The following is a 95,679-nucleotide window of genomic DNA, read 5'->3' on the forward strand; positions in this document are numbered from 1 at the left end:
TTGAGGTCCGAGACCGTTTGGAACATGCAAGTCTTCGGTTAAACGCTATAAGCAGGCTCTGCGGCACCGCAGGTCAGATCACTCGATCTATTTTCCGTGATGTCGTACGGCTTCGGATAGGAAGCTTCGTAACGGGGATGGCAGCAGGTTGCGGCAATGACGGCCATCATGAGCACGACGATCGAGATGGTGACCAAGACGATCCTCATCGGATTCTTCTGTTTCGTATGAACTACTGCGACGCTCGCGGGTTCCGCCATCGCGCCTTATCCGCCCATTTACGGAAAGCTTGCGTTGTCAGTGGAGCTCGAGCTTTTGAAGAAAAATTCGATCACAACGAATTCGATCAGCTCTTTAGTGTCACACACGTCCGCAGCAGCGACGTCTCGGAACTGGATCCTTCTCTGGAAGTTAAGTGGTAGTGCCGCCTCACAGACTACCGTGTCGACATCAATTAGGTATGTTTATGAAGCTGCGCCGTATCGTCATCATTAGCGACTATCAGGACGGAGCGTTGGGTGATGACGACATTCCGTCCGTAAACGCATATCGCCACCAATGGCTGAGTGGGTCGAGAGGCTGCTTCCCCAAGCCGGTTTCGGACCTTGGAGCCGTGACGGTCGATGGAGGATATCTCGAACGGTTACCGTTGGCCGCACTCAAGGACGGTCTTGTAGATTGCTGTGAAATCTGGACGCACTGGCGTGGCAATGCGCCGCCTCCAGACTGGACGACAGGTAGTCGATTTCTTACGCGCCGTGCTTTTCGCATGAACGGACCGGAAGCCCCATTCGCATCGAACGATATGCTCGGGCATATTGCGGCATTTGGGCCACCGGACATTCTCTGCGTGTGGGGCCTTGGTGTCTGCGAAGACATCATTCTTGCCTGCCAAGACAGCTTCAAGATCTACAATTCTATCGATGCACCGGCGCTTCGGGTGCCCTCGGAGGTGAGCCGTCATTTCGATCTCGTGTTGACCGGCGCCGAATGGCAGTCGGACGTGGTGAGGGCCCGTCATCCGACCATGCGAACGGAGGTTATGCCGGTCGGTCCTGAATTCGCCTCCGAGGTGACATTCCGCCCATTAAACATCCCGAAGACGCACGACATAATCTACGTGGCAGCCGCGCAGCACTACAAACGACACGATATCCTGTTCGACGCGCTCGCGCGGCTTCCAAGGTCGCTGCGCGCATTGTGCGTATCCGGCTATGGCGAACTCGTCCCGGAATTGCGCAACCACGCACAACGGCTGGGCATCGACGTCGAGTTCGTCGGGCCGCCCGGAGTTCCCTTCGACGAGGTCAATCGCCTGATGAACAGGGCACGGATTGGCGTTGTCTGTGGTATCGACGACGGAGCGCCTGCAATCCTGACGGAATACATGCTGGCGGGCATTCCGGTTCTGGCCAACAGCGAGCTCTGCTGCGGGCTCCAGTACCTGACCCCGGAAACTGGTCGCACGGCGTCCGCGATGGACTTTCACGAGGGTATTCTCGACCTGCTTGAATGTGCAGACACGTTGCGTCCTCGCGTCGTTGTGCTCGCTCGCTGGACCTGGCCGCATAGCGCACGCAAACTCAGGCAATTGATCACAGGCACCGAAAACTGACGCCCATTTCGCCCGACGGAACTTTCGCAAGGAACCGAAGTTGGGGTTATGAAGTAACGAGGTGTTTGATGGACGTGTTGAATTCCACATTGCAGACGCCTGAACCCTGCGCTTCCCGTAACCCTCCCCTCGTTTGTTTTTCGCACCTTCGATGGGATTTCGTGCTGCAGAGACCGCAGCATCTGATGCAGAGATTTTCTCGCGACCGGGAGGTCTTCTTCTTCGAAGAATTCATCCCGACCGACCACCATCTCGCCTATCTGGAAATCCACCCTTTCGTGGATACCAACGTCAAGGCTGTCCGGCCGCGGATACCGCATTGGTGGAGCGAGGCTGAGCGGGAAAAGGCGCTCGGTGAACTTCTTGACGAGTTGATTGCGCTAGGCGGGGGACGCCGCCCGGTCCTTTGGTTTTACACGCCTATGATGTTCAGCTTCGCTGGACATGTGGATGCCGAAGCAGTGATCTACGATTGCATGGACGAACTGGCCAATTTCAAGTTCGCGCCGCCCCGGTTGAAGGAAACGGAAGATGCGCTGATCGCGCGCGCTGATGCCGTCTTCACTGGCGGCGCCAGTCTCTACGAGGCGAAGAAGCACCGGCACGACAACATCCATGCCTTCCCGTCCAGCGTCGACGCGCATCATTTCCGCAGAGCCCGCGAGGTACAGGGGGACCCGGCAGATCAGGCCGCGATCCCGCATCCCCGGCTCGGCTATTATGGCGTGATCGACGAGCGGCTCGACCTCGATCTGATCCGCGAGACGGCAAATGCCCGGCCGGATCACTCGTTCGTTTTCATCGGTCCGGTAGTCAAGATTTCGCCCGAAGATCTGCCAAAGGCAGCGAACATTTATTATCTCGGGCAGAAATCCTATAAGGATCTCCCGGCCTACCTATCCGGTTGGCAGGCGGCCATAATGCCTTTTGCGCTGAACGAGGCAACCCGCTTCATTAGTCCCACCAAGACACCCGAATATCTTGCGGCTGGACGGCCGGTGGTGAGCACCCGCATTACAGACGTAGAACGCAGCTACGGCGATGTCGAGGGCGTTTTCCTAGCCGATGGCGCTGTCGCGTTTGCGCGAGCCTGCGACGCCGCGCTGACGCTTTCGCGTTCAGGTGACGCATGGAGGAAGGCAGCGGATGTCACACTTGCCAGTTCGTCCTGGGATGCCACCTTTCGCTCGATGTCACATTTCGTCGAGCAGGCGGTTGCTGACAGAAACCCGCCTGCCGTTTCGAGAGACGCATCGTTCGCGTTTCACCGCAGTTCGGTTCGTCGGGGCTACGACTACCTGGTAGTTGGCGCCGGCTTTGCCGGATCGGTGATGGCCGAACGTCTCGCCAGCGACGGCCGTTCGGTCCTTGTCTGCGATCGGCGGCCGCATATCGCCGGAAATGCCTATGATCATCGCGATGAGGCGGGCATACTCGTGCACAAATACGGGCCGCATATTTTCCATACCAATAGCGAGGACGTGTTCGCCTATCTTTCCCGGTTCACCGCCTGGCGGGGCTATGAGCATAGAGTGCTGGCGCAGGTTGGCGATCTGAGGCTGCCCATTCCCATCAACCGCACGACGCTGAACGGGCTGTTCGGCCTCAACCTCTCGAACGAGACAGAGGCTGCGCAGTTTCTGGCAAGCCGCGCCGAACCCTGCGACCCGATCCGCACATCGCGAGACGTCGTTGTGTCGCAGGTTGGCGGCGAGCTATACAGGACCTTCTTCGAGGGCTATACGCGCAAGCAATGGGGTCTTGACCCTTCCGAACTCGACCGTTCCGTCACGGCACGGATTTCGACCCGCACCAGCGACGACGACCGTTACTTCCTTGACATGTTTCAAGCGATGCCGCGCGACGGATATACGCGGATGTTCGAGCGCATGCTTGACCACCAGAACATCACGGTCTTGCTCGATACGGACTACGCCGACTTGCGTAACGACGCCTTGGCGAAACACACGATCTTTACCGGTCCGATCGACGAATACTACGATTTCTGCTTCGGGCACCTGCCCTATCGCAGCCTCGAATTTCGGCACGAAACGCATGACGCACGACGACTTTTGCCCGTCGGCGTAGTCAACTATCCTTCTGAAGACGTGCCTTACACACGCATAACCGAGTACAAGCATCTGACCGGTCAGGTTCATCCCAAAACGAGCATCAGCTACGAGTTCGCATGCGCCGAAGGCGACCCCTACTATCCGATCCCCAGATTTGAGAACCAGGCACTTTACCGGCAGTACGAAGCCCTTGCGCGGGTGCAGAGCGACGTCACGTTCGTGGGCAGGCTTGGCACCTATAAATACTACAACATGGACCAGGTTGTTGGACAGGCCCTTGCGACGCACCGGCGCTTACAGAAGCGGCTGGGACATAGCGTCATGGCGGATTCGCAGCTTGACTAAAAAAGCACATATCGTTCTGGCGACGGATAGTCTCGACCCGTCGGGAATGGGCGAGCACATGCTCGCGCTTGCGCGCGGCTGCGCTCACGAGTGGGATGTGACGATTGCGCTGATCGGGGAGGATCGCAATGGTCTACTGCCCCGCGCCGCGCGTTTCGGCGTTAGGATACGGCTTGCCCGCGATGAAGAGGATTTCGCAGACTGGCTCTCTCAGGCCGGTAGCGATCTCCTTCATGTTCATGCTGGAATAGGCTGGGAAGGACTTAATCTCAGCGCAGTCGGCGTGGCAAAGGGCATTCCGGTCATCCGCACCGAACACCTGCCCTATCTTCTGACCAACCATCGGCAACAAGAGGACTATCGCCTTGCGTCGCGGAACATCTCCCATCACATCGTCGTCTCCGACGCTTCGCTAGCCAGTTACGAGGCACACATCGCAACGGACCGACTGACGGTGATCCGCAATGGCATCTATGCGCGTGAGCCAATCGCAGCAGCGATGGAACGGACACAAAACCTCGCATCCGACAATGCGCCTGTTCTGCTGACCGTAGCACGACTGACCGCGCAAAAGGATCATGCGACATTGCTGCGCGCCTTGCCGCAAGTCTTGAGGCGGCATCCCTCCACCATGCTTCTGCTGGCAGGATCGGGCGAGGAACAGGAGACCCTCAAGGCGCTTGCCCAAAGTCTCGGCGTAGCCGCCCATATCCGTTTTCTGGGCCAGCGTGCAGATGTCGCTGAGCTCGTTGCAGGCAGCGATCTCTTCGTCCTGCCGTCACTGTTCGAAGGGCTGCCGCTCGTCGTGCTGGAAGCGATGTCGCTTGGTACGCCTGTGGTCGCGACGCGTATTGGCGGTACCCTGGAAGCGCTCGGCGAAGAACACCCGTTTTTTGCAGTGCCAGGCGATGTCCAGTCGCTAGCCGATACAATCATTTTGGCGCTTGCCGATCCGATTCGGCTGGCTGGCGTCGGCGCCGCCGCGGGAGAACGCTTCCGACAGCTCTTTTCTGCCGATCGGATGGCGGCAGAAACCGGCGCGATTTACGGCCGCTTTGCAGGAAAATCAGGCCCAACGCAAAAGGATCTCTCAATGCAAAAGACACGTCTGGCCTTTATCGGCGTCGGCGGGATCGCACAACGACACCTCGACATCATCGCCGGCTTTGACGACGTCGAACTGGTCGGCTTTGCGGATCCCGATCTTGGCCGGGCAGATGCGGCCGCGATGCGTTTTGGCGCCAAAGCCTTCTCCCATCATAAGGAGATGCTCGACGCGGTCAGTCCGGACGCCGTGTATGTCTGCGTCCCGCCCTTTGCCCATGGCGAACCGGAACGCGCGCTCGTCGAGCGGGGAATTCCGTTCTTCGTCGAAAAACCGGTGGCGCTCGATTTGGCAATCGCGGAGGAGATTTCGGCGGCGGTGAGCGCTCGGGGTCTGATTACCGGCGTCGGCTATCATTGGCGCTATCTGGACATCGTCGACGAAGCGCGCGGCTTGTTGAAGGACAATCCGGCGCAACTTTTGTCCGGCTACTGGCTGGATTCCACTCCGCCGCCGAAATGGTGGTGGAAGGAAGATAAGTCGGGCGGACAGATGGTGGAGCAGACGACCCATCTTCTCGATCTTGCGCGATTTCTGGTGGGCGAAGTCACCGAAGTTTACGGGCGTGCCGGGCATCTCGACCGGACCGACTTTCCAGATCTCGACGTGCCAACGGTGACGACTGCCAACCTAACGTTCGAAACCGGTGTCGTTGCAAACATTGCCTCCACCTGCCTGCTCGGATGGAACCATCGCGTTGGTCTGCACATCTTCGCAAACCAGTTGGCGATCGAGTTGACCGACCGTGAGATCATGGTGGATGTCGGCCGAGGACGTCCGGTGCGCGGGGCCGATGGCGACCCGGTGTGGCGCGAGGACCGAGATTTCATCGACGCAGTGCGCGGCGGCGAAAACCGAATACGTTGTCCCTATGCGGAAGCGCTGACGACGCATCGGCTGGCACTTGCCGTGGTGTCCTCGGCAAAATCAGGTCAGGTCGTCAGGCTCCATCCGCCGAGCACGCAAAGACCGAACCCGGCTCCCCTGCAGTTCCAGCGACGCCCAGAACCGCCGCCGCTCGAACTGGCGCCGGGGCACAGGACAATCTGCTCGCTTGGCGTCGAGGCACCGGGCCGCCCGTATTTCTTCGAATATGATGAAGGGCCGCCAGCGAATGGCGAGGTTCGCCTCGACACTCTCTACACCGGCCTCTCAGCAGGGACCGAACTGACCTTTCTCAAAAACACCAATCCCTATTTTCGATCGCGTTTCGATGGGGAGCGCGGCGCTTTCATCGAGAACGAGGCGGACCTTCACTTCCCGGTGCCGTTTCTCGGCTATATGGAAGTTGCGCGCGTATCGGAATCGCGCGCACACGGCTTCTCAGACGGGGATGTGGTTGCCACGACCTATGCCCACAAGTCCGGGCACACCGCCAACCCGTTCAATGACCTTCTGGTGCCGATGCCGACGGACATAGATCCACTGCTCGGCGTGCTTGTCGCGCAGATGGGTCCAATCTGCGCCAACGGCATATTGCATGCCGACGCTGAGGCTTTCGGAGGCCAAGTGCCCTTCCTCGGCGCCGGCGTGAAGGATCGCCCGGTCATCGTCATCGGCGGCGGTACGGTGGGGCTGATGACGGCGCTGTTTGCCCGCGCGCTCGGTGCCTCGGACGTGCTCGTGACGGACCCTTCCGAGTTCCGCCGCGGCAAGGCGGAGGCGATGGGACTGATGGCTATGACGGAGGATCAGGCCTGGCAGCATGCCAAGGCGCGTTGGCATGACGGTGCGATGGGCCGGGGCGCCGACTTGGTATTCCAGACCCGGGCGCAGTCCGCGAGCCTGCATACCGCGCTAAAGGCCCTGCGACCGCAGGGCACGGTGATCGACCTCGCCTTCTACCAACGCGGCGCCGAGGCGCTCCGACTTGGGGAGGAGTTTCACCACAATGGCCTCACCATACGCTGTGCCCAGATCAACCGCGTGCCTCGTGGACTAGCACCGCTGTGGAACCGCCGACGGCTTGCGCTGGCAACTGTCGATCTTATCCGACGTGAGGGTAGCGCGATCCGCGAGCACATGATCACCCATGTCATTCCGATGACCGACGCGCCGGCCTTTTTAACCGACCTCATCGAAAACCGGCCGGATTTCCTGCAGGTCGTCTTCCAGGTAGGCGAATGACAGAGGAAACCGCGCCGATCCGCATCCTGTTCGTATTTGCCTGGTTGGTGGTCGGCGGCGAGGAAACTGAGGTGCGGCTGCTGGCCGGAAATCTCGACCCGCGGCGCTTTCGCATCGACGTGGTCGCCTGCTTCCGCAAGCCGGGCATGCCGGAGCAGACGCATGAACAACTGGCCGCGCTTGGCGTCGATGTCGATACGACACCCTACAAACTGTCGTTCGAAGCTACCGTCGACTATCTGGCTGCCAAACTCCCTTGCTACGATATCGTGGTGTCATGCCAGAACGTCGCCGATATCTATCCGGCCCTGGAACGGCTGCACCTGCGCCCCCCGCTTGTCGAGCATGGCGGGCTCGTCTCGGAGGCCTTGGCCGGACCAAAACACCTGACGAACCGATATATCGGCGTCTGCCGTTCGATTCGCGACGCTGCGGCATCGCATATGCCGGGGCGTGAGCATCATGCGCTCGAGATCCCGTCCATGGTCGATCTGGCGAGTTTCGACCCGTCGTTCCGTGGGGCGACCCGGCGGGCGCTTGAGATAACCGACAACCAGATGCTGATCGGCTGGGTCGGCCGGCTCGACCCCAAGAAGAATGTCGAGGATTTTATCGAGGCTGCCGCCCTTGTCGGCCTGCGCGACAGCCGGGCCCGCTTTGTGATCGTCGGCGGCCCGGACGCCTTCATGCCGGAGTATGCTGACCGCCTTAAGGCGCTGGCACAGCAGCGTGGACTGGCAGCGAAATTGCAGTTTCTCGGCGACCGGAAGGATGTTCCCGAGCTACTGTCTGCCTTCGACATCTTCGTCTGGCTTTCTCGCGGCGAAGGTATGCCGCATGTGATCGCCGAGGCCGGGGCCGCCTCTCTTCCAGTCATCGCAACGCCCGACAACGGCGCGCTGCAGCAGATCGAAGACGAGATTTCCGGTCTTTTTGTTTCTTACAGCGACCCTGAGGCCGTGGCGAAAAACATCGCCCGGCTGATCGATGACCCTGCACTTCGGCGGTCGCTCGGCGCTGCACTGCGGGATAGCGTCAAGGAGCGCTATGCCACGGAAGCTGTGGTCCCCCACTGGAGAAAACTGTTTTCCGACGTGCTAGCAGAAAGGGTGCCGTCGGGGCCAACCGGCCTTTTTCAATCCTTCCTGCAGGGCGGATTCGAATGCTCGAGCCACCGGCTTCGTCCCCATAAGGACGAGAAGGTCGGCCGCCGGCTCGACATGCTTGCCGCGATCGGCCACGACCGCCATGCCGCGAAGGATTATCGTCAACTGGCGGAGTTCGGCATTCGTACGGTGCGCGACGGCTTTCGCTGGCACCTGATCGACCGGGCCGGTCACTACGACTGGTCAAGCATTAGGCCCATGTTGCAAGCGGCGCAAACGACCGGTACGCAGGTGATCTGGGACCTGCTCCATTATGGCTGGCCCGACGATCTGGACGTCTGGTCACCGGGCTTCGCTGACCGTTTCGCACGCTTTGCGGGCGAATGTGCCAAAATTGTTCGGGAAGAATGCGACACGGTTCCGTTTTATTGTCCCGTCAACGAGATTTCTTTCTTCTCATGGGGGGGTGGCGACGCCGGGTACCTCAATCCCTTTGCTAACGGGCGTGGGTTCGAGCTGAAGGTGCAACTGGCACGCGCTGCGATCGCTGCCATGGAAGCGATCCTTGCCGCAGACGGCCGAGCGCGTTTCGTCCATTGCGATCCGGTGATAAACGTCATCACTGACCCATCTCGCCCATGGGAACGGGGCGTTGCCGAAAGTCATCGGCAATCACAATTTCAGGGGTGGGACCTGATCTCAGGCCGCCTCTGGCCGCAGATCGGCGGCCAGGAGCGCTATCTCGATGTCATCGGCGTTAATTACTACTTCAATAATCAGTGGATCCATGGCGGTCCGCCGATCGACATCGGTCATCCTCTTTATAAGCCGTTTAGCAATATCCTGATCGAGACCTATGCCCGCTATGGTAGGCCTTTGATAATCGCAGAAACGGGCATCGAGGGTGAACGTCGCGCTGCGTGGTACAGCTATGTTTCTTCACAGGCGCGCTTGGCGATGAGAGCAGGCGTGCCATTGGAAGGGCTATGTCTTTATCCAATCGCCGATCATCCGGGATGGGACGACAATCGTATGTGTGAAAACGGGCTCCTGTCTGCAGAGGTGTCGATCGGAGGGCGGCAAGCCGATGCGGCGTTGTCTTCGGCTATCCGGCGAGTCGGGCCGATTTCGAACGCGATAGTAACGCAGGCGGCGAGGATAACAGGCCCGCCAGCAATCACTCACTGACCAATGGCTGGGTATAAAATTTGGTCACTGGCGCGGGAATTTTGGCAGGATATCCATGCTCGATGCCAAATCAGTCAGTCTGGGACGCAGGAGACCTTCGCCTTAGGAATCAATCCTCTAATTTCGACTGCGCGATAGTGACTTCCAAGGCGGGGCTTTGAACCGAGACGCTTTCAGAAACCGAAAGTTTAGGCCTTGTGTCTCGATCTGTTTAGTCGAGCCGCCTCACGAAACTGGAAGCGTGCCGCGCGCGGCTAGACACCTAGACAACATCAAACGGCCGCATTAACGCGATACGTGGTGAGCGAACTGCGATGCCGCGCCGAGGCGGCGATGCCGATGACAAAGTAGCCCGCACTTAGCGGTCGAAGTTTCCCGAAATCATTACGTTTATGGAGCAAGCCTTGTAACGGCTTGAATTATTTTTTTGAAATCACCAAGCCGAAATTCCCCTTCGTCGGCCAGCCGACCGGCACGCGCCAGCATGGATGCCACCGCAACAACCAATTCGCAGAGCCTGATGAGGCGATACGAGCAGTATATGCTTCTGGCGCGAGAGGCCGCCCAGACCGGTGACCGGATCGAGGCCGAGAACCTCTCTCAGCACGCGGAACACTTTTATCGCACGGCCGCCCTGCAGAGAGCTGGCCAGCCACAATGAACACGAAGCCAATGTACACCGCTCCTGAGAGCAGGGATGAAAAGGCGTGGCTTAAAATCCTTGCAAAATATCGCACGCCGCATGCGGGCCGGAGCGTATTTGAGCTGGCGGTCACAGCCATCCCGTTCGCCGCCTTCTGGACGCTGACCTGGTTGGCGGTCCACTACGGCTTCTGGTGGGGTTTGGTCCTGATCATGCCTGCAGCGGGATTTCTGCTACGGCTATTCATGATCCAGCACGATTGCGGCCACGGCTCCTTTTTCGCCCGGCGGCACTTCGATGACTGGACAGGCCGTGTTTTAGGCGTCCTTACCCTGACCCCGTATGATTACTGGCGCAGGGCGCACGCTGCGCATCACGCGTCAGCCGGCAATCTCGATGAGCGGGGCGTCGGAGACATCACCACTCTTACTGTGACGGAATATTATGAACGGTCTCGGTGGGGACGGGTCGGCTATCGCCTCTACCGGCATCCACTGGTGATGTTTGGCATAGGCCCGGCTTGGCTCTTCCTGTTTCAGCAGCGCCTGCCGATGGGCATGATGCGCAATGGCATGCTGCCATGGGTGTCGACGATGGCCACCAATGTCGCAGTTGTCGCGATTGCCGCGCTCCTGATCTGGGTGATCGGCCCTGTCTCCTTTCTAATCGTCCACCTACCGATTGTCCTTTTTGCCGGTTCGATTGGCGTCTGGCTATTCTACGTGCAGCATCAATTCGAGGAGACACACTGGTCGAAAGAGCCGGAATGGCAGTTTCCAAAAGCCGCCCTGCACGGTGCTTCGTACTATGATCTGCCGCAACCTCTGCGCTGGCTGACTGGCAACATCGGCATCCACCACGTGCACCATCTCTCAAGCAAGGTCCCCTACTATCGCCTGCCGGAGGTCGTACAAAACCACCCGGAACTCGGCGAAATCGGCAGGATCACGCTGGGGCAAAGCCTCAGATGCGTAAAGCTAGTCCTGTGGGACGAAAGTAGTCGGCGGTTGATCTCCTTTCGTGAGGCAGCCGGTATCGCACGGGTCGCCGAGGAAACTCATTGAGATCTGCCCACAGGATACCTTTGCAGAAAAAATTGTGCGGCGCAGCATTCGCGCCCATATACGAACGAGTGTCCTATGATGGACAGAGGAGACGGACGTGATCCAGCAAAAAAATTCTCGCCAGCTGACCGAGCTGAAGAACTTCGGTTCGAACCCCGGCTTGCTCAAATGCTGGCTTTATCTGCCGACCATCCTTGCTCCCAAAACGCCGCTCGTTGTCGTCCTGCACGGATGCACGCAGAATGCGGCGACCTATGACCACGGTTCCGGCTGGTCAAAGCTGGCGGAAGAAAAAGGGTTTGCGGTCCTGTTTCCCGAGCAGCAGCGGGCGAACAACGCCAACCTGTGTTTCAACTGGTTTGAGCCGGGCGATATTCGGCGCGATGCGGGCGAGGCTCTGTCAATCCGTGAGATGATCGGCCACGTCGTTGTGTCGCACGGAATGGATCCTGACAAGGTCTCCATCACCGGACTGTCGGCCGGAGGCGCAATGGCGAACGTCATGCTGGCAGCCTATCCCGAATTGTTTGCGGCCGGCGCGATCATCGGCGGGCTCCCTTATGGGATCGCTTCAGGTGTGGGGCAGGCATTCGAGCGGATGCGAGGCCATAAAGCCCCGAGCGTCAGCCAGTTGCAATTGGCCTTGACGACCGCGGCAATCAAGCTGGGGGACTACCCACGTATCTCTGTGTGGCACGGAACACATGACCAGACGGTGAAGCCCGTCAACGCAGAGCAGATCGTCCAACAGTGGGCCGGCGTGCACCACGTCTCCGGCACACCTGATGTGATCGAAACGATCAATGGCCATAGTCGTAAGGTCTGGCTCGATGAACGCGGCAGGCAGGTCATCGAGGTCAATCTCATCACGGGCATGGCTCATGGTGTTCCTTTGTCATTTGCGGCTGAAGCTCCACTGGGAAATTCCGGGCCGTTTATGCTGGAGGCAGGTGTTTCGTCGACCGCACGTATTGCCAGGTCTTGGGGTCTTGCCGATGATGCTGATGTCGCCATCGCCGAAGGCGCATATCAGCGTGGCCCGGAGTTCACAGCCGCGCCCTCAGGCATTGAAGCTGTGATCGCCAAGGCAATGGCCTATGCAAAACCCGGCCCGGCTCGCGATGCCGCAGGTCGCGACGAACAAGGTGTTGGCAAGGTGATCAACGATGCGCTTCGTGCAGCCGGGCTGATGCGTTGATTGAACTGGCGCGGCGTGCAGAAGACAAGCTGTTGCCCCAGGTCAAGGGCGGGGGTTTTGCCGTCAACTTTCAGGGGTTCGCTCTTCATGCCGATGCTTGGTATTCGTCACCGTACTACCTACAATTTTCGACAGACCGTATCGTTGTCGACGCACCGCCTTATGCTCAGGCCGCGCGAGGGCCGCGAGCTCAGGCTGCTGAGCCATGAAATTTCCACTTCCCCCGAGGCTGAGCTAAGCTGGTCGCAAGACGTATTCGGCAATATAATCGCTTTAGCGACATTTCAGACGCCCAGCGACAGCCTTGTTGTGAACAGCTCGGCGACCGTGGATTTGAAGGCACCGGCGTGGCCCGTGTTCGACATCGCGGCTTCGGCGATCAACTATCCCTTCCTCTACCCAGAGAGCGATTGGACAGACCTTGGAGCGCTAACCGTTCAGCGCTATGACGATGCCGAGCACCGCCTCGCGACATGGGCGCGCGGCTTCGTCGCCGGCAGGCCTACGGATACACTGTCGCTCCTCAAGGATATCAGTCTGGGTATCGCATCGGCCATTGCCTACCAGAGCCGGGAAGAGGAAGGCACGCAAGCGCCGCTGATCACCCTTGATCGGCGTTGGGGCTCCTGCAGGGACCTTGCCGTGTTATTCGTGGAAACTGTCCGCACCCTGGGCTTTGGCGCCCGGATCGTCTCAGGCTATCTGTTCGATCCGGACAGCTCCCTCACCGGTTCCACGGACTGTGGATCGACGCACGCCTGGGCAGAGGTCTTCCTTCCAGGCGCTGGCTGGATCACATTCGATCCGACGAACCGCAGTATGGGCAGCGCCAACCTGATCCCGGTCGCCGTGAGCCGCGACATCGCCCAGGCCGTTCCGGTTTCAGGGAGCTTCGCGGGCGCGGCGGACGCGTTCCGGTCGATGGACGTGACCATAGAAGTAAAAGCAATCGTCTCGGCATAGGCCAGGCGGCACGAGAACGATCGTATTGGCTTGGCTGATTTCGAGCCTCGCCCACCCTTCGCTCATGATGGAGACCGAAACCCTGGCCCATCTATTTGCTGACTGTCATGAACTGAGAGGCGGGGGATCGGTGCCTTCGTTTAGAGGAAGCAGCTCCTTTCGCGGCAGCAGCATTGTGATACCATCCAAGCGATCTAACGCGCGCTCTCCAAGCTCAGACGCTCTAATAGTGAAAGCACAATCACCGGCTCGGACGGCAATGGCGCGAAAGCCCGTACTTTATTTAAGCAAGGCGCATTTCATTTTTTTAAGCTGACGAACTTAAGTATGCGCGTTTAATCACCCTGGGGACATTGAAAGGTGACCAGCTGCTGGCGGCGTGAAGCATTCGGCCCACACGCTCCATCGGCAGATAGGCTTTCTCAGGCGCGATCATAGGTGAACGACGTCAGCAGGGTCGTGACGAAGTTACTTGCCCGTTCCTTGACCAAGACTTCCGTCCATTCATCAGTGCCGCGCAGCCTGAGGTCAGAGTGGATGCTATCCACCGCTGCCTCCTCGATCCGTTTGATATGTGTTTTGAACGCTGCCTCGCCGCCAGAGTGATACATGTCACGGATGACCATCCGCAAAATTTCCTGGATCGCGATCTGCCAGGACGTGTTGATCGCCTGGAGCTCATTTTTATCCGGTACCATGGATGCTCCTATGGTGGTAGTGGTCTCACCTCGCCATCGAGATGAGCAAGGCGAAGGGCCAATCGATCGATGGCGGCGAAATTACGCTCGTCTTGCCTTCCGATTGGCGTAGCGCCGATCGCGTTCGGCCTTTCGCTCCGCTTCGTCATTGACGACCTTCGCTATGCGGTCGGCATCAGCAAGTGCAGCCGCATCCGCCGCAGTCTGCCGGTCTACTTCCTCGGTTGCGAGCCGGTGACGTTCTTCCACCTTCAAGCGCTCACGTTGGAGACGGCGCATTTCCCGGGCAGAAGCAATCGCTGCTCGTTCTTCCCGTTTGGCGACCCTGGCGGGCATATCTGCGACCTGTGCGGCACGGTAGGCGTTGACAAGGTCTTTTCTAGCATCCGCTGCTGCGGTGCGCCGGTCAACAAGGTCAGTGGTTTTAGGCTTCTTCAAATTTCATCCTCATAAGGTTGTTGCCCGTTGATCATTTAGATCTGGCGCGCTTCGCTAGAACACCGGAGGTCGCGCGCGGCGCGATCGTCCATTTCCTTCGCCAAGCGCGCTTCGCGAAGCCTCAATGTCTTCGCATCACGGGCCTTATCAGTGGACTGAACTTCTTCCACGGCCTTGTGCTTCGCAAGAAATTGCGTCTGGACGTTGCCAAAGGCGATTTCCGCCTGCTGGCGGGATTTGCTAAATCTCTCTGTCACATGGTTCCGATCACGTGCCCGATGGACGGGCGAAAAAGAAAAAGGCCAGGCAGAACGCCTGGCCTTGAATTGATAACGTGCCTCCGGCAATGCCAGTACATCCGTGGTCAAAGGGACAGCAGCTACCGAATTATGCGTTCTGCAGATTGCAGGCCGACATTTTGCCGGACTTGTTGTCACGCTCGAGCTCGAAGCCGATTTTCTGGCCTTCGACGAGTTCGCGCATTCCGGCGCGTTCGACGGCAGAGATGTGGACAAAAGCGTCAGCGCCGCCGTTGTCAGGCTGAATGAAGCCGAAGCCCTTGGTGGAATTGAACCATTTTACTGTGCCTGTGGTCATGATGAACCCTTTCAAAGCATAGAGTAGGGACCGCTAAAGCAACGCTTCGCGGACGGTGATAACGACTATTTTTGAGAGGAAGTTCGCTTAGAACGCGGTGCCAATCGCGCAGTAGACAAAGTTCGGCAAGCAAAAGATCGATGAACACATCAATAGATTATTTTCCTACATGGGTCAACTAATCTTTTTCCGCTTAAAAATTATTTGCGTCCATACCAATCAAAAGAAAATGATTTTCTTGGAATTGTGCGCTTGATTGATCTGCATGATCTTTCCGAGTTGGCCTGATGGTTTCGATCATAGGGTCGAAGAGGAGGAGTTGCGCCGGGAACTAGCAGGGAGTTGGTCTCGCGAAATTCCGACGATGGGATCGTGTCCCAAGGAGTGGTGTAGCTGGATTTCATAGCCATCGGTGATTTCCGGTAGGGTCGGGTTGCTTATGACCACCCTTAGGGACACTATCGATGACCGATGACATGATGAACCTGCGCTCACTCGTTGAGAAGAGCGCTGATGCCGATTTGCTGCGCGAGATGATCGGCTTTGCTGCTTTCGATGGCGCGTTCGGACGTAGCCAAACATGGTGCGTCCTTTCACGTTGGGTCGGAAGCGGGGTCACTTCCAGTCGGAGCCTCCCGTGAAAGGTTGGCCTCGATGGGGTGTTATGCGCCGGTTAAAGTACAAGCGCAACGTTCCATTCGTGATCACTTAAGTCTAGCTAATAGTGATCTCTGCTGTGTCTACAAATGTCCGATATCGGACATTTATTTTGCTAGAGCGGGAACATCGTCTCGCACAGACAGTTCGTACCCGTCTGGCCCTCAATATTCCTGTATCGCGGGGTCTTTCACCAGGGGCCTGCCTGAACCCTGAGCAGGCTCCTCTTTATCTCCGCGAGGTTGGCCTGTGCGCTACCATTTCCACATCCTGCACCTCGACCACACAATTGAAGACGAAGACGGCAGAGAATTCACCACATTTCTTGAAGCGCGCAATGCCGCCGAGAATAGTCTCCATGGGCTCTTGGTCGATGCGCTTGGCACTGCGCGTCGCTGGACGATCAGCGGTATCCAGATATGCGCGGACCGCAGCGAGGTGGGCGTTGTACGGGTCGATGCTGTGATTGCAAAACTGTTTCGCGATAGATGATCAAGCACAACGGCCAAGTGGATCTCACCTTGATCGCCGATTCAAATGAGTTGTTGCGTTCGCAGTGCACAAGCCTAGGGTAGTTCGGTCGGCAGCCACGTAATCGGGCACTGCCGCTTGAGAGCGCAGTGCTCCCGCCCCAACTTGGGGAGAAGGACAATGCTCCTTACTGATCGGCTAGATCACAACGGCAGATTTTCCTCCTATGATCTCGATCGCTTGAAACTCGAGTTCGAAAATTGGGAGATCCGGGCCTCTGAGTCAGCTCGGCAACAGCTCAGCGCAGACGGCTGGATGTTGATGTTTTGCGCGCTTGACACGTTTTCTCACCTCGACACCGGCACCTCGCCGGCGCACACATTCATGCAGACTTCAGCTAAGCGGGTACCGGCGGTGTCTCTTGTTTGGTCGCGCGGGGCGCAACGACGTTGCGAACGACCGAATTGGTTTGAATGAACATGAAGTGCGTTCGGTACAAACTAAGAAATCTGAGATTTGCGGAGGGCAAAGCCGCGAAAGTGGATGAGTGGCTAACCAAACAGAAAGTGATTGTTGCCAAGTCGCGCGGCAACGGCAAACCCGTTGACCTGGACAAAGAGTTGCTGCTGCGGCTCTACGACCTCAAGCGCCGCACCATCGATCGCTTGAAGCGAATCGAAGCGGCGCTAGACGCCAAGTCATAACGCCAGGGCAACACTGAGGCGCAACCTAACCAAGAGCGGGAGGTTATTATGGACCTGCGACGAATGACCGAAGACGCGTGTATATCATTTCTCGAAAGGCACACCTTTGGACATCTCGGATGTCTGGGGGAAGACTACCCATATGTGATCCCCGTTCACTACGCATATGATGCCAACAAGGTTTTTATGTTCTCGATGGCGGGGAGGAAAATCGAATACCTGCGGCGCAGACCGCTTGCGAGCCTGCAAGTTGAAGAATTGGCGAATGACAGAAATTGGACAAGCGTGCTTGTTCAAGGCCACTTCGATGAACTGCCGGACACGCCCGAGCGGCGCAATGAACGTATTCATGCGTGGGCCTTATTGCAGAAACGCCCATTCTGGTGGGAGCCCGGGACCTTCGAACTAAGCGCGGGAAGAGAAACGGCTAGCGGCGGTCCGATCTTCTTTAGCTTGTCGCTCGACGTGGTGTCCGGACGCCAGTCGAACGCGGCACCTGGGAGTGGGCGATAGCAGCGTTTTCAACCCTGCGTAAGCCGCGCGAAGCCTCCATTAATTTGAACGCTGGACAGGGTAGTCCTTCAAACATGGCCGCGGTTGGAAACGTGCCATCGGAAGTCTGGCTTCCATGGCTTGTCTTATGCTGGTTCAATCTCGGGCGTTTACTCCCGGCACTTCAGGCCAGTGCGCGCAACCGTACCGACGCCAATGAAAATTCCCCGCCTTGATCTTGAGCCTGTCGATATGACCGTGGAAAGGAACATATCGCGTGGAGCGAAAACCGGCTTCATAGTATCTTGCGGATCCGGACCGTCACCATGGACGAACTGGTCACCGCGGCCGGCCGGCAATCTGAACGCCTCATTGCGATCCGCCAGGACGACCAGATCATTCTTTAAAAGGCGTACAGAAGCAGGAAACGTAAGTTCAAACCGAAAAGCCGCCGTGTCAAACGGCGGCTCTCTTTCGACGGCGGATTCGCATCTGCAGTCCTTTCGTTTCAAGTTGCGATGGACGCTTGTCCGTGCCGCGACCGGGTGCCGGTTACCAGTGGGATTGACCAGCAACCGCTACGACAGCAACAAGACCAGCCAACGGCGAGGGTTCTTGCGAGAGGACGTCATAAGCGCAGGGTGCAGCAAAGATGATAGCCGCCAATGTGCCCAACAGGATATGTTTCATCAAGATCTCCTGGGTGTGCTCAAACGACTGTCAGAGCAACGTTGATGTTGCCGCGTGTTGCCTTGGAATAGGGGCAGGTCTGATGAGCTTCGTCGACGATCAACCGAGCGAGCTCCGGGTCCAGACCCGGCAGGCTGATATTGAGGCGGGCCTGCAGAAAATAAGCATCGCCCGTCATGCCGAGATCGACTTCCGCATCGACGACTGTATCGGCGGGAAGATGGAGCTTGCGCTTGCCGGCGGCAAGGCCCATCGCGCCGATGAAGCAGGCCGACCATCCAGCTGCAAAGAGCTGTTCGGGATTGGTTCCCGCATGGACGCTGCCCGGAGGCGATAGCTTCACGACGAGCTGCTCATCGCTGCTGCGGGCTGAGCCATCGCGGCCGCCGGTGGTGCGGGTCTTGCCGGTATAGAGAACATTTTCAATCGTGATCATGGGAGCACTCCTTGGTTTGATGCCGCGACCTGCGACATCTGGTGACGGAGTGGTTTTGACCCTTTGACGTATCCCCTATGTTTCTAAAATCGGCCGAACTGTATCAAAGCGTACCGTCGGCAGATCTCGATACTTCGCATACAAAGCAGGAAGAAAATCAGTTTGCCCGAATGTTGACTTCGGCTGCCAAGCCTCCGCCGTCACGATTGTATATCCGGACGGAACCGCCGATTGCGGCCGCCAGCTGCTGGGCGATGGCCAAGCCGAGCCCTGTGCCGCCAGTCTCGCGATTGCGGGACTGCTCCAGCCGGAAAAACGGCTGCATGGCAGCTTCCAGCATGGCATCCGGGATACCGGGACCACGATCCATCACCGTGATGGCAATCTCACCCTCGTTCTTCCGCTCGACGCTGATTTCGGCGCTACCTGCAAATTTCAACGCATTGTCGATAAAGTTCGTGAGAATGCGGCGAAGGGCATGCGGTTTGGTCGATGCAATGCCCTGCACGAGACCGGCAACGCTGACGGCCTTGTCCATGTCCTGATAATCGTAGGCGATGCTGTCGATAAAGGACGAGAGATCGATGCGCGAAAATTTCTCGCCATTGCCATGCGCACTGCGGGCGTAGGCGATCCCATCCTGCACGAGCCGCTCGATTTCACCCAGATCACGGATCAGTTTGTCCCTCTCGGGGGAATCGTCGACCATGTCGGCGCGCAATCGCATACGCGTGATCGGCGTCTGCAGGTCGTGTGATATCGCCGCAAGGATCTGCACCCGCTCTTCGAGGTAGTGGGAAATCCTTTCACGCATGGCGTTGAACGCGCGTGCCGCATGCGCCACTTCGCTCGGACCCCGCTCGCTGAGCGGCGGCCCCTTCTTGTTGGGATCAAGCGCGTCGGCGGCGGCCGCGAGCGCAGCCAACGGGCGGATCGCCTGACGCACGGCGACCCATGTGCAGAGCACCAAGAGCACCATCTGAATGGCAAAGACATAGGGCAGCCATGCCGCGAGCGGCATCGGCGGCCGCGGCGTAACATCGATCGTCAAAGGACTTCCGTCGCTCAGTGTCAGATGCGCCTGCAGGCGGCTGATATCGCCGGGGATCGATTCCATGCGGATCGGATAGGTGCCGCCGATCGCCTCCTGGATTCGACCGCCGATTTCCTTACCCTTGCTAGAATTGTCCGGCACGCCCTGTAGTCCCGGCCCAAGCTCAAAACGATAGTTGCCGCGGCTTAGTCGGTCGAGCAGGTCGGCGCGCTGATCCGCCGGCAGGCGGTCGAGAACAGCAATTGAGGTTGCGACGTCGCTTTCCAGTGTGCCAAGCATGACGGCCTTGGCCGACATGGAACGCTCGACGAACAGGACCGTGAACGACAGGCCATAGGCAACAGCCAGGCCCAGCAACAAAATAACGAAAAGCCGAGCCCGCAGGGTGCTCGGCCAAAATCCGGAGCGAATAGCAACAGCTGCGCTCATGATCTGGCCTCTTCTATCGCCACCGGAACAGCAAAGACATAACCTTCGCTGCGCACCGTCTTGATATAGGTCGGCTCACGCGCATCATCCCCCAGCCGCTGGCGAACGCGGCTAACAAGCAGATCGATCGAGCGGTCGAAGAGTTCGGCATCGCGGCCTTGGGTCAGGTTTAACAGCTGATCGCGGTTAAGCACCCGTTGCGGATGATCGATGAAGACGCGCAGTAGCCGGTATTCGGCGCCGCTCAATGCAATCTCGGTCCCGTCCTTGTCGAGAAGGTGCCTTCCGACCGTGTCGAGGCGCCAGTCGCCGAAACGGAGCCACTGTCCGGCCTCCGAAATCTGCAGGTTCGGCGGCAGCGCACGCGTGCGGCGCAGCACAGCTTTGATGCGCGCCAGGAGTTCGCGCGCCGCAAACGGTTTCGGCAGATAGTCGTCGGCGCCCATTTCGAGACCGATAATCCTGTCCATTTCGTCGCTGCGAGCCGTCAGCATCAAGATAGGCGTCGCCTTGTGCTTGCCGGCGCGCAACTCGCGGCAAAGCACGAGCCCGTCATCGCCTGGCATCATGACATCGAGCACTATCAGATCGACCGTGTTGCCTTCCAGAAAGCTGCGCATCTGGCGTCCATCGGCCGCGACGGACGTACGAAGTCCGCTCTTCGTCAGATAGCTCGAAACCAACTCGCGGATTTCACGATCGTCATCAACGATCAGGATGTGGTCGATATGCTCCATGTTCGAACTTCCGGGTCCTTCTATCGGTCAGGCGAAAGGCAGACTCGCCGCTTTCTCTTTTGACTCTGAATCGGCAGCCGCGAAACAGACAATTCTGTTCGCGGCTGTCAGGACAGGTTTTAGAAGCGATCGACGTCCAGAACGGCCTGGGCAAAGGCCTGTGGTGCTTCTTGCGGCAGATTGTGGCCGATGCCGCCCGATATGGTGCGATGCTCGTATCTACCGGTGAACTTTTTGGCGTATGCTGAAGGATTTGGGTGCGGCGCGCCGTTGGCGTCGCCCTCCATGGTGATCGTCGGTACGGTGATGACCGGGAAAGCAGCAAGCCTCTTTTCGAGTTCATCATACTTCCGCTCGCCGTCGACGAGGCCAAGCCGCCAGCGGTAATTGTGGATGGTGATGGCAACATGGTCGGGATTTTCGAAGGCCTTGGCCGAGCGATCGAAGGTCGCGTCGTCGAAATCCCACTGCGGCGAGGCGAGCTTCCAGATCAGCTTGGCAAAATCGTGCGTATTCGCGGCATAACCTTCGCGGCCACGCTCGGTGGCGAAATAGAACTGATACCACCAGGAAAGCTCGGCCTCTGGTGACAGTGGCTTCTTGTTGGCCTCCTGGCTGCCGATCAGATAGCCGCTGACAGAAACCAGCGCCTTGCAGCGTTCCGGCCAGATCGCAGCCAGGATATCGGCGGTGCGGCCGCCCCAATCGTAACCGCCGATGACGGCGCGCTCGACCTTCAGCGCATCCATAAAGGCAATGATATCGGTGGCTATTGCGGCCTGCTGGCCGTTGCGCGGTGTATCGGCAGAGATGAATTCGGTCGTGCCATGACCACGCAAATAGGGGATCAGCACCCGGTAGCCGGCATCGGCGAGCACGGGAGCCACATCAACGAAACTGTAGATATCGTAGGGCCAGCCATGCAGCAGCAGCACGACCGCGCCATTGGCGGGACCGACCTCGGCGTAACCGACATTGAGCTCACCGGCCTTGATTCGCTTCACCGCCGCGAAAGATGCATGCGAACCGGCCTTGACGGCCGGTGCGGCTGCCTTGGCGGCAGCAGCGCTGCTCAGGCCGAATTCGACCGCTGCCATTGTCATTGCGGCAAGACCAAAGAAGTGACGGCGCTGAAGATTGATTTCGCTGGACATTGTCTCTCTCCGTTTCGAGTTAGTGACATGGAGAAAACAACCGGCATGTATCCCGAGTGTTTCGGATATCCGCTATTATTGCGTACGGATGTAGCCTCCGGCCTGCGAGATACATTCTGATACAGTTGGCTGCTTCCTCAAACGGAATCTGCTCCATCTGCTTCAGCAGGGCTGCATTCAGGCGCTCTTCCTACACTTCGGTACATGTTGCCTCCAAACCGGACACATCCGAGATACATCGCCTCGATCAGATTGGCGCAGTTGCTGGTCGGGCCACATCGCCGTCCAGAGCCCGATCACCCGGTTTCAAAGGAAGCGACGATGACACTCCTTATCATTGCCTATCTCGGAGGGGTGCTGACCATATTCAGCCCCTGTATCCTCCCCATCCTGCCTTTCGTCTTTGCCCGCGCGGGGCAGCCTTTCGTGCGCGGTACGCTGCCGATGCTGATCGGTATGGCCACCACCTTTGCATTTGTGGCGACCCTTGCAGCCATCGGCGGAAGCTGGGCAATCAATGCCAATGAATATGGTCGCCTCGCCGCGCTCATCCTGCTTGCGATCTTAGGCTTAAGCCTGATTTCGCCACGTATCGCCAGCTTGATGACCCAACCGGTCGTCGGTTTTGGTAACCGCCTGCTAAACGCTTCCGGCAAGCCCGGTGCTGCGCCGACCGCCGCAAGCGCGCTGATCCTCGGCGTCGCGACCGGGCTTCTCTGGGCGCCTTGCGCTGGCCCGATTCTCGGTCTCGTGCTGACTGGTGCTGCCCTCCAAGGCGCCAATCTGCAGACAAGCCTCCTGCTGCTCGCCTACGCAACCGGCGCCGCCACTTCGCTGGCAATCGCGCTTTCCGTCGGTGGAAAAATCTTTGCCGGATTGAAGAAATCGCTCGTCGTCAGCGAACGTATTCGCCAAGGCTTGGGCGCCGCCGTCATCGCCGGTGTCGCCGTCATCGCACTTGGCCTCGACACGGGGCTGCTTTCGCGGCTCTCCTATGCCAGCAGCGCGTCTTTCGAACAAGCGGTCCTGGACAGGCTGAATGTTGAGCCAACCGATGGCATTCCGCCGGAGGTTGCGAGCAACGACAAGTCGATCGGTCTTGCCGATGCGACCAAACCCTTCCGCAGTGATTTGCCTGTTGCGGGCCCCGCACCTTCACTGGATGGCGCCGTCGAATGGCTGAACTCGCCGCCGCTAACGACGGAGCAGCTTCGCGGCAAGGTCGTGCTCGTCGATTTCTGGACCTATTCCTGCATCAACTGCATCCGTACCACGCCCTACGTTCGGGCCTGGGCCAACAAGTACAGGGACCAGGGTCTGGTTGTCATAGGCGTACATGCCCCGGAATTCGCCTTCGAGAAGAAAATCGACAATGTTAAAAAGGCCGTCGGCGATTTCCGGATCAACTATCCGGTCGCAATCGACAACGACTACAGAATCTGGCGCGCATTCGCCAACAGCTATTGGCCGGCTCACTACCTGATCGATGCCAAGGGCCAGATCCGGTACCATCACTTCGGCGAAGGCAATTACGGCCCGACCGAACAGGCAATCCAGGGCCTGCTGCACGAGGCTGGCAGTGAAATGGCCGAAAGCGCGCCGGTTGCACCTGACGCAAAAGGTGTGGAGGCCAGTGCGGACCTGAAACATGTCCGCTCGGGTGAAACCTACATCGGCTATCAACAGGCCACCAGTTTTGCCTCGAACGAGAGAATGCGTGCGGATGCGAGCAGGGACTATTCGGTCACCGAACCGCGTCTCAACCAGTGGGGCCTTTCCGGTAAATGGACCGTCGGCGCCGAAGAGGCGACCCTCGATCGGGCGGGCGGCAGTATCGCCTATCATTTCAGCGCCCGCGACCTGCACCTCGTGCTCGGCCCAGGGGCAGATGGAAAGCCGGTCCGATTTCGAGTGACGGTCGACGGCAAGGCGCCCGAAGCCAACCGCGGCAGCGATATCGATGCGGATGGAAATGGCACGGTAACCACGACGAAGCTCTACCAACTGGTGCGCCAGACCGGCGAAGTGGACGCGCGCACCTTCGAGATCCGCTTCCTCGACCCCGGCGTCCAAGCCTACGCCTTCACCTTCGGCTGAATCCTCCACCTAACCTAAAAAGACAGGAGCACCACCATGAAACGCAACTATCTCTCCACCCTCGCCCTTGCTTTCGTCACCAGCGCCATTGCCTTCGTGGCCCAAGCGGCCGAAGTGAAGAACATCGTCATCGTCCACGGCGCTCTCGCCGATGGTTCTGGCTGGCGCCAAGCAACCGAAATCCTCGAAAGGCGCGGCTTCAATGTCACGATCGTGCAGGAGCCGATCACTTCGCTCGCCGACGATGTCGCCGCAACCAACCGGGTCCTCGACCTCCAAGACGGCGCGACACTGCTCGTCGGCCACAGCTATGGCGGTATGGTCATCACCGAAGCCGGCAACAGCCCTCATGTCGCGGGTCTCGTCTATATCGCGGCCTTCCAGCCGGACAGGGGCGAAAGCCTTATCAGTCTCGCGAGCTCCAAGCCGGCCGGCGGTATGAATATCCGCGAGACGAAGGACGGCAAATATCTCTTTCTCGATCCAGCCGCCTTCGCCAACGACTTCGCTGCCGACCTGCCGAAGGACGAGGCCGCCTTCCTGGCAAAATCACAGGTCTTCGCATCCAGGGACGCCTTCTCCGCAAAGGTCGGCGATCCCGCATGGAAGACCAAGAAAAGCTGGACGGTTGTCGCCACCCAAGACCGCTCGATCAATCCTGATCTCGAACGGGACATGGCAAAGCGCGCCGGAAGCCATGTGACGGAGATCCAGGCAAGCCATGCCGTGTTCGCATCGCAGCCTGAAAAGGTTGCCGAGGTTATCGAAGCCGCGGCGCGGCAGATTGGCGGCCAATGAGCAACAGCACTCGCGACATCCTCAACCTTCAACATAATTAAAAAGGAGATAGCCATGAAAAAATCACCTGCAACGGTCGCCGTCCTATTGTTCGCAATCATTGGAGCGGCATCATCGCCTGCGTTCGCCGTAGAGCCCTTGCGACGCACCGATCTTATTAAAAACGACATCGATGTGCCTGGCCACGAGGTCGTGCAGGTTCGTGTCGATTTCTCGCCCGGGGTGTTGGCCGCCAGGCATTCCCATCCCGGTGAAGAAATTGCTTTTGTGATTGAAGGAACTCTCGAATACACATTAGACGGGCGCGCGCCGGTCATCCTCTCTGCCGGTCAGTCGCTATTCATCCCGACCGGCGTTGTACATTCAGCTCGAAACGTCGGCACCGGCAAAGCATCAGAGCTCGCAACCTATATTGTGGAAGACGGAAAGACCCTTGTGGTTCAGTCAAAGTGAGAAGCTGCGCCGAATGCGCGGGAGCTTTGGCTTCCCGCGCATTCGACGAGATGCGTTGGCTATGTCCGGCAGTTTCAGGAAGCGAACAGTCGTTCACCCACTTGCAGTACCTGTTTCTGCGACAAAAGCGAATATCGGGTATGCCGACATTCACTCGTACGCGTAATCGCACCAATCTCCACGACTTGCTGAAGGTCACTTGTCGCTAAGCGCGGCCTGGTCTAACGGTCAGACGGGGCGCGGGCTTTTCGGCATTTCGTTGGGAATACGCCCCATGGCGACTCCTCTGATGGCCTGAAGAGATCGCGAAGTCTTTGGATCAATTAGATCCGGGCGCCACCCGTGGCATCAATGATCTGCCCGGTCGTCCAGCGGGCATCGTTCGATGCAAGGAAAGCGATCACATCTGCAATGTCGTCAGGACGGCCGACACGCGAGAAGACCGACAGTGCCTCGGCGCCGGCGCGGGCATCCGGCGACGCCAGCCATTCGGCATTCATGTCCGTTTCGGTAACCCCTGGCATGACCGCATTGACGGTGATCCCGCGGACCGCGAAGTCGGGCGCCAGTGCGAGCGTCAGGGTCTCCAGCGCGCCTTTGGAAGCAGCATAGGCCGGGTGGGTGGGTGCTGCGATCCGGGTGAACCCTGTGGAGACGTTGATGATGCGGCCATTGTTGCGAATATGATCGGCTACCGCCTGGATCAGGAAGAATGGCGCCTTGTAGTTGATAGTCATCACCTCGTCGAAGACAACCTCGCTAGTCTGTTTCAACGGGACCGCAGGCGCAATGCCCGCATTGTTGACTAGAATATCGAGCCCGACCGATCCCGTTTGCGCACGCGCCGCGTCGCTGAACTGTGTCCAGAGGCTGTCGGCCGCCTCCTTGCCCTGGAGCAGATCAGCCTTTACCGCGACGGCCTTGACGCCCAGTTCCTCGATTTCCCGCACGGTGGCTTTGGCCGCATCCGGATTGGCGGTGTAGTGCACACCGATCAGCGCGGCACCTTCCTTTGCAAAAGCGAGCGCGACCGCCCGTCCGATCCCCCGTGAGCTTCCGGTGATAAGCGCAATCTTGTCTGCGAGTTTCCTGGACATGATCTACTCCGTTGCCAATTAAAATAGTGATCGCTATATTAAGGGTGGAAACATATCTGTCAACAATTAAATAGGGACCACTATTTTAATGGAGCCGGTTCGTAAACGAGGAAGGCCCCGCGTGCTCGATCGCGACACCGGGCTCGACATCGCGGCACGCCTGTTCTGGGAACGAGGCTACGAAGGGACGTCGACCGCCGACCTGACCAAAGCAATGGGGATCAACCCGCCGACGCTCTATTCAACCTTCGGTTCGAAAGAGGAATTGTATCGACAGGCGCTGGATTTCAGCATCGCCCGCGAAAGCGGTTGCCGAGGGGAAATCCTGGCATCCGCCCTGCCCGCTTATGAGGCACTCGGTCGCTACCTTTACAATATTGCCGATGGCGATACCCAGCCGGACAAGCCCGCGGGCTGCATGGTCTCCACCGCAGTTCTGCAGCATGCGGAAGAAAATGCCTCGGTCGCTCGAATGACGGCAGCCCTTCGAGAGGCATCGATGCAGGTTCTAAAAGCCCGCTTCGATCGCGCCGTCAGCGAGGGCGAACTGCCAGCCGGGACTGATACCGACACGCTGGCACGCTTCTATGGAGCGATCATTCAGGGCATGTCGGCCCAAGCCTGCGATGGTGCTTGCAACGCGCTTCTGAAACGGCTGATCGACGTCGCCCTGACAGCCTGGCCCGGGAAACGCACGACCGTCACCGGAAGCTTGGATTGAAGACCCGTCAGCCACTTATTGTCACCGCGAGGATAGCCGAGAGGGATATCGAGCCGTTCGATCGCCTTCGGCAGAGGCATTTTCCCCCGGACCGCAATGTTCTCGGCGCGCATCTGACAGTGTTTCACAGGCTGCCAGGCGAGTATCGTGACAGGATCTGTAAAACGCTTACTAACGTTGCGGCACAGGCGAGAGTAACGACAGCGACGGTCAGCAGCCTCCGACACCTCGGCGCAGGCGTCGCCTTCATCGTCACATGCCCAGAGTTGGAGGACATCCGAGCAGGACTGAAGGCCGAGTTCGTCGCGTGGCTGGGCTCGCAGGACGTTCAGACCTGGCGGCCGCATATCACAATCCAGAATAAGGCGCCGAGAGCAACCGCCGACGCGCTCTATCGCGACCTGACCACGAGCTTAGAACCCCACACCATTGAAATCCTCGGCCTCGATCTGTGGAACTATCTTGGGGGGCCGTGGGAGCATTTGAAATTTTTGCCTTTCGACACGCGGCCTTTGGGATGAGGGCAAAACGGAATATTGCCAATCATGCCCGGAACCGGGCGAAAAACTCTTAAATGTCAGGTGGGCGAATGGCTCTCCGGCTTCAGTCAACGCGACCGGAATCACTGGTCCCTCGGGCATGTGGGCATCACGGAAGCGATCGCGTCAACCGAGTGGCTCAAGTGTTCTAAGCTCCTCTTGAAGGATGTGAACCTTCAACCCGTGCTTCCTTGACAAAACTTGGGTGGGGGTTAGGTTCGAAACGCTCGAAATCCCGAGTTATTTGAGACACGCTAGACAGGGTAACCAGAGGGAACCATGTCAGTCGTTGTCCGCAACAACGTACATATCCAAGGTAACGGCACGCGGACGATTGTCTTCGCCCACGGGTTCGGATGCGATCAGAACATGTGGAGGTTCGTTGCCCCCGCGTTCGAGTCTGGCTTCAAGACCCTACTTTTCGATCATGTCGGGGCGGGTCACTCAGATCTCTCCGCCTACGATCCGGCAAAGTATTCGAGTTTGTCCGGTTACGCTGATGACGTCGTCGAGATCGGCCGGGAGATAGGACTTTCCAACGCGGTATTCGTCGGCCATTCCGTGAGCGCGATGATCGGCGTGCTTGCGTCGCTGAAAGCGCCTGACCTTTTCGAGAGCCTCATCCTTGTGGGCCCATCCCCGCGGTACATCGACGACGCCGAATACGTTGGTGGCTTTGGACCTGCGGAGATCGAAGAGCTATTGGAATTTCTGGATGACAATCACATGGGATGGTCCGAGGCAATGGCGCCTGCGATCATGGGCAACCCAGACCGACCAGAGTTGGGCGAGGAACTGACGAACAGCTTCTGTCGAACCGATCCGGAGATCGCCAAGGCGTTTGCCCGCGTCACCTTCACTTCCGACAATCGCGCCGACCTTCCGAATGTAACGGCCCGGACAATCGTACTTCAAAGCCGCGATGACATCATCGCTTCCGAAGGCGTCGGTCGTTATGTGTATGAACACGTACCGGGCAGCCAGATTGTTCTTTTGGACGCAACTGGACACTGCCCAAACCTGAGCGCGCCTCGCGAAGTGATCGCCGCGATCCGTGACTTCATTTGAGAACCTTGATGGATTCTGGCCGCGACACGCAGACGGAAGATCTGGAAGACCTCTACGAAAACGCGCCCTGCGGGTATCTCTCGCTCGGGCCGGATGGCCTTATCATCAAGTCCAACAAGACGTTATCGAGGTGGTTGGGTATTCCGGCGCAAGATCTCCTCGGAAAACGCATGCGCGACCTGCTGAACACAGCCGGCCGCATATTCTACGAAACCCACTTTGCGCCACTTCTTCGACTGCAGGGTCATTTCGACGAGGTCGCGCTCGATCTCAAACTGCAGGATGGGAGCAGGTTTCCCGTCATCGCAAACGCAACGGAAAAGCGCAACGCCGACAACGAGCTTCTCTTTACCCGTGTGATGCTCTTTCGGGCAACCGAGCGGAGGCGCTACGAACGCCAGCTCGTCGATGCCCGTGCGGCGGCCGATGCCGCGGGCGCAGAAATGCAGATAGAACTCGATATTGAGCACAGGAATGCCGAACTCAGAGAACAGTTTATTGCCGTTCTAGGCCACGACCTTCGAAATCCGCTCGCATCGATCAGCGCCGCAAGTCGCCTTCTTCGAAGGGAAACGGCGACGGCAAAGGCAACCACACTACTCGACCTCATGCAGGGTAGCGTCCAGAGGATGTCCGATCTCATCGACAACGTGCTTGATTTCGCGCGGGGTCGCCTCGGAGGCGGAATAGGTCTGCAGATCAGGCCGGAAGAGCTTGCCCCGATCATTCTCCACGTTGTCGACGAACTCCGTTCCAGCGATCCTGATCGCATCATTGAGGCCGACATCAATCTCGATCAGCCTGTCGCTTGCGATGGAGGACGAATAGGCCAAATGGTATCCAACCTGGTCGGGAACTCAATCACCTATGGACAGGTTGACGCACCAATCAGGATATTCGCTGGCGTGAGCGGTGAGAACTTTCAGATCTGGGTAGCAAACCAGGGCACGCCGATTCCCAAGGACGTGCAGGCAAGCCTTTTTGAGCCATTCATCCGCGGGGAGGCTAGCGGCAATCGTCAGGGGCTGGGCCTCGGCCTTCATATCGCATCGGAAATCGCTCGCGCCCACGGTGGGAGGCTGGACGTTGCGTCTGATGCCATCGAGACCCGCTTCACCTTCACGATGCCGCTTGCGCAGATCGCCGACGACAATGTCGGCGTCCGATAGGAACTAAGACTGCTACCCGTCTGCACGGGGTTGTGGCTCGGCCGCCCGCAAACGGCCGAGTGTTGGTCAGGCTGCCTTTTCGGCGTTCTGGTTGACCACAGAGGTGGCGATCGATGTGAGCGCAAGGTCGGTGGCCTGTTCTTCGTCGAGCGTCGTCTGCAGCAGCTTGGCTGCCTCCTTCATCCCAAGCTCTAGCGCCCATGTGCGCAACGTGCCGTAGCGCGACATTTCGTAATGCTCGACTGCCTGTGCAGCGGCGAGAAGGCCGGCGTCAAGAGCTGGTGTGCCGGCATACTCCTCCATGACCTCAGAACCTTCCTTGACGATGCCCATCATGGCATCGCAGGTCTTCTGTTCCGGCTTCTTTCCGATGATCTTGAAGACCTCCTCGAGACGTTCGATATGAACCTTGGTCTCTCCCAGGTGCTTGACGAAGGCGCCCTTAAGCTGCTTGCTCTGGGCTGCCTCCTCCATCTTGGGAAGCGTGGCGACGATCTTGTGTTCGGCGAAATAGACGTCTTTCAGGGTGTCGTGAAAGATGACGTCAAGCGTTTTGGATTCCTTGGCCATGATAGCTCCTTGGGGTTCTGTATCTCTATTGGGAATGCACCGCTTCGTCAGGGTGGCGGTCGATAAGGCTGTGATCGCGCATCGAAGGCGCCGAGCGAACATCATGCGATGGGTCGGAGAGACTTTTTTCGATCGCGACTATCACGACCGTGACGTATGAACCGACCCCGAGAGGTTAAGTTCCACGCATGACCGCACTTATCGACCTCACCCAGATTAGACTCCGTCCTTCCCGCGCCATCCAGGAGCACGCGCAGACCTTTGGCCTTCGTACATCGGAAGCCAGACGGATCCTTGCCTTTTGACATAGCCGGCCAGATTGAGGCGCCTGCAGGAGTTAAGGCGTCAAGGCGATCACAATCGCGGATGGGATGGTGGAAAAGGTCCCATGGGCTGGCTCGCAATGCAGCAGCGCCGCCAAGGACAGGAGCGGCGCACGGCTCGACGCCGGGAAATCATATCCGTTGCTCGTCCCGGCGAATGCTCCAGTGAAAGATTTCGGGCCACCACGGTCGACAACGCGACAACTCGCTGCTTGAGCATACCCTGATTGGAGGGGATAGATTGATGAGCCTCAATCGATCCGGCGCGGTCGTCATTGACGAGCGCGCAAACAGGGCTCGCTTCCCTTCATGGAGGAATCGTCGCAACGTATGTCACCTATCGTGCGGACGTGGATGCGTGAACACTGTATAGAATTATACCGTGCCAATCAAAAAAGATCATTGGATTCTTTGACTTACCTAACGTAGGTTCCGTCCATATCCATGATACGTTCATGGTAATCCCCCCTTAGATGCATTAGCAACTGCACACTTTGCAGTGCAGCTACTCTCAACGATAGGGTTTCTGTCCTATAGCGTGCGAACCACTGAAAACGCGGAACTATTCTGTTTGGGTTTGCATTCCAACGCGATGAGGTATTATTTTGATATTCGGGAGGGTGATAACCTCGAAGAAGACGTTGAGGGCATAGACTTGCCTTCATCTGATGCCGCCCACAGTGAAGCGCTTGCTGCAGCTCGTGACATGGTGGCTGAGTACGTTCGCCATGCAGTGCCGATTGACGGCATGACATTTGTGATCCGCGACGAGCGCGGTGAGGTCGTCGGTGAAGTGCCATTAATGGCAGTGGTGAAATGACTACGGTTTACCGAAAAGGCGGCTTTTGTTTCGCGGCGCTAGGTAAGGCTTGCCACTCCCCTACCCTACGTCGCGAAACCTCCTGCTGCCTACCACTTCATCCGGAACAGTCGAAACATTGCACGGCACTACTGGTTCGCGGAAATTGAGGTTTACTCTCTCAGAGATGAAGAAGCCCATCTATGATCTTATGAGTCCGCCAGATCGGCGGCGCGTTCTCCGTGGCCGGCAGCAGAGCGATATGCGGCGAAGGCTTCGCGGCACTTCCCTTTCGTTACAGACATCACGATGGGGGTCAAGACGCGCGGTAGAAACCTCTACAAGTTTCTCCTTGCCGGCTGGAAAAAACAACACAGCGCTGACACGGCATGACGGACTAGCCTCTCACGCGTCGCTGGCCAGAAGAAAGTCTCAGGATTTCCCGTCTGCCTGGGGACCATCTTCCTGGGGAGTGCGCCGGGACCCTTGATCAAGAGATGGAGCAGCTTGGCCGGCCATCTCTTTTATCGCAAGAGCCCAGTGCTCCAGAGCTTTTCCGGTGGGGCACCCCTCGCGCTCCCATATGGCATAGGCGCGAGCTCGAAGCTGATCGTCATGGGACCGCTGCATGGCGTGTTCCTTATGTTGAACTTGATGAAGTCGTCTTGCGGCGTGCGGCGCGTTCGAGGGCTCATGACAAAAGCTTTCTCGAGCCTCAGTTTCGGCGAAGCTCAATTCGGCTGGTTATGACCGGTTTGCCTGTCTTCGAATCCGTATCAATGGTGGTAAGACGCATTCCGGATGAGCCGATTTTTTCGATAGTCATCTGCGCTTTCCTGTCGCCGTTAACCTCCTTCGCCCAGGTGATGCCGAGGTTGATGGTGTCGCCAGAACGTTGCCCACCGAGACCGGCCGTTCCCGTGCCCGCGCCGACATAAGAGCCGGAGTAACGGCCACCGTTCGCCTTGAGGTTTGCGGATATGACCCGCGAGAAGATGGCAAGGCTGGTGCACTTGCCACCGAGGGCTAATGAATTGGTGCTGGTGTCGGACCTGAAGCGGCAGGTGACATTTATGGTCGGGGCGTTGACACGCACCTTGACGGTTCCTTTGCCGCTCCAGTTTCCAGAAAGAGATTTCAAAAAGGGCGCCTCATCGGCATGGGCAACACTGCCTGACAAAAGGACGAGCAGTGTGATCGCAGTCGCTAAGGACTGGGTGAGGTGTCGATGCATGGAAATTCTCTTTCGTACCGCGTCCGATGCTAGGTCGGCATGTGCTGGTAACAGAGGAAGGTATGAACGCAAACCTTCTCACCACGTCTTTGTTCCCTGCAGAAGACTCCACCTGCGAATTTCTACAGGAGCGGGTCTGCATTTCCTTGGGCATCGCACGCGTTCAACTCGTCGGCTAGCTCCTTCGCATCGACCTTGCTCAGTTGAACGAAATCTCTGCCGTTCCAAAGTTGAGGGTTCCGGTTCCATGCCGACCATACGCTCATGATTCAGTGCGTAACGATTTCATCGCTTCGTACATAGGACGTAGTGACCGCAGTCTTGCTTCAAACCAACGCGAGCGACACCTACGCAGCCTTGTCAACGCCGTGCCAGAATAGGCGATGAAACTGAGGGAACTATACCGCCCCTTGGTTGTTCGCTGTGCAACGAGGATGAAGCTATGACCTATAAGAACCCCGACCCGACCAGCGACGCGGCACGAACCGACCTAACACGGCGGATGAAGCCCGTGAGAAATTGAAGGACCAGGCAGAAAAAGGCTTGCGAGACGCCAGAGAAAAACCTTCGAAAGACGGGCCGAAAACGTAAAATGTCTAGGTTCAAAGACGTCTCAGCACGCCATGCTCCAATAGATGGCCGCATTTTAAGAGCGAAGACGAATCCACGGGTTATAGCTGTCCTGTGGAGCATCTACGTTGGTATAGCGGGTCTGATATTGATCGGTACGGTGGTCTCGGAAGTCCGGTGATGGACTGGATGGAGAGGGCGATTTGTTCGGCTATCGGTCAGGTGCCAGTCATCCCGCTGCTCCAGGAAATCGCTCCTAAATCAGCCCTATAGAGCGGGGATCTGGCAAGTCAGTTTTATACCAATCCGCAAAATTTCCTGGACCGTGACATCAGTTGACACAGTCAGTTCGCAATGGCACGTACAGCCATGATCAATCGTCAATCCCGCAACGTTTCACTTACGCCCGAACTTGAGGGTTTCATCAACCAATGTCTCGCATCCGGCAACTTTGCCAATGCCAGCGAGGTCGTGCGCGCGGGCCTTCGCGCCCTTAGGGACGTGGATGGAAAGCCGAAGCCAACCCCTGCTACCGGCTGGCCCATTGGCGGCGGGGAATGTGGCAACCTCATCCGATCCAAGAACTGGGCCAATCATATCCTTGGTGCGGTTGAGGAATGGTCTGCGGAATTACGGGCGACAGTCGCCAATATTGTAAATTCACCGGTCGCCAAGGTGCTCATGTGGGGCGCTGATCACATCATGCTTTACAACGATGCCTACCGGGAGATCGCAGGGGAGCGTCATCCGATGGCATTGGGCACGCCCGTTGCAACCGCCTTTCCCGAGGTCTGGGACTGGAACCAGGCGATTCTGCAAGTCGGCCTGAACGGCAAAACCGTGGTTCATCGTGATCAACCGATCGTTTTTCAACGACCGGATGGTCCTCAGACAATGATGCTCGACCTGTTCTACACGCCTGTCTACGACGCAAACGGTTCGGTGGGCGGGGTTATGTGCACGATCGTCGATAACAGTGCGAAGGTTACCGCGGAGACCAAGCTTGCTGCACGCGAGGCCGAGCTGCGTCGGGTCACAGACGCCGTTCCAATGCTGATCTCCTACGTGGATCGCGACCACATCTATCGCTTTGCAAACGCCGCTTACCGAGACTGGTTTGATATCGATCCGCAGTCGATGGTCGGACAGCACGTAGAAAGTATGATAGGCAAGCAGGCTTACGCCGACCGAAAAGCCTCGATCGATCGTGGATTATCGGGCGAGACATTTTCAGCTGAAACGACTATGCCGCGTGCCGACGGTACAGTGCGGCGCCTGGAAGTGCGGTATGTACCGCATGTCGAGCCCGATGGTTCGATACCGGGCGTCCATATTCTCGGCATCGATGTGGAGGAGCGTGCGACCCGCGAGGCCGCCATCGCATTCAGCAATGGGCGCTTCCGCACCGCCATGGACGCGGTCCACGGGATCCTATGGACCAATAGCGCCGATGGCCGCATGGTCGGGGAACAACCCGGATGGGCCGCCCTCACCGGGCAGACGCAGGATGAGTATCAGGGATACGGCTGGTCGAGGGCGGTCCACCCGGACGATTCTGCTGGAAGTGTGGAGGCCTGGCAGCGGGCGGTCGCGACGAAGACCATGTTTTTATACGAGCACCGGGTGCGCAGGCATGATGGCGCTTGGCGCCAGTTTGCGGTACGCGCCCTGCCTATTCTCGACAAGACCGGCGAGATCGTCGAATGGGTCGGCGTGCACACCGACATCACGCATCAAAGGGCAGCCGAAGCTGCGCTGCGGGAGCAGGCAGATACATTGGCGCAGCAGGTCCGGCATCGCGAACGAGCTGAGGATCAACTACGGCAGCTGAACGAAACGCTTGAGGCCCGCGTTATCGCGGAAATCGCCGAGCGCCGGCAGGCGGAAGTCAAGCTTGCGCAATCTCAGAAGATGGAGACCGTTGGCAAATTGACGGGCGGCGTGGCTCACGACTTCAACAATTTGCTGCAGGTGGTATCGGGAAATCTTGCACTGCTTGCGAAAGACATCGCCGGCAATGAGCGTGCCGAGAAACGCGTGTCGAACGCAATGGCGGGTGTCAGCCGCGGCGCCAAGCTCGCAAGCCAGCTCCTTGCCTTTGGTCGGCGTCAGGCACTTGAGCCCAAGGTCGTGAACATCAGCCGCTTCGTACAAGGCATGGACGACATGCTGCGCCGGGCGATTGGCGAGGCTGTCGAGGTCGAAACCGTCGTGGCGGGTGGGCTGTGGAACACGTTTATCGATCCTGCCCAGATCGAGAATGCGCTCCTCAACCTCGCCATCAATGCGCGTGATGCGATGGACGGCCAGGGCAAGCTCACCATCGAACTGTCAAACGCGCATCTCGACGAGCTTTATGCGCGAACGCACGATGAAGTAACGCCCGGTCAATACGTGCTGCTGGCCGTCACAGATACGGGAACCGGCATGTCGCCGGAGATCATTGACAAGGTTTTCGAACCGTTCTTTTCGACGAAAGCCGAGGGCAAGGGTTCCGGCCTCGGGCTTTCGATGGTCTACGGCTTCGTCAAGCAATCAGGCGGTCATGTTAAGATCTATTCCGAAGTCGGTCACGGCACGACGATCAAGCTTTATCTTCCCAGAGCCCTCCAGGCCGAAGACATGGAAGTGAACGTCGACAACGGCCCGATAGCAGGTGGCACTGAAACCGTCCTCGTCGTCGAGGATGACGAAGAGGTGCGGGAGACCGTTGTCGCCCTCCTTGCAGACCTCGGCTATCGTGTGCTGAAGGCGGTCGATGCGGCCAGCGCGCTCAACGTGATCGATAGCGGCATACCCATCGACATCCTGTTCACGGATGTTGTCATGCCCGGCAATTTGAAAAGCCCTGAGCTGGCGCGCAAGGCCAAAGAGCGCCTCCCCGAGATCGCCGTGCTGTTCACATCGGGATATACCGAGAATTCCATCGTCCACGGCGGCAAGCTCGACGCCGGCGTCGAGCTTCTTTCGAAGCCGTACACCCGGGATGCCCTGGCAAAAAAGTTCAGGCACGTCATCAACAATCAGCGACAAAAGTCGGGTGCTGCGCCCTCCCCGGCTCCAAAAGCCCCTGAGACTTCGTTGCCCGAACCATCTGCACAGCTAACGATCATCCTGGTCGAAGACGATCCGCTGATCCGGATGAACACGTCCGATATCCTCAAGGAAGCAGGCCACATCGTGGTCGACGCGGGAAGCGCCGAGGAAGCTATGGCCGCGCTAGAAACGGTTCCCTTCGACGTCCTGGTCACGGACATCAGCCTTCCAGGCGCCTCGGGCAAGGTCCTTGCGGAGCGGGCGCGCACCTTGCGGCCTTGGTCGAGGATCATATTCGCGACCGGTGACGCCTCGGCCGTGCGGGCTTCCGACGGGGTCGTTCTCAGCAAGCCCTACGATGCCGAGCAACTCAACCGGGCGATCCTGCCAAGAGACGCAATCTCCAAGTCGCTTGACCAGGAAGACGAAGTGGACGCGACGAAATAGGTTTCACGGCGCGCGGCGTGACGTCCAAGGATCCTTTAATGAACGACAGACTCGAGCCTCCACGCATCAACCGGGGCAGCCTGCAGGAACTAATAGGCGGCCTCAGCGATGGCATCATACTCATTGATCAGGCGGGCGCGATTGCCTGGGCGAATGATGCGGCGATCGTCATGCATCGTGCAAAGGCAATTGACGACCTCGGAAGGGATGCAGCGGGCTACCGACGTCGATTCACTTTGCGATATCGCAACAACCATCCGCTGGAAGAAGGACAGTACCCGCTCGAACGGCTGCTGGCCGGCGAGACGATCGACGATATGACGGTCGAAGTCTCGCCCAGCGATAACCTCGATCTGGTCTGGGTGCACACCGTTCGGAGCATGGTCATCTCCGACGCCGGGGGTAAAGCGGATGTGCTCGCGCTGATCTTGCGAGATGAAACGCCGCGCTTTGAAGCCGAGGAACGATTCGAACGGTCCTTCAACGCCAATCCCGCTCCAGGCCTTATCTGCCGCCTGGAGGACAATCGGTTCATTCGCGTCAATCAGGGCTTTCTTGAAATGACGGGTTTCAGCAAGGAGGACGTGATCGGCAAGACTGTCGACGCTGTCGGGTTGTTCTCAAACTGTGAAACTGGGGATGACGCGCTTCTGAAGCTCAGCGAAGGGCGGGTAATCCGCCACCGCGAGTCGCTAATTCCTCTGCCGGACGGTGGTGACCGGCTTGTGATTGTCGCCGGCGAGCCTATTTCCGTGGTCGAAGAGCTGTGTATGCTTTTTACCTTTGCGGACCTCGATGCCCGCAGGAAAGCCCAGAACGCCCTGCGTCAAAGCGAGGAGCGATTTTCGAAATCCTTCCGTCTATCGCCTGCGCCGGCCGCCATATCGCGCCTCGCCGATTTCGTTTTCACAGAGGCGAACGATGCCTTCCTGCAGATTTCGGGATATGGCCTCACAGAGGTCGTCGGCCGAACAGCCGCTGAACTTCACCTCTGGGAAGACGTGGCAGCCCGGCGGGCGCTGGAGCAAAAGCTGCGTGACAACATCTTCGTGCGTAACGAGCCGACACGCTTGAAGCAAAAAGACGGTGCAATGGCGGACTGTCTTGTGTCTGCGGAAAGGGTCGAGATCAACGACGAGCAATGCGTGATCTGGGCTCTTCAGGATGTGACCGAGCGCCGGCGTAGCGAGACGCAATTGGTCGAAGCGATCGAGAGCGTCATGGCGGACACTTCATGGTTCAGCCGCTCCATCGTCGAGCGGCTTGCGACACTCAAACAAGCGTCAACAGCGGTGCCCACGGCGACACTGATGGAGTTGAGTGACAGGGAGCGCGAGATTTTAGGTCTTATCTGCGTCGGACAAAGTGACGCCGATATGGCTCAAACCCTGCACCTGTCGAGGAACACGATCCGCAATCACGTCACCTCTCTTTATGGAAAGATCCGCGTCAATCGCCGCGCGGCAGCAGTGATATGGGCGCGAGAACGTGGCTTCACAGGCGCTGCCACTGGCAAGGCCTTAGATCACAAGAAGAAGAAAAAGTAATTTTACGACGTGTACCTGCTAAAAAGGTCGTTTGATACTAGGCGATCTAGTATTTTTCGCTCTGAAAATTCTCATGCTCCAGCGCTAGTTTCAAAGTCATGCCACCGGCTTTGCCGGGGTCGGATGATCGACGCACCATAGGTGAAAAGGGCTGCATGATGGATAAGTCGTCGGCAAAAATTCGGGCCGTAGGAAGACGCAGCGAGGCCCTCGGGCCGCGGCGCTGCACCGAATGGCTAACCGCCGTTTGGCAAGCTTCGGTTACTGATCCTTCCAGGAGGTTATTGAGATGCTTTTCCCATTTTATTCAGGTACGGCGACCCTCTCCGCAGATTACTGTGGTGCGGGTGCAGCACTCAGCGCCCTGCTAGCTTACGCGCTTGGCCTCGAAGACTGCCAGATTAAAGTCGAAATTGCAGGCGGCGACATATTGCTCCACGGCGTGGCATCGTCAGAGAGGGCCGCGCGTGAAGCAGTGGCGATCGCTACCGATTTCGCGACGGGCAGGGTCATCTGCAACCTGCAAGTGCGCCCGCCGAAACCGTCGATTTGATACTGGCCGATCGATACGCTGCCAGTTCAATGCAAAAGATAAACGCCTCCAAACCTACGTTGGAACAAAACGTTCCATCGCGAATTTAAGCAAACGGAAAAACGTAAGCGAAAGGAATACGTTATGAGCAGCACAGGTGATAAAGCATCAGGTCTTGCAAATGAAGCTATCGGCAACATCAAGCAGGGCGTCGGCAAGCTCGTCGGAAGCGAAAAGCTGCAAGCCGAAGGTAAGGTTCAGGAAATCAAGGGTGAGGCCCAGCAGGCTATGGGCGACGCCAAGGACGCAACCAAGAAGGGTGCCAATTCAGCTTCCGATTACATCAACAAGAAGCTCTAGCATCCCAACGAGGACACAGCCGTGACGGCTGTGTCCGTCCCACTTCCCGCACAGGAAAATCGTTACTGCTCGGCGCAGCGGCCGCCTGGATCGGCGGGTCCGCAGGAACTCAGAAAACAACTTTGCGTGCGGCAATCGAGCACCGGTAAACTCAGATCAGTAAGCTATGAGAATGGCGCCAGCTTGAAATCGATCGGCGCCATTCAGCATTTTACCAAGCTGTCCGACTTCGTTTCCAGCCTTTTGACTTGCTTCCGACGTGAGGGGTGTCTAGTTGGCTACAGGAACTGAAGAACCTGTCTTCAATACGGTGACCATCGGTTTCGACGATGCAAGGATGCGACTTGACCCTAACTCACGACACCCTGTCAAACCACGATACCGTCCCAACCTCGTTGGACATCGGACCAGACCGACTTAACGCGCTCTATCAGACCGAATTGATGGACAGTGGGCCAGAGGAACGCTTCGATCGCTTGACACGGCTCGTTGCTGCGACCTTGTCGGTCCCGGTGGCGCTCGTTTCATTGGTCGACACAAAGAGGCAGTTCTTCAAGAGTTCGTTTGGTCTTCCTGAACCCTGGAAGACCGATCGAGAAACACCTCTGACACATTCGTTTTGCCAGCATGTCGTTGCAAGAGCTGCTCCCCTCGTTATCGAAGATTCAACACTCGACCCTCTTGTTTGCGACAATCTTGCTATTCCGGATCTGAACGTGCGCGCGTACCTTGGCATCCCGCTTCTGGACCAAGATGGTCATGTCCTGGGTTCGCTTTGCGCCATTGATGCCGAGCCGCACAAATGGACGGCTCGTGAGCAAGAGATACTCGCTGATTTTGCCAAACTGGTGGAAGAGCAAATTTCCCTGCGAGAACGCGTCGCAAGACTGGCGCAGTTCGATGAGCAGCGTCTTCTGATCCAGGGCGAGTTGGCGCATCGTATCAAGAATATCTTCTCGGTCATATCCAGCCTGCTCCTCGTCTCGTCGAGGACCGAGAGCAATCTAGATGGATTTGTGCGCAGCGTCACTGGACGGATACAGGCGCTGAGCAGAGCCAACGATTTCATCATCGATTCGAGGCCTGAGGGGAACGGTGTTGCATGCGGTCTCGCGGGCTTGATGGAAGCCTTGCTAGCGCCTTTCAAACGGGATGAAAAGCAGGCTATCGTCTCTTGCCAGAGCATCACCGTCGGCGAGAAGACCGCGGCTGCCCTCGCATTGGTAATCCACGAACTTGCAACTAATGCAGCCAAGTATGGCGCACTATCGACTGGCGATGGCTACATCCATTTGGAATGTAACAGCTTAGGTGACACGTTAAAGATCACTTGGCGGGAAATCGGCGGGCCACCGATCACGCAAAACCCGTCGAGGAAAGGTTTCGGGACCAGAATGGTGGCCCGGACCGTGGAAGCGCAGCTCATGGGAACGATCACGCGAGATTTCGCGAGCGATGGTTTGTTGGTCGCCCTCGAAATTCCGCTATCGGCCATCGGCAGGTAGTTTCTGGGCAGGCGAACTCACCCGGCAAGTCGGCTTGCCTTGAGGCGCAACGTCACCACCAAACCGTGTTCAACCCATTCGTAGTCGATCGCACCGCCCAGCTGTCCAGAGATGGTGCGCTGTAAAAGCTTGCTGCCATATCCTTCTGTGGTCGAACCAGTGTTGACCCCACTCTCCCGATGCTCGCTCCAGACGATCTCGAGATCTTCCTCACTCAGCGTCCCGGAGATATCGAGCAACCCCGTGTCATTCGACAATGCGCCGTACTTCAGCGAATTTGTCGCCAGTTCATGGATGACGAGGGCGAGGCTTGTCGCCGCCCTTTCCCCCAACCCCATACGCGGCACCGCCACGCGGATGCGACCGGCAAAGGCACCTACGTCGTCATAAGGCGCGAGCAGCACAGTGAACAGATCGCCCAGCAAGGCGGCGCTCCCCTGCCCGTCCGCTAGCGGGCGCACGAGTTCATGGGCCCGGCCGAGTGCCGTCAGGCGCTGCATCAACTGCAGAACCATTTCCTCCTTCGTTTCCGTCGAGCGGGAGGTGATGTTTGTAAGACCTGCCGCCAGCGCCAACAGGTTTTTGACGCGATGGCTCATCTCTCCAGCGAGCAGTTCGTGACCTTCCTCCGCCTGTTTGCGGCCTGTCACGTCGAGGAAAATTCCGGTCATCTTGTTGGTCGCTGCATCCCCTTCATTGCCCTGGCCTCGCGCGGAAATCCACCTGACATCCGATCCACCGGTCAGGATACGGAAATCGATCTCGAAGGCACCATCAATGGCTCGGGTCGCGACGAACGCCGCCCTTACCCGGTCCCGATCCGCAGGATGCACCTTAGCGGATAGATGCTCGAAGGTCAGGTCTTCCTCGACAGGGATATCCCACAGCTCGTATGCCTTCGCGTCCATGAAGAATGCGTCGTCATCGACAATCCAGGTCCACAGCGCCACGCCGGCAGACTTGACAGCGCGCCTAAGCTCGTCGGCGCTCCAATCTGGCTGTGATTTCGCTTGGCTCATCGTAAATTTTCCACCAGATGCAAAAACTCGCCCCGATCCAGAACTAGCGGGCTGGACAAGTGTTATCAATAGCCTAAGTGGCGTCTGCGACCCTGCGATGGAAATGCTATGAACGTACAAGCCTCCAATCAATTGCACGATATTTTCGTTGGCAACGGCGAGATGGCGCAGATGATGCGTCGTCACGACTGGGCGAGCAGCTCACTCGGCCTGCCGGACAAATGGCCGGAAGCGCTCAAGGTCGCCATACGGCTCCTGCTGACATCCAAGTTTGAAATGTGGCTCGGATGGGGGCCAGACATCGCATTCTTCTACAACGATGCCTACCGGCCGACACTTGGGAACAAGCATCCGAATGCACTCGCCGTCCCGACAAAGATCCTCTGGTCGGAAATCTGGAACGATATCGAAGGACGCCTCGACACAGTTTACAAGGACGGCCAGTCAACATGGGACAAGGCGCTTCCTCTCCTGCTGGAGCGCAACGGCTACACCGAGGAGACCTACCACACATTCTCCTACAGTCCGCTCATTGGCGATAGCGGCAAGGTGGAGGGCGTCTTTTGCGCTGTTACGGAAGAGACCGAGAGGGTTATCAGCGAACGTCGTATGTCGACAATGCGTGCACTCGCTTCCGGGCTTGCGGCTGCGAACACGCAAGATGAGGTCTTCACGGCCTCGCATTGCACCCTATCGGAGAACCTGCGTGACCTCCCTTTCAGCGCGCTTTATATTTTCGACGCAGATGGAAATGCGATACGGCAATGGGTTTGTGGCACGACCGACGGCGACGGTCTTTTGCCCGCGTGTATAAATCGCGGCAGTGACATCTGGAACCCTGAGCAAGCCTGGACGAAACAGGTCGCCGAGATGGTGGACCTTTCGGCGATCAGCAATGTCCCCTCTGGACCATGGCACAAGCCGCCGTCTCAGGCCATGGTCCTGCCGCTGATCGGACAGGGCAACAACGGTCCAAAGGGGATCCTGATCAGCGGACTTAATCCGCATCGAATTGCAACCGACGAATATCTCGACTTCTTGAAATTGATCGCCGGCCAGATAACGTCTCGCTTGGCGAGTGCGGAAGCTTTCGAAACAGAGCGGCGGCGGGCGGCGGCTTTGGCCGAAGCGGCAGAAATGCGGGAAAGGGCGGCCGCTGCCCTTGAACAGCTGAACCGCCAGCTTGCCTCGGAAGTCGAACTTCGCACCACTGAACGGGATCGCATGCGCGGTTTGTTTCAGCAAGCCCCGAGCTTCATGTGTATTTTGAGCGGCCCTGATCACGTATTCGAGCTCGCCAACGATGCCTACCTACAACTCGTAGGAAACAGACCGCTCGTGGGCTTAAAGGTGAGAGACGCCTTGCCGGAAGTTGCCGGTCAAGGCTTTTTCGAATTACTAGACGGTGTTTACAAGACAGGGAGGCCGTACATCGGCCGTTATCTCCCGGTCATGCTACAGCGTGAGGGCGAGAAACCGGACCAGCGGTTCATGAACCTGATCTACCAGCCAATATTCGATCACGACGGGCTGGTCACCGGAATTTTTGTCGATGGCTTCGATGTCACGCACCAGAAACGCGCCGAGGAGCAGCTCCACAGCCTCAATAACACCCTTGAGCAAAGGGTTGAGCAGCGCACCCAGGAGCTGAGGACCGCTCTTCTCGATCTCGAAAAAGAAACGGTCGAACGCGAGAATGCACAGGTCGCGTTGAGACAGGCACAGAAAATGGAGGCGCTGGGCAATCTCACAGGCGGCGTCGCACATGATTTCAACAATCTTCTCCAAGTCGTGAGTGGCAATCTCCAGCTGCTGTCGAAGGATGTAGACGGCAATCCTCGTGCTTTACAGCGGCTCGAAAATGCGCTGGCCGGTGTCGAGCGAGGCGCAAAACTTGCGTCGCAGCTTCTCGCATTTGGCCGGCGACAGCCGCTGGAGCCGAAGGTTATCAATGTTCGCAGATTGGTTCAGAACATGGACGACATGCTGCGGAGGGCGCTGGGTGAAGAAATCGAACTCGAAACAATTGTCTCAGGCGGCCTTTGGAACAGTCTGATCGATCCCAGCCAGCTGGAGAATGCAATACTAAACCTGGCGATCAACGCACGAGACGCAATGGGTGGCCGAGGGCGTTTGACGATCGAGACGGCAAACTCCGTCCTCGATGAGGACTACGCGCGCGCACACGATGACGTGCGGCCAGGACAGTACGTCCTGGTTGCGGTAACCGATACCGGATCCGGCATTTCGCCCGAGATAATAGATCATGTGCTCGAACCATTTTTCAGCACGAAGTCGGACGGCAAGGGGACCGGTCTGGGACTTTCAATGGTCTATGGCTTTTTGAAGCAGTCCGGGGGGCATTTGAAAATCTACAGCGAAGTGGGCCATGGGACCACTATGAAGCTCTATATGCCACGCACGATGCAAGTCGAGGACACGCTGACAGATGCGAGCGCAATCCCGCCTACCGGAGGCACGGAGACCGTTCTTGTCGTCGAAGATGACGACGGTGTTCGTGATACTTCGGTGGCGCTGCTTAGCGACCTGGGGTACCGCGTCCTCAAGGCCCATGACGCACAGTCGGCGTTCGCTATTGTGAACAGCGGCATGAAAATCGACCTTTTGTTTACCGATGTAGTGATGCCAGGACCCATGCGCAGCGTAGAGCTCGCCCGAAAGGCAAAGGCGCTTCTTCCGGGTATGGCAGTCCTCTACACCTCGGGCTATACAGAGAATTCGATCGTCCACGGCGGCAGGCTGGACGCCGGAGTCGAGCTCCTGTCCAAGCCGTACACGCGCGAGGCACTGGCGCGCAAAGTGCGGCATGTCCTCGCCAATGCACAGCAACACCGGATCGCGTTGGAGCGTCTTAACCGTCAAGATCAGGCTAGCGAACCGATAGCTAGCGAAACCGGGACGGTCCTCGTGGTTGAGGATGAGCCGCTCATCCTGATGTCGACGGTCGATATGGTCGAAGAACTGGGCTACACGGTCCTTGAGGCAAGTTCGGCGGAAGTTGCGCTTTCGATATTTGAAACAGAAACGATCGATGTCCTATTTACCGATGTCGGATTGCCGGGTATGTCGGGTACCGACTTGGCCCGAACGATACGGGAGCGTCGGCCGGAAGTGCAGATCGTTTTTGCCAGCGGCGATAGCAATGCGAAGTCCATTTCGGGCTTGGAGGACGCGCTTCAGCTGCCCAAACCGTTCGCACTGGAGCAACTGAAGGCTATTCTCGCCCAGGCGCGCTCTCGGAAATGACAACCTTATACTGCTTGGTGGCATACGAGTTTGCACCTATGCAGGATCAAATCAAAATCGCGTAGTCGGCCCGACACGAAGGCGGTGTCCGTGCGACGGTATGGTGCCATCATTTCTTACTTCAGTCAGATTGGCTAGAGCTTCCGCTGAGCTGTAAGGTTTCATGAGAAATCGGCCATCAGTTGGCAAGTCACTTTGCGAAACTCGCCGATCGCCTGACGTGACTAGGATTGCGACCGGTGGCCACCCGCTCGCATATGTCTGGCTAGATCAAGGCTGTCTTCACAGCCCGGCATATCGGCATCCGTGAACACTTCCCTGATGTACGGCGTCACACCGAGGGTACGAACCGCCTCCAGTACATATCCAGCCTTGATCACGTTGAAACCTGCGTCGATCAGCGCGATCGTCCTTGAAACACGCCAAGGCTGTAGCGTCTAAAGCCTCCCAGCAAAGGGCGGACCGGAATCTCGCTCAGTCACAGCGATAAAAGGTTGCGAGGGCGCCTTCCAATGCGCCCTCGCGCTCTGCTCAGCTTTTGGGGAGCAGTACCTTGTCCACGACGTGGATGACACCGTTCGACTGCTTTACGTCAGCAATCGTGACGTCAGCAACGCCTCCCGACTCGTCTGTGAGCGTGATCTTGCCCATTGAAGCCTTTGCTTTAAGAACGCATCCTCCTACTGTCTTGATATCGTGCTCGCCGCCGTCCTTCTTGATCATTTCAGACAGCGCCTTCGACATAACGTCGGCGGCGACGACGTGACAGGTCAAGATCTTCGCAAGCTTGTCCTTGTTTTCGGGCTTCAGCAGAGTGTCAACTGTACCTTTCGGAAGTGCGTCAAACGCTTCATTGGTGGGAGCGAAAACCGTGAACGGCCCCTTGCCTTCCAACGTCTTTACCAGCCCAGCCGCTTTGACAGCAGCCACCAAGGTCGTATGGTCCTTGGAGTTAGCCGCGTTTTCAACGATGTTCTTGTTTTCGTACATGGCCGCCCCGCCGACCTCGGGGTTCTTAGCCTGTGCTACGCCAGCGGCAAGGATCAGTGACGCGCCGACGAACAGTGCTTTGGTCGTGCTCTTCATGGGTTTCTCCTCTGATAATGATGCCGTTACAGGCATCAACGTTTACGAGGCGGAATCCGGCTGGATCGAAAATAGTTGCCACACAAGCGGAATAAAAACCGTTGCGTGATGGCCGCCCGTAACTGTTCCGCGCCGTCAGATTTTCAACAAAGGCTGGAGAAACCGCATAAGCTTGCTGGAAAATCTCAGCGGCGCATCTGTGACAGCGAGACAAATACAATTCTCATCATCCCCGGCGCGGGGTGTGTGAAGAATTTCCGTGTCCGCCATCTCGACGTCTCCACGGCGGAATGTGGAAATCTCGTCGGAGAACGAACCAGCAAGCACTAGCGTAAGCTCCACACCCGTGTGTGTGTGCTCTGGCACAGGTTGTCCCTTCGGAATTCGCAACAGCCGCATGGTCGTCGTCTCGTCTCCCGTAGCAACGATCATCTGGGCTGCACCACCAGCTCCAAGCCGACGCCACACTAGTCCACCCGCGTGATCGACATACGATCTGAGTGGTTCCGGTAACAGGGTATCTCCAGCACCAGCAGACTGCCTGAACGGGATGACCTTATCGCTTTCTCCGGCATCAATCCGCGCTTTCAGCTGGTCCCAACTCCGCGCCACCTCGACATCGCTGTCCGGCTTCTCGCTTTCCAGAAAATGGCCGCCTATCGCTTCATAGACGCCCAGACTGTTACGGCATGAAGGGCACAAAGCGAGATGGGTCGCGACGGCGACGCTCCACCCTTCGCTAAGCTTGCCAGCTGCATATCGCATCAGCATCTCATCGTCGATATGATGTCGGATCATCGGGTTGTATGCTGCAATACCCATCTTAATTTCTCACAGGCCATTCGAATTCTTGACTTAACTGTCCCCAACGGGATCGCTAGTGCAGAGGCTATCGCCGAATGTGGCATTTCCTCGAAATATGACAGACGCAAGACTTCGAGATGCTCTTCCTTCAACTCACCAAGAGCGCGTGTCAGTGCCGCTGCGTCCTGCGCATTGACCAGCAGACGATCTGCAGGGAGGTCCGCTTCCCGAACAAATGCCGGATCATTTTCGTCAAACTCTGGCATGCGTCGGCGCAGTGAGTCGATGTAAAGATTTCGAGCAATCCTGAAAATCCATGTTGAGACCTGCGCCCGACTGGGATCGTACTGGTAGGCCTTACGCCAGACCAACAGCATCACCTCCTGCGACAGTTCGTCAGCCATCGTTGTATCTCTCGTCATTTTCCTCATGTGCGATCTGAGCCGCGGGAAAATGTAAGCGTAAATTTCCTCGAAGGCGTCCGCGTCGCGCAACTCTGCGACGGCGGCCATTAGCCTTGTCATCCTAATCTGAACTGTTTCAGGCCTCGCCTTTTCCATCATCTGATTCCCCGCATGCACGCGAGGCAATTGCTTCCTAACCGCTACTGCAAGCATGGTCGCCACTCTCTGGACGTTCTTCGCGGTTGTTACGGCGCAAATCTCCTTTGGATCAATAAAATCTCGGACTCTCCGGTCGATCCAACTGGCAGTTCTTCGCGTAGCAGCGGGCGTAAGGAGATATGAAAATGGATCAGATTGAGATGGCACCCGGGCAGGACGCACATCTTCCGACTATGGAAGACGCTCAAAATGCGGTCCGAATCCTTCTCGCCTGGGCAGGCGACGACCACAAAAGGGAAGGCCTTCAAGACACCCCTGCGCGTGTTGCACGAGCGTACCGGGAACTCTTCGCCGGGTACCGGGAACAGCCAGGCAATGTCCTCAGTACGACATTCGACGAGGTCGGCGGTTACAGCGATGCCGTGCGTGATATTCCGTTCTACTCGCTTTGCGAGCATCACATGCTGCCATTCCGCGGCGTCGCGCATGTGGCATATGTGCCAAGCAACTGTGTCGTCGGTCTTTCCAAAATTGCCCGCCTTGTCGAGCTGTATGCCCGGCGCCTTCAGATCCAGGAACGCATGACCAGTCAGATCGTGGACGCGCTGCAAGAGCGGCTGCAGCCGCAGGGTGTCGCCGTCCTTGTCGAGGCTGAGCACATGTGCATGTCGATGCGCGGCATCGCAAAAAGCGGATCCAAGACTCTTACAACAACGTTCAGGGGAGTTTTGCGAACGGACGCTTCACTCCAGGCGCGCTTTTTCAGTGACCTGAGGGGCTAGCGCCATGGGAGAAGCTCCCTCTGTCGGCACGATGGTCTTCATTCTCGGCGACCAGCTGTCTCACTCGATCTCCAGCCTGGAAGTGTTTGATCCGGACACTGATGTGATCCTCATGTGCGAGGTGATGGACGAGGCAACATACGTACGCCATCACAAGAAGAAGGTAGCATTCATTTTTAGTGCGATGCGCCACTTCGCTCAGGAACTGCAAGACAAGGGTTTCCGCGTTCGATACGTCACGATCGACGACCCGCGCAACACGGGGTCATTTGACGGCGAGCTCCGACGCGCGATAGCAGACCTTTCTCCGACAAGAATTCGACTGACGGAGCCTGGCGAATGGCGCGTGCTGGAAATCATTGACCGATGCCAGTCCTCCCTTGGAACGCCAATCGAGGTCATCGACGATAGCAGGTTTATCTGCAGTCGATCGGAATTCGCCGACTGGGCTGCAGGGCGCAAGGACCTCGTGATGGAGTTCTTCTACCGCGAGATGCGGCGCAAGACGGGGCTGTTGATGCAGGGAGACCAGCCTGTCGGAGGACGCTGGAACTTCGATGCAGAAAACAGAAAGCCCGCGCGCCCGGACATGTTTCGCGCAGAACGCTGTGCGATTGAAAATGACGCAATAACTCGCGAGGTCATCGAGCTCGTCGGCAAGCTCTTTCCCGATAATTTTGGCGAACTGCACGACTTCCGCTTTGCGGTCAGCTCTAAAGACGCGTCACTCATTGCGGACGATTTCGTAGACGTCCACCTTGCAGAATTTGGCGCGACCCAGGACGCGATGCTGTCAGGAGATCCGATTCTCAATCACTCGCTCCTGTCTTTCTACATCAATGTGGGGCTGGTCGACCCGCTTGACGTTTGCCGACGCGCGGAAAGGGCATACTTTGAGGGCAACGCGCCGCTGAACGCGGTGGAGGGTTTCATCAGACAGATCATCGGTTGGCGCGAATATATGCGCGGAATCTATTGGTTGAAGATGCCCGAATACGGCGATGCCAACTTCTTTGGCAATACACGACCGCTTCCCGACTTCTACTGGACGGGGATGACAGATATGAATTGCGTCGCGACGGTCGTCGGGGAAACCCGATCGAACGCTTACGCGCATCACATCCAGCGTCTGATGGTCACTGGCAACTTCGCGCTGATCGCCGGTGTCGATCCGAAGCAGGTGCATCAATGGTATCTCGAGGTCTATGCCGACGCCTATGAATGGGTCGAGATGCCCAACGTCATAGGTATGAGCCAGTTTGCCGACGGCGGCATTGTCGGCACGAAGCCGTACGCCGCCTCCGGAAATTACATTTCAAGAATGTCGGACTACTGCGACGGCTGCGGCTTCAATGTCAAGGAGCGAACGGGCCCTGCCGCCTGTCCATTCAATCACCTCTACTGGGACTTTCTCTCGCGCAACCGTAGCTTGCTGGCAGGCAATAGGCGTCTCGCGAGACAGTATGCGACCTGGGACCGGATGGACGGCGCCGTGCGCCGCGACATCGTCAAAACCGCCGCCCGGTTTTTAGCGGCTCTCCACGGTTACTAAGGGAGGATGGTCGTGACATCTATGGAATCCCTTCCTACTGGATATCGAGGCCTCGTCATCGGTGCATCGGGCGGCATTGGCGAAAGTCTGGTTGAGGCTCTGAGACATGATACGAGAGCTGGCGAGGTGGTTGGCCTATCTCGATCGGTTGACGGACTGGAGCTGGAAAAGGAATGGACGCTGCACGCGCACGCGACAAGACTGACAGACAAGTCCTTTAACATGATCGTGTGCGCTACTGGGGCATTGACAATCGACACCCGGGGACCGGAAAAAACCATCAGGCAAATCGATCGCGACGCCATGCTGAAACAGTTCTCTACCAACGCGGTCGGACCCGCGCTGATACTCAAGCACTTCGTTCCGCTGCTTGATAGGAAAGACCGCTCGCTTTTCGTCATTTTATCTGCAAGGGTCGGGTCGATCGGCGACAACCGCCTGGGCGGATGGATCTCCTACCGCAGTTCTAAAGCAGCGTTGAATCAGATCGTGAAGACCACGTCGATCGAGCTTGCTCGGACACATCCGAAGTGTGTGATCGTCGCGGTTCACCCGGGCACAGTGGCGACAGCGCTTTCAGCTCCCTTCCGTAACGGACACCAGCCGTTCGAGCCATGGGAAGCATCGCGCCTCATCCTCAGGACCGTAGATAACCTTTCAGCCGAAAAGAGTGGATCTTTCATCGCCTACGACGGCAGCGAGATCGTCTGGTAGCAGCACTTGGCATGGGGAAGGATGCAGGCGCGCTACGTATCGACCAAAATCAGCGAGGTCTTCCATGGATATTAAGCACGACACGTCAGCTCGCTTTCTCATCGTCGACGATGACGAAATCTTTGCTCGAAGGCTTGCACTCGCATTGTCGACACGAGGTTTCCAAACAGAAACTGCAACCAGCGTAAAGACTGCGTACGCCGCGCTAGCAACCGAAAGATTTGACGTGCTGGTAACCGACTTGCGCATCGCCGACGACAGTGGTCTTGAACTCGTCAAGGCCATGCAGCGTAAATTCCCGCAGTCAAAGATCCTAGTGCTTACCGGGTACGGCAGTGTTCCAGTCGCGGTAAGCGCCGTGAAACTCGGCGCAACTGAGTTTTTGAGCAAACCAGCGGACACTGACGAAATACTCGAGGTACTAGGCCTTCTTGAACGCAAACACGACGAAGGAGATGCGACATTCTCTTCTCCGGATATGATGCGCTGGCACCACATCGTGAGCGTATATGAATCGACGGGGAAGAACGTCTCGAAAACAGCACGGCAGCTCAATATGCATCGACGCACTCTGCAGCGTCTCCTTATTCGGGGAAAGCCGAAAACATGAAGCGAAGTTGAGATAATGGGAGTGCTGTGAGATGAGGCTGATCCGATTGCCAGGTTAATCGTAGCGATAGCCTGCCGAGCCGCGGCGGGCTCGCACTGAAACGACGTGGAGCTTTATGTCAAGGCATAGCCGGCCGCATCTCTTTTTGGAGCGGCCGGCGTCTGATGTTCAGACTATATGTCTCAACGTATCCACGGCCCGAATTTTCGAGTTATCAGTTATGGTGGCCGTCAGGCGTGCACACAAACTCGACATTTTTCGATTGTTTCGGCATGTCATGAGCCGAGATCAAGCAGCCTCACGATGCCGGGCGGACCATCATTCTGGATATGACCTGGCAACCGGATGCGATTGAGCGGGCAAGGTCCAGCACGACGCCCTCGTCGGCGCGAGTCGACACGCATCCTTCTAGGACGACATAAGGTCCGAGAATAGACGCTGTGATCCGGGCGCCGGCAATTCGCCGATCCGCCGAGATCGCAGCCTCTACAGACGCTTTGGTACTGAGGCTAGAGAGACCAGCACCGTGGGAACCGGAATACCGACTGTCGAATGCGTCGAAGTGCATGATCATTTGAAAGCGCCTTTAGGGTCAGGAAGGTTATGTCAGCCTCGGGTGTGGCTCGTATCCTTGCGCAGCTTCAACTGCGAAATTCCCGCTGCGACGTTCAGTCCGGTGCCAGCTTCGGCGCTCAGCGGCTGAAGCGCAAAGTTTTTGGCATTGCCACCGACGAGCGCATTTGCGCCAAGACCCAATCCTACAGATGCGCTGGCAGAGGCGCCGACGTAAGTTCCGGCAAGGGCGCCATCGCCGATGCGGGTCGGGGCCGTATTAACAACCAGCCAACTCATGTAGCGCTTGCCGGTGATACCAACATCGATTCCGAGCCGGCCAATCGATCCAGTGTAGCGCTCGACCTTTCCGGTACGTTGCTTGAACGAGCACTCAAGCGTACGGCTTGATCCGATGACGAGGCCGACCCCGCCGGCGACTTCGCAGGACAGTGTCCCCAACCGCTCTTTGGGCTCCTGCGCGACGAGCTGCTTTGAGTGTTTCGGCGCATGATGCCTGGTGACCGCTCCCGCGGATCCTGCGAAAGCCAATGTAAATGCGGCGAACGTTGCGAGAGTACGTTTCATCTAGAGCTCCTGTGGATTGATCTATCGGCGCCCTAACGCACCGAACGCGCAATAGTTCAATGTTTTGGCGCGCACCCAAAGATATATTCAGGATGAGCCAGCTGGGACAGCTGTGATCTCCCGCAGCCCTGGCGTTCAGCTTCCGACTTGAGCGCACGTTCCGAGCTCATCTTTCGCCGCGGTGTGCAGGTGCGAAAGGTCCTTCCCCATGGCTTCTTTGTGGGTTGCATTTCGACGCTACTTCCATCCCCAACCTGGAACCTGAGACCGCGGGCGCGGCAGCACCTCAGCCCTCCTGACGTAAGCTTACACATTGGCTTCGTCGTTTCCATCTTCGCACTCGATTAGACCGATGTCGCAGGCAATGATCGCCGTCTTGAGTGTTGACCGTGAGTTGAGGCAGTCATGCACTGGGCGACGGTGTTCCCTGACCGAATTCCGACATCCTGCTGGAACCAAGATCTTGGACGTTGGTTATTCAGTTTCCAACGCATCCATCAAGTGTTGCATTTACTGTCCCTCTCGTTCTTCCTCACACCGGGGCGCCCCTATTCGGATGATCCTCATGAAGTTGAATTTGGTCTGCTTCCTAATCGCGGTGGCACTCGCAGGCTGTACAAACCGAAGTCACTTAGGCACCATGAGTGACACCGAGCTCTCTCTTCGAAACACGCCTCAATACGGGCGCGCCATAGGGCCTCAGCTTGACGCCCAACACGTGAGATGAGACATTCGAGTCGTCTATCGCTATCCAGGCGAAATGCCATTCGTCAGGCATGCCAAGTGCATAATTGTACCTCGCTGTTCCGGTGATGTCCTGCCTCGCCCTCAGTTCGTCGATCAACCAAGCTGCTGACGGGATTCCTGGAAGCTGACATCGATGAATGGCGCCCTCGACCTCCTCGAGCGAGCCGATCCCGACATTGGGAATTTTGCCCGGTCTCATCAACGTCTAACTGTATTGCCGCATATGCTCTCCTTCGATGAAACGAAGGGGCCTTCGACCTCGACGTCTGCGAGCCTCCAGCCTCTCGGGCACCGCGTCACATTTAGGCGAGCAACGCGACCGCGCACATAATGCCGGTGGAAAGCGGAAGTTCCGCGCGGGGACAATTGATTATCTTTGAAGGCTATTTGCCTTCGGGCAGGCAGATGAGGCATAGCTAGTTCATGTGGTTTTTGACGAACCTTTCATAGGAGTGGCAACTTCCATGGGTGCATACTGTACCTGGTCCAGCGTTTGCCCATAGACGGCCGAATGCGCCAAATCGTTCAGATCATCGTTATCATTGTCGGCATCATAAAGCTCCTGAAGTACCTCGCGGTCTGGTAGCGCTGGGAATCGTTGCCAGCATGATGTATATGGTTATCTCTATCTAACGGTCTCGTAGCCATACACCGCTGGCCCATCAGGCATCAGCTCGTCGATCTCGCGTCGGCGGGCTTTTGATTTCTCAAACCCATTTCGGGCGAACTAAATGGTAAGCTAAGCCGACGAAGCTAGGCAACTCTTGGAACAATCGTCGTCACTCTGGGTGTTGGAAACCAATCATGCCGGCATCGCAGACGCATACGCTGAAGCAAGAGAACTAGCAGCCTCAATTCCTTGGGAAGACGGGTCGGCGCGCGCCCGCGTGGCGGCATGCATAGGCCAATTTCGAGTCTGCAGGGATGCAGAGGTGGTTGAATCGGCCGGTTAGATGCTTAGCGCTATCCAGGGGCGACTTGGCATAAGAGACCTCCCGACTGGCAATCATTGAAGGTCATTGCCGATAAAGTGGGCTCGCTCCTGCCGCCACCGTAAAGAATGCGCCACTGAGAGTGCCTGAGGCGCAGCGGTAACCTTTATTGTGAAGTCACATCAGGATACAACATACTTTCCCCATGGAATTCACTCTTGGCTTGGCCGCGTTCCCATTGAACGTGGCCTTCTTTTGCCGCCGTCGAGCGATGGCCTTGAAAAGAGACATTCCAAAAAAGCGACTGTCCTTGAGTTGCAACGCATGCGTGGAGGCGCGGAGCCCTACGCACACCCACTAGCGGTGTTGTCCGTTGTCCTCGCCGTCTATCGGGTTGGAACGCAATAATCAGTCCAGCTGACGGCGAGGTGGTAAGCGCCCGCTTTCGGGACCCGGGGGAGCTTGAGACAAAGCGCCGAAACCTCCTATATATTTCTCCCCGAGCACATTGTTCACTAGTGGTGTCGGCTGGAACCAGGGCCTGGCAACGCTCTCTGCACGGTGTAAACTTTATTGCTCCTTAAGCAAAGCGGACTAGCCGTCAGTCGAGGGACCGCGATGTCATCGTGAGCTGCATTTGCTCTACACGACGTATATCTTTCACGCTTCGATCGTCCATCGACCCGCGCATCATCAACGATCTTGTCGCTGTGTTGGATGCCGCCCACACCAAATGTAACACTCGTGCAGTGGCCTGAGCGGGAGTTTTCTCCGGTACAGGCGGGTACTTGGATGGTTTAAAAGCTCTTCCGGAAACCGAACGTAACAGCATCGCTTCGGAAATCGGCACTGGAAGACGTTCCATCTCGAGCTGTGAAGTCGAAGTTGTCTGCCGCCGTGAACCTGTACCCGATATCGAGCGTCGTGTTGTCGAATAGCGAGACGTTCGAGAACAAGCCAAGTGCCTGCAAATTGATACCAACCCCGGCATCGAGGTGATATGCAAACGCCGTGTCGCTGTCATCCATCAATGTTCCTACACCCCCGACGCCTTGCTTGCGCAGATCCAGGTTTATGAAGCCGACGCCGCCGCCGACATATGGGGTGATAGCGCTCAAAGCCCCGTCGATAGCGAGCGGAACATCGATGTACCCGTTGACATAACCCTGAAATGTCCTTGCATCGCCGTACGAGTTAATGCCACCCAACCCGACGCCGCCGACGCTATGTTCGTCGACGCTGGCAGTGCCATAACCTAGTTCAAGCTCGAGTCGGGGAGATACAAAACCATAAGATCCGAAGTCATAGCCTGCACGAAGTGCGCTGTAATAGCCAACATCGTAGTCCGTTCTGACCGCCCCGCCAGCGAAATCGAAACTTGTGTCGTTCAGAAAATTCACGGAACTCAGCGAACCGATGTAAAATCCAGAGGTCGACTGAACCGGAACGGCCTGCTCAACGGGCGCAACCAAATCCGCAGCGAAAACTGAAGACGTTGAAGAAACCATAACGGCGAAAAGTGCGGCTGAAATTTTCATGGTAGACCTGCGCTCCATGCCATCACAAAATCGATGGCTCCTGACGCAACAACTAGGTGAGACGCGGTCCCCGACCAGATCACCGAGGTTAAGTGTTCGTCCTTCGGAAGTGGCCGTGACAAAAAGGCAACGCCGAATACGCCGGGACGCGACGTTGTCTGCCGCACTGTTGTGCAGGAAGACCACTGCAACGATACTCAAAACGATCCCGCCAGCTGAATTTCGGTGGCATGGTCGGCGAAGCGATATTCGCGCTGAGGATGACAAAGGAAGACATTGCTGTCGGCCGCTGGCTACAGAGGCTGCGACAGCGCCCTCCTCAAAGTTGAAGCAGTAGCGCTAGCTAATGGGATGACCCTTGCGATCTGAGCGCTTTTTAAGGGAGGCAACAACCGTCGCCCCGTGGTGATAGCCTACCGCGCCACGCCGATTTGTTCCGACTGGCTTGACATTTTCGCCGCCTGCTCTGCTCTTGCAGATGTCGGTTTGAACGTGCCGGCTCTGGGTAACCGTGGTCGATGCTCTGGTAGAACAGAAAAATGGCGGGCTTTGGCCCGCCATATGCGCTTACATCTCCACTTTGTTGTGGTCACCCAGGTCAGGTCTGGTACTGCTAACGGCTGCAGCCGCCATCTTGATATAGCTAATCAAAGTCCCTGGACTATCCCAGTACTCAGCCGAGCTAGGCGTGACCTTCAGGATGCGGATCGACGGATCGTCAGCACTATCCCACCATGCCTTCGCGGGCGTCGACCACAGGTCATGGATCTTTTCGCGATCGTTCAGCACCCGGGCGACCCCGGAGATAGACACATATTTCTGCCCCTTTGCGTCAGCAAATGCCAGGCAGACATTAGGGTGCTGCTCGACTTCCTCGTCCTTGTGGCTCTCGACATCGGTTAGGAAGTAGAAGGCGTTTTCAACTCGCTCGCCATGGGCTGACATCGGTCTCGCCTTCAATTCCGCGCCGGATTGTGTCGTCAGCATGCAGAAGCCGATTTTTTCGGCGAGGTCCCATACCTTCTCATTGTCGTGTTCGATATTCGCCATGCGTGTTTCTCCTAAATGGTCTTAGAAAACGACCGATACCGGGTGAAGTTCCACACTGTGCGCTTTTGCGTTCATCCGATCGATGCACGGTGATGGGCAAGCGATTGAAATGAACGCAGGCCGCCACGGCCGGCGAGCGTGAGGCTGTGGCAACTCTCATTACCAACGACGCCGGGCCTCAACATTTGGCCGCCGAACAGACGGTTTGTCGGGATTTGGAAGATAAGGTCGGGGATTGAGCATGGGCAGTGCCGTTGACTGTTCCAGCTTGTCAAGCTGGCTTAGATCCAACTCAATACAAAGCGAAAGTAACAGACCGCCGATCCTTTAAAGAGCGATTCGGTCGGCTTCGTGAACTACTGAGCACGCCGGGGAAAATGGCCTTCCATCCGGGTTAGACCTTGGCTTCGGATGATTCAATTTGCGTTGCCATAGGCGTCTCCCGACCGTGGCCCCGGATCTGGGAATTCCCTCAGGAATGGGGCGAGATTGGCGCGACGCGTGACAGACCAGTCGCTTGACACTCACGCCGCAAAGACATTATCACAGAGTTGCGGCAGTTAATGGAACAACCGAATGACCAAAGAAGGTCAATGGGTTAAGATAAGTGCAATTTTTCTGTTGGTGGCTTCACTCTCCAACGGAAGGGCATTTGGCGACGATGACTTGACGCGTAGCGGATCCGGCAATTGGATCGTAACCCTTGGTGCCAATGTCGAATATGGCCCAAAATATCCGGGCGCCAAGCACAGTGGCTTCACCGCTATGCCGTCCTTCGATTTCAGGCGCTTCGACGAACCAGATGAGCCAAGCGCACCGGACGACAATATCGATTATAGCCTTGTCGATATCGGCAGGTTCGAGGCTGGTCCGGTGCTTGGCTTTCGCGATAACCGTTCCCCATCCGACGATGACCGGCTGCAGGGCATCCACGCCGTGCACTGGGGCATCGACGCCGGCGTCTTTGCGCAATATTGGGCGATCCCGAACCAACTGCGTTTCCGCACGGAAATCCGCCAGGCGGTATCGAACGGCAGCGGTCTGGTCGCCGATCTCGGCGCGGACTGGTTCCAGCCGCTCGGTGACAAATGGCAGTTTTCGGCCGGCTCGCGCGCATCTTTCGGTAACGGCGCCTATATGCGCAAATACTTTGGCATCTCCGCAACCGAAGCGGTGCAGAACGGTGCTCTTCCTGCCTTCGATACCGGCAGCGGTCTCAAATCGGTCGGCGTTACCGTATCGGCTTCGTACGACGTTACGCCGACTTGGACGCTGCAGTTATACGACCGCTTCGACAGATTAGTCGGCGATGCTGCCGACAGCCCGATCACCTCGAAGCTCGGCAACAAAAACCAGAACGTCGTCGGCATTTCGCTAAGCAAAGCGTTCAGCGTCAACTTTTGATCCTCGAACGAGGCAGCATGTCAGTCGGCCGGTGCGGCCGTTGCGATGCACCAGATGCCGATCAGGATCAGGCCGCTTCCGGCAAGCTGAAGCAACGGCAGCGGCTCACCGAAAACGAACCAAGCGATCGACATGATGAAAACATAGCTGATGGCAGAGAGCGGGAAGGCCTTGCTGACGTCGAGCTCCGACAAAACGGTCATCCAGATCACAAAACAGGCGACCTCAGCCACGATGGCCGCCAGAAACCAGTGCGAGGAGAGGATCTGGACCAGCCACTCCCCGTGGCCACCGCCAGCTTCCTCGGCACTGCGCTTCAAGAGAATTTGCTGAGCTGTGTTCAAAAGTGGTACGGCAAGCCAGACCGGCCGTATCGCGCTCATGCCTCCGTCTCGGCGCCATCATCTGCGGTAAGCAGCGGCGAGATCGTCTTCAGGATGAATTGCAGGACGGGATTGCGGTGGCGGAAATACATCGCATTCGGCGTCAGGCTGCTTCCAAGCCGCACCTTGTTACTGTAATAGGCTTGGCCACTCTGATAGCGCCTGATGCCGTGACGCAGGCAATATTCGAGGTTGGTGAACCAGCTAAGATAGTAGAGATTATAGGGCCTGCCCTTTTCCGCATCCATGCAGAAGAACTTGTCGATCAGCCTGTCATCGTCATGGACGATCAGGTTGGCCGCCAGCAATTCATCATCGACAAAATACATGCTGCAGAAAGAACGTCCCGGCATGGATTTCAGAATGCCGTCGAAATAGGCCGGCGTCAGCTCCTCGAATTGCCATTCGCTGCGCCCGCGCGTCTCAAGATAGAGCTGCATGACGCTCGGCAGCCATTCGCCGAAATCGATAAGGTATTCGACCCGGACTTGTTCGCGGCCCCGCAGCTTGCGGCGCATATCCTTGCGTGTTCCCGACGAGAGCGTCGTAAGATATCCGTCGATCGTGTCGAAGTTGATGTCCAGCCACGCGGTCGGCATTCCGCTGATCTCAGCATAACCGCTGCCCGTCAAAACCGGCGCGATGCGCGACGGGATCGACTGCGGCAAGTCTTTCAGCGCCATCAGCGAGCAACCTTCCGCCTTGGCAAGCGCTTCGAAAGTGTCGAGCAACTGGGCAAAAAGCACCGGCCGCCGAACCTCGGAAATTCTGGGGTGAAAGCCGATTGCGCCGTTTTCGGTACAAGGCGAACCGAGGCACGCGAGACGGAGCGTCAGGATGTTGCTGAAGAGGCCACGGATCCTTTCCACAGCCCACTTCATGCGACCGGCCTCCAGTGTCGTTTCGAGTGCGTAGCGGCAGAGGAATGCAGGCATCGCGGCAACGACCTCATCGCCTTCGCGCAACACGACATAGCGGAAATCGAAACCCGCGATGCCTGCTTGCTCCACCACGAGCAGATAATCGTAGGTCTCGACCTCTTCGGGAAAGCAGGCGTTCCAGGCTTGCCTGTCCAGCATGCGGATGCTGGGCACCAGCTCCGCGACCGTTGCCAGGTCGCCTGCATAGGCCAACTTTGGTGTCCGCGCCTTAAGCGATTGATGCTGCATGTTCCGCCTCGAAGAATTCAGCAGTCATGTCGGCTACATGCCTATGCTGCCGGTCGACATGGATCATGTGATAACTGTCGTCGAGCCAGCGAAGCTCGCGACGTCCGCCGATATGGGCTGCGATGTACTGAGCATGCGACGGACCGCTTAGATCGTCTTCACGCGAATGGAGGATCAGCGTCGGCGTGCGCATTTCGGGAAGCCTTGCTTTCAGCGCCCTTCCAAGCTCGTGCATCTCAATGAGGCCTCGCCCGGGAAATGTTTCCAGCATCCCCTCACCGCTCATACCTGCCACCATGCGGCGCATGCGGTCATCCTTGATGCCGAGAGAAGGGGTTTCTCGAAAGTTCAGACGATCGATGAAGGGAATAAGCGATATCCAGCGGATATACGGTGAAAACAGCGAATAGTAGCGCGGCACGTCCCAGCCGTCATAATGAAAGCAGGGCGAATAGACGGCAACGGCGCGGATCGACAGTGGGTTGCGATCAGCCGCCAACATCGCCAGTTTGCCACCGACGCAAATGCCTGCAGCAAAGACCGTATCGCTACGCTCACAGAGCCAGTCGCCGGCAGCTTCGACGCTTTCGAGCCAGTTCTCCCAGCGCGAACTCCGCAGCACCGTCTCGCTTTCGCCGTGTCCGGCCAGAAGCGGTGCATAGACACTGAAACCCCGGCGGTGAAACTGACGGGCCACAAGACGCATTTCGGCCGGCGCGCCCGTCAGCCCGTGAATGAGGACGACGCCCTTGCCATTGGTGCCCTCGAGAAAGAAGGAAAGCCTGTCAGCCAGCATGCGGAAACTCTCCCTGCTGCTGGTTTTCCTTCGCCATGAAACCGAGTGCGTGGCAGGTGCTGATCACATGCGTGCCGGCGGCTTCCTGCTCCTGTTTGATCTGCTCGTGGAAGGTCTTGAGCTTGGTCCAATGAGTCTTCGGCCGATAGTGATGTTCTGCGTGATAACCGTTGCCGAACCAGAGCCTGTTGTAGAAGCTGTTATGGCTGCTGACGCCCCAAGCAATCGGCTCGTCGGGGTCGCCGTTCAGATGCTCGTAATAGCCGTTCAGCGACGACAGGCAGTTGCCGAGGTAATAGAAGGGCAGGAAGAAGAAAGCCGCTTTCCAGTCATAGTGCAGCGCCAGGAACACGAAGGCGACGAAAGAGATCAGCTCGATGCGGCCCCATTTCGCCTCGAACGGCCTCTTGCTGGCAATCGACTGATGGATGTCGCCAATATCGTCGCGGAAGAAGCTGAGGAACGTGTAGGCGAACACATTTTCCGGCTCGCCGTTCTTCCCGTGCTTGTAGATCGACAGCATGTCGATCGTCTCGCCATTCTCGTTGGGGCGGTCGCTGTTGCCGGAGTGATGGCGCATATGCACCCAATGATAATAGACCTGCGAAAAACCGATCGTGACCGATTCCAGCAGGCTAAAGGCATAGTTCATCCATCGCGGCTTGAAATAAGGCGTGTGGATGAAGTTGTGGGAAATGCTATTGATGTTCCAGGATATCGACACGGCATAGATTGCACCCATAACCGCCGATAACCACAGCGGCCGGCTCTCAAAGCCCGTGATCAGGTAAATATTGAAGGCAAGATGCGCTGTTGCCGCGAGCGCCGGCACGATATCCCATTTTGAATGTGCGAAGATTTTCATAGTCCCGTCGCTCCGACAAAGACCACACCAAAGGTCACCAGGATGATGCCGAGGGCGTGGCGAAAATTGATGGTTTCCTTGAAGATGACGGCGCCCGTAAAGGCGATCGTCGCATAACTCAGCGCCATCAGCGGAAAAGCCACCGACAGCGCCACGCCTTCCAAGACGCGCGTCCACATGATGAGCTCGACCGCCCAGAAGGCGATCCCGAGCCAGATCACCGGCTTGCGCAGGGTTTTGAAAAGAGTACTCGTGGCGCCATGCTTGAAGCAGAGCTCGCGACCGGTTTCCGCCAGAATGCAGAAGAGGATGACACCGAGCGTCCATCCCGTCAGGCCCGACGTCATGGCATGAGCTCCGACAGCACCTCGAGCAGCGCGTGGTTGGCGGCGCTGTTGATGTTGCGTGTCACCATCGTGTCGCGGCGCCGGAAGGGCTGGTCGATCAGCACCTCGGCCTTCTTCATCGTGCGGGTGTAGAGATCGCCGCCGTAATGCGGCGTCGAATAGTCACCCGTCACGTCGGCGCCGATGACGCGGTGCCTTTCGCCGATTTCGCTGAGAAGCCAGAGTACATAGGGCAGCCGCATATGGCCCTGGTCCCAATTGGTCACGGCATCGGCATCCGTCAACACGTCCTTATCGATGGTAATGTAGACTGCCTCGGTCTGGATGCGGCCGAGCAACCGGTCGAGGAAATTGCTCTCGCCGAGTTCGGCGATCGACTGCCAGTGCAATGCACCATCGATCTGGCTGAAGCTTGGGCCGGAGCCATAGCTCGATTTCACCTTGCTCGGCGGATGTACATAAGGATATAGCTCTAGCCGTCCGTCGGTCAGGGGCAAAAGATTGGCGCCCTTGCGCTCCGGCGAGTTTAGGTCGTGGCCGCAGACGCCAAGCGTGATCACCTTCTTGACGAGCGGCTGTTCCAACGCCTTGTTGACCCAGGAACCACAATGCATGCCGTCGTCGAAATGCACCCAGTCGGGGTGATTGTCGATGTGGATCACCGTTACCGGCTGGCGGCTGCGCTCCAGCGCCAGCGATAGCAACAGCGCCGTCACGTGATGGAAATCCCCCGAGCCCATGAAACAGAGTCGCGACCCCTCGCCTGATAGCGGCGCTTCCCTTGCGAGGTTGCGCCAGACCGTATCGAGCGCGTGGCGCCGGGCCCAGAGTCTGATGGCTCGACCGCTTTGCTTGTCGCTGACCTCATGCGCCCCTGCCATCATGCAGGAATGCACGAAGTCGGGTTGCAACTCCAACGCATCATCGAGATGAAGAAGAAGGAGTTGCACGGGCTTATCTCCGTTCCGCGCGAGAAAGCAGTTGACCGAGCAGCAGGATCGCCAGCTCGATCTCATCATGGCTGATCAGCAGGTTCGGCGCGAAGGTGATGACATTCTTGTGGTAGCCCCCAACATCGAGCACGAGGCCATATTTCCGGCCGGCGACATCGAGGTCGCCCTTCATGCCTTCGTCGCACATCCAGTCGAGCGTCGCCTTGTCAGGTGTGAATCCGTCTTCCCTGCAAATCTCCATCCGCAGCGCGAGGCCAAGGCCATCCACTTCGCCGACGATTGAATGCTGCGACTGCAGGTCCTTGAGACCTTCGAGGAAATGCGCGCCCTTTTGCATGACACTGGCACCAAAGTCATTTTCCGACACCATTTTCAGCGTCTCCAGCGCGACCGATGTGCCCATCGGGTTGCTGGCGAAGGTCGAGTGGGTGGAGCCGGGCGGGAAGATCGTCGGATTGATCATCTCTTCCTTGGCCCAGATGCCAGAGAGCGGATTGAGACCGTTGGTGATAGCTTTGCCGAAGACGAGCACATCAGGCGACACGCCGAAATGTTCGATCGACCAGAGTTTACCCGTGCGGTAGACGCCCATCTGGATTTCGTCAACAACAAGGAGGATGTTGTGATCGTCGAGAACCTTCTTCAGCTCGGTGAAGAAATTCATCGGTGGAATGACATAGCCGCCGGTACCCTGGATCGGCTCGACATAGAAAGCGGCAAATTCCGACTTTCCCGCCTTCGGATCCCAGACGCCGTTATATTCGCTCTCGAACAGCCGGGCGAATTTCTGCACACAGTAATGCCCATATTCTTCCTTCGACATGCCCCTCGGGCCGCGGAAGTGGTATGGAAACTCCGTGAATTGCGCGCGCTCGCCGAAATGGCCGTAGCGCCGGCGGTAGCGATAGCTCGAAGTAATCGAGGTGGCGCCCAGCGTGCGGCCATGATAGCCGCCCTCGAAGGCGAACATCAGGCTCTTACCGCCGCTGAAATTTCGCACGATCTTCAGCGAGTCCTCCACAGCCTGCGAGCCGCCGACATTGAAATGCACGCGGCCCTTGGCGCCGAATTTCTGCTCGGCATCCCTGGCGATCATCGCCGCCAGTTCGACCTTCTCGCGATGCAGATATTGCGAGGCGACCTGCGGCAGGCGATCGAGCTGGCGGTGAGCGACATTGTTCAGGCGCTCGTTGCGATAGCCGAAATTGACGGCCGAATACCACATCTGCAGATCGAGAAACGGCGTTTCGGCCGCGTCATAGACGAAGGAACCTTCGCAGGATTCGAAGAATTTAGGCTTTTCCGAATAGTGGACCGTATCGCCGTGCGAGCAATAGGTTTCTTCGAGCAGACGCAGCTCGTCTTCCAAGACGACAGAATCCGTGGTGTCGGCAAGTTTGAGTTTGGAACGCATGAAGTCCTCTTCTTACGCAGATTGTGCAACGGACAGCGCAAACCGCTGCGGTGACGGGCTGGAAATGATGGCTGCGACAGACCGCTGGATGTCTGCGAAACTGTCATATGGAAAGAAAGCGATACGCTGCGAGCGGCAATAGTCGGCGAGTTTTGCCTTGGCGAACACGACCATCGCCTCGTTCGAGACACAGAAGTCGCTGCGGCCATCGCCGATATATATGTGCTCGTTGGGGGGCCTAACGACTGCGCATTTGCAGACACCGGAACCCGCGGCGCAAGCGCCGCTCATGAGGGGGAACTTCAGATCGAAGGCACACTCGCTGGTATCAGAGGCAGTGACCAACCTGTTTGCGATCACAGGGATATCGGAAAGCCCGTGGCGCCTAAGAACGCGCCGAATAAAATACTCAACGCCGTCGCTGACGACGCTCAGGGCAAGCTCATTCATGTCGCAGAACTGCATGAAGCCGACAAAATCACTGTCGATCTCGACCGTATCAAGAAAAGCGTCGAGCTCGTCGCATGTCGCGTCGATCAGTCGTACCTGGCGCTGCATGCATTGGGCCGAGGTGATCTTGCCGTTGGCCCACTGATCCTCGATCTCGTGCCATTGCGGGCGCGCGAAACGCTCCAGAATAAGGTCGGTCACGTCCTCTTTCGATATCGTCCCGTCGAAATCGCAAAACACCTGCATCGCATGCTCCGTCAAGAATCTGACGAAACGTCTAGCGCCGCGAACTGAACGCAAGATGAGGCGAAGATGAAACGAAACTGAATTCGGTGCTCAGGCGCCGGGAATATCCAGATCGACCCGCAGACCGCGCCCCCAGGGAGGAGTACCAAGGGTGATGCCGATCTCCAGCCGATTGCCTATATCAGCGACAATAGGTAACCCGAGTCCGGCCCCTTCGCCGGCGCTCGCATCGAGGCGGTTGAAGCGCTGGAACGCCGTGTCGCGGTGCTCGGGTGAAATTCCGAGGCCGCTATCCATGATAGAGAACCGCCAGCCGAGTGGGCTCGGCTCGATGCGCAGTTCAATCTTTCCGGCATCCGGGGAGTATTTGATCGCGTTGTCGAGGAGATTGTCGATCATCACTCGCAGCAGAGCCCGGTCGGTCAGAACGGAAGCGTCCGCCGCTCCCGTAAGCTCGACATCGAAACCGCGGCTGTTCAGCAGCACACCGAAATCGGCGAGCGAAATCGCAGCAACCTCGCGCAGTGGCAAGCGCTCCAACTGAAGCGGCTGGTGGCTAACGCGCGCGAGCCGCAACAATTGCTCGATCAGATGCATGGCGCGCTCGTTGCTGACCACCAGATCCTGCAGGAGCACACGGCGCTCATCCTCGGAATCGGCCCGGTCGAAAAGCTGCAGCAGCAGTTTGATCCCGGCCTGCGGCGTGCGCAGCTGATGGGCCGCGAGATCGGAGAAGCGCCGTTCCATCGTCAGCGAACGGCCAAGTTTGCGAAGGAGATTATTGAGGGAATGCACAAGGGGCGCAAGATCCCTTGGCAATCCAGTCGTCGCGATGATGGACAGATCGTCTGGCGTTCGCATCCGGATCTGGGATACCAGCTCTCTTATATTGATCAGCCCGTTATTGATCGCAAACCAGATGATGACGGCGATCACTGGGATAAGGACGACGAGCGGGAAAGCCAGATTGAGAAGAATGTTCTCGACGAGTCCTTCACGCAGGTTGATTTCTTCTGCGACCTCGATGGAAATGTTCGTATCCGGGATGGGCAGAGAATAGATCCGCCAGCGTGCTCCGTTATAGACCGTGTCTGAAAATCCGGCGCTGAAGCGGTCAAGACCAGCGGGAAAGGCATTGCTGCTTGCAAAGGCGAGCATGTCTCCCTTCCAGGCACGAAAAGAATGTGCGTCCGCATAGTCGTCGGCATCCTCATTTAGAGCAAGCTGGTTGTCCATGTTGAAGTCGAGATCCGGCACCTGGATCGTTGGCTTCGTATCTGGCCGGGTCAGCGGATGTTGCATCAACGACCAAAGAACGTTGGCGTCGTTGATCAGCTGGGCGTCATAGATGTTGTCTATTTCGCGTGTCGCGCTTCGGTAGGCAAAAAAACCGACAACAGCGATCGCGATGATCAAGGTCGGCAGGATACGTAGAAAGAGCCGTTGGGTAAGTGTCACCGCCGCCGCTCGACCATGTAACCGACGCCACGGATCGACTTTATGAAATCGGTGCCGAGCTTTTTGCGCAAATTGTAGACGGTCACTTCGATCGTGTTGCTCTCGACGGAGACTTCGGTGTCATAAAGGGCGTATTCGATGTCGCTCTTCGTGACGTAGCGGCCGCCACGCTCCATAAGGAGGCGCAGAAGGCGAAATTCCTTCGCGGGCATGTGAAGCTGAACCCCATCACGGCGCGCCACCATTGCGGCGGGGTCTATTTCGACGTTGGAGCAGCGGATGACTGTCTCGTTTCGCCCCTGACGGCGGCGCAGCAGAGCTCGGATTCGGGCCAGCAATTCATCGAGATCAAACGGTTTGGTCAAATAGTCGTCGGCGCCCTCGTCGAGACCGGCCACCCGGTCGCGGACGCTATCAAGGGCGGTCAGCATGAGAACCGGGATGTTATTGCCGCTCCGGCGCAGCACCCGCAAAACGTCGAAGCCACTGGCTTTCGGCAGATTTACATCCAGCACAAGCGCGTCGTATTCATCTTTCAAGGCCACCAGGGCGACATCGCCATCGCGAAACCAGTCAGCGCCATAGGCATGCTTCTCAAGCGCTTTTTTCAAAGCTGATCCGAGAATATCGTCGTCTTCGACCACCATTATCCGCAATGGAACATCCTTGCAGGCTCAACTCCAGCGAACCATGTTCTCTCAAAATGCGGCTGAAATTCGGCCCGCAATTTATCCTGGGCCGAAGGTTGATACACTCGTAGTCGTCGGCGGGTCATCGCCAGATGACGCACCTCGATCGGCATCGAAGCATGCCTACACATGCCCCACCGTGGGTATTATGACAGCCCGTGCAATCATCGCTCTCCAGTCCGCAAGGCGTGTCCGCTCGGCAACGATCGAGCCGGCAGAACTCAGCCGATGGTCATGCGCTTGAGCACATCGGTTTTCCAATAAAAGTGGTGAGCCAAAGCGCCAGCAATATGGCCCGCAATGATGATCCAGAGAACAACCTTCAGGATGTCGGCGTGGATTCCGCCCACGACCTCATACCCGAAATAGTATGCCGCTATCCCCGTCAGCGGCATCGCGATCATTAGGCCATACAATGCCCAGTGCGCAACCGTCGCTGCATATCGAAAGAAGGATGGCTCTCTCGACGGAGAAGCCGGCACGCCTTGGAGAACACGCAAGAGAAGCCGAAGCGCGACCAATGCAAGAACGGCGATGCCCGGATACGCATGGATGTTTGCGCTGGAGACCTGGTCGGCCGTTGCTGACCCTGTCTGTCGCATGCTGTGGTTCCATTCGTTAATGCCATCGGGAAACAGCAGATTGAAAAACACCAGCGCCGCGGTTAACCAATGAAGGGCACGCTGCGGCAGCGTGTATGCCAAGGGACCTGATTGTGCCACTGGCGCACTCCTTGCGTTCGTTAATCACTGATCGCGACCACCGTGTCCGCGATCACCATGGCGTGCGACTGCTACTTCGTGACCGTCAAGACAGCATGCATGCCAGCCTCGTAGTGGCCCTTGATGTTGCACAGTAACAGGTAGGAGCTGGGATGAGATTGGCCTTCAAGCGCCCGTCAGTCCCTGGCTTCAATTCCGAGACTTCGCCCAGGCTCTTGAGTTTGGACTCATCCACTCTGTGCTTAGCCGTGACGACCGGGATAATCGTATCGGCTGACTTCAGCTCGACAAGAACCATCTCGTGCTCCTCAGTCGTGGCGTCATTGTGGACCACAAACGTCGTTTGTCCCGACTTGATCGAAGTTTGATCAATGACCAGCGTTATCGCACCGCCGCCCTCTCCGCCTTCGGTGACCTTCACAGTTGTCGCGGCAAACGATGAGACGGATGAACATAAGATAGCGAGAACAGTTAAAGCGTAGGTTTTGCTAGGCATTCCAGATTGACCTCATAGGTAACAGCTTGCTCACGCCTATAGCGGCATACTGACAGTTTCCTGAACATGTTGAGCGACAGAGAAAACAGTCACCATCTTGGGCTGAGCAACGCCTATCGCTCGCGCTTTAGCTGTAAGTATTTGATTTTGCTTTACCAAGCTAGTTAGCTAGAGCTTAAAAGGCGACTGCTAAAACTCGCACATGTTCATCTTGGTACCATTCAGCATGATAACGACAATCAAGCGTATTGTTTCATGCCGCTCCGGCAATTTCGGGTTGCTTACGGCAGTCCTTTTCATGCCCCTGGTCGGCGCGGCGGGGATGGCTATCGACTTCTCGCATGCGTTGGAAATCCGCACGCAACTCTTTGACGCGGCCGACGCGGCTGCCGTCGGAGCGGTAGCGGAGAAATCCCTGGCGGTCACCCAAGCCATGGCGATGCCGGCTGACGGCTCCATATCGGTTGGCGAAAGCGAAGCACGCAAACTTTTCGCCGGCCAGATGTCTGGGGAGGCTGCTACGCTTCCAATGGATCTGTCTGTGACGGTGACGCGCAATCTGAATAAGGTGACCTCAAACATAGCCTTCAAGACGTCGATACCCACGTCCTTCATGGCCATGTTCGGTAAAACGAGCATCGACATCTCGGGGACCGCTAGCGCGGAATATCAGACGGCATCATTTATGGATTTCTATATCCTTATCGACAACACTCCGTCGATGGGTGTCGGCGCCACCGCGGCTGATGTTGCCAAGATGCAAGCCAACACGACCGACAGCTGCGCATTCGCATGTCACGATATCGCGAGCGGCAACAAGAGCTATTACAATCTCGCGAAGACACTCGGGGTAACGATGCGCATAGACACTGTTCGCCAGGCGACCCAGCAGTTGACAACAACCGCAAAGAGCACACGCGTTGCCAGTAACCAATTCCGAATGGGTGTCTACACTTTTGGTACTAAGGCCGAGGATGCCAAACTTACCACCATATCAAACCCGACCTACGATCTGGATCAAGTTCGATCCTACACCGATGCCGTTGACCTCATGACTATCCCAAGCCAGGGATACAATAACGACCAAACTACGAGCTTCGACAGTGCCCTGACGCAGATGAACACAATCATCACGGTCCCGGGGAGCGGGAACACTTCTGCAGCCCCCCAGAAGATCCTGTTCTTCGTAGCCGATGGCGTCGGTGACAGCTACAAGCCATCCTCTTGCACGAAGAAAACGACCGGTGGTCGCTGCCAGGAACCTATCGATACGAGTTTCTGCACTCCGTTGAAGGCACGCGGTGTGAAGATCGCCGTCCTCTACACGACCTACTTGCCGCTTCCAAAGAACAGCTGGTACAATACTTGGATTTCCCCCTTCCAAACCCAGATCTCCACCAAGATGGCGGAATGCGCCTCGCCCGGACTTTACTTCGAAGTGACGCCGACTGACGGTATCGCGGATGCGATGAAGGCTTTGTTCCTAAGGGTCGTTAAGCAACCACGTCTGACGTCTTAGAAACGACAAAACTTCATCGACAAGCCGATGTTGATCTGCCACCGCGCTGTCAGTAAGTAGGAGTAGAAGCGTCAGGCTACGCGCCACATTCCGATGTCCTGCGCTTCAACGGCAAACGCGAACGCTCTCGGTGTGGTACCCGTCGTCATAGCTGTCCTGGACAGACTGGCGCTGATACCAGCACTGTGGCGGCGGCGGTGAATAATAGCGTGGCCCGTCATTATCGATTTCTCTGCCGATGAGGCCACCGACAAGCCCTGCAGCAATACCGCCCGCAATCAGTCCGCCGTAGTCGGGATGGTGATGATGGCGTTGCCGCTCCGGCGGTGGACCTCCCCAATCTCGATCGTCATGCCAGCCCCGCCCGTAGTACTCCTGTGCCCCGGCTGTCCCAGCAGCCAGCGACACGGGAGCGGTTATCGCGGCGAGGAGAAGTGTCGAGACGATGAATTTCCTGAACATTGATCTGCTCTCCATAGACCGGGTCGGACCCAAGCTCAGTGCGATGGTCATTCCGGAATGAATGGAATTATGGCATTATGCGCTGAATGTCGGCTGAACGCCCTGTTAAGGGATCTGTCAGAATGACATCACGACCGCTTCCGAACATCCTAAAATCACGACAGATGGACTCGGCTCACCTGCCTAGGGCCAAGGGTTGTTCGGTCACGCGAAGGCACAGGTGAAGGTCGAATACTGCCGTGGCCCGGCATGTGTGAACCGTAATTTTCCGACAGGTGTCACGCTGTCATCAAGTGCGACATCGGCAAAAAAGGCAGCCATCAGAAAAGCTGCCGCAGCGAGGCTCTCAAGTCTCGCCTTCATTTTCAATCGGCTTCAACATCTGCTGAAGCGGCCCTTCAAGTGAAATTCGTGAATCAATTTCACTGGAACTAGAGACTCCAGCAATGATACAATCATAGCCTCTCTATCGTTCGTCAAAGCAGCTCGGGCAGGCCCGCATCATTCATCGAGCGAAGACGAAATCCTCGCGCGCGGCTATGAGTCGTCTTGCCAAGCCGGCGACAATGAGGCAAAGCCTCGCGCCAACCGCATTCACCTGTCTTGAGGAACATCCGTGCAAATACTTGTCCGCGACAACAATGTCGATCAGGCGCTTCGCCTTCTCAAAAAGAAGCTGCAGCGGGAAGGTATCCTTCGCGAAATGCGCCAACGGGAACATTATGAGAAGCCATCGGTCAAGCGCGCCCGTGAAAAGGCGGAAGGTGTCCGTCACTCGCGCAAGCTCGCCAAGAAAAAGCTGGATCGAGAAATGGGCGTTGTCTCAGTGAAGAAGCGGCCTGCTAAATAGTCGCAAGTGCGCTATGTGGAGCGGACTCTACAGGCGCTAATCAGCAGATATCAACCTTCTGCCACTGACTTCCAGTAAACCGCGAAGCAGCGCTAGTTTCTACTCGTATATCTCCCGCCTCACTAGATTCTGCCTGGACACATGGTTTAGTTGACGGGCGGTGAAATGATGCGATGACCACCCGCAAAACCGCTCGGTCGCTACAGCGCGTCGGAAGGCGCGCTCGCCAGCGATTTTGTACCGTCAAGCTGACCATTCGCTGCCTTCAGAGCAAGTAGCGGCTTCGCCGCCAAGGCGGGCTTTGTACTAACCGCGGAAACGGGCACGTATCCGCAAGGGCCTTCCGGCTGCCGTGATCAAGGGCCTGTTTCCGCACGGTCCGTCCGCACAATGTCCGAGATTGTCGCGGTGCATATCCGCCGACAGGCCGGCTCATAGAACCGGCCCTGAAGTTCAGACTTCTGTCGGAAGCATCGCTTTGGGCCTATGCGGCTTAACGGCACCGCGCTTCGTATTTGCGGCCGTACTGATCACGATAGATGCAGTAGCCGCGGCGCTCCGTCGACCGTCCTATAAGCGCGCCGGCGACGCCGCCAGCTACAGCACCCACTGCCGCGCCTCCCCAACTGTTGCTGACTGCACCGCCGATGATTGCTCCGGTTCCCGCGCCGATTGCCGTGCCTCTTTCGGTTGGCGTGCAGGCTGCGAGCATAGATGCCGATGAAATGGCAATAACAGCCATTGAGATCGCTCTGGACATTCTGAACTCCCCTGTTGCTTCGCCTTTGAAGGAAATCGACAAGGTCGAAGTTCCTCGAAAAGATTCTCGCTCGGCATTTGTTCCAATTTCATGAGAAATAAAGCGTCATTACCGGCACTTGCGGGTCTACGAGCGGCCTGCGGCAGCCATGACGGCTGTGGCCTGCAAGCCGTCAGATTGGCGACCGGAACATAGGAGCGCCTCACTGCTATCCTTCTATAAGTCTCACTTTCTTATGGAGCGTTTCTGCAGCAGCTCGCGCGGCTTCTTCCTCCAAGCGGAACAACTTGACGGCCGAACGGTTTGTCAGCTGCAGCGCCTCATCATGCACGCTGCGATCTAGGGCTCCGGTGCGCCTCCCCCAGTTGGCTGCCGGGGCCTTTCGGATCAAGCTCTCCGTCAGCTATGCGACTACTGTCCAATCGCCCGCCCTCAGGACCATTTGCTCTACCACGCCTATGTCACAATCTATATAACGTAAACCCCATAGGGCGGTATGTGATGACGTGTCACACTTGGCCATTCAGGACTGACATGGATCCGCAAGGATAACACCGGTTCCTTGAAAATTCAGAATCTCGCTCGCCACAACTGCGAATCCGTGAACCAGCGCCGTGGTGGCAGTGATCGCATCAGCCTCATTGCGATCAGGATTATGTAGGTGGGCACAACGCGTAGTGATAGCACCATCGATCGGTATAAACCGCTCTGAAAATTCCGGGCGAACGCGGCTATCCATCCATGCTCGCAGGCGCGATCCTCGTGCGCCGTTTCGTGGGTGGACGGACAACGGCAACTTTAGCCATGTAACCTATGAAGGCTTGAGAGATCAGGACAACGCCGTCGTATTCGACATGGCTGAGCAGCCTCCATGACAGAAACGGCCAATTATTCGGTGCAAGTTTTTGCGACCGCGGTAGGTGCGTCCGCCATAGCGAGATAGGCACCGCTGAGCATCACCATGATACCAATGATATCTAGCAGTGTAACCTCCTCGGCGAACAATATCGCTGAAAGCGCCGCGGCGATAACAGGCGAGACAAACGCATAGCTTCCTGCCCTTGAAGCTCCGACATCCCTTAACAGCCGCATGTAGGTGGTGTAACCAATAAGCGAACCAAAGACGACTAGGAAAAGCCAGCTCATCCAGGCGACCGAGCCCCAATCTCCTGAAAGTGCTGCCAACGCACCAGTTTCAAAGATCAGCGCCATGACGACGAGGCTCAGCCCCCCAACAAATGTCGTGATCCCTGCGATCAACAACGCTGGATAGGCGCGCAGTAGCGGGCGGGCCAGGACCGATCCATAGCCGTAGGTGAACGCCGCCGACGCCACCGCAATGCCACCTAACAGATTTGCGCCCGAAAAGGCCTCCGGCCCAGGCAATGCAGCAACTGTCGTGGATGGCCAGAACAGCACGACCAGGCCGGCAACTCCCAGCCCTAGGGCGATGATGCGCCGTACACTCAAAGCCTCTTCACGAAGCAACAGGGCAAAGCACAGAAGGGCAATTGGCGTAAGTGACATTTCCAAGACTGCTGCAGTGCCTGTATCTATATACTGCATGCCCCAGAACAGTGGCCCGTAGCATAGGGTAATCATGAAGATGCTCACCGCGAAAAGCCGAATAAAGTCCTTGCTCCGGACAAGGGCGCCTTCGCCTTTTGCCAGAGCATAAATGAGGAGCAAACCACCAGCCGCGGTAAAGCGTGTCCCCGCAAACACCAGCGGCGGCACGACCTCGATACCAGCTTTCATACCAATCCAAGTACTCCCCCAAATGAGGCAGAGCATAAGGAATCGGACCTTGTTCGTGTCTAGACCGGCGACCATCGCGCGTCCTCACCTGTAACGGTTAAAAGCTTTTTATACCGTTACAACACGCCCTTGCCCAAATCGTTCCCCGATACGATATTAGCGCTATGGAGACATTGAAAACCATTGACGACATCAGTCTGCTCGGCGGCCACGCAGCGCTCGACTTCGTCAATACGATAGACAGTCGCGGCGAGAGGTGGGGCCCAGATTTTCTCACGTCGTTCGGGGATCTGGTCGGTTGGGCTCTTCGCGCCGGTCTGGTGGATCGATCTGAACATAATGTCTTGCTAGACAAGGCGGCAAACAACCCTGGTGTGGCGGACGCAGAACTTGAGAAAGCCAAAGTCCTAAGGGAATCCCTTCACCGTATATTCAGCGCGGAGGCCCAGGAGACGCCTTGTGATCAACACGATCTCGACCACCTGAGCTCCGCTTGTCGACTCGCAGCCGGGCAACGAAGCCTGCGAAAAGGGAAGGACGGCGTTATCTGGAGCAACGCACCTGCCATGTCGATGACTGCCATCGCAGAGCGGATCGCGCCTTTGGCAGCGGATCTCCTGATATCGCGGCAGCAGCGCCGCGCGGTACGGATATGTCAGGGAAGAAACTGCGGTTGGCTATTTCTAGATCAGTCTCGCGGCGGTCACCGGCGGTGGTGTTCGGACAAGACTTGTGGCTCGGCTGCCAGAGTGCGGAAATTCCGGGCAGAGCGCGTCGATTAACGAGCCACGCCATTAACTGGCAGCTGAAGCTGTTGGCCGTTGACCGATTATATTCGTTCGACCACGACGGAATCTGCGCTGCGCAAACTTGGGGCATCACAGACGGCTTCAATGTTGTTCCCATCTGGATCGAGCACGAAAGCTGCATAGTATCTGTCGTGGTATGGCCGCAGACCGGGCCCTCCATTGGAACGCCCGCCGGCTTCGAGCGCCAGCCGGTGAAACGCTTCGACGTCTTCTCGCGAGCGAGCCTGAAACGCCAGGTGGATTCGCGACACGTAATCGTCGGCAGCATCCACATAGATTTCATCGATCACAAAGTGGTCTGCCCCCTCCCCGAAAACGCCCTCAAGATGAAGCGCATCACAGATCGCGCGATAGAACCTCCGGCTGGCCTGTAGATCTGAGACCCGAAGATGAATATGATCGATTACCCGACCCAAATGATACATCGCAATTTTCCCGCGACCGCAAATCAAATACTAAGTGGTAAGCCTTAAATCCTTTGACGGTTCCCCAGAGCTGGCGGATGCCTTGGCGGCTGAGTGGCTCTGGTAAGGCATGGCGATGCTGCCACCTGGCTGCATCGCCCCCATCGTAGGTGTCGCGCTAGAGCACCCAGCCGCCATCTATCGTCAAGCTGGAACCGGTCATGTAGGAGGAGCCAGGGCCGGCGAGATAGGCTACGAGCTCCGCGATTTCGGACGGATGAGCAACGCGCTTCATGGGGCTACGCTCGGACAGGTACTCCAAAGCGCCAGCATTCATGTCAGTGTCGGTCGGGCCGGGCTGCACGTTGTTCACGGTGATGCGTCGCGGTGCGAGATCAAGCGCCAATCCTTTGACCATTGCCGCGACAGCCGCCTTTGTGAACTGGTACACGCTTGTTCCCTGCATACCGGTCCGCTCGGCGGTATTGGAGCCGATCGTAATAATCCGGCCACCATCCTTCATTCTCGCCGCCGCGGCCTGGATGGCGAGAAACACCCCGCGGATATTGACATCGATCATGAGATCAAGCTCCTCAAGCGAAACTTTGTGGACCGTGTTAGTGCGAAGAATGCCAGCGTTCACAACGACGGCGTCAATAGCGCCCAGCCTTTCCACGGTAGTACGTACCGCTGCTTCAATGGCCTGTGGGTTCGCACTGTCCGCCTGGATCGCGATGGCACGGTGTCCGTCGGCTTCGATCTCCGAAACGAGTTCTGAGGCGGTGTCTGGCCGCGACACATAGGTAAAGGCAACGTCAAAGCCATCCTTGGCAAGTTTGCGGACCGAAGCAGCACCTATTCCGCGCGCGCCTCCGAAGACGAGAGCGGATCTGGGTTCGTTGACCGTCATAGGTTCTCCATTTTTGATAGATCAGTCCATAATTATCCGGAAAAGTACCCGCTCCGATTACAAAGCGGGTCTTATGGCATCAGTCGGTAGGTTGCGAACCGCGCCATCGCTTTTAACTCCTTTGCCGATGCACCGCCACGCGCGGCAATCTGCAATCCCGTCATTGTCATAACAACGAAAGCGGACGTCTCGGCGGGATCGAGCTTGCGAGCAATCTCCCCGCGCTCTTGGCCTTCGACAATCCTCTGCGCGACATGTCTCATGAGCATTTCGCCCGATGCCTTCCGACGAAGGTTGAGGTCTGGATCCGTTGTTCCAAATTCACCCACTGATCCTACGCCCATGCAGCCCAGCGCCCGTTCCCGATCGTCTTCTGGCGCAAGACCTGCCAAGAGATTTTCTATTCCTTCAATCGGACTGCCGTAGGAAAGCCTGATCAAATGAGCCGACCCTATCCGCTCCAGGTAGGAATCGAACGCTTCAAGGTAAAGTGTCCGCTTATCACCAAACGCGCCATATAGGCTCTGCCTGCCAATGCCCATCGCTTCACGTAGATCGTCGGTGGACGTTGAAGCGAACCCCTTCGCCCAAAACACCTGCATTGCTTTTTCTAATGCCGCGTCGCGGTCAAATTCTCTAGGTCTCGCCATGGCGTGATAATTAGCTATTATGGACTACCCTGTCAATAACACTACTGCAGGATCGCCGCTTGTCTTCAGTCTCCAGCAATGCCATCCGACCAGGATTGCAAACGGCTGGCCTGTCAGCGCGCACAAGTAGCGCCCGCTTGCCATGAGGCGAACCCGCCCGAATCCATTTCGCTGGAAGGGGAATTCGCGAAAGCCGACGTCGGCCCGGCAGTGAATGCCAATCGCGCTCAACATGGACGTTAAAGCTTCGAACCGCACAACCGTAACCTGATATAGACCATTAGCGCTGGCTGGTGTGCGGGGCAGCCCTATTGGTCATGGAACTTGCCGCTTATCCGGTCGTTTTCCGACACGTACCGTCAAAACCCTTCCAAAAAAGATGCCTTTGAACTGCGGCTCGCACGCTTGCAGGGACAGGCACGCAAGAGGAATGATCATGTCAGACATCACTGACCAGTCCCGCAAAACCGTCCCCGCACCCAAAGATCAGCATTTGCGCGATATGGCCGATTGCATCCGCTTTCTGTCGATGGATGCGGTTCAGGCGGCCAAGAGCGGTCACCCCGGCATGCCGATGGGCATGGCGGATATCGCAACGGTGCTGTTTTCCGATTTCTTGAAGTTTGACGCCGCCGATCCGCATTGGTTCGACCGGGATCGCTTTCTCATCTCCAACGGCCATGGGTCGATGCTGCTTTACAGTCTGCTCTACCTGACAGGCTATGAAGATATGAAGATCGAGGAGATCAGGCGCTTCCGTCAGATCGATAGTCGGACCGCTGGCCACCCGGAGTATCATCATGCGACCGGTATCGAGACCACGACCGGACCGCTTGGCCAAGGGCTAGCCAATTCGGTTGGACTGGCGCTTGGCGAGCGGCTCCTGAACGCTACTTTCGGCGACGATCTTGTTGACCACAACACTTATGTTTTTGTGGGTGATGGCTGCCTGATGGAAGGGATCAGCCATGAGGCGATATCGCTGGCCGGTCATCTGAAGCTCGGTAAGCTCATCGCTTTCTGGGACGACAACTCCATATCGATCGATGGTGCGACAAGCCTTGCCGAATCCGAAAACCAGCCAGCACGCTTTCGGGCAGCCAACTGGCATGTCCAGGAGATCGACGGTCATGATACCGATGCCATTCGCGCCGCGATCATTGAGGCACAGAAAGTGAAAGACCGCCCGTCGCTGATTGCCTGCAAGACCGTCATCGGGTTCGGGTTTCCCACCAAGGCAGGCACCCAGAAGGCCCATAGCGACGCACCCGGTGAAGAGGAGATCGCCGGCGCCCGCGACATTCTCGGCTGGAAAGCGCCGCCTTTCCAGATCCCTAACGGTTTGCTCGCCGCCTGGCGCAAGATCGGTGCGAAGGGTCGCACGGAGCGGGCGGCCTGGGCAAAGCGGGTTGAGGAAAGTGCAAACCGCGATTTTGAGCGGCGGATGAAGGGCGAACTATCGCAGAATTGGCGCTCGGCCATCTCCGCCGCCAAGGATGAGCTCGTCGCATCCGAGAAAGATCTGGCAACCCGCCAGGCAAGCGGGATTGTGTTGAACCACCTGTTCGATGCGATTCCTGAACTGCTTGGCGGTTCGGCGGATCTTACCCCATCCAACAACACCAGGGCAAAAAACCAGGCGGAAATCACGCCCGGCAATTTCGATGGTTCATATATTCATTACGGCGTACGCGAGCACGGCATGGCGGCCGCAATGAATGGTTTGGCGCTCCATGGCGGTCTCATCCCGTATGGCGGGACGTTTCTGACATTTTCCGACTATTGCCGTCCTTCGATCCGCTTGGCTGCGATGATGGAAATCCGTTCGATCTTCGTCATGACCCACGATTCTATCGGGCTTGGCGAGGACGGGCCGACCCATCAGCCGATCGAGCATCTCAGCGCGCTCAGGGCGATCCCGCGGCTTGCCGTCTATCGACCAGGAGATCCGATCGAAACGGCAGAATGCTGGGAGGCAATCCTCGATACGCCGCGCGAAACGGCGCTGATCGCACTCTCGCGCCAGCCTATGCCCCTCCTGCGGGGGGACCCGTCCTCAGAAAACCATGCGGCGAAGGGCGGTTACGTCCTGCTTGAGGCTGAAGGTGGACAAAGGCAGCTGACAATTTTCGCAACAGGGTCCGAGCTTCACTTGGCGGTCGAGGCAAGGGTTGTCCTGCAAAAAGACGGGATAAGGACAGCTGTCGTTTCGATGCCCTGCCGTCTCGTGTTCGAGCGACAAGATGCGAGTTATCAGCATCAAGTCCTTGGCGTGACGCGAGCGCGTGTCGCGGTCGAAGCGGCTGTCCGCGATTCCTGGGACCGCTATCTTGGCCTCGATGGCGAATTTGTCGGCATGCATGAGTTTGGCGCATCGGGCAAAATCGGCGACGTCTACAAGAAGTTCGATATCACCACAGATGCCGTCATACGCGCCGCCAGGAAAACATTGGCCCGCGTCTGACTGTCCAGGCCACAACGCCGAGGTTGAATGGCAGGCAAGACCTACTGAGACCTGCCTGCCGCCGGCCAATCGTTCGAGGGCTCGTCGATCTGACGATCGGACCTGTCGTCCACAGGATCACGAAGCTGGGTGGATTCCTTTTCGATCATGTAGATCACCGCGGATCGCTCGGCGCCCTTGGCGACGAGCTCCTCGACCAGAGCAAGAAGCTTTGGCTTGACCTCTTTTAAAATGTTTTGATTTTGGCTCATTGTTTCCTCCCACGTGCTATCGGCATTTAGCAGATACTTCTCAGCATTTTAGCCAAAGCTCTTTCCGGCATTCGCATCCTCCGCCAGGACCAGGCTCGCTGGCGGTGCACCGCTGTCGTCCCCTTGGATGATTGCCGAGACATAGACCAGCGCATTCTTCATGCCGTTCATCGTGTAAGGCTTTTCGATTGCTCCAAGGGCACCGGCAAAGTCTGGTGGGATTCGCTTGATGTTGCCGCTGACGAAGACATAGGGGATGCCGGCCGCCGCCAGCTCGCGCCCAACATCAATCCCGGTTGGCCCATCCATCAGGTGAATGTCGACGAAAGCGAAATCTGGCTTCGCCTTGCCGAGCTGATCTCGGGCCTGGGCGCTGCTCATGGCGAGCCCCGTGACCTGGTGACCCGCCATCTCCACTTCGCTTTCGAGCTCCATGGCGAGCAACATCTCATCTTCCACGATCATGACTTTCAATGCGCACTCTCCTGATGGTCGCCGACAAGCAGCACCACATCGACGACCGTTTTGCGGCCGTCCTGTTTCCGTTGGATCTCAGCGCCCAGCTGCAAGGCTGATGCTTCCAGCAACAGTTTTCCGAGCTGAGCGCTCTCACGATCCGGCTCGACCGGTTCCGACGTGTCTTCGACGCGGATCAGGAAATGACCGTTTAGGCGCCGGACGACAACATGAATATCTCCGCCACCGTCGCTCAAACCACGGCGAACGGCGTCCCCGACCAGCTCGTTGACGATCAGGGACAGCGGCGTCGCCTTCACAGCCGGCACGAGGAGCGGGGAGAGATCCAGAGATAGACGAATGTCCTTTCGACCGGTTGCATCGACCAGATCGGTCACCAGCTCACGGGTGAACTCCGACATGTCGAATTTCGAGACGTCGTCGAGCGTGAATAGCTTGCGTTGGACCGTGCTGAGAGCCTCGATGCGGTTAAGGACCGACATAAGCGTTTTCCTCTGCCGATCGTCCGTCGCTATACGCGCCTGCATCTTGACGATCGAGGCCATGGTCAAGAGGTTGTTCTTCACCCGGTGGTCGACCTCGTGAACGAGCAGGGTACGGGCCTCCAAGGCTGCGCGAAGATTGGCCGTGTGTTTTGCAACCTCCGCCTCGGCCTCGTGACGAGCCGCCGCCAAGTCCGCCTCGCGGCTCTTGACCGTTGTGAAATCCAGCTGGGAGGCGAAGAAATAGATGATTGTCCCAGCCTCATCCCGCACAGGGCTGATGAAGACGGCGTTCCAGAACGTGCTGCCATCCTTTCGATAGTTCAGAATGTCGACAGCCACATCCCGACCCGCCACGATGCTGTCGCGGATTTTGGCGACTGTCTCCCGGTCCGTTTCCGACCCTTGCAGAAAGCGACAATTCCTGCCGATGATTTCGTCGTCGCTGTAACCGGTCAGCTTCCTGAATGCATCGTTGCAGAAGATGATCGGATTATCAGGCTGGCTGGGATCCGTGACGATCATCGGCATGCGCGTAGCCTTGAACGCCGCCGCAAACGGGTCTTCGCTGACGTGCCCGGCGACCAGGCGGTCTCCGGCGCTGCGCGCATCCCGCCGATTTTGATCCTTTTCCTGCATTGTGATCCTGATTGTGTTAACCGACAACAGAAGTCGCGGCGGATGAATTCGTTCCTGCCAGTCATTTTATAGGGTGCGGTAGCAACACCGCCCCGATCTCACACACGACACCGGCAGCGTCACAAATGATTGCCGACGTTCCGTTGAGCTCCGCCGCCAGCAAGCGCTCGACCAGGCGAGATCCAAAGCCCTTCTTGTTCGGTTGAGCGACCGTCGGCCCGCCCTTTTCCTGCCAGCGGAGGCTGAGAGCCGAGGTTTCGGGGTCATAGCTCCAAATGATCGACACCCGTCCGGTTGGAGTAGATAGGGCTCCAAATTTGGCGGCATTCGTTCCGAGCTCGTGCAAGGCGAGCGACAATGTCGCAACCGCCTTTTGAGGCAGGAGAACGGATGGACCGGAAACGGTGAATCGCTCCGGCGGGTAAGGCTCAGTGGCCTGCTCGACCACCGCGACGAGGTCCGCGCTCTGCCAGTCACCTTCGGCAAGCAGATCATGAGCGTGGGCCATTGCCGAGAGGCGCGCTTCGAACGCAGCGATCGCAGCTTGTATGTCAGTCGCCTGCGCGACGGTCTGACGCGCAATGGCAATCACCTTTGCAAAAACATTCTTCACGCGGTGATGCAACTCACCGATCAGAACCGCCTGAAGCCGGGCGGCTTCTATTTTTGCGGAGATATCATGGGCAATTTTCGAGGCACCAATGATCTTGCCAGCCGGGTCATAGACCGGTGAGACACTGAGCAAAATGTCAACCAGATGGCCGTCCTTGCGGCGACGCTGTGTTTCGTAGGCCTCTATCACGAAACCGGCTTTGATCTGCTGGAGCAAGCCCGGCTCTTCGTCACGCCTGTCTTTTGGTACAAGCACCAGGACAGACTGACCCACAATCTCCTCAGCAGTGTAGCCGTAAAGCTGCTCGGCACCACGGTTCGAGGCCGTAATCGTCATGTCCAAGTCGATCGCAAGGATCGCGTCGTTAGAGGATGCAATGATAGAGGCCAGGCGCCGCTCGGCTTCCTGAGCCTGCTTGCGTTCAGTGATATCAACCGAGACAACGGCAACCTGATGGATCTTCCCCTCGTCATCCCGCAAAGCGGAAACCGTATTGTTCACCCAGACGAGGCTACCGTCCTTACGAACATAGCGCTTCTCCATGTCGAAGCTTTGGCGGGTCTCGGCAAGCCGGTTGAACAAACGGGTTTGCTCGGGCATGTCGGCGGCAAAGGTGATGTTGGCAATGTCCTTCCCGACGAGTTCCTCCTCTTCATATCCGACGATCTCACAAAACCGGCGGTTGACGTGCAGGATCTTGCCTTCCAGGCTGCCCTGACCAATACCGGCTGCAGATTGGGAGACAACCGCCCGGAGCCATTCCTCGCTTGCCTGCAACGCCTGGTCAGCGCGGACGCGATCAGTTGTTTCGTTGACGATGCAGAAGACCCCGCAAACTGTGCCGTGTTCATCGCGAATGGCCGAATAGGAGATGTCGAAATAGACCGTTTCCGGGTAGCCGTGCCGCTCGATGTAGAAGGGACGATCCTTTGCAGCCACCGTTTCTCCGGTCTCCAAGACCCGGCGCAAAAGTGGCTCAAGATCATCCCAAAGTTCGGCCCAGTTCTCTCGTGCGGGCCGGCCAAACGCCTTGGGGTGCCGTTGGCCAATCGTCGGAGCGTAGGGTTCGTTGTAAAGCGCGACAAGGCCGGGTCCCCAGAACATCACGATCTGAGCCATCGCTGGCAGCATGATGTCGACGGTGGATTTGAGGCAGACAGACCATTTTGACGGCGGCCCCAGGATGGAATCGTCCCAGTTTCCGCTGTCGATAAGGCGAGAGATCTCGTCGGTCAGTTCGAAAATCTTCCCCGCTTCGCTCCTCATTGGTATCCGCTCTACATTCCCATTGCGCCACCGCACCTTGTTTCCGATCTTCCAGCTGGCAGATTTATGGCGCAACCAATTCCCTGCAAGGCCTTTCCTCAATGAAATCAGCGTGAGATGCCAGCTTAGGCGTAAGGTTTCTCGTCCGTTTATCAACTCTGATTGGTCTTGACCCCGCACGCCCCATTTCCCATATGGGCGCCGCAAAGAAGGGGGAAGGCTATGCGCGCGTTTCTGGAAACAGCATTCGGACCAATGGAGCTCGAGACAATTGATGAGGCTTTCCAAAATTGGCTGGACGCGCACCAAGTCCTAAAAGGCAGCCCGGAAGCCGAGCTCGCCGCAGCGATCATAATCACCCTTTATCGGGAGGGCCACGATACCCAGTCGGCTCTGGAGATGGCCATGTCTAAGCATCGCGGGCTGAGTGATCTTGCCGGTTAGCGCCAATGCTCTTGTGCAACTTTAGGTTTGAGAACATTGAACGTTTCAAACGGCTTGGTGACGGCGCGTCTTTCGTCATCGCTGTTTCAGGTCCATTGTTCAGCAAGACAACAGAAGCCTGCATTTTGCGAACAAAATTCAACTGCTTGCCGCATTTGGGCAAGGCGAAGCTCAACTACAGTTCTATCGATCGATGGGGGCAGCTTGGCAAGATCATCGGCAATTATGTCGATCTCTTGCAGGAAGAATAATGGGTCAAAGCGCCGCCGCGTTTGACTGCTCAAGTCAGCGACATTGCGTGAAGCGTTCAGTGGTGAAGCATAGTCCACTTACATGATCTCGCAGATGTAGCATGGTTTATTAAACGCGAAGGGTCCGGCTGCGAGCGCAGCCACAGGAACTGTGAAAGGCATAATCATTCCTTCTTCATTGAGATGAAAAACGGCTCTAATTGCTCCAGGTTCCGAGGTCGGACTTCAGTCCGACATTGCTCAGACCTTAGTCTGACATAGTGTCGAACACGACGCCGAGGGCTAGCCCCCATCGGTGTTGTACCCGTTATTGTCACTTAGAGCGAATGGGCGGACGCACTTCGATTCCAGCACATATTGGACCAAGGTCCGGGGTATCCTTCCAGGAACCTTCCGGGCTAATCCAACGCAGTACTTAGAAGAGGTTAAATCGTGTTGGATCCGTCGCTAATCGAGCCAGAACAGCACTACTGGGCAATTAAGACAACCCCTGATGCCATTGTCGAAGTCGTTTACGTCTCCACAGTATTCGGCAAGGAGCGGGAATATTGGACCGTCGCTCGTTTCGGCAACGAAGCACATTCCATGCTTGAAGAATTCGACTTTCTAGAGATGGTCTCGCGACCAACAGCGAGTGGATAATTCGTCCTGGACCCAAAAAGTCACTCGCCAAGCGGTTGCCGGAACACCAGACCTGCTGGCGAATATCGCGTTCCTCGCGCTTTTGACCTCATCGAGTAGGATGGACCGCAATAGCCTGCGGAATTTGGTCCCGCACTCCCACAAAAGTGGGCGCACTTGGCGGAATGTGCGGCTTGAGCCAAAAGGAATAAAATTCACGATGGTCAGGCGTGACGTCAAAATCGAGTGTTTTATTCGAACGCCGATTAATACGAGGCCGTAACGAGGACATCCCGCGACGGTGCTTCACACTGCCTGCGTGGTCCTTCGAAAGGCTGATAGCTGTTGTCTTGCGCACGGTAGGACTGGTAGTGTTCGACACACCAACCTGATGCGGTTTCATTTCCTCCTGCACGACCAGCACCGGCCATTGCATTTTGTGTGGCATCCTCTTCGCGGCTGCTGCCAGCCTGCTCTGCAAAGGGTGAGGTGCAACTGCGCATCTCGCCGCTGAAGGCGCGGTAGTTATTGGTGGAGGGATTGTAGGAGCGGTAGCGATGCGAGCACCAAGCGAGGTGCTCTGCCGGAATGGCCGGTTCTGCCGCAGAATCCGCGACAGGTTCTGGATCCTGCGTGCGCGCGGCCACGATGACCTTCGGCGCACCGGTCACGTAACTCGAATAAGCTGGCGCGATTCGCTGATAATTCTGTTTACCCGGATCGACGCGAACCAGACCTGTCGTCCAAAGATCGGGCGCGGAAAGATCGGCGAGCTGACGCGTTTCCGATTTCGCCATGACGATGGAGGCCAGAGATGCCGCCACGACACAGACGGCGACGGACGTCACGATACCGAATGTCAGTGATGCGACCGCGTTCATTTGCCAGGCTCCCGCTGCTCGATTGGAACGAATACCCTGCCCTGCTTTTCGTCACCGCGATCGACATTTGAAAGCAGAACGAGGATGCAGCCGGCCATTGCCATTAGTATGGCGACGATCGGAAGAACGACGCTTGCCGATTTCGTTTCCCCGTAGTTCATCTGTCTCTCCATAAGAAAAAAACGGTGGAGCGAACGCCACCAGCTTAGGTTACGGTACCGGCTTCAGGCTGCGCCACTTGGGCGCCACTGGCGTGCGGCTGTTGCTGCGCAGAACCACCGGACTGATCGGTCTGGGCTGCACCCTTCTTTTTGATGATCGCGGCATCCTTGGCAGTGGCGGACATGAGGCCGATAGACGAAACACCGATCGACAGCGCCGCCACCAGCATGGCAAGGGACTTCTTTTTCATGACCATCTCTCTGGGTTCAGGCCGCACGCGGCCATACCTCACAAGTGCGGCTGGATTTCGTTTCGTATTGACCAAGAAAGGACGCGGCATCAGCCGCGTCCGGGATCAGGTCAGTTGATGACCTGGATCACCTTGCGGGACGTCGGCTCTACGATGACGCGCTCATCATTCACGACCGCATAGGCATATTTCGGATTTTCGGGGACCGGCGTTACAACGACGGTCTCGGGAAGCGGCTGGCCGACAACCACCCTTTCCTTAACGACGACTGTAGCTGAAGGTGCCGGTGCTTCCCGCACATAGGTTACGACCTTCTGCGGCGGCGGATCGATAACCGTTCCAACGACGGCACCGGCCACACCACCGACTGCAGCGCCGACAGGTCCGCCGACGATCGCGCCGGTTACGGCTCCGCCTGCAGCGCCATTGACGGTGGACGACTGAGCGAGTGCGACGCCCGACATGAGGGTCGCGGCCGTAGCCACGCCTACCATAACCTTAGAGAGCATTTTTATTTCTCCTTGTCGCTGAGCGGCCCTTATGACCGCGGCCCCACAATCCGCCAAAGGTATCGCTTGTTCCCGATATCGGACCTCAGTCCGGGGCAACACGGACCATAGTCGGGGGTCGGGAACCGCGACCATTTTGCCTCGTTGCTACAGCGATGAAGGAGTGCAATTATGAGCATCATCCATAAACCCTCCGCCGGCCCGGTCGCGATCAATGCGTCAGTCGTCGCCTTTGTTGCATTCCTGTGCGGCGCACTCTACTTCTTCGGCGCGGCCATGTCGGGCGATACGCAGATCACCAGGAGTGTTGTCGGCGCGGACATCACCGATACACGCGATGTTCCGAACTAAAGGCACCCGAGATGTCACGCAGCTATCTGGAATTCTTCTAGGGTAGTACCATGTCTGTCGGACACGCAGTCGACAGGTCGCAGATGCATTGGCTCAGCCGTTGGAATGCCCGCTCGTTAGCCTCCCAGTTTTTCATAACCGGGGGCGTTGTGTCGATCATGGCGATGCTGCTGATTGGCATTCTGCTGACACGGCTGATCGAGGATGCGGTGATCCACAATTCCGGGGCAGCGACCGCGCTTTATGTCGATAGCGTCGTTGCTCCACTTCTTCCAGACATGCAAACAGAAACGCTTCTCGACGAAGGAAGCGCCCAGGCACTAAACGAGACGCTGTCGCAAGGCGCGCTCGGAAAGCGCCTCGTCTCGTTCAAGCTCTGGAGCAGCGACGGCACTATCCTCTATTCCAACGAACCGGAGCTGATCGGCCACAAATTCCCGGTCAGCGACAAGCTTCGCCAGGCATTTTCAGGTTTGCTCGTCGCCCGATACGAGGTCGCGAGCGATCCGGAGAGCGAAAAGGAGCGGCAGCTCGGCAAGCCGCTGATGGAAATCTACAATCCGGTGCTGCAGCCATGGTCCGGTCAGCCCGTCGCAGTCGTCGAGTTCTATGAAACGGCTCAGGGACTTGCGGACAGCATCGCTCGCGCAAGACGATGGAGCTGGGCATCGGTCGCTGGGCTGACGGCAATCTTCTTTTTAACGCTTTCGGCGCTCGTTTTCCGTGGTAGCCGGCTGATTGAGGCACAGCGGACCGATCTCCGGAACAAGGTAAAGGAGCTCTCCGCGTTGCTCTCCGAGAAGCTCGCGCTACAGCGTCGCTTGCAGCGATCTTCCTTGCGGGCGGCAACCCTCAACGAAACCTACCTCCGAAGCGTCGGCGCCGACCTTCATGATGGACCCGCTCAGCATATAGCCTATGCCTCCTTGCGGCTCGACAGCGAAATGCTGGTCGACGCCACAACAGACCCTGCTATGCGAGAAAAGGAACTGGCCTGGATCCGTTCGAGCCTCGCCGAGGCCATGAGGGAGATCCGCACGATCTGTCGCGGTCTCGTCCTGCCGGAGATCGAAGGTGTCTCGTTCGAAGAAATCATCGAGCGGGTTGTCTCTGCCCACGAAACAAGAACAGCCAGCGCGGTTGCGCGCAACGTCGAGGATGATCATTCAGACTTATCGGCCGCCGTGAAGATCTGTGTCTATCGCTTCGTACAAGAAGCCCTCAACAATGCCTATCGTCACGGCGGCGGCATCGAACAATCGGTAACCGCACAAGCGCGTGGCAGCGAGGTCCGGATCGAAGTCCGCGATCAAGGGGATGGCTTCGATCCGAATGAGGTGCGGCCGACAAGTCTCGGGCTTGCGGGACTTCGCGAACGCGTCGACAGTCTGGGGGGCGATTTCGATATCAAGACGGGCAGCGCAGGCACTGTCGTGTCGATGACGCTTCGGTTGATGGAATTGGAGGCGGTAAGATGACGGCTATCACAATCGGGATCGTGGACGATCACCCGCTGTTCCGCGAGGGCGTCAGCCGTAGCCTTTCGGAGGTCGCTGATTTTGTGGTGATCGGCGAAGGCGCGAGCAGCGATGACGCGATCAGGCTGGCGGCCTCGGATCGCCCCTGCGTGCTCCTACTCGACGTTTCGATGCCCGGTGGTGGCCTGCAGACAATCAGTTCGGTTTTGTCACGAAGTCCGGAGACGCGGGTGCTGATGCTAACAGCATCCGAGGAAGTCGAGACGCTTTCTGCAGCCTTGCAGCGCGGCGCGGCCGGATATGTACTGAAGGGAATTGGATCGCGCGGACTTGCCGAAGCGATCCGGGTGGTGATGCGCGGGTCGAAGTTCGTCTCACCCGTAATGTCTGCCAAAGTGATAGAGCGCTCCCTTGGAGCGCATTCCTCGCCCAAGGCCTCGCTGACGCCGCGTGAGCGCGAAGTAATGGGACTCGTCGCTGAAGGTCTTTCCAACAAGCATATTGGATTGCGGCTCGATCTGCAGGAAAAAACCGTTAAGCATCACATGACGCAAATCCTGCTGAAGCTCGGTGTCACAAATCGAACAGAGGCCGCCATTAAATGGCGGGATCTAGCCTAGTGAAGAAAACGCGAGAGGCGCGTAACATCTGCCTGCGTCGCGATCCTGTTGCTGATCGTCCGACCCTTCGGATCTTTCATGACATAACGGTTCGACACAATGGTCTCGATAATTCCGTTTCGGTGTCGAATCCGGATTGAGCCATCCGCGCTGCGTGTTGCCTGCACACCATTAGCCGCACTGGTCATCCCCCCGTCAGCGGGCTCAGCTGAAGTTGCCGGACCGCCATTACCCTTGCCATTCCCGCTATTGCCATTGCCATTCCCGCTGCCCGCGCTGGAATTTCCATTTCCGCCGCTGTTCCCACCGCCCTTGCCGTTACCGCCGCCATTTCCATTGTTGCCGCTCTTTGCGAAGGCATCGAGCGTGAGTAAGGGCGCGCCTTCAAGCGGAAAAAAAGCGCTGGCCAATCCCGCACCAGCAACGATTTTCAACATGTTTCGTCTCGAGCAACTCATAATTTGCGCCTCCTTCTCAGGATACTACGCAGGACAGGACTTATGAGATTTCTGCCTCCTCCGAAAAAATCCAAGCCGGCTAGACAATTTCGGCGCCAAACACGGACCAGGATTGCGACGGACATCGAAAGGTCTCGACGCCGTTGACCCATCTTCGGTTTCCTCAAGCGCTAATGTTAGCCCCGGCTGACGCGTAACGAAACCGGTCATGACACACTATGATCGCCGAGACACATGCACGCTCTCTTCATTCAATTGATTGCGTAAGGCTCTTGATCACGCATTGAGCAACGCGCCATTGGAATTGATGGCCTCCGATCTTGGATCTCGCCCCAAGTGAGAAAAGAAGATCGCACGCGACGTATGACGACGACGCTGCTGTTCCCGGGTCGACCGGCAGATGATCCAGGATCGACACTAATAGGGCACCACCAACAACCGCCACTGTTTTAAGCGCCGAACTTATACCGAGCGTTTCGTACGAGACCTCGCAGCCAACCGCAACGCCTCAGCAATACCCTCGGCACCGTCCTTCTTATCGACGATATGAATATCAGGGAGCCCATCGACCAGCTCCGGGTTGCCAGTGAGAAACACGACTGCAACGTCGAACCCTGTCGCAAGGGAACGGGCAATTTTCGGGCCTGATAGACCATCCGCAAGTCGGACATCAACGATTGCCAAATCCGCCTCACGGGCCAGCTCCATAGCCTCGGTCGCTCTTGTCGCGATACCGACGACTTCAAATCCTTCAGCCAGAGCAATGTCTTCGATGACAAGAGCCACATCCGGCTCATCCTCGACAATAAGTACGCGCATACGAGACTCCAGACTGTGACCAGACTTTGGATCCTAACACCAGCAAGCAGCGTCGCACCACGGCACAAGGTCTTATGACTGAAGGATTTTCATTGCTATGCAACGAATATTGATGCCTCATTCCCTGCAAGGCTTGCCAGCATTTCGGCACCGTGCTGTGGTCTACCGAATAGATATCCCTGTCCCGTCTCGCACTGTAGTTTGCGAAGGAGTACGTGTTCGGCAGGACCCTCGACCCCCTCTGCGACGATCTCAAGATTCAGGCCATGGGCAAGCAAGACGATCGCTTTTACGATCTCGAAAACGTTCTGATCCTCGGTCATCCTTCGAACGAAGGATTGATCAATTTTGAGTTTGTTGAGCGGCAGGTCGGCCAGGTAGCTCATCGAGGAATAGCCAGTGCCGAAATCGTCTAGCGCAAGTGATACGCCGGTCGCGCTAACGGCAGCCATCGTCGATATCGACCGGCCACCATCGCTTAGGAATACAGATTCCGTAAGCTCGACGCAGAGTCGGGACGGGGGCAACCCGCTTGCAAAAAGCGCTCGACGTACGTCCGCCTCGACATCCGCTCTTTCGAACTGAATCGGCGACACATTGACCGACACGATCCCTTCCGGCCACAGCATGGCCTCCGCGCAGGCCTCCATCATAACCCATCGTCCGATATCGCAGATCATTCCCGAAGATTCTGCAATGGGAATAAATTCCGTTGGTGCGATGAGCCCAAGCTCCGAATGGCGCCAGCGCAGCAGCGCTTCTGCACCCACGAAGCGGCCAGTCACGAGATCGACCTGCGGCTGGTAAAGAAGAAAAAACTGTCCGTCTCGCAGCGCATTGCTCATGTCGGCTTCGAGACGTCTGGAGCGCACCTGCTGCAGTGCCACCGCCGGATCGTACATCGACCATCGCTCCGACGTTTTTTTCGCACCGTCGAGCGCGGACTCGGCAGCCCGTAATGAACTCTCGGCACTTTCCAGACCAACCCTTGCGACACCGACGCGAACAGCCACCGACGCTGATATCTCGTCGAATACAACAGGCGATTCGAAGGCGGCGAGGAGCAAGCCCGCATGAAGAGCCGGGTTGGCATCTTCCCCGGCACTGAGGACAGCGAACAGGTCACCATCTATGCGCGCAAGCAATTCACAGGGAAAAGTGGCGGAGAGCCGTGTAGCGACAGCCTTTAGAAAGGTGTCGCCGACATCGCGACCCAGTGTCGCGCAGATGTCCGAGAAGCGCTCAATGTTCAGGACGGCCACTACGCCGTTGCGCCCTTCGAAACGTGCAAGGAATTCACGCCGGTTCAGAAGCCCCGTAAGTTCATCGCGCTCTGCCATCCGCTTGAGCTTTGCCTCGTACGCCCTGCGAGACGTAACGTCGCGGATAATCATGCAGCCACCGAATGAGCCTCTACCTAGCCTCCCCTGTTCCTCGACTGGTGAAAGGGTGATGGCCACTTCGTAGGTTATCGAATTGCAGTCATCTTTATGCCTGACGAACTCGATGACGGTGCTGTGGATCCTGCCTGGCTCGCAATTGTATAGAGCTGTAAGACCACGAACTGCGGCAGCAACGGAATGCTCTGAACTTGCCAGCAGATGTGCTCCGGCGCCCACGCGCAGAATCGATTTGGCAGATTCACTGATTTCAGCGATGACCATGTCGCTGGTGAAGGCAACAATCCCATCCGAGCTGTCGGCGATAATCCGCCGCATCAGGCGGCGGGTATTGCGTGCTTCAATATTAGCAAGGGCGGCCAGCATCTGGCCGAGATCGATCCGCTCGGTCAGCGCCAGACCGCCTGCCAGAATAAGCTGCAGCCACGGCACTACCGTCCCGGTGATGATTGAAAAATCCTTCTGGAGAATGAAAGCAGCGACTTCGCCGGCCATTCCCGCGGCAACGGCGAGAAGGCAAAGATTCGCCAGGCCTACCGAACGCGATAACAAGATGGCGACGATGAGCGCGGCCGCAAGGAGTAGCTCCAGCGGCGTCTGATTAAACGCTGTCAGAAGCCGGTCTTGGATCAGTGTCTCCGCTGCAAGCACATGAATGAGCGGACCAGCCAGTGCTGCATTCACCGGTACCGGGAAGATATCTTTAAGCTCGGTCGCAGACGCACCGACCACGACCGAACGCCCTGAAAGTTGGCCGGCCGCAACCTTCCCGGAAATTACATCCGCCATAGAATAGGTCGGCACGCTGGTGGGTTTGATGGAAAAATCAATCAGCCGTCGTCCTGAAGTCTCAGCGCTTCTGGCAAGGGCGGAAGCGGCAGACGGCGTTGCTGCGCCATTGAATTCGCTGCCGAAGTCGAACTTGCGCACAACGCCATCGGCATCCGTGGTGACGTTGGCAAAGACTGGCCAGGCATTGGATAGCAGACTGGGAATCGGCTTGGTGACGCTGGTGTTAATCGATGCCGCAGCGATTTGCTGGCGAAAGACCGGCAGCAAGACCCCGCTGCCGGCTTGTTCGAGGGCAGATGAGAGCGCGCCATCTTCGGCCGCGTTTGATGGCGTTGAGAAATCGATATCCAAAAAGATATCTGCTGCATCCGCCGCGATAAGCTTTGCTAGAAGCTTTGCATAGATGCCGCGTGGCCAAGGCCAGACGCCGACCTCGTCAAGCGTTTTCTTGTCGATGGCAATGAAGACGATTTTTCCCGAGGCTTCTCGTGGCGCCCACTCGAAGCGTTGGGCAATCAGGCCGTCATTAAGAGCGGTGATTGCGTTGAGCGCAGGCGCGACGACCGGAAGCGCGAGCATCGCGGCTATGAGCCCCCCACGCAAGGCGATCGGCCCGGCAATTGCGGAGCACATTCTCCGCAGGGAAGAGCCAAAGCTCGTCACTTGTTGTTGCCCTTGCCGCTATTGCCCTTGCCGCCGCCATTGCCACCCCCGTTACCGTTGTTGCCTTTGCCGTTGCCCCCAGCGTTTCCGCTGTTTCCGCCACCGTTTCCGCTGTTCCCATTGCCGTTATTGCCGCTGCTTCCGGCACCGGAACTGCCTCCATTCCCGTTGCTTCCAGAGTTGCCGTTGCTGCTGCCGTTGCCACCCCCGTTACCGTTGTTGCCGTTGCCGCTCTTTCCACTGTCGTTGCTTCCGGAGCTGCCCTTGCCGGACTTCCCGTTGCTTTGCGCGGCGTCCTTCGCGCTTGCATCATTGCTCGCCTTGGACGACTTGCCCTTGTCATCTGTCGTGACTTCAGCCTGACCTGCGAGCGCTGTCGTCCCCACGGCAGGCACAACTGCAACAGACGGCGCAACCGGGCTAATTGTGGGCCGCGAGTTCGCGCCAGATACCTTCATTCCCGACTTCCGGTCGACGGTGGCACGCTGACGGGGGCCGACATTGGCCAGCTGGCCGCTCGCGAATGAGGTTACCTGTACCAGCCCACGATCAACGGACACTGAAGCGTTTGTCTTGCCGACGCTGACATGGAAAATTGTGCCCTTCACAACAGCAGCCAGATAAGGTGTCTGCACGGTTGTATGAGGCTGGCTGCGCTTTTCGATCTCAAGATCGAGTTCGCCGATCTGCTGGAGGATGTTGGTCTTGCGCGCGCTGAACAGTCCGCCCGACTTCGTTGTTATTGCAGCCAGGGTGCTTGGCTGGAAGCCGATACTTTCAACACCGCGCACAAGCTGTACCCTTCCGCGAGGGCCCGTCGAGATCCAGGCGCTGTTTGGAACGACGTCGCCTGTCTGCAAGTCCTTCCACATTGACTGGTCGGTCGTATAGCGTACCTGGCTGCTCGCCTTGGCAACATGCCAATCATCGTCACCAGAGGCATAGGCGGTCAAAGGAAGAAGAAGTGTGACGAGAGCGAAAAGATGAAGAAGAACGCGCATTGATGCCCCATTTGGTTTGGGGTCATTAATGCATTTCTCACTTAAGAATGGTTTTAAAAAACCGGCTAAATTCTCGCGACGGTCAATTATCGAGGAATTCGTCAATGCCATGTTGGCATGCTCTTGCCAATTCAGTCCAACATCGGGTTACGCCGATCGAGTGGACAGCTCTCCCAATACAACGACGTTGTCCAATTGAGGCTTTGGCCTGGCGACTAGGTTTTCAATGCTGCGGACACCCCGGACCAAGATCTGATCCCGGAACTCACGATGGATGAAGCGATCATCCTGGATTGTGGGTCGTCCACGGCAGTATCGGACGCTTCCCGGACGCTGCCGCGTTGTGGGGCCAGCGCATTCAGTTCTTTCATGAACTTGCCAGGTCGGCCAGATCGACGTGGATGTTGCCCCGTTATGATCAACATAGGATATTCCCGAATCAGCGCTTCAACCGCCTGTTCGCGGCGGCCTGAGCTTTGACTGGTCACGTTGTAATCAGGCGACGTCCAGCACGATTTTACCCTGGATGCTCCCTTCGGAAGCCCGACGATGAGCGGCCGACGCCTGGGCCAGCGGATAGGTACTGTCGATCACTACCCGAACGGAGCCATTATCGAGCAGACGGCCAGCCTCCGCCAGTTGCGCTCCGTTCGAACGCACCTGCGTCGTCGAGACGGTGATCTTTCGTCGGGCAGCTTCATGATGGCCTGAAAAGCCCAGCGGGTTTACAAGAAACAGGGCGCCATGCTGCCTGATGCAGGGGAGAAATCGTTCCATGCCCGCGCCACCGACGGCATCGAGCACCAGATCAACATCCTTCGCCACGGTTTCGGCAGCCGCCTTCGTGTAGTCGAGGATAATATCGGCACCGAGATCATTGAGAAGCGCCTCATGCTTGCTGGAAGCAACGGCAATCACCTTTGCGCCTTGCCATTTCGCGATCTGGACTGCGAGATGGCCAACCCCACCGCCCGCGCCGTTCACCAGCACCGTCTTGCCGTCGAGCGGTTCCGGCGCATGCGCGAAGATCTGGAACGGGTTCGGCTCATCATGTCCCAGATCGACCAAGAATTGCCAGGCGGTCAGAAGCGACATCGGCGCGCCGGCCGCTTGGATATGATCGACCCCCGAAGGTTTCAGTGCCAAATCCGATGTGGGAACGCGAACGTATTCTGCATAGGCGTTGCTTCCCGTCATCAAGTCATGCGGGAACCGGACCATCGCATAGACCTCGTCGCCGACCTTGAACTGCGTCACGTTTTCACCGACAGCCGAGATCTCGCCGGAAACGTCGGTGCCAAGGATCAGCGGAAAGCGTGGACTGGGGTGCCACTCTGGCGGCAGAACCCGATAGCCGTCGCGCAGATAGAGATCCGGCGGGTTGAGGCTCGCGGCATGGACGCGAACGAGCACGTCGTCCGCCGAGATTTCCGGTCGGGGTGCATCCTCATAGCGAAGGACATCTGGTCCTCCGAATTCGTGCAAACGCACGGCTTTCATCATGTCAGTCATCGCTACCTCTTTGGATGTCGTTTCCATGACTGAAGATATGACTAGTTGGCTGCATTGATAATGGTGAGATTATTCGCTTTAATAGTGCCATGAAGGAACAAATAGGAATTGATCGGCTGACAGGGCTGATCGCGTTCGCCCGCGCCGGATCGCTCGGAAGCTACACCGCTGCCGCACGTTCCTTGTCCATCTCACCATCGGCGGTCAGTAAAAGCATTCAGCGGCTGGAGAAGCAGCTTGGCGTCTCGCTCTTTGCGCGCACGACGCGTTCCCTGACGCTGACGGCAGAAGGGCACGATCTGCATGAGCGTGCGCTAAGGCTGCTGCACGACGCCGAAGACATCGAACAGGCGGCAAAAGCAGTGCGCACCGAGCCCGCCGGCACATTGCGGATTGCTGCCTCACTGCCGATCGGTCTGCATATCATCGCGCCCCTGCTTCCTCGTTTTCGCAGTCTCTATCCCAAGGTGAACATCGATCTGCGTTTGAGCGATCACATAGTGGATCTCATCGAAGGCGGCTTCGATCTGGCGGTGCGCATCGGCGATCTGTCAGACTCGCGCCTGCTCTCGCGCCGCCTCCTACCGCATCGTTTGTGCTGCTATGCCTCACCCGAATATGTGGCGCGGCGCAGCCCGCCGACCCATCCGGACCAATTGGAAGAGCACCAGACGGTCAACCTGCGCTACCAGAGCAGCGGCCAGCTGTTCCGCTGGCCTTTCCGCGTCGGGGACAGGGAGGTGGAGATTGTGCCTTCCTGCGCCATCATCGTGGACGCAAGTGAAGCCGTGATTGCCGCGATTGCGGCGGGTGCCGGCATAGGAATGGCAACCAGTTTTATGGCCAGCGCCTGGGTGAGCCGTGGGGCGCTTGTTCCGGTTCTGGCCAACTATGCAGTGAACCGGCACGATATCACGGCGCTGTGGCCAGAAAGCCGAAGGTCGAACCCGGCCGTGCGCGCTTTCGTCGATACCTTAGTGGAGTTGTCGTGACACTGGCAGTGAATGCCCGCTACTGGCGGATATCGTTGAAAAACTCGCCGCATTAGCTGCTCATCCGCCCATTTTGATTTTCCGGGCGGAGTACCAACGCGTTTCTGCCCCGCGCCT

94 protein-coding genes and 3 pseudogenes are annotated in these 95,679 nt (G+C 57.4%); 45 read left to right on the forward strand and 52 right to left on the reverse strand.

All coding sequences use genetic code 11. The features are described 5' to 3' along the window. Nucleotides 1–38: 38 nt before the first annotated feature. Nucleotides 39–209 (reverse strand): hypothetical protein, encoded by a 171-nt coding sequence (locus J2X43_RS28430; RefSeq protein ID WP_162698876.1) that lies wholly within the window; start codon nucleotides 207–209, stop codon nucleotides 39–41. 257 nt (nucleotides 210–466) lie between these two features. Here J2X43_RS28430 and J2X43_RS28435 point away from each other — a divergent pair, with 257 nt between their 5' ends. From J2X43_RS28435 to J2X43_RS28470, 8 genes are all read left to right on the forward strand, one after another. Beyond that, on the forward strand, nucleotides 467–1,615 hold the full coding sequence (locus J2X43_RS28435) for a glycosyltransferase family 4 protein (protein WP_310300578.1): 1,149 nt from the start codon (nucleotides 467–469) through the stop codon (nucleotides 1,613–1,615). 185 nt (nucleotides 1,616–1,800) lie between these two features. Continuing rightward, complete coding sequence (glf, locus tag J2X43_RS28440; protein ID WP_310300581.1) at nucleotides 1,801–4,032, forward strand: UDP-galactopyranose mutase; 2,232 nt, start codon at nucleotides 1,801–1,803, stop codon at nucleotides 4,030–4,032. Continuing rightward, the gene (locus J2X43_RS28445) at nucleotides 4,025–7,264 is read left to right on the forward strand and encodes a glycosyltransferase (RefSeq protein ID WP_405049658.1); all 3,240 of its coding nucleotides are present in this window, start codon (nucleotides 4,025–4,027) and stop codon (nucleotides 7,262–7,264) included. The genes glf and J2X43_RS28445 overlap by 8 nt, the downstream gene beginning before the upstream one ends. Next, complete coding sequence (locus J2X43_RS28450; RefSeq protein ID WP_310300584.1) at nucleotides 7,261–9,558, forward strand: glycosyltransferase family 4 protein; 2,298 nt, start codon at nucleotides 7,261–7,263, stop codon at nucleotides 9,556–9,558. The genes J2X43_RS28445 and J2X43_RS28450 overlap by 4 nt, the downstream gene beginning before the upstream one ends. 484 nt (nucleotides 9,559–10,042) lie before the next feature. Next, a complete protein-coding gene (locus J2X43_RS28455) occupies nucleotides 10,043–10,219 on the forward strand; it encodes a DUF4167 domain-containing protein (protein WP_112386791.1) in 177 nt (58 codons plus the stop codon). Beyond that, the gene (locus J2X43_RS28460; RefSeq protein ID WP_310300586.1) at nucleotides 10,216–11,265 is read left to right on the forward strand and encodes a fatty acid desaturase; all 1,050 of its coding nucleotides are present in this window, start codon (nucleotides 10,216–10,218) and stop codon (nucleotides 11,263–11,265) included. Before J2X43_RS28455 ends, J2X43_RS28460 begins: the two co-directional genes overlap by 4 nt. 97 nt (nucleotides 11,266–11,362) lie before the next feature. Next, complete coding sequence (locus tag J2X43_RS28465) at nucleotides 11,363–12,463, forward strand: PHB depolymerase family esterase (RefSeq protein WP_310300589.1); 1,101 nt, start codon at nucleotides 11,363–11,365, stop codon at nucleotides 12,461–12,463. Between the two features lie 87 nt (nucleotides 12,464–12,550). Beyond that, nucleotides 12,551–13,426 (forward strand): transglutaminase family protein, encoded by an 876-nt coding sequence (locus tag J2X43_RS28470; protein ID WP_112386788.1) that lies wholly within the window; start codon nucleotides 12,551–12,553, stop codon nucleotides 13,424–13,426. A 422-nt stretch (nucleotides 13,427–13,848) separates the two neighbouring features. On the opposite strand, the gene J2X43_RS28475 is transcribed toward J2X43_RS28470, so the two are convergent. From J2X43_RS28475 to J2X43_RS28490, 4 genes and pseudogenes are all read right to left on the reverse strand, one after another. After that, nucleotides 13,849–14,124, reverse strand: a complete 276-nt coding sequence (locus J2X43_RS28475) for a hypothetical protein (RefSeq protein ID WP_112386787.1) — start codon at nucleotides 14,122–14,124, stop codon at nucleotides 13,849–13,851. 81 nt (nucleotides 14,125–14,205) lie between these two features. Continuing rightward, nucleotides 14,206–14,562, reverse strand: a complete 357-nt coding sequence (locus J2X43_RS28480) for a DUF6481 family protein (protein WP_112386786.1) — start codon at nucleotides 14,560–14,562, stop codon at nucleotides 14,206–14,208. 31 nt (nucleotides 14,563–14,593) lie between these two features. Then, nucleotides 14,594–14,819, reverse strand: a pseudogene (locus tag J2X43_RS28485) (hypothetical protein). Between the two features lie 130 nt (nucleotides 14,820–14,949). After that, nucleotides 14,950–15,159 (reverse strand): cold-shock protein, encoded by a 210-nt coding sequence (locus tag J2X43_RS28490; RefSeq protein ID WP_037135461.1) that lies wholly within the window; start codon nucleotides 15,157–15,159, stop codon nucleotides 14,950–14,952. A gap of 464 nt (nucleotides 15,160–15,623) precedes the next feature. On the opposite strand from J2X43_RS28490, the gene J2X43_RS28495 reads away from it, so the two are divergent. From J2X43_RS28495 to J2X43_RS28515, 5 genes are all read left to right on the forward strand, one after another. Then, complete coding sequence (locus J2X43_RS28495; RefSeq protein WP_162698873.1) at nucleotides 15,624–15,800, forward strand: hypothetical protein; 177 nt, start codon at nucleotides 15,624–15,626, stop codon at nucleotides 15,798–15,800. A 265-nt stretch (nucleotides 15,801–16,065) separates the two neighbouring features. After that, nucleotides 16,066–16,308 (forward strand): DUF6894 family protein, encoded by a 243-nt coding sequence (locus tag J2X43_RS28500; protein WP_112446017.1) that lies wholly within the window; start codon nucleotides 16,066–16,068, stop codon nucleotides 16,306–16,308. A gap of 159 nt (nucleotides 16,309–16,467) precedes the next feature. Beyond that, the gene (locus J2X43_RS28505) at nucleotides 16,468–16,764 is read left to right on the forward strand and encodes a hypothetical protein (protein ID WP_112386783.1); all 297 of its coding nucleotides are present in this window, start codon (nucleotides 16,468–16,470) and stop codon (nucleotides 16,762–16,764) included. Next, nucleotides 16,761–16,991, forward strand: a complete 231-nt coding sequence (locus J2X43_RS28510; protein ID WP_112386782.1) for a hypothetical protein — start codon at nucleotides 16,761–16,763, stop codon at nucleotides 16,989–16,991. Before J2X43_RS28505 ends, J2X43_RS28510 begins: the two co-directional genes overlap by 4 nt. 48 nt (nucleotides 16,992–17,039) lie before the next feature. Continuing rightward, nucleotides 17,040–17,504 carry a pyridoxamine 5'-phosphate oxidase family protein gene (locus tag J2X43_RS28515; protein ID WP_112386781.1) on the forward strand — a complete coding sequence of 155 codons (465 nt, stop codon included), beginning with the start codon at nucleotides 17,040–17,042 and terminating at the stop codon, nucleotides 17,502–17,504. Between the two features lie 688 nt (nucleotides 17,505–18,192). Here J2X43_RS28515 and J2X43_RS28520 read toward each other — a convergent pair. The 4 genes from J2X43_RS28520 to J2X43_RS28535 form a co-directional block, all read right to left on the reverse strand. Continuing rightward, a complete protein-coding gene (locus tag J2X43_RS28520) occupies nucleotides 18,193–18,609 on the reverse strand; it encodes an organic hydroperoxide resistance protein (RefSeq protein ID WP_310300596.1) in 417 nt (138 codons plus the stop codon). A 157-nt stretch (nucleotides 18,610–18,766) separates the two neighbouring features. Then, nucleotides 18,767–20,092, reverse strand: a complete 1,326-nt coding sequence (locus J2X43_RS28525; RefSeq protein WP_310300599.1) for an ATP-binding protein — start codon at nucleotides 20,090–20,092, stop codon at nucleotides 18,767–18,769. Beyond that, a complete protein-coding gene (locus J2X43_RS28530) occupies nucleotides 20,089–20,829 on the reverse strand; it encodes a response regulator (protein WP_112515398.1) in 741 nt (246 codons plus the stop codon). The genes J2X43_RS28525 and J2X43_RS28530 overlap by 4 nt, the downstream gene beginning before the upstream one ends. A gap of 119 nt (nucleotides 20,830–20,948) precedes the next feature. Continuing rightward, a complete protein-coding gene (locus tag J2X43_RS28535) occupies nucleotides 20,949–21,983 on the reverse strand; it encodes an alpha/beta hydrolase (protein WP_310300603.1) in 1,035 nt (344 codons plus the stop codon). 321 nt (nucleotides 21,984–22,304) lie between these two features. On the opposite strand from J2X43_RS28535, the gene J2X43_RS28540 reads away from it, so the two are divergent. The 3 genes from J2X43_RS28540 to J2X43_RS28550 are packed head-to-tail and all read left to right on the forward strand — an operon-like array spanning nucleotide 22,305 to nucleotide 25,331. Continuing rightward, nucleotides 22,305–24,080 (forward strand): cytochrome c biogenesis protein DipZ, encoded by a 1,776-nt coding sequence (locus tag J2X43_RS28540; protein WP_310300606.1) that lies wholly within the window; start codon nucleotides 22,305–22,307, stop codon nucleotides 24,078–24,080. A gap of 36 nt (nucleotides 24,081–24,116) precedes the next feature. Next, nucleotides 24,117–24,878, forward strand: coding sequence for an alpha/beta hydrolase (locus J2X43_RS28545; RefSeq protein WP_310300610.1), 762 nt, complete (start codon nucleotides 24,117–24,119; stop codon nucleotides 24,876–24,878). A 54-nt stretch (nucleotides 24,879–24,932) separates the two neighbouring features. After that, complete coding sequence (locus J2X43_RS28550; RefSeq protein WP_112386774.1) at nucleotides 24,933–25,331, forward strand: cupin domain-containing protein; 399 nt, start codon at nucleotides 24,933–24,935, stop codon at nucleotides 25,329–25,331. A gap of 323 nt (nucleotides 25,332–25,654) precedes the next feature. Here J2X43_RS28550 and J2X43_RS28555 read toward each other — a convergent pair whose 3' ends face one another. Continuing rightward, a complete protein-coding gene (locus tag J2X43_RS28555) occupies nucleotides 25,655–26,428 on the reverse strand; it encodes an SDR family oxidoreductase (protein WP_112386773.1) in 774 nt (257 codons plus the stop codon). Between the two features lie 88 nt (nucleotides 26,429–26,516). Here J2X43_RS28555 and J2X43_RS28560 point away from each other — a divergent pair, with 88 nt between their 5' ends. The 4 genes from J2X43_RS28560 to J2X43_RS28575 all read left to right on the forward strand — a co-directional run bounded on the left by J2X43_RS28560 (nucleotide 26,517) and on the right by J2X43_RS28575 (nucleotide 29,925). Continuing rightward, nucleotides 26,517–27,149, forward strand: a complete 633-nt coding sequence (locus tag J2X43_RS28560; protein WP_112386772.1) for a TetR/AcrR family transcriptional regulator — start codon at nucleotides 26,517–26,519, stop codon at nucleotides 27,147–27,149. Continuing rightward, on the forward strand, nucleotides 27,146–27,670 hold the full coding sequence (locus tag J2X43_RS28565) for a 2'-5' RNA ligase family protein (protein ID WP_112386770.1): 525 nt from the start codon (nucleotides 27,146–27,148) through the stop codon (nucleotides 27,668–27,670). Before J2X43_RS28560 ends, J2X43_RS28565 begins: the two co-directional genes overlap by 4 nt. Before the next feature lie 297 nt (nucleotides 27,671–27,967). Then, nucleotides 27,968–28,756 carry an alpha/beta hydrolase gene (locus tag J2X43_RS28570; RefSeq protein WP_310300615.1) on the forward strand — a complete coding sequence of 263 codons (789 nt, stop codon included), beginning with the start codon at nucleotides 27,968–27,970 and terminating at the stop codon, nucleotides 28,754–28,756. Nucleotides 28,757–28,764: 8 nt separating this feature from the next. Next, nucleotides 28,765–29,925 carry a PAS domain-containing sensor histidine kinase gene (locus J2X43_RS28575; RefSeq protein WP_310300618.1) on the forward strand — a complete coding sequence of 387 codons (1,161 nt, stop codon included), beginning with the start codon at nucleotides 28,765–28,767 and terminating at the stop codon, nucleotides 29,923–29,925. A 66-nt stretch (nucleotides 29,926–29,991) separates the two neighbouring features. Here the strand turns inward: J2X43_RS28575 and J2X43_RS28580 are convergent, their stop codons facing one another. Next, complete coding sequence (locus J2X43_RS28580) at nucleotides 29,992–30,495, reverse strand: DUF892 family protein (RefSeq protein WP_310300621.1); 504 nt, start codon at nucleotides 30,493–30,495, stop codon at nucleotides 29,992–29,994. A gap of 894 nt (nucleotides 30,496–31,389) precedes the next feature. Between J2X43_RS28580 and J2X43_RS28585 the strand changes: the two genes are divergently transcribed. Further along, on the forward strand, nucleotides 31,390–31,638 hold the full coding sequence (locus J2X43_RS28585; protein WP_310300624.1) for a DUF6894 family protein: 249 nt from the start codon (nucleotides 31,390–31,392) through the stop codon (nucleotides 31,636–31,638). Between the two features lie 411 nt (nucleotides 31,639–32,049). On the opposite strand, the gene J2X43_RS31180 is transcribed toward J2X43_RS28585, so the two are convergent. Together J2X43_RS31180 and J2X43_RS28590 are read right to left on the reverse strand one after the other, a co-directional pair. Beyond that, nucleotides 32,050–32,247: a DUF2934 domain-containing protein gene (locus J2X43_RS31180; protein WP_405049657.1), complete on the reverse strand. Its 198-nt coding sequence runs from the start codon at nucleotides 32,245–32,247 to the stop codon at nucleotides 32,050–32,052. Between the two features lie 85 nt (nucleotides 32,248–32,332). Beyond that, a complete protein-coding gene (locus J2X43_RS28590) occupies nucleotides 32,333–32,851 on the reverse strand; it encodes a hypothetical protein (RefSeq protein ID WP_112390617.1) in 519 nt (172 codons plus the stop codon). 924 nt (nucleotides 32,852–33,775) lie between these two features. Here J2X43_RS28590 and J2X43_RS28595 point away from each other — a divergent pair. The 5 genes from J2X43_RS28595 to J2X43_RS28615 all read left to right on the forward strand — a co-directional run bounded on the left by J2X43_RS28595 (nucleotide 33,776) and on the right by J2X43_RS28615 (nucleotide 40,848). Continuing rightward, nucleotides 33,776–36,904 (forward strand): type II toxin-antitoxin system ParD family antitoxin, encoded by a 3,129-nt coding sequence (locus J2X43_RS28595; RefSeq protein WP_112444608.1) that lies wholly within the window; start codon nucleotides 33,776–33,778, stop codon nucleotides 36,902–36,904. 38 nt (nucleotides 36,905–36,942) lie between these two features. After that, nucleotides 36,943–38,451: a PAS domain S-box protein gene (locus tag J2X43_RS28600; protein ID WP_310300629.1), complete on the forward strand. Its 1,509-nt coding sequence runs from the start codon at nucleotides 36,943–36,945 to the stop codon at nucleotides 38,449–38,451. 289 nt (nucleotides 38,452–38,740) lie between these two features. Beyond that, nucleotides 38,741–39,004 carry a BON domain-containing protein gene (locus J2X43_RS28605; protein ID WP_310300632.1) on the forward strand — a complete coding sequence of 88 codons (264 nt, stop codon included), beginning with the start codon at nucleotides 38,741–38,743 and terminating at the stop codon, nucleotides 39,002–39,004. A 123-nt stretch (nucleotides 39,005–39,127) separates the two neighbouring features. After that, a complete protein-coding gene (locus J2X43_RS28610; RefSeq protein ID WP_112390621.1) occupies nucleotides 39,128–39,343 on the forward strand; it encodes a CsbD family protein in 216 nt (71 codons plus the stop codon). Between the two features lie 344 nt (nucleotides 39,344–39,687). Next, nucleotides 39,688–40,848: a GAF domain-containing protein gene (locus J2X43_RS28615; RefSeq protein ID WP_310300635.1), complete on the forward strand. Its 1,161-nt coding sequence runs from the start codon at nucleotides 39,688–39,690 to the stop codon at nucleotides 40,846–40,848. 17 nt (nucleotides 40,849–40,865) lie between these two features. Here the strand turns inward: J2X43_RS28615 and J2X43_RS28620 are convergent, their stop codons facing one another. Beyond that, entirely contained in the window at nucleotides 40,866–41,867 is a 1,002-nt protein-coding gene (locus J2X43_RS28620) for a sensor histidine kinase (RefSeq protein WP_112390624.1), read from the reverse strand. Between the two features lie 162 nt (nucleotides 41,868–42,029). Here J2X43_RS28620 and J2X43_RS28625 point away from each other — a divergent pair, with 162 nt between their 5' ends. Beyond that, nucleotides 42,030–45,134 carry a response regulator gene (locus tag J2X43_RS28625; protein ID WP_310300758.1) on the forward strand — a complete coding sequence of 1,035 codons (3,105 nt, stop codon included), beginning with the start codon at nucleotides 42,030–42,032 and terminating at the stop codon, nucleotides 45,132–45,134. Nucleotides 45,135–45,665: 531 nt separating this feature from the next. On the opposite strand, the gene J2X43_RS28630 is transcribed toward J2X43_RS28625, so the two are convergent. The 3 genes from J2X43_RS28630 to J2X43_RS28640 all read right to left on the reverse strand — a co-directional run bounded on the left by J2X43_RS28630 (nucleotide 45,666) and on the right by J2X43_RS28640 (nucleotide 47,536). Continuing rightward, nucleotides 45,666–46,220 carry a fasciclin domain-containing protein gene (locus tag J2X43_RS28630; protein WP_310300638.1) on the reverse strand — a complete coding sequence of 185 codons (555 nt, stop codon included), beginning with the start codon at nucleotides 46,218–46,220 and terminating at the stop codon, nucleotides 45,666–45,668. A gap of 135 nt (nucleotides 46,221–46,355) precedes the next feature. Then, nucleotides 46,356–47,018: a ChrR family anti-sigma-E factor gene (locus J2X43_RS28635; RefSeq protein WP_310300761.1), complete on the reverse strand. Its 663-nt coding sequence runs from the start codon at nucleotides 47,016–47,018 to the stop codon at nucleotides 46,356–46,358. After that, nucleotides 47,015–47,536: a sigma-70 family RNA polymerase sigma factor gene (locus J2X43_RS28640; RefSeq protein ID WP_310300641.1), complete on the reverse strand. Its 522-nt coding sequence runs from the start codon at nucleotides 47,534–47,536 to the stop codon at nucleotides 47,015–47,017. The genes J2X43_RS28635 and J2X43_RS28640 overlap by 4 nt, the downstream gene beginning before the upstream one ends. A 236-nt stretch (nucleotides 47,537–47,772) precedes the next feature. Between J2X43_RS28640 and folE the strand changes: the two genes are divergently transcribed. From folE to J2X43_RS28660, 4 genes are all read left to right on the forward strand, one after another. Further along, nucleotides 47,773–48,369 (forward strand): GTP cyclohydrolase I FolE, encoded by a 597-nt coding sequence (folE, locus tag J2X43_RS28645; protein ID WP_310300644.1) that lies wholly within the window; start codon nucleotides 47,773–47,775, stop codon nucleotides 48,367–48,369. 4 nt (nucleotides 48,370–48,373) lie between these two features. Continuing rightward, on the forward strand, nucleotides 48,374–49,921 hold the full coding sequence (locus J2X43_RS28650) for a cryptochrome/photolyase family protein (protein WP_310300647.1): 1,548 nt from the start codon (nucleotides 48,374–48,376) through the stop codon (nucleotides 49,919–49,921). 6 nt (nucleotides 49,922–49,927) lie between these two features. Continuing rightward, nucleotides 49,928–50,635: an SDR family NAD(P)-dependent oxidoreductase gene (locus J2X43_RS28655; RefSeq protein WP_310300650.1), complete on the forward strand. Its 708-nt coding sequence runs from the start codon at nucleotides 49,928–49,930 to the stop codon at nucleotides 50,633–50,635. Nucleotides 50,636–50,699: 64 nt separating this feature from the next. Then, complete coding sequence (locus J2X43_RS28660) at nucleotides 50,700–51,245, forward strand: response regulator transcription factor (RefSeq protein ID WP_112515369.1); 546 nt, start codon at nucleotides 50,700–50,702, stop codon at nucleotides 51,243–51,245. Between the two features lie 606 nt (nucleotides 51,246–51,851). Here J2X43_RS28660 and J2X43_RS28665 read toward each other — a convergent pair. Further along, nucleotides 51,852–52,385, reverse strand: a complete 534-nt coding sequence (locus J2X43_RS28665) for a DUF992 domain-containing protein (protein ID WP_112515365.1) — start codon at nucleotides 52,383–52,385, stop codon at nucleotides 51,852–51,854. Nucleotides 52,386–53,604: 1,219 nt separating this feature from the next. Between J2X43_RS28665 and J2X43_RS28670 the strand changes: the two genes are divergently transcribed. Further along, on the forward strand, nucleotides 53,605–53,718 hold the full coding sequence (locus J2X43_RS28670; protein ID WP_112515362.1) for a Thivi_2564 family membrane protein: 114 nt from the start codon (nucleotides 53,605–53,607) through the stop codon (nucleotides 53,716–53,718). A 1,143-nt stretch (nucleotides 53,719–54,861) separates the two neighbouring features. Here J2X43_RS28670 and J2X43_RS28675 read toward each other — a convergent pair. Further along, on the reverse strand, nucleotides 54,862–55,602 hold the full coding sequence (locus tag J2X43_RS28675) for a porin family protein (RefSeq protein WP_310300656.1): 741 nt from the start codon (nucleotides 55,600–55,602) through the stop codon (nucleotides 54,862–54,864). A gap of 567 nt (nucleotides 55,603–56,169) precedes the next feature. Then, nucleotides 56,170–56,652: a pyridoxamine 5'-phosphate oxidase family protein gene (locus tag J2X43_RS28680; RefSeq protein ID WP_112515360.1), complete on the reverse strand. Its 483-nt coding sequence runs from the start codon at nucleotides 56,650–56,652 to the stop codon at nucleotides 56,170–56,172. A 666-nt stretch (nucleotides 56,653–57,318) separates the two neighbouring features. Here J2X43_RS28680 and J2X43_RS28685 point away from each other — a divergent pair. Next, complete coding sequence (locus tag J2X43_RS28685; protein WP_310300661.1) at nucleotides 57,319–58,056, forward strand: MipA/OmpV family protein; 738 nt, start codon at nucleotides 57,319–57,321, stop codon at nucleotides 58,054–58,056. Between the two features lie 20 nt (nucleotides 58,057–58,076). On the opposite strand, the gene J2X43_RS28690 is transcribed toward J2X43_RS28685, so the two are convergent. The 12 genes and pseudogenes from J2X43_RS28690 to J2X43_RS28745 form a co-directional block, all read right to left on the reverse strand. Then, entirely contained in the window at nucleotides 58,077–58,439 is a 363-nt protein-coding gene (locus J2X43_RS28690; protein ID WP_310300663.1) for an EamA family transporter, read from the reverse strand. Then, nucleotides 58,436–59,518, reverse strand: coding sequence for a GNAT family N-acetyltransferase (locus tag J2X43_RS28695; protein WP_310300764.1), 1,083 nt, complete (start codon nucleotides 59,516–59,518; stop codon nucleotides 58,436–58,438). The genes J2X43_RS28690 and J2X43_RS28695 overlap by 4 nt, the downstream gene beginning before the upstream one ends. Before the next feature lie 70 nt (nucleotides 59,519–59,588). Further along, entirely contained in the window at nucleotides 59,589–60,404 is an 816-nt protein-coding gene (locus tag J2X43_RS28700; RefSeq protein ID WP_310300665.1) for an alpha/beta fold hydrolase, read from the reverse strand. Then, nucleotides 60,394–61,269: a fatty acid desaturase gene (locus J2X43_RS28705; protein ID WP_310300668.1), complete on the reverse strand. Its 876-nt coding sequence runs from the start codon at nucleotides 61,267–61,269 to the stop codon at nucleotides 60,394–60,396. Before J2X43_RS28705 ends, J2X43_RS28700 begins: the two co-directional genes overlap by 11 nt. Beyond that, nucleotides 61,266–61,616, reverse strand: a complete 351-nt coding sequence (locus J2X43_RS28710; RefSeq protein WP_310300671.1) for a permease — start codon at nucleotides 61,614–61,616, stop codon at nucleotides 61,266–61,268. Before J2X43_RS28710 ends, J2X43_RS28705 begins: the two co-directional genes overlap by 4 nt. Next, entirely contained in the window at nucleotides 61,613–62,566 is a 954-nt protein-coding gene (locus J2X43_RS28715; protein ID WP_310300675.1) for an arginase family protein, read from the reverse strand. The genes J2X43_RS28710 and J2X43_RS28715 overlap by 4 nt, the downstream gene beginning before the upstream one ends. A gap of 4 nt (nucleotides 62,567–62,570) precedes the next feature. Next, nucleotides 62,571–63,983, reverse strand: coding sequence for an aminotransferase class III-fold pyridoxal phosphate-dependent enzyme (locus tag J2X43_RS28720; RefSeq protein ID WP_310300678.1), 1,413 nt, complete (start codon nucleotides 63,981–63,983; stop codon nucleotides 62,571–62,573). Between the two features lie 12 nt (nucleotides 63,984–63,995). Continuing rightward, complete coding sequence (locus J2X43_RS28725) at nucleotides 63,996–64,679, reverse strand: MtnX-like HAD-IB family phosphatase (protein WP_310300767.1); 684 nt, start codon at nucleotides 64,677–64,679, stop codon at nucleotides 63,996–63,998. Between the two features lie 90 nt (nucleotides 64,680–64,769). Continuing rightward, complete coding sequence (locus J2X43_RS28730; protein ID WP_310300680.1) at nucleotides 64,770–66,137, reverse strand: ATP-binding protein; 1,368 nt, start codon at nucleotides 66,135–66,137, stop codon at nucleotides 64,770–64,772. Then, nucleotides 66,134–66,793, reverse strand: coding sequence for a response regulator transcription factor (locus J2X43_RS28735; protein ID WP_310300683.1), 660 nt, complete (start codon nucleotides 66,791–66,793; stop codon nucleotides 66,134–66,136). The genes J2X43_RS28730 and J2X43_RS28735 overlap by 4 nt, the downstream gene beginning before the upstream one ends. Before the next feature lie 254 nt (nucleotides 66,794–67,047). Next, the gene (locus J2X43_RS28740; RefSeq protein WP_310300686.1) at nucleotides 67,048–67,548 is read right to left on the reverse strand and encodes a cytochrome b/b6 domain-containing protein; all 501 of its coding nucleotides are present in this window, start codon (nucleotides 67,546–67,548) and stop codon (nucleotides 67,048–67,050) included. A 71-nt stretch (nucleotides 67,549–67,619) separates the two neighbouring features. Next, nucleotides 67,620–68,044, reverse strand: a pseudogene (locus J2X43_RS28745) (copper resistance protein). Nucleotides 68,045–68,246: 202 nt separating this feature from the next. Between J2X43_RS28745 and J2X43_RS28750 the strand changes: the two are divergent. After that, nucleotides 68,247–69,563: a pilus assembly protein TadG-related protein gene (locus tag J2X43_RS28750; RefSeq protein WP_310300688.1), complete on the forward strand. Its 1,317-nt coding sequence runs from the start codon at nucleotides 68,247–68,249 to the stop codon at nucleotides 69,561–69,563. 105 nt (nucleotides 69,564–69,668) lie between these two features. Here J2X43_RS28750 and J2X43_RS28755 read toward each other — a convergent pair whose 3' ends face one another. Then, nucleotides 69,669–70,025, reverse strand: a complete 357-nt coding sequence (locus J2X43_RS28755; protein ID WP_310300691.1) for a hypothetical protein — start codon at nucleotides 70,023–70,025, stop codon at nucleotides 69,669–69,671. Nucleotides 70,026–70,229: 204 nt separating this feature from the next. After that, nucleotides 70,230–70,388 (reverse strand): hypothetical protein, encoded by a 159-nt coding sequence (locus J2X43_RS28760; RefSeq protein WP_310300692.1) that lies wholly within the window; start codon nucleotides 70,386–70,388, stop codon nucleotides 70,230–70,232. A gap of 253 nt (nucleotides 70,389–70,641) precedes the next feature. Here J2X43_RS28760 and rpsU point away from each other — a divergent pair, with 253 nt between their 5' ends. Further along, nucleotides 70,642–70,875 carry a 30S ribosomal protein S21 gene (gene rpsU / locus J2X43_RS28765; RefSeq protein ID WP_310300695.1) on the forward strand — a complete coding sequence of 78 codons (234 nt, stop codon included), beginning with the start codon at nucleotides 70,642–70,644 and terminating at the stop codon, nucleotides 70,873–70,875. 493 nt (nucleotides 70,876–71,368) lie between these two features. Here rpsU and J2X43_RS28770 read toward each other — a convergent pair whose 3' ends face one another. After that, entirely contained in the window at nucleotides 71,369–71,587 is a 219-nt protein-coding gene (locus J2X43_RS28770; protein WP_310300769.1) for a YMGG-like glycine zipper-containing protein, read from the reverse strand. On the opposite strand from J2X43_RS28770, the gene J2X43_RS28775 reads away from it, so the two are divergent. Then, the gene (locus tag J2X43_RS28775; RefSeq protein WP_310300778.1) at nucleotides 71,505–71,729 is read left to right on the forward strand and encodes a hypothetical protein; all 225 of its coding nucleotides are present in this window, start codon (nucleotides 71,505–71,507) and stop codon (nucleotides 71,727–71,729) included. The genes J2X43_RS28770 and J2X43_RS28775 overlap by 83 nt on opposite strands. Before the next feature lie 676 nt (nucleotides 71,730–72,405). Then, a pseudogene (locus tag J2X43_RS28780) lies at nucleotides 72,406–72,510 on the forward strand (ATP-dependent DNA ligase); the annotation flags it as partial. 13 nt (nucleotides 72,511–72,523) lie between these two features. Here the strand turns inward: J2X43_RS28780 and J2X43_RS28785 are convergent. Beyond that, complete coding sequence (locus J2X43_RS28785) at nucleotides 72,524–73,468, reverse strand: EamA family transporter (RefSeq protein WP_310300697.1); 945 nt, start codon at nucleotides 73,466–73,468, stop codon at nucleotides 72,524–72,526. A gap of 89 nt (nucleotides 73,469–73,557) precedes the next feature. Here J2X43_RS28785 and J2X43_RS28795 point away from each other — a divergent pair, with 89 nt between their 5' ends. Further along, nucleotides 73,558–74,175: a CGNR zinc finger domain-containing protein gene (locus J2X43_RS28795; RefSeq protein ID WP_112390646.1), complete on the forward strand. Its 618-nt coding sequence runs from the start codon at nucleotides 73,558–73,560 to the stop codon at nucleotides 74,173–74,175. 47 nt (nucleotides 74,176–74,222) lie between these two features. On the opposite strand, the gene J2X43_RS28800 is transcribed toward J2X43_RS28795, so the two are convergent. The 3 genes from J2X43_RS28800 to J2X43_RS28810 all read right to left on the reverse strand — a co-directional run bounded on the left by J2X43_RS28800 (nucleotide 74,223) and on the right by J2X43_RS28810 (nucleotide 76,118). Next, entirely contained in the window at nucleotides 74,223–74,627 is a 405-nt protein-coding gene (locus tag J2X43_RS28800) for a VOC family protein (RefSeq protein WP_112515359.1), read from the reverse strand. Nucleotides 74,628–74,784: 157 nt separating this feature from the next. Further along, nucleotides 74,785–75,516: an SDR family oxidoreductase gene (locus tag J2X43_RS28805; RefSeq protein ID WP_310300701.1), complete on the reverse strand. Its 732-nt coding sequence runs from the start codon at nucleotides 75,514–75,516 to the stop codon at nucleotides 74,785–74,787. A gap of 71 nt (nucleotides 75,517–75,587) precedes the next feature. Beyond that, nucleotides 75,588–76,118, reverse strand: a complete 531-nt coding sequence (locus J2X43_RS28810) for a TetR/AcrR family transcriptional regulator (RefSeq protein WP_310300704.1) — start codon at nucleotides 76,116–76,118, stop codon at nucleotides 75,588–75,590. 484 nt (nucleotides 76,119–76,602) lie between these two features. Between J2X43_RS28810 and tkt the strand changes: the two genes are divergently transcribed. Next, nucleotides 76,603–78,630 carry a transketolase gene (tkt, locus tag J2X43_RS28815; RefSeq protein ID WP_310300707.1) on the forward strand — a complete coding sequence of 676 codons (2,028 nt, stop codon included), beginning with the start codon at nucleotides 76,603–76,605 and terminating at the stop codon, nucleotides 78,628–78,630. A gap of 41 nt (nucleotides 78,631–78,671) precedes the next feature. Here the strand turns inward: tkt and J2X43_RS28820 are convergent, their stop codons facing one another. The 4 genes from J2X43_RS28820 to J2X43_RS28835 all read right to left on the reverse strand — a co-directional run bounded on the left by J2X43_RS28820 (nucleotide 78,672) and on the right by J2X43_RS28835 (nucleotide 82,358). Continuing rightward, nucleotides 78,672–78,881, reverse strand: a complete 210-nt coding sequence (locus J2X43_RS28820; RefSeq protein WP_112515356.1) for a hypothetical protein — start codon at nucleotides 78,879–78,881, stop codon at nucleotides 78,672–78,674. Between the two features lie 48 nt (nucleotides 78,882–78,929). Next, a complete protein-coding gene (locus tag J2X43_RS28825; protein WP_310300711.1) occupies nucleotides 78,930–79,355 on the reverse strand; it encodes a response regulator in 426 nt (141 codons plus the stop codon). After that, on the reverse strand, nucleotides 79,352–80,479 hold the full coding sequence (locus tag J2X43_RS28830) for a PAS domain-containing protein (protein WP_112390652.1): 1,128 nt from the start codon (nucleotides 80,477–80,479) through the stop codon (nucleotides 79,352–79,354). Before J2X43_RS28830 ends, J2X43_RS28825 begins: the two co-directional genes overlap by 4 nt. 61 nt (nucleotides 80,480–80,540) lie before the next feature. Beyond that, the gene (locus J2X43_RS28835; RefSeq protein WP_310300713.1) at nucleotides 80,541–82,358 is read right to left on the reverse strand and encodes a PAS domain S-box protein; all 1,818 of its coding nucleotides are present in this window, start codon (nucleotides 82,356–82,358) and stop codon (nucleotides 80,541–80,543) included. A 222-nt stretch (nucleotides 82,359–82,580) separates the two neighbouring features. Between J2X43_RS28835 and J2X43_RS28840 the strand changes: the two genes are divergently transcribed. Further along, complete coding sequence (locus tag J2X43_RS28840; protein ID WP_112539142.1) at nucleotides 82,581–82,802, forward strand: hypothetical protein; 222 nt, start codon at nucleotides 82,581–82,583, stop codon at nucleotides 82,800–82,802. A 5-nt stretch (nucleotides 82,803–82,807) separates the two neighbouring features. Then, the gene (locus J2X43_RS28845) at nucleotides 82,808–83,053 is read left to right on the forward strand and encodes a hypothetical protein (RefSeq protein ID WP_148194377.1); all 246 of its coding nucleotides are present in this window, start codon (nucleotides 82,808–82,810) and stop codon (nucleotides 83,051–83,053) included. Between the two features lie 887 nt (nucleotides 83,054–83,940). Here the strand turns inward: J2X43_RS28845 and J2X43_RS28850 are convergent. The 4 genes from J2X43_RS28850 to J2X43_RS28865 form a co-directional block, all read right to left on the reverse strand. Beyond that, nucleotides 83,941–84,555, reverse strand: a complete 615-nt coding sequence (locus tag J2X43_RS28850) for a BA14K family protein (RefSeq protein ID WP_310300718.1) — start codon at nucleotides 84,553–84,555, stop codon at nucleotides 83,941–83,943. Continuing rightward, nucleotides 84,552–84,716: a hypothetical protein gene (locus J2X43_RS28855; RefSeq protein WP_162698779.1), complete on the reverse strand. Its 165-nt coding sequence runs from the start codon at nucleotides 84,714–84,716 to the stop codon at nucleotides 84,552–84,554. The genes J2X43_RS28850 and J2X43_RS28855 overlap by 4 nt, the downstream gene beginning before the upstream one ends. Nucleotides 84,717–84,760: 44 nt before the next feature. Beyond that, nucleotides 84,761–84,967, reverse strand: a complete 207-nt coding sequence (locus J2X43_RS28860) for a hypothetical protein (protein WP_310300784.1) — start codon at nucleotides 84,965–84,967, stop codon at nucleotides 84,761–84,763. 110 nt (nucleotides 84,968–85,077) lie between these two features. Continuing rightward, complete coding sequence (locus tag J2X43_RS28865; protein ID WP_112390657.1) at nucleotides 85,078–85,476, reverse strand: DUF1236 domain-containing protein; 399 nt, start codon at nucleotides 85,474–85,476, stop codon at nucleotides 85,078–85,080. A gap of 171 nt (nucleotides 85,477–85,647) precedes the next feature. Here J2X43_RS28865 and J2X43_RS28870 point away from each other — a divergent pair, with 171 nt between their 5' ends. The 3 genes from J2X43_RS28870 to J2X43_RS28880 all read left to right on the forward strand — a co-directional run bounded on the left by J2X43_RS28870 (nucleotide 85,648) and on the right by J2X43_RS28880 (nucleotide 87,925). After that, nucleotides 85,648–85,827, forward strand: a complete 180-nt coding sequence (locus J2X43_RS28870) for a hypothetical protein (RefSeq protein WP_310300726.1) — start codon at nucleotides 85,648–85,650, stop codon at nucleotides 85,825–85,827. 83 nt (nucleotides 85,828–85,910) lie between these two features. Then, a complete protein-coding gene (locus tag J2X43_RS28875; protein ID WP_112390670.1) occupies nucleotides 85,911–87,305 on the forward strand; it encodes a sensor histidine kinase in 1,395 nt (464 codons plus the stop codon). Further along, nucleotides 87,302–87,925 (forward strand): response regulator transcription factor, encoded by a 624-nt coding sequence (locus J2X43_RS28880; protein ID WP_112390659.1) that lies wholly within the window; start codon nucleotides 87,302–87,304, stop codon nucleotides 87,923–87,925. Before J2X43_RS28875 ends, J2X43_RS28880 begins: the two co-directional genes overlap by 4 nt. Here the strand turns inward: J2X43_RS28880 and J2X43_RS28885 are convergent. The 5 genes from J2X43_RS28885 to J2X43_RS28905 form a co-directional block, all read right to left on the reverse strand. Beyond that, the gene (locus J2X43_RS28885) at nucleotides 87,922–88,362 is read right to left on the reverse strand and encodes a hypothetical protein (protein ID WP_310300729.1); all 441 of its coding nucleotides are present in this window, start codon (nucleotides 88,360–88,362) and stop codon (nucleotides 87,922–87,924) included. The two genes, J2X43_RS28880 and J2X43_RS28885, sit on opposite strands and share 4 nt — an antisense overlap. A 483-nt stretch (nucleotides 88,363–88,845) precedes the next feature. Continuing rightward, the gene (locus tag J2X43_RS28890) at nucleotides 88,846–89,202 is read right to left on the reverse strand and encodes a response regulator (RefSeq protein ID WP_112390661.1); all 357 of its coding nucleotides are present in this window, start codon (nucleotides 89,200–89,202) and stop codon (nucleotides 88,846–88,848) included. Between the two features lie 95 nt (nucleotides 89,203–89,297). Continuing rightward, on the reverse strand, nucleotides 89,298–91,973 hold the full coding sequence (locus J2X43_RS28895; RefSeq protein WP_310300732.1) for an EAL domain-containing protein: 2,676 nt from the start codon (nucleotides 91,971–91,973) through the stop codon (nucleotides 89,298–89,300). A gap of 80 nt (nucleotides 91,974–92,053) precedes the next feature. Continuing rightward, the gene (locus J2X43_RS28900; protein WP_310300735.1) at nucleotides 92,054–93,169 is read right to left on the reverse strand and encodes a hypothetical protein; all 1,116 of its coding nucleotides are present in this window, start codon (nucleotides 93,167–93,169) and stop codon (nucleotides 92,054–92,056) included. A gap of 384 nt (nucleotides 93,170–93,553) precedes the next feature. Then, on the reverse strand, nucleotides 93,554–94,570 hold the full coding sequence (locus J2X43_RS28905; protein ID WP_112390663.1) for an NADP-dependent oxidoreductase: 1,017 nt from the start codon (nucleotides 94,568–94,570) through the stop codon (nucleotides 93,554–93,556). 89 nt (nucleotides 94,571–94,659) lie between these two features. On the opposite strand from J2X43_RS28905, the gene J2X43_RS28910 reads away from it, so the two are divergent. Beyond that, nucleotides 94,660–95,562 carry a LysR family transcriptional regulator gene (locus J2X43_RS28910; RefSeq protein WP_112390664.1) on the forward strand — a complete coding sequence of 301 codons (903 nt, stop codon included), beginning with the start codon at nucleotides 94,660–94,662 and terminating at the stop codon, nucleotides 95,560–95,562. The last annotated feature ends 117 nt before the right edge of the window (nucleotides 95,563–95,679 follow it).

Origin of the sequence: Rhizobium sp. BE258 (assembly GCF_031457345.1) — a bacterium.
Classification (GTDB): domain Bacteria; phylum Pseudomonadota; class Alphaproteobacteria; order Rhizobiales; family Rhizobiaceae; genus Rhizobium.

Coding starts and splice junctions, on each gene's coding strand:
- J2X43_RS28430 (WP_162698876.1), bottom strand. CDS start 209: ATGAGGATCGTCTTGGTCACCATCTCGATCGTCGTGCTCATGATGGCC.
- J2X43_RS28435 (WP_310300578.1), top strand. CDS start 467: ATGAAGCTGCGCCGTATCGTCATCATTAGCGACTATCAGGACGGAGCG.
- glf (WP_310300581.1), top strand. CDS start 1,801: ATGCAGAGATTTTCTCGCGACCGGGAGGTCTTCTTCTTCGAAGAATTC.
- J2X43_RS28450 (WP_310300584.1), top strand. CDS start 7,261: ATGACAGAGGAAACCGCGCCGATCCGCATCCTGTTCGTATTTGCCTGG.
- J2X43_RS28455 (WP_112386791.1), top strand. CDS start 10,043: ATGGATGCCACCGCAACAACCAATTCGCAGAGCCTGATGAGGCGATAC.
- J2X43_RS28460 (WP_310300586.1), top strand. CDS start 10,216: ATGAACACGAAGCCAATGTACACCGCTCCTGAGAGCAGGGATGAAAAG.
- J2X43_RS28470 (WP_112386788.1), top strand. CDS start 12,551: ATGCCGATGCTTGGTATTCGTCACCGTACTACCTACAATTTTCGACAG.
- J2X43_RS28475 (WP_112386787.1), bottom strand. CDS start 14,124: ATGGTACCGGATAAAAATGAGCTCCAGGCGATCAACACGTCCTGGCAG.
- J2X43_RS28490 (WP_037135461.1), bottom strand. CDS start 15,159: ATGACCACAGGCACAGTAAAATGGTTCAATTCCACCAAGGGCTTCGGC.
- J2X43_RS28495 (WP_162698873.1), top strand. CDS start 15,624: ATGACCGATGACATGATGAACCTGCGCTCACTCGTTGAGAAGAGCGCT.
- J2X43_RS28505 (WP_112386783.1), top strand. CDS start 16,468: ATGCTCCTTACTGATCGGCTAGATCACAACGGCAGATTTTCCTCCTAT.
- J2X43_RS28510 (WP_112386782.1), top strand. CDS start 16,761: ATGAACATGAAGTGCGTTCGGTACAAACTAAGAAATCTGAGATTTGCG.
- J2X43_RS28515 (WP_112386781.1), top strand. CDS start 17,040: ATGGACCTGCGACGAATGACCGAAGACGCGTGTATATCATTTCTCGAA.
- J2X43_RS28520 (WP_310300596.1), bottom strand. CDS start 18,609: ATGATCACGATTGAAAATGTTCTCTATACCGGCAAGACCCGCACCACC.
- J2X43_RS28525 (WP_310300599.1), bottom strand. CDS start 20,092: ATGAGCGCAGCTGTTGCTATTCGCTCCGGATTTTGGCCGAGCACCCTG.
- J2X43_RS28530 (WP_112515398.1), bottom strand. CDS start 20,829: ATGGAGCATATCGACCACATCCTGATCGTTGATGACGATCGTGAAATC.
- J2X43_RS28535 (WP_310300603.1), bottom strand. CDS start 21,983: ATGTCCAGCGAAATCAATCTTCAGCGCCGTCACTTCTTTGGTCTTGCC.
- J2X43_RS28540 (WP_310300606.1), top strand. CDS start 22,305: ATGACACTCCTTATCATTGCCTATCTCGGAGGGGTGCTGACCATATTC.
- J2X43_RS28545 (WP_310300610.1), top strand. CDS start 24,117: ATGAAACGCAACTATCTCTCCACCCTCGCCCTTGCTTTCGTCACCAGC.
- J2X43_RS28550 (WP_112386774.1), top strand. CDS start 24,933: ATGAAAAAATCACCTGCAACGGTCGCCGTCCTATTGTTCGCAATCATT.
- J2X43_RS28555 (WP_112386773.1), bottom strand. CDS start 26,428: ATGTCCAGGAAACTCGCAGACAAGATTGCGCTTATCACCGGAAGCTCA.
- J2X43_RS28560 (WP_112386772.1), top strand. CDS start 26,517: ATGGAGCCGGTTCGTAAACGAGGAAGGCCCCGCGTGCTCGATCGCGAC.
- J2X43_RS28570 (WP_310300615.1), top strand. CDS start 27,968: ATGTCAGTCGTTGTCCGCAACAACGTACATATCCAAGGTAACGGCACG.
- J2X43_RS28575 (WP_310300618.1), top strand. CDS start 28,765: ATGGATTCTGGCCGCGACACGCAGACGGAAGATCTGGAAGACCTCTAC.
- J2X43_RS28580 (WP_310300621.1), bottom strand. CDS start 30,495: ATGGCCAAGGAATCCAAAACGCTTGACGTCATCTTTCACGACACCCTG.
- J2X43_RS31180 (WP_405049657.1), bottom strand. CDS start 32,247: ATGCAGCGGTCCCATGACGATCAGCTTCGAGCTCGCGCCTATGCCATA.
- J2X43_RS28590 (WP_112390617.1), bottom strand. CDS start 32,851: ATGCATCGACACCTCACCCAGTCCTTAGCGACTGCGATCACACTGCTC.
- J2X43_RS28595 (WP_112444608.1), top strand. CDS start 33,776: ATGGCACGTACAGCCATGATCAATCGTCAATCCCGCAACGTTTCACTT.
- J2X43_RS28600 (WP_310300629.1), top strand. CDS start 36,943: ATGAACGACAGACTCGAGCCTCCACGCATCAACCGGGGCAGCCTGCAG.
- J2X43_RS28605 (WP_310300632.1), top strand. CDS start 38,741: ATGCTTTTCCCATTTTATTCAGGTACGGCGACCCTCTCCGCAGATTAC.
- J2X43_RS28610 (WP_112390621.1), top strand. CDS start 39,128: ATGAGCAGCACAGGTGATAAAGCATCAGGTCTTGCAAATGAAGCTATC.
- J2X43_RS28620 (WP_112390624.1), bottom strand. CDS start 41,867: ATGAGCCAAGCGAAATCACAGCCAGATTGGAGCGCCGACGAGCTTAGG.
- J2X43_RS28625 (WP_310300758.1), top strand. CDS start 42,030: ATGGCGCAGATGATGCGTCGTCACGACTGGGCGAGCAGCTCACTCGGC.
- J2X43_RS28630 (WP_310300638.1), bottom strand. CDS start 46,220: ATGAAGAGCACGACCAAAGCACTGTTCGTCGGCGCGTCACTGATCCTT.
- J2X43_RS28635 (WP_310300761.1), bottom strand. CDS start 47,018: ATGATCCGACATCATATCGACGATGAGATGCTGATGCGATATGCAGCT.
- J2X43_RS28640 (WP_310300641.1), bottom strand. CDS start 47,536: ATGGCCGCCGTCGCAGAGTTGCGCGACGCGGACGCCTTCGAGGAAATT.
- folE (WP_310300644.1), top strand. CDS start 47,773: ATGGATCAGATTGAGATGGCACCCGGGCAGGACGCACATCTTCCGACT.
- J2X43_RS28650 (WP_310300647.1), top strand. CDS start 48,374: ATGGGAGAAGCTCCCTCTGTCGGCACGATGGTCTTCATTCTCGGCGAC.
- J2X43_RS28655 (WP_310300650.1), top strand. CDS start 49,928: ATGGTCGTGACATCTATGGAATCCCTTCCTACTGGATATCGAGGCCTC.
- J2X43_RS28660 (WP_112515369.1), top strand. CDS start 50,700: ATGGATATTAAGCACGACACGTCAGCTCGCTTTCTCATCGTCGACGAT.
- J2X43_RS28665 (WP_112515365.1), bottom strand. CDS start 52,385: ATGAAACGTACTCTCGCAACGTTCGCCGCATTTACATTGGCTTTCGCA.
- J2X43_RS28675 (WP_310300656.1), bottom strand. CDS start 55,602: ATGAAAATTTCAGCCGCACTTTTCGCCGTTATGGTTTCTTCAACGTCT.
- J2X43_RS28680 (WP_112515360.1), bottom strand. CDS start 56,652: ATGGCGAATATCGAACACGACAATGAGAAGGTATGGGACCTCGCCGAA.
- J2X43_RS28690 (WP_310300663.1), bottom strand. CDS start 58,439: ATGAGCGCGATACGGCCGGTCTGGCTTGCCGTACCACTTTTGAACACA.
- J2X43_RS28695 (WP_310300764.1), bottom strand. CDS start 59,518: ATGCTGGACAGGCAAGCCTGGAACGCCTGCTTTCCCGAAGAGGTCGAG.
- J2X43_RS28700 (WP_310300665.1), bottom strand. CDS start 60,404: ATGCTGGCTGACAGGCTTTCCTTCTTTCTCGAGGGCACCAATGGCAAG.
- J2X43_RS28705 (WP_310300668.1), bottom strand. CDS start 61,269: ATGAAAATCTTCGCACATTCAAAATGGGATATCGTGCCGGCGCTCGCG.
- J2X43_RS28710 (WP_310300671.1), bottom strand. CDS start 61,616: ATGACGTCGGGCCTGACGGGATGGACGCTCGGTGTCATCCTCTTCTGC.
- J2X43_RS28720 (WP_310300678.1), bottom strand. CDS start 63,983: ATGCGTTCCAAACTCAAACTTGCCGACACCACGGATTCTGTCGTCTTG.
- J2X43_RS28725 (WP_310300767.1), bottom strand. CDS start 64,679: ATGCAGGTGTTTTGCGATTTCGACGGGACGATATCGAAAGAGGACGTG.
- J2X43_RS28750 (WP_310300688.1), top strand. CDS start 68,247: ATGTTCATCTTGGTACCATTCAGCATGATAACGACAATCAAGCGTATT.
- J2X43_RS28755 (WP_310300691.1), bottom strand. CDS start 70,025: ATGTTCAGGAAATTCATCGTCTCGACACTTCTCCTCGCCGCGATAACC.
- J2X43_RS28760 (WP_310300692.1), bottom strand. CDS start 70,388: ATGAAGGCGAGACTTGAGAGCCTCGCTGCGGCAGCTTTTCTGATGGCT.
- J2X43_RS28770 (WP_310300769.1), bottom strand. CDS start 71,587: ATGCTCGCAGCCTGCACGCCAACCGAAAGAGGCACGGCAATCGGCGCG.
- J2X43_RS28785 (WP_310300697.1), bottom strand. CDS start 73,468: ATGGTCGCCGGTCTAGACACGAACAAGGTCCGATTCCTTATGCTCTGC.
- J2X43_RS28795 (WP_112390646.1), top strand. CDS start 73,558: ATGGAGACATTGAAAACCATTGACGACATCAGTCTGCTCGGCGGCCAC.
- J2X43_RS28800 (WP_112515359.1), bottom strand. CDS start 74,627: ATGTATCATTTGGGTCGGGTAATCGATCATATTCATCTTCGGGTCTCA.
- J2X43_RS28805 (WP_310300701.1), bottom strand. CDS start 75,516: ATGACGGTCAACGAACCCAGATCCGCTCTCGTCTTCGGAGGCGCGCGC.
- J2X43_RS28810 (WP_310300704.1), bottom strand. CDS start 76,118: ATGCAGGTGTTTTGGGCGAAGGGGTTCGCTTCAACGTCCACCGACGAT.
- tkt (WP_310300707.1), top strand. CDS start 76,603: ATGTCAGACATCACTGACCAGTCCCGCAAAACCGTCCCCGCACCCAAA.
- J2X43_RS28820 (WP_112515356.1), bottom strand. CDS start 78,881: ATGAGCCAAAATCAAAACATTTTAAAAGAGGTCAAGCCAAAGCTTCTT.
- J2X43_RS28830 (WP_112390652.1), bottom strand. CDS start 80,479: ATGCAGGAAAAGGATCAAAATCGGCGGGATGCGCGCAGCGCCGGAGAC.
- J2X43_RS28835 (WP_310300713.1), bottom strand. CDS start 82,358: ATGAGGAGCGAAGCGGGGAAGATTTTCGAACTGACCGACGAGATCTCT.
- J2X43_RS28840 (WP_112539142.1), top strand. CDS start 82,581: ATGCGCGCGTTTCTGGAAACAGCATTCGGACCAATGGAGCTCGAGACA.
- J2X43_RS28845 (WP_148194377.1), top strand. CDS start 82,808: ATGCTCTTGTGCAACTTTAGGTTTGAGAACATTGAACGTTTCAAACGG.
- J2X43_RS28850 (WP_310300718.1), bottom strand. CDS start 84,555: ATGAACGCGGTCGCATCACTGACATTCGGTATCGTGACGTCCGTCGCC.
- J2X43_RS28855 (WP_162698779.1), bottom strand. CDS start 84,716: ATGAACTACGGGGAAACGAAATCGGCAAGCGTCGTTCTTCCGATCGTC.
- J2X43_RS28860 (WP_310300784.1), bottom strand. CDS start 84,967: ATGAAAAAGAAGTCCCTTGCCATGCTGGTGGCGGCGCTGTCGATCGGT.
- J2X43_RS28865 (WP_112390657.1), bottom strand. CDS start 85,476: ATGCTCTCTAAGGTTATGGTAGGCGTGGCTACGGCCGCGACCCTCATG.
- J2X43_RS28870 (WP_310300726.1), top strand. CDS start 85,648: ATGAGCATCATCCATAAACCCTCCGCCGGCCCGGTCGCGATCAATGCG.
- J2X43_RS28875 (WP_112390670.1), top strand. CDS start 85,911: ATGCATTGGCTCAGCCGTTGGAATGCCCGCTCGTTAGCCTCCCAGTTT.
- J2X43_RS28880 (WP_112390659.1), top strand. CDS start 87,302: ATGACGGCTATCACAATCGGGATCGTGGACGATCACCCGCTGTTCCGC.
- J2X43_RS28885 (WP_310300729.1), bottom strand. CDS start 88,362: ATGTTGAAAATCGTTGCTGGTGCGGGATTGGCCAGCGCTTTTTTTCCG.
- J2X43_RS28890 (WP_112390661.1), bottom strand. CDS start 89,202: ATGCGCGTACTTATTGTCGAGGATGAGCCGGATGTGGCTCTTGTCATC.
- J2X43_RS28895 (WP_310300732.1), bottom strand. CDS start 91,973: ATGCTCGCGCTTCCGGTCGTCGCGCCTGCGCTCAACGCAATCACCGCT.
- J2X43_RS28900 (WP_310300735.1), bottom strand. CDS start 93,169: ATGGCATTGACGAATTCCTCGATAATTGACCGTCGCGAGAATTTAGCC.
- J2X43_RS28905 (WP_112390663.1), bottom strand. CDS start 94,570: ATGACTGACATGATGAAAGCCGTGCGTTTGCACGAATTCGGAGGACCA.
- J2X43_RS28910 (WP_112390664.1), top strand. CDS start 94,660: ATGAAGGAACAAATAGGAATTGATCGGCTGACAGGGCTGATCGCGTTC.